The organism is Cohnella thailandensis (assembly GCF_014212135.1).
Classification (GTDB): Bacteria; Bacillota; Bacilli; order Paenibacillales; family Paenibacillaceae; genus Cohnella; species Cohnella thailandensis.
The window spans coordinates 230,687-346,029 of record NZ_JACJVQ010000008.1 but is presented as its reverse complement, the minus strand read 5'-3'; the positions used below and the strand labels follow the sequence as shown (position 1 = coordinate 346,029).

The 115,343-nt window shown below is 58.8% G+C and carries 101 protein-coding genes (2 of these 101 running past the window's edge); 74 read left to right on the top strand and 27 right to left on the bottom strand.

Annotation, left to right across the window (positions count from 1 at the left end):
• Positions 1–902: the 5' portion of a response regulator transcription factor gene (locus H7B67_RS12930; RefSeq protein WP_245363869.1), read on the bottom strand. It extends 637 nt beyond the left edge of the window; 902 of the gene's 1,539 nt are visible here — the first part of the coding sequence; its start codon is at positions 900–902; its stop codon lies beyond the left edge, outside the window.
• Positions 903–1,137: 235 nt separating this feature from the next.
• On the opposite strand from H7B67_RS12930, the gene H7B67_RS12925 reads away from it, so the two are divergent.
• From H7B67_RS12925 to H7B67_RS12905, 5 genes are all read left to right on the top strand, one after another.
• Positions 1,138–2,043 (top strand): ABC transporter permease, encoded by a 906-nt coding sequence (locus H7B67_RS12925; RefSeq protein ID WP_185120232.1) that lies wholly within the window; start codon positions 1,138–1,140, stop codon positions 2,041–2,043.
• Between the two features lie 9 nt (positions 2,044–2,052).
• Positions 2,053–2,937 carry a carbohydrate ABC transporter permease gene (locus H7B67_RS12920; protein WP_185120231.1) on the top strand — a complete coding sequence of 295 codons (885 nt, stop codon included), beginning with the start codon at positions 2,053–2,055 and terminating at the stop codon, positions 2,935–2,937.
• 59 nt (positions 2,938–2,996) lie between these two features.
• Entirely contained in the window at positions 2,997–4,562 is a 1,566-nt protein-coding gene (locus H7B67_RS12915; protein WP_185120230.1) for an extracellular solute-binding protein, read from the top strand.
• A gap of 15 nt (positions 4,563–4,577) precedes the next feature.
• Positions 4,578–5,681: an alpha/beta hydrolase family protein gene (locus H7B67_RS12910; RefSeq protein ID WP_185120229.1), complete on the top strand. Its 1,104-nt coding sequence runs from the start codon at positions 4,578–4,580 to the stop codon at positions 5,679–5,681.
• A 403-nt stretch (positions 5,682–6,084) separates the two neighbouring features.
• A complete protein-coding gene (locus H7B67_RS12905; RefSeq protein ID WP_185120228.1) occupies positions 6,085–7,050 on the top strand; it encodes a GNAT family N-acetyltransferase in 966 nt (321 codons plus the stop codon).
• A gap of 468 nt (positions 7,051–7,518) precedes the next feature.
• On the opposite strand, the gene H7B67_RS12900 is transcribed toward H7B67_RS12905, so the two are convergent.
• The gene (locus H7B67_RS12900; protein ID WP_185120227.1) at positions 7,519–9,447 is read right to left on the bottom strand and encodes a family 20 glycosylhydrolase; all 1,929 of its coding nucleotides are present in this window, start codon (positions 9,445–9,447) and stop codon (positions 7,519–7,521) included.
• A gap of 14 nt (positions 9,448–9,461) precedes the next feature.
• Positions 9,462–11,744: a helix-turn-helix domain-containing protein gene (locus H7B67_RS12895; RefSeq protein ID WP_185120226.1), complete on the bottom strand. Its 2,283-nt coding sequence runs from the start codon at positions 11,742–11,744 to the stop codon at positions 9,462–9,464.
• Between the two features lie 219 nt (positions 11,745–11,963).
• Between H7B67_RS12895 and H7B67_RS12890 the strand changes: the two genes are divergently transcribed.
• From H7B67_RS12890 to H7B67_RS31460, 7 genes are all read left to right on the top strand, one after another.
• Positions 11,964–12,968, top strand: a complete 1,005-nt coding sequence (locus H7B67_RS12890) for a Gfo/Idh/MocA family protein (RefSeq protein ID WP_185120225.1) — start codon at positions 11,964–11,966, stop codon at positions 12,966–12,968.
• Positions 12,955–13,896, top strand: a complete 942-nt coding sequence (locus H7B67_RS12885) for a Gfo/Idh/MocA family protein (protein WP_245363831.1) — start codon at positions 12,955–12,957, stop codon at positions 13,894–13,896. The genes H7B67_RS12890 and H7B67_RS12885 overlap by 14 nt, the downstream gene beginning before the upstream one ends.
• A gap of 171 nt (positions 13,897–14,067) precedes the next feature.
• Positions 14,068–14,973 carry an ABC transporter permease gene (locus tag H7B67_RS12880; RefSeq protein WP_185120224.1) on the top strand — a complete coding sequence of 302 codons (906 nt, stop codon included), beginning with the start codon at positions 14,068–14,070 and terminating at the stop codon, positions 14,971–14,973.
• A gap of 21 nt (positions 14,974–14,994) precedes the next feature.
• On the top strand, positions 14,995–15,861 hold the full coding sequence (locus H7B67_RS12875) for a carbohydrate ABC transporter permease (RefSeq protein WP_245363833.1): 867 nt from the start codon (positions 14,995–14,997) through the stop codon (positions 15,859–15,861).
• Positions 15,862–15,912: 51 nt separating this feature from the next.
• On the top strand, positions 15,913–17,490 hold the full coding sequence (locus tag H7B67_RS12870; RefSeq protein WP_185120223.1) for an extracellular solute-binding protein: 1,578 nt from the start codon (positions 15,913–15,915) through the stop codon (positions 17,488–17,490).
• A gap of 492 nt (positions 17,491–17,982) precedes the next feature.
• Positions 17,983–23,268, top strand: coding sequence for an S-layer homology domain-containing protein (locus H7B67_RS12865; RefSeq protein WP_185120222.1), 5,286 nt, complete (start codon positions 17,983–17,985; stop codon positions 23,266–23,268).
• Positions 23,269–23,485: 217 nt separating this feature from the next.
• Complete coding sequence (locus H7B67_RS31460; protein WP_425489433.1) at positions 23,486–24,031, top strand: YcxB family protein; 546 nt, start codon at positions 23,486–23,488, stop codon at positions 24,029–24,031.
• A gap of 88 nt (positions 24,032–24,119) precedes the next feature.
• Here H7B67_RS31460 and H7B67_RS12855 read toward each other — a convergent pair whose 3' ends face one another.
• Positions 24,120–25,367, bottom strand: coding sequence for a carbohydrate-binding protein (locus H7B67_RS12855; RefSeq protein ID WP_185120220.1), 1,248 nt, complete (start codon positions 25,365–25,367; stop codon positions 24,120–24,122).
• Between the two features lie 425 nt (positions 25,368–25,792).
• Between H7B67_RS12855 and H7B67_RS31105 the strand changes: the two genes are divergently transcribed.
• The 4 genes from H7B67_RS31105 to H7B67_RS12840 all read left to right on the top strand — a co-directional run bounded on the left by H7B67_RS31105 (position 25,793) and on the right by H7B67_RS12840 (position 28,564).
• Positions 25,793–25,927, top strand: a complete 135-nt coding sequence (locus H7B67_RS31105) for a hypothetical protein (protein WP_281067872.1) — start codon at positions 25,793–25,795, stop codon at positions 25,925–25,927.
• Positions 25,928–26,007: 80 nt separating this feature from the next.
• Positions 26,008–26,550: a PadR family transcriptional regulator gene (locus H7B67_RS12850; protein WP_185120219.1), complete on the top strand. Its 543-nt coding sequence runs from the start codon at positions 26,008–26,010 to the stop codon at positions 26,548–26,550.
• A gap of 285 nt (positions 26,551–26,835) precedes the next feature.
• The gene (locus H7B67_RS12845; RefSeq protein ID WP_185120218.1) at positions 26,836–27,657 is read left to right on the top strand and encodes a formate/nitrite transporter family protein; all 822 of its coding nucleotides are present in this window, start codon (positions 26,836–26,838) and stop codon (positions 27,655–27,657) included.
• Positions 27,650–28,564, top strand: coding sequence for an L-lactate dehydrogenase (locus H7B67_RS12840; RefSeq protein ID WP_185120217.1), 915 nt, complete (start codon positions 27,650–27,652; stop codon positions 28,562–28,564). The genes H7B67_RS12845 and H7B67_RS12840 overlap by 8 nt, the downstream gene beginning before the upstream one ends.
• Before the next feature lie 75 nt (positions 28,565–28,639).
• Here H7B67_RS12840 and H7B67_RS12835 read toward each other — a convergent pair whose 3' ends face one another.
• Positions 28,640–29,278 carry a nitroreductase family protein gene (locus H7B67_RS12835; protein ID WP_185120216.1) on the bottom strand — a complete coding sequence of 213 codons (639 nt, stop codon included), beginning with the start codon at positions 29,276–29,278 and terminating at the stop codon, positions 28,640–28,642.
• A gap of 115 nt (positions 29,279–29,393) precedes the next feature.
• Here H7B67_RS12835 and H7B67_RS12830 point away from each other — a divergent pair, with 115 nt between their 5' ends.
• Positions 29,394–29,753, top strand: coding sequence for a MerR family transcriptional regulator (locus tag H7B67_RS12830; RefSeq protein ID WP_185120215.1), 360 nt, complete (start codon positions 29,394–29,396; stop codon positions 29,751–29,753).
• Between the two features lie 405 nt (positions 29,754–30,158).
• Here the strand turns inward: H7B67_RS12830 and H7B67_RS12825 are convergent, their stop codons facing one another.
• A complete protein-coding gene (locus H7B67_RS12825) occupies positions 30,159–30,923 on the bottom strand; it encodes an SDR family NAD(P)-dependent oxidoreductase (protein ID WP_185120214.1) in 765 nt (254 codons plus the stop codon).
• Between the two features lie 164 nt (positions 30,924–31,087).
• Here H7B67_RS12825 and H7B67_RS12820 point away from each other — a divergent pair, with 164 nt between their 5' ends.
• A complete protein-coding gene (locus H7B67_RS12820) occupies positions 31,088–31,702 on the top strand; it encodes a TetR/AcrR family transcriptional regulator (protein ID WP_185120213.1) in 615 nt (204 codons plus the stop codon).
• A 21-nt stretch (positions 31,703–31,723) separates the two neighbouring features.
• Here the strand turns inward: H7B67_RS12820 and H7B67_RS12815 are convergent, their stop codons facing one another.
• From H7B67_RS12815 to H7B67_RS12805, 3 genes are all read right to left on the bottom strand, one after another.
• Entirely contained in the window at positions 31,724–32,791 is a 1,068-nt protein-coding gene (locus H7B67_RS12815; protein WP_185120212.1) for a YhgE/Pip domain-containing protein, read from the bottom strand.
• Positions 32,792–32,893: 102 nt separating this feature from the next.
• Positions 32,894–33,325, bottom strand: coding sequence for a MarR family winged helix-turn-helix transcriptional regulator (locus H7B67_RS12810; RefSeq protein ID WP_185120211.1), 432 nt, complete (start codon positions 33,323–33,325; stop codon positions 32,894–32,896).
• A 100-nt stretch (positions 33,326–33,425) separates the two neighbouring features.
• On the bottom strand, positions 33,426–34,079 hold the full coding sequence (locus tag H7B67_RS12805) for a TetR/AcrR family transcriptional regulator (RefSeq protein ID WP_185120210.1): 654 nt from the start codon (positions 34,077–34,079) through the stop codon (positions 33,426–33,428).
• Positions 34,080–34,317: 238 nt separating this feature from the next.
• Between H7B67_RS12805 and H7B67_RS12800 the strand changes: the two genes are divergently transcribed.
• The 13 genes from H7B67_RS12800 to H7B67_RS12740 all read left to right on the top strand — a co-directional run bounded on the left by H7B67_RS12800 (position 34,318) and on the right by H7B67_RS12740 (position 50,429).
• On the top strand, positions 34,318–35,955 hold the full coding sequence (locus H7B67_RS12800; RefSeq protein WP_185120209.1) for an FAD-dependent oxidoreductase: 1,638 nt from the start codon (positions 34,318–34,320) through the stop codon (positions 35,953–35,955).
• A 34-nt stretch (positions 35,956–35,989) separates the two neighbouring features.
• Complete coding sequence (locus H7B67_RS12795) at positions 35,990–36,445, top strand: SRPBCC family protein (RefSeq protein WP_185120208.1); 456 nt, start codon at positions 35,990–35,992, stop codon at positions 36,443–36,445.
• A 35-nt stretch (positions 36,446–36,480) separates the two neighbouring features.
• Positions 36,481–37,242, top strand: coding sequence for an SDR family NAD(P)-dependent oxidoreductase (locus tag H7B67_RS12790; protein ID WP_185120207.1), 762 nt, complete (start codon positions 36,481–36,483; stop codon positions 37,240–37,242).
• 901 nt (positions 37,243–38,143) lie between these two features.
• Entirely contained in the window at positions 38,144–39,496 is a 1,353-nt protein-coding gene (locus H7B67_RS12785) for an ABC transporter substrate-binding protein (RefSeq protein ID WP_185120206.1), read from the top strand.
• A 76-nt stretch (positions 39,497–39,572) separates the two neighbouring features.
• Positions 39,573–40,463, top strand: coding sequence for a carbohydrate ABC transporter permease (locus H7B67_RS12780; RefSeq protein WP_342592585.1), 891 nt, complete (start codon positions 39,573–39,575; stop codon positions 40,461–40,463).
• Positions 40,464–40,465: 2 nt separating this feature from the next.
• Entirely contained in the window at positions 40,466–41,305 is an 840-nt protein-coding gene (locus tag H7B67_RS12775; protein WP_185120205.1) for a carbohydrate ABC transporter permease, read from the top strand.
• A 45-nt stretch (positions 41,306–41,350) separates the two neighbouring features.
• Positions 41,351–43,114: a cache domain-containing sensor histidine kinase gene (locus tag H7B67_RS12770; RefSeq protein WP_185120204.1), complete on the top strand. Its 1,764-nt coding sequence runs from the start codon at positions 41,351–41,353 to the stop codon at positions 43,112–43,114.
• Complete coding sequence (locus H7B67_RS12765) at positions 43,089–44,714, top strand: response regulator transcription factor (protein WP_185120203.1); 1,626 nt, start codon at positions 43,089–43,091, stop codon at positions 44,712–44,714. The genes H7B67_RS12770 and H7B67_RS12765 overlap by 26 nt, the downstream gene beginning before the upstream one ends.
• Positions 44,715–44,741: 27 nt before the next feature.
• Positions 44,742–46,403 (top strand): MGH1-like glycoside hydrolase domain-containing protein, encoded by a 1,662-nt coding sequence (locus H7B67_RS12760; protein ID WP_185120202.1) that lies wholly within the window; start codon positions 44,742–44,744, stop codon positions 46,401–46,403.
• 12 nt (positions 46,404–46,415) lie between these two features.
• The gene (locus H7B67_RS12755; protein WP_185120201.1) at positions 46,416–47,297 is read left to right on the top strand and encodes a glycoside hydrolase family 43 protein; all 882 of its coding nucleotides are present in this window, start codon (positions 46,416–46,418) and stop codon (positions 47,295–47,297) included.
• A gap of 441 nt (positions 47,298–47,738) precedes the next feature.
• Positions 47,739–48,230, top strand: a complete 492-nt coding sequence (locus tag H7B67_RS12750) for a nuclear transport factor 2 family protein (protein ID WP_185120200.1) — start codon at positions 47,739–47,741, stop codon at positions 48,228–48,230.
• 69 nt (positions 48,231–48,299) lie between these two features.
• Entirely contained in the window at positions 48,300–48,884 is a 585-nt protein-coding gene (locus tag H7B67_RS12745) for a TetR/AcrR family transcriptional regulator (protein ID WP_185120199.1), read from the top strand.
• Between the two features lie 108 nt (positions 48,885–48,992).
• On the top strand, positions 48,993–50,429 hold the full coding sequence (locus H7B67_RS12740) for an MFS transporter (protein WP_185120198.1): 1,437 nt from the start codon (positions 48,993–48,995) through the stop codon (positions 50,427–50,429).
• A 59-nt stretch (positions 50,430–50,488) separates the two neighbouring features.
• Here H7B67_RS12740 and H7B67_RS12735 read toward each other — a convergent pair whose 3' ends face one another.
• Positions 50,489–51,799 carry a GHKL domain-containing protein gene (locus H7B67_RS12735; RefSeq protein ID WP_185120197.1) on the bottom strand — a complete coding sequence of 437 codons (1,311 nt, stop codon included), beginning with the start codon at positions 51,797–51,799 and terminating at the stop codon, positions 50,489–50,491.
• Between the two features lie 150 nt (positions 51,800–51,949).
• Here H7B67_RS12735 and H7B67_RS12730 point away from each other — a divergent pair, with 150 nt between their 5' ends.
• Both H7B67_RS12730 and H7B67_RS12725 read left to right on the top strand, forming a co-directional pair.
• Positions 51,950–53,140, top strand: coding sequence for a MalY/PatB family protein (locus H7B67_RS12730; RefSeq protein ID WP_185120196.1), 1,191 nt, complete (start codon positions 51,950–51,952; stop codon positions 53,138–53,140).
• 13 nt (positions 53,141–53,153) lie between these two features.
• The gene (locus H7B67_RS12725; RefSeq protein WP_185120195.1) at positions 53,154–53,504 is read left to right on the top strand and encodes a cupin domain-containing protein; all 351 of its coding nucleotides are present in this window, start codon (positions 53,154–53,156) and stop codon (positions 53,502–53,504) included.
• A 59-nt stretch (positions 53,505–53,563) separates the two neighbouring features.
• On the opposite strand, the gene H7B67_RS12720 is transcribed toward H7B67_RS12725, so the two are convergent.
• Entirely contained in the window at positions 53,564–54,325 is a 762-nt protein-coding gene (locus H7B67_RS12720; RefSeq protein ID WP_185120194.1) for a hypothetical protein, read from the bottom strand.
• A 26-nt stretch (positions 54,326–54,351) separates the two neighbouring features.
• Positions 54,352–55,719, bottom strand: coding sequence for a guanine deaminase (gene guaD, locus H7B67_RS12715; RefSeq protein WP_185120193.1), 1,368 nt, complete (start codon positions 55,717–55,719; stop codon positions 54,352–54,354).
• A gap of 141 nt (positions 55,720–55,860) precedes the next feature.
• On the opposite strand from guaD, the gene H7B67_RS12710 reads away from it, so the two are divergent.
• On the top strand, positions 55,861–56,883 hold the full coding sequence (locus H7B67_RS12710; protein ID WP_209649206.1) for a pectinesterase family protein: 1,023 nt from the start codon (positions 55,861–55,863) through the stop codon (positions 56,881–56,883).
• 17 nt (positions 56,884–56,900) lie between these two features.
• Complete coding sequence (locus H7B67_RS12705) at positions 56,901–57,458, top strand: GNAT family N-acetyltransferase (RefSeq protein ID WP_185120192.1); 558 nt, start codon at positions 56,901–56,903, stop codon at positions 57,456–57,458.
• 4 nt (positions 57,459–57,462) lie between these two features.
• Here the strand turns inward: H7B67_RS12705 and chrA are convergent, their stop codons facing one another.
• Positions 57,463–58,002, bottom strand: coding sequence for a chromate efflux transporter ChrA (gene chrA / locus H7B67_RS12700; protein ID WP_185120191.1), 540 nt, complete (start codon positions 58,000–58,002; stop codon positions 57,463–57,465).
• Positions 58,003–58,007: 5 nt separating this feature from the next.
• The gene (gene chrB / locus H7B67_RS12695; RefSeq protein ID WP_245363835.1) at positions 58,008–58,607 is read right to left on the bottom strand and encodes a chromate efflux transporter ChrB; all 600 of its coding nucleotides are present in this window, start codon (positions 58,605–58,607) and stop codon (positions 58,008–58,010) included.
• A 347-nt stretch (positions 58,608–58,954) separates the two neighbouring features.
• Between chrB and H7B67_RS12690 the strand changes: the two genes are divergently transcribed.
• From H7B67_RS12690 to H7B67_RS12680, 3 genes are read left to right on the top strand one after another with little or no spacing between them, the layout of a single operon-like run.
• Positions 58,955–59,683 (top strand): hypothetical protein, encoded by a 729-nt coding sequence (locus H7B67_RS12690; RefSeq protein WP_185120190.1) that lies wholly within the window; start codon positions 58,955–58,957, stop codon positions 59,681–59,683.
• Between the two features lie 13 nt (positions 59,684–59,696).
• Positions 59,697–61,382: a vWA domain-containing protein gene (locus H7B67_RS12685; protein WP_185120189.1), complete on the top strand. Its 1,686-nt coding sequence runs from the start codon at positions 59,697–59,699 to the stop codon at positions 61,380–61,382.
• Between the two features lie 32 nt (positions 61,383–61,414).
• Positions 61,415–62,554 (top strand): toxic anion resistance protein, encoded by a 1,140-nt coding sequence (locus tag H7B67_RS12680; RefSeq protein ID WP_185120188.1) that lies wholly within the window; start codon positions 61,415–61,417, stop codon positions 62,552–62,554.
• A 174-nt stretch (positions 62,555–62,728) separates the two neighbouring features.
• Here H7B67_RS12680 and H7B67_RS30655 read toward each other — a convergent pair whose 3' ends face one another.
• Entirely contained in the window at positions 62,729–64,018 is a 1,290-nt protein-coding gene (locus H7B67_RS30655; protein WP_221468753.1) for an alpha/beta fold hydrolase, read from the bottom strand.
• 20 nt (positions 64,019–64,038) lie between these two features.
• Positions 64,039–64,593 (bottom strand): PadR family transcriptional regulator, encoded by a 555-nt coding sequence (locus H7B67_RS12670; RefSeq protein ID WP_185120187.1) that lies wholly within the window; start codon positions 64,591–64,593, stop codon positions 64,039–64,041.
• Positions 64,594–64,760: 167 nt separating this feature from the next.
• Between H7B67_RS12670 and H7B67_RS12665 the strand changes: the two genes are divergently transcribed.
• Positions 64,761–65,594, top strand: a complete 834-nt coding sequence (locus H7B67_RS12665) for a sugar phosphate isomerase/epimerase family protein (RefSeq protein ID WP_185120186.1) — start codon at positions 64,761–64,763, stop codon at positions 65,592–65,594.
• A 46-nt stretch (positions 65,595–65,640) separates the two neighbouring features.
• Here H7B67_RS12665 and H7B67_RS12660 read toward each other — a convergent pair whose 3' ends face one another.
• Complete coding sequence (locus H7B67_RS12660; protein WP_185120185.1) at positions 65,641–66,663, bottom strand: zinc-binding alcohol dehydrogenase family protein; 1,023 nt, start codon at positions 66,661–66,663, stop codon at positions 65,641–65,643.
• A gap of 131 nt (positions 66,664–66,794) precedes the next feature.
• Between H7B67_RS12660 and H7B67_RS12655 the strand changes: the two genes are divergently transcribed.
• Positions 66,795–67,187, top strand: coding sequence for a winged helix-turn-helix transcriptional regulator (locus H7B67_RS12655; RefSeq protein WP_185120184.1), 393 nt, complete (start codon positions 66,795–66,797; stop codon positions 67,185–67,187).
• Positions 67,188–67,378: 191 nt separating this feature from the next.
• Here the strand turns inward: H7B67_RS12655 and H7B67_RS12650 are convergent, their stop codons facing one another.
• Both H7B67_RS12650 and H7B67_RS12645 read right to left on the bottom strand, forming a co-directional pair.
• A complete protein-coding gene (locus tag H7B67_RS12650) occupies positions 67,379–68,149 on the bottom strand; it encodes a response regulator transcription factor (protein ID WP_185120183.1) in 771 nt (256 codons plus the stop codon).
• 4 nt (positions 68,150–68,153) lie between these two features.
• Complete coding sequence (locus H7B67_RS12645) at positions 68,154–69,962, bottom strand: sensor histidine kinase (RefSeq protein WP_185120182.1); 1,809 nt, start codon at positions 69,960–69,962, stop codon at positions 68,154–68,156.
• Positions 69,963–70,151: 189 nt separating this feature from the next.
• Here H7B67_RS12645 and H7B67_RS12640 point away from each other — a divergent pair, with 189 nt between their 5' ends.
• From H7B67_RS12640 to H7B67_RS12565, 16 genes are all read left to right on the top strand, one after another.
• Positions 70,152–71,024 carry a carbohydrate ABC transporter permease gene (locus tag H7B67_RS12640; protein ID WP_185120181.1) on the top strand — a complete coding sequence of 291 codons (873 nt, stop codon included), beginning with the start codon at positions 70,152–70,154 and terminating at the stop codon, positions 71,022–71,024.
• Positions 71,021–71,842 carry a carbohydrate ABC transporter permease gene (locus H7B67_RS12635; RefSeq protein WP_245363837.1) on the top strand — a complete coding sequence of 274 codons (822 nt, stop codon included), beginning with the start codon at positions 71,021–71,023 and terminating at the stop codon, positions 71,840–71,842. The genes H7B67_RS12640 and H7B67_RS12635 overlap by 4 nt, the downstream gene beginning before the upstream one ends.
• 13 nt (positions 71,843–71,855) lie before the next feature.
• Positions 71,856–72,629, top strand: coding sequence for an SDR family NAD(P)-dependent oxidoreductase (locus H7B67_RS12630; RefSeq protein WP_185120180.1), 774 nt, complete (start codon positions 71,856–71,858; stop codon positions 72,627–72,629).
• Between the two features lie 31 nt (positions 72,630–72,660).
• Positions 72,661–73,557, top strand: a complete 897-nt coding sequence (locus H7B67_RS12625; protein ID WP_185120179.1) for a fumarylacetoacetate hydrolase family protein — start codon at positions 72,661–72,663, stop codon at positions 73,555–73,557.
• A gap of 145 nt (positions 73,558–73,702) precedes the next feature.
• Complete coding sequence (locus H7B67_RS12620) at positions 73,703–75,076, top strand: ABC transporter substrate-binding protein (RefSeq protein WP_185120178.1); 1,374 nt, start codon at positions 73,703–73,705, stop codon at positions 75,074–75,076.
• A gap of 199 nt (positions 75,077–75,275) precedes the next feature.
• Positions 75,276–75,611, top strand: coding sequence for an L-rhamnose mutarotase (locus H7B67_RS12615; RefSeq protein WP_185120177.1), 336 nt, complete (start codon positions 75,276–75,278; stop codon positions 75,609–75,611).
• Between the two features lie 133 nt (positions 75,612–75,744).
• Positions 75,745–76,518: an SDR family NAD(P)-dependent oxidoreductase gene (locus tag H7B67_RS12610; protein ID WP_185120176.1), complete on the top strand. Its 774-nt coding sequence runs from the start codon at positions 75,745–75,747 to the stop codon at positions 76,516–76,518.
• Between the two features lie 742 nt (positions 76,519–77,260).
• Positions 77,261–78,337, top strand: a complete 1,077-nt coding sequence (locus H7B67_RS12605) for an enolase C-terminal domain-like protein (RefSeq protein ID WP_185120175.1) — start codon at positions 77,261–77,263, stop codon at positions 78,335–78,337.
• 115 nt (positions 78,338–78,452) lie between these two features.
• Entirely contained in the window at positions 78,453–79,505 is a 1,053-nt protein-coding gene (locus H7B67_RS12600; RefSeq protein ID WP_185120174.1) for a zinc-dependent alcohol dehydrogenase, read from the top strand.
• Positions 79,502–80,371, top strand: coding sequence for an amidohydrolase family protein (locus H7B67_RS12595; protein ID WP_221468752.1), 870 nt, complete (start codon positions 79,502–79,504; stop codon positions 80,369–80,371). Before H7B67_RS12600 ends, H7B67_RS12595 begins: the two co-directional genes overlap by 4 nt.
• On the top strand, positions 80,364–81,500 hold the full coding sequence (locus H7B67_RS12590) for a fatty acid desaturase family protein (RefSeq protein ID WP_185120173.1): 1,137 nt from the start codon (positions 80,364–80,366) through the stop codon (positions 81,498–81,500). Before H7B67_RS12595 ends, H7B67_RS12590 begins: the two co-directional genes overlap by 8 nt.
• Before the next feature lie 27 nt (positions 81,501–81,527).
• Positions 81,528–81,845 carry a MocE family 2Fe-2S type ferredoxin gene (locus tag H7B67_RS12585; RefSeq protein WP_185120172.1) on the top strand — a complete coding sequence of 106 codons (318 nt, stop codon included), beginning with the start codon at positions 81,528–81,530 and terminating at the stop codon, positions 81,843–81,845.
• Positions 81,846–81,864: 19 nt separating this feature from the next.
• Positions 81,865–83,115, top strand: a complete 1,251-nt coding sequence (locus tag H7B67_RS12580; RefSeq protein WP_185120171.1) for an NAD(P)/FAD-dependent oxidoreductase — start codon at positions 81,865–81,867, stop codon at positions 83,113–83,115.
• Between the two features lie 21 nt (positions 83,116–83,136).
• On the top strand, positions 83,137–84,129 hold the full coding sequence (locus H7B67_RS12575) for an aldo/keto reductase (RefSeq protein WP_221468751.1): 993 nt from the start codon (positions 83,137–83,139) through the stop codon (positions 84,127–84,129).
• A complete protein-coding gene (locus H7B67_RS12570; protein WP_185120170.1) occupies positions 84,107–85,012 on the top strand; it encodes a creatininase family protein in 906 nt (301 codons plus the stop codon). Before H7B67_RS12575 ends, H7B67_RS12570 begins: the two co-directional genes overlap by 23 nt.
• Positions 85,009–85,989 (top strand): aldose 1-epimerase, encoded by a 981-nt coding sequence (locus H7B67_RS12565; protein WP_185120169.1) that lies wholly within the window; start codon positions 85,009–85,011, stop codon positions 85,987–85,989. The genes H7B67_RS12570 and H7B67_RS12565 overlap by 4 nt, the downstream gene beginning before the upstream one ends.
• A 15-nt stretch (positions 85,990–86,004) precedes the next feature.
• Here H7B67_RS12565 and gdhA read toward each other — a convergent pair whose 3' ends face one another.
• From gdhA to H7B67_RS12550, 3 genes are all read right to left on the bottom strand, one after another.
• Entirely contained in the window at positions 86,005–87,363 is a 1,359-nt protein-coding gene (gene gdhA, locus H7B67_RS12560; RefSeq protein WP_185120168.1) for an NADP-specific glutamate dehydrogenase, read from the bottom strand.
• A gap of 251 nt (positions 87,364–87,614) precedes the next feature.
• Complete coding sequence (locus tag H7B67_RS12555) at positions 87,615–88,598, bottom strand: diaminopimelate dehydrogenase (protein WP_185120167.1); 984 nt, start codon at positions 88,596–88,598, stop codon at positions 87,615–87,617.
• Positions 88,599–88,812: 214 nt separating this feature from the next.
• Entirely contained in the window at positions 88,813–90,180 is a 1,368-nt protein-coding gene (locus tag H7B67_RS12550; RefSeq protein ID WP_185120166.1) for an MATE family efflux transporter, read from the bottom strand.
• A gap of 298 nt (positions 90,181–90,478) precedes the next feature.
• On the opposite strand from H7B67_RS12550, the gene H7B67_RS12545 reads away from it, so the two are divergent.
• The 13 genes from H7B67_RS12545 to H7B67_RS12485 all read left to right on the top strand — a co-directional run bounded on the left by H7B67_RS12545 (position 90,479) and on the right by H7B67_RS12485 (position 105,998).
• On the top strand, positions 90,479–91,015 hold the full coding sequence (locus H7B67_RS12545; protein ID WP_185120165.1) for an NADPH-dependent FMN reductase: 537 nt from the start codon (positions 90,479–90,481) through the stop codon (positions 91,013–91,015).
• 348 nt (positions 91,016–91,363) lie between these two features.
• Entirely contained in the window at positions 91,364–93,844 is a 2,481-nt protein-coding gene (locus H7B67_RS12540) for an NEAT domain-containing protein (RefSeq protein ID WP_185120164.1), read from the top strand.
• Positions 93,841–94,770, top strand: coding sequence for an ABC transporter substrate-binding protein (locus tag H7B67_RS12535; RefSeq protein WP_185120163.1), 930 nt, complete (start codon positions 93,841–93,843; stop codon positions 94,768–94,770). The genes H7B67_RS12540 and H7B67_RS12535 overlap by 4 nt, the downstream gene beginning before the upstream one ends.
• On the top strand, positions 94,767–95,765 hold the full coding sequence (locus tag H7B67_RS12530) for a FecCD family ABC transporter permease (protein ID WP_185120162.1): 999 nt from the start codon (positions 94,767–94,769) through the stop codon (positions 95,763–95,765). Before H7B67_RS12535 ends, H7B67_RS12530 begins: the two co-directional genes overlap by 4 nt.
• Positions 95,765–96,889 carry a heme oxygenase gene (gene isdG / locus H7B67_RS31100; protein WP_185120161.1) on the top strand — a complete coding sequence of 375 codons (1,125 nt, stop codon included), beginning with the start codon at positions 95,765–95,767 and terminating at the stop codon, positions 96,887–96,889. Before H7B67_RS12530 ends, isdG begins: the two co-directional genes overlap by 1 nt.
• 151 nt (positions 96,890–97,040) lie before the next feature.
• Positions 97,041–98,087 carry an NEAT domain-containing protein gene (locus tag H7B67_RS12520; protein WP_245363839.1) on the top strand — a complete coding sequence of 349 codons (1,047 nt, stop codon included), beginning with the start codon at positions 97,041–97,043 and terminating at the stop codon, positions 98,085–98,087.
• 4 nt (positions 98,088–98,091) lie between these two features.
• Entirely contained in the window at positions 98,092–99,054 is a 963-nt protein-coding gene (isdE, locus tag H7B67_RS12515) for a heme ABC transporter substrate-binding protein IsdE (protein WP_342592586.1), read from the top strand.
• Positions 99,055–99,104: 50 nt separating this feature from the next.
• The gene (locus H7B67_RS12510; RefSeq protein WP_185120160.1) at positions 99,105–100,088 is read left to right on the top strand and encodes a FecCD family ABC transporter permease; all 984 of its coding nucleotides are present in this window, start codon (positions 99,105–99,107) and stop codon (positions 100,086–100,088) included.
• Positions 100,089–100,142: 54 nt separating this feature from the next.
• Positions 100,143–100,820, top strand: a complete 678-nt coding sequence (locus tag H7B67_RS12505) for a response regulator transcription factor (RefSeq protein WP_185120159.1) — start codon at positions 100,143–100,145, stop codon at positions 100,818–100,820.
• Complete coding sequence (locus tag H7B67_RS12500; protein ID WP_185120158.1) at positions 100,817–102,202, top strand: sensor histidine kinase; 1,386 nt, start codon at positions 100,817–100,819, stop codon at positions 102,200–102,202. The genes H7B67_RS12505 and H7B67_RS12500 overlap by 4 nt, the downstream gene beginning before the upstream one ends.
• Positions 102,203–102,495: 293 nt before the next feature.
• Complete coding sequence (locus H7B67_RS12495) at positions 102,496–102,939, top strand: acyl-CoA thioesterase (RefSeq protein ID WP_185120157.1); 444 nt, start codon at positions 102,496–102,498, stop codon at positions 102,937–102,939.
• A gap of 33 nt (positions 102,940–102,972) precedes the next feature.
• Positions 102,973–104,211 (top strand): beta-ketoacyl-ACP synthase II, encoded by a 1,239-nt coding sequence (gene fabF, locus H7B67_RS12490; RefSeq protein ID WP_185120156.1) that lies wholly within the window; start codon positions 102,973–102,975, stop codon positions 104,209–104,211.
• Positions 104,212–104,330: 119 nt separating this feature from the next.
• Positions 104,331–105,998 (top strand): class I adenylate-forming enzyme family protein, encoded by a 1,668-nt coding sequence (locus H7B67_RS12485; protein ID WP_245363841.1) that lies wholly within the window; start codon positions 104,331–104,333, stop codon positions 105,996–105,998.
• A gap of 114 nt (positions 105,999–106,112) precedes the next feature.
• Here H7B67_RS12485 and H7B67_RS12480 read toward each other — a convergent pair whose 3' ends face one another.
• From H7B67_RS12480 to H7B67_RS12470, 3 genes are all read right to left on the bottom strand, one after another.
• On the bottom strand, positions 106,113–106,640 hold the full coding sequence (locus tag H7B67_RS12480) for an SRPBCC family protein (protein ID WP_185120154.1): 528 nt from the start codon (positions 106,638–106,640) through the stop codon (positions 106,113–106,115).
• Positions 106,641–106,689: 49 nt separating this feature from the next.
• Positions 106,690–107,046 (bottom strand): ArsR/SmtB family transcription factor, encoded by a 357-nt coding sequence (locus tag H7B67_RS12475; RefSeq protein WP_185120153.1) that lies wholly within the window; start codon positions 107,044–107,046, stop codon positions 106,690–106,692.
• A 99-nt stretch (positions 107,047–107,145) separates the two neighbouring features.
• On the bottom strand, positions 107,146–107,658 hold the full coding sequence (locus tag H7B67_RS12470) for an SRPBCC family protein (protein WP_185120152.1): 513 nt from the start codon (positions 107,656–107,658) through the stop codon (positions 107,146–107,148).
• Positions 107,659–108,176: 518 nt separating this feature from the next.
• Here H7B67_RS12470 and H7B67_RS12465 point away from each other — a divergent pair.
• The 4 genes from H7B67_RS12465 to H7B67_RS12450 all read left to right on the top strand — a co-directional run bounded on the left by H7B67_RS12465 (position 108,177) and on the right by H7B67_RS12450 (position 113,672).
• The gene (locus H7B67_RS12465; protein ID WP_185120151.1) at positions 108,177–109,262 is read left to right on the top strand and encodes a substrate-binding domain-containing protein; all 1,086 of its coding nucleotides are present in this window, start codon (positions 108,177–108,179) and stop codon (positions 109,260–109,262) included.
• Positions 109,259–110,722 carry a sensor histidine kinase gene (locus H7B67_RS12460; RefSeq protein WP_185120150.1) on the top strand — a complete coding sequence of 488 codons (1,464 nt, stop codon included), beginning with the start codon at positions 109,259–109,261 and terminating at the stop codon, positions 110,720–110,722. The genes H7B67_RS12465 and H7B67_RS12460 overlap by 4 nt, the downstream gene beginning before the upstream one ends.
• Positions 110,697–112,025, top strand: a complete 1,329-nt coding sequence (locus H7B67_RS12455; protein ID WP_185120149.1) for a response regulator transcription factor — start codon at positions 110,697–110,699, stop codon at positions 112,023–112,025. Before H7B67_RS12460 ends, H7B67_RS12455 begins: the two co-directional genes overlap by 26 nt.
• Positions 112,026–112,244: 219 nt before the next feature.
• Entirely contained in the window at positions 112,245–113,672 is a 1,428-nt protein-coding gene (locus H7B67_RS12450) for a sugar porter family MFS transporter (RefSeq protein ID WP_185120148.1), read from the top strand.
• A 70-nt stretch (positions 113,673–113,742) separates the two neighbouring features.
• Here the strand turns inward: H7B67_RS12450 and H7B67_RS12445 are convergent, their stop codons facing one another.
• Positions 113,743–114,315: a superoxide dismutase family protein gene (locus tag H7B67_RS12445; protein WP_245363842.1), complete on the bottom strand. Its 573-nt coding sequence runs from the start codon at positions 114,313–114,315 to the stop codon at positions 113,743–113,745.
• 70 nt (positions 114,316–114,385) lie between these two features.
• Positions 114,386–114,763: a winged helix-turn-helix transcriptional regulator gene (locus tag H7B67_RS12440; RefSeq protein WP_185120147.1), complete on the bottom strand. Its 378-nt coding sequence runs from the start codon at positions 114,761–114,763 to the stop codon at positions 114,386–114,388.
• A gap of 143 nt (positions 114,764–114,906) precedes the next feature.
• Between H7B67_RS12440 and H7B67_RS12435 the strand changes: the two genes are divergently transcribed.
• Positions 114,907–115,343: the start of an MFS transporter gene (locus tag H7B67_RS12435; protein WP_185120146.1), read on the top strand. 742 nt of this gene lie beyond the right edge of the window; the window shows 437 of its 1,179 coding nt (coding positions 1–437); its start codon is at positions 114,907–114,909; the stop codon falls past the right edge of the window.

Genomic DNA, 115,343 nt, shown 5'->3' with positions numbered 1-115,343 from the left:
ATCGCGAAAGGAGCCGGAGGAGCTTCGTCCCCGAAGACGGCCCGGCCGCCGAAGCCGATTCGATACAGCCGATCCGCCGCCTGCATCGCTCCGCCGTGCGACCGGTACAGGTTCTCGGGCGATTCCTCGACTGAACCGGCAGCCAGGAACATTGCCGGCCGAGCGGCTTCCGAAGGGGCGTTCCAAGCCTCTAGCGCCGACTTCAGCACATTGGAAGCGGTTGCGGAATCGGGTATGGCCAGATGAATGACAGATTGATAGGGAGAGCGGGAAGCAAGAAGGGCGGGGAAGCCGGCTCCGAACAAGACGGACTCGAGCTCCCGCTCGAGAGCGGCATGGGAAAGCGTGGGAGAACCCTCGGCGGATCGGCCGTCCCAAGCGGCCGAGATCGTCAGGAAGCGGCCGCAGCGCAGCAAGTCCGGCGCACACTCTTCAAGCGCGGCGCGAAGGGGCGCGAAGTCCGAACACGGCTCGCATAGCCGGGCGGCGAGCTCCCGGCGCACCGCCTCGGTCTCCTTGCGGCGGCGCCGCTCCTCTTCCGCGCATGCAACTGCTGCCGAAGCGATCACGCGCTTCACCTCGTCCAGGTCGATCGGCTTCTCCACGTAATCGACGACGTTCAGCTTGATGGCCGACTTCAAATAATCGACCTCCGAGTAAGCGCTTAAAATTATGACCTTGCTTCTCGGCAGACAAGTTCTCAGTTCGCGGGCGAAAGACAGACCGTCCAAGCGAGGCATGCGGATGTCGGTCATCACGATGTCCGGTGACTGCCGCTTCGCAAGCTCCAGCGCGCGGATTCCGTCGTCCGCCTGCTCGACCTCCCCGATTCCGAGCTCCCGCCACGGAATATGGTTCACCAGCGTATGGCGCGTCGTGCGCTCGTCGTCCACGATCAGCATCTTCAGCACTCTTCTCTCCCCCTTATAACCTGTAGTATAACGCATCCGCGAAAGTTGGCAACGTCCGTCCGTTTCTTCCGGTCAAGTCTATAATTTTGTCTATCCGATTCGTATTTTCTCCCCCTATCTCGGAATTGTAAGCGTTTTATATAATAGGGGCAACCTAGGCCGAACCACCACATTCCCGTAAGCAAAGGATGATGCCAGACATGCGCGATAAGAGCGGAGGGAGCTCATGATCAAGGAGTTCCGCAAGCACAGAATGCTGTTCCTGATGATGGTTCCGTCCGTCGTTTACTTCTTCCTGCTCTGCTATTTGCCAATGGCGGGCACCGTGCTGGCGTTCAAAAGCTATCGCTTCGACAAAGGAATCTTCGGAAGTCCTTGGGCGGGACTCGACAACTTCGAGTTCTTCTTCCGCTCGGGCAAGGCGCTCCTGGTCACGTCGAATACGGTGCTGTACAACGCCGCGTTTATTGTCAGCGGGCTCGTTCTCCAGCTGGCCGTCGCGATCGTCATCGCGGAGATGGGGGGAAAGTTCGTAAGGAAAGCGGTGCAATCGACGCTGCTGTTCCCGTTCTTCCTCTCCTGGGTCGTCGTCGGCGCGATCGTCTACAACTTGTTCAACTACGACTACGGATACCTGAACGTGCTGCTGAAGGCGATGGGGCTGCCGCCCCAGGACTTCTATTCGTCTCCGGGCTGGTGGAAGTACATCCTCCTCTTCTTCAACAACTGGAAGTACGTCGGGTACAATTCGCTCGTCTACCTCGCGGCGATCATCGGCATCGACCGCAGCCTGTACGAAGCCGCCGCCATCGACGGGGCGAACGTGTTCCAGCGCATTCGCCGGATCACTCTTCCGCTGATCGTCCCGACGACCGTCATCATGGTGCTGCTCTCGGTCGGCAATATTTTCCGCGGCAACTTCGATCTGTTCTACCAGCTTGTCGGCACGAACGGCTTGCTGTACGACGCGACGGACGTCATCGACACCTTCGTCTTCCGTTCGCTGCTCGGCTCCCAGGACATCGGCATGTCGGCCGCCACCGGCTTGTACCAATCGGTCGTCTGCTTCGTCATCATCCTGGTCACGAACGCCGTCGTACGCAAGGTTCAGCCCGATTATTCGCTTTTCTAGGAGGCCCTTATGATATCCAACACCAAGGACCGACTGCTGCTTAACGCTCTCGGCTATACGTTCGTCGGCCTGTTGTGCGTCCTGTGCCTCGTTCCGCTGCTGCTGGTCGTCAGCGGTTCCCTCTCCTCGGAGGAGCAGCTCGTGAGGAACGGCTTTCGGCTTCTTCCGCAGAAGCTGAGTCTCGACGGCTATCGGATGGTCTTCAAGGCGCCGGGCGACATCCTGCGCGCTTTCGGCGTGTCCCTGCTGGTGCTCGTCGCCGGAACCTCTCTGGGCGCCTTCCTGACGGCGTTGACTTCGTACGTCATCAGCCGCAAGGACTTCAAGTACCGCAATTATTTCTCGTTCTACATCTACTTCACTTCCGTCTTCAGCGGGGGCCTGGTCCCTTGGTATCTGTTGATGGTCAACTATTATCATATGAAGGACAACGTGCTGGCGCTGATCGTGCCGCTTCTGATGAACGTGTTCTATATCCTCGTGATGAAAAGCTTCTTCGCGTCCATTCCGGAGGCCATTATCGAGTCCGGCAAAATCGACGGGGCGGGCGAGTTGCGGATCTTCCTGACGCTTATGCTGCCGATCGCCAAACCGGGGCTGGCGACGATCGCCTTGTTCATCGGACTTGGCTATTGGAACGATTGGTCGAACGCGATGCTGTTCATCCGCGATCCGAACCTCGTCCCTCTGCAATACTACTTGTACAATCTGATGAACAAGACGGAGATGCTGAACAACCTGGCGGGCAAAACCGGCATGCCGATTCCCGACATTCCCAAGGAGACGTTCAAGCTCGCGATGACCGTGATCGTCATCGCTCCCGTGTTCTTCGTCTATCCGTTCCTGCAACGTTTTATCGTCAGCGGGGTGACCGTCGGGTCCGTCAAAGGCTGATCGGCCTTGCATCCGCGGCTTTTTCCAATCATGCTCATATCATAAGGGAGGATCATCGAATGGCTGCCAAAAAAACAGGATTGACGCTGCTGCTGCTTGTTTGGCTTGCGGCTCTGCTCGCCGGGTGCGCCGGCTCCAAGGGCACCACCGAGGGGGAAGCGCCGCAGGCTGCTCCTACCGGGTCGAAGGCGGAAGCGGCCGCTTCGGGGGAGGCGGCGAAGCCGGATACGTCCAAGCCGGTAACGCTCAAAATGGTGCTGATCAGCGACGGGGCGCCGGACGCCAAGCTCGTGTATGACGAAATCAACAAGAAGCTCCAGCAGGACATCAACGCGACCGTCGACGTCGAATTCATTCCGTTCGCCGACTGGCAGAAGACCTATTCGCTTAAGTTCGCGGCGGGAGAGGACTTCGACCTGATCGTTACGGCGACATGGGGGCAATTCGCGGATTACGCGAGAAAGGGCGCCTTCATGGAGCTAACCCCGGAGATGATGAAGACGTATGCTCCTCTTACCTTGGAGAGCTCCGGGCAGGAGGTGCTGGATGCCGGAACGGTGGACGGCAAGCTGTACGCGCTGCCGATGAATTACAGAGAGATCTCCGTGTACGGCTATGTCGTCAGAGGCGACCTGATGGACAAATACGGCATCTCCTCGATAGACTCCCTCGACGACTTCGAAGGGTACCTGAAGGCCGTGTCCGAGAATGACAAGGATCTCGTCCCATGGGAAGCGACCTCCTACGACAACTGGATCATTCCGCACATGCAGCTTCAGGACCTGCGAGAACGCTACGAGATGGGCACGGTCGGCGTCAGCGTGGACCTCGCGACGAACCAGATCGTAGACGCGACGCAGTCCGACCCGGCCGCCCTCGAGCTGTATAAGAGAATGCAGAGCTGGAACCAGAAGGGCTACATCTCGAAGAACTCGCTCGTCAACAAGGTGTCGTCCAAGGACTCGTTCGTCAACGGCAAGAGCTCCGCTTTCCTGACGAACCTGCTGGATGCCAACGCGGCCTATCAGACGGTTAAGACCGCGCATCCGGAGTGGGATGTCCGCTTCTACCCGATTAACACGTCGAACAAGGTCGTCGCGAACTCGTACATGGCCAACGGCATGGCGATCAACGCGAAGTCGAAGAACGCGGAGCGCGCGCTCATGCTGCTCGACCTGTTCAAGAACGACGCTTGGTACAACCAGACGACGACGTACGGCATCCAGGGCAAGCATTGGGACGTCTCGGCGGACAACAAGCTGATCCTTCTCGCCGACAGCCCGAACTATCCGCCGGACGGCACGTGCCCGTGGGGCTGGCGCGACGAGCGCTACTACCTTACCTCGCAGGACGGCCTGCCGAACTTCGACGACGTGATGAAGTCGCAGCGCGACCGCGTGTATGGCACTCCGCTCAACGACTTCCAGCCGGACCTGGAGAAGATCAAGACGCAGCAGGCGGCGCTGTCGGATGTCGCCTCCCAATACCAGTCGCCGCTGACGCTAGGATTCGTCAAGGATGTCGACAAGGCGTACGAGGAGCTGCTCGTCAAGCGCAAGCAGGCGGGCTTCGATACGCTGCTCCAGGAGCTTCAGGCCCAGATCGACAAGTATGTCGCGGGTTAAGGAGCGGAGACGGAAATGTGGCATCCGGACGACTTCTTAGCCAGGTTATATGAGGAGACGAGAGAGAGAAGGGAACTGGAGGCGATGGGCGAGAGCGCGCAGGCGCGTCAGGCGCGGATAAGGCGGCGGCTGGCGGGGGCGCTCGCGCTCGACGCGGGAACGGGAACGGAGAGCGTTCCGTCCTTCGGTCCGTTCGTCGGCGCGCCGGCCGGATCTCTGGCCGATTCCCCGCCGCCTCCCATGAACCCGCGTCTTCTGGAGAGAACCGAATGCGCCGGCTACGTCCGGGAGCGGATCGAGCTAACGACGGCGGAAGGGTTGCGGATGCCGGTCTACGTGCTTGTCCCGACCGGTCGGACCGGCCCGCATCCGATCGCGATCGCCTGCCACGGGCACGGCTCCGGCAGCCGCGAAGCGATCGGTCTCGCGCCGGACGGCTCGGAGCTCGGCGAGAACGCGGGCCGGCACGGAAGGTTCGCGTCGGAGCTCGCGCTCCGCGGCTTCGCTGTCGCCGTGCCGGAGCTGCTCGGCTTCGGCGACCGCCGGCTCCTCGAGGACGCCGAAGCAGGTCCCGAGACGTACAGCTGCTATCGGCTCGCGGTCCATCTCCTGATGCACGGCCGGACGCTCGCCGGCGTGCGGATCGCCGAGACGCTGCGCGCCGTCGACTACATGGCCGCCAGGCCGGACTGCGACGCCGCCAGGATCGGCGCCATGGGTTACTCCGGCGGCGGACTGGTTGCCGGCTTCGCGGCTGCGCTCGACGGACGCATCGGCGCGACCGCGTTGTGCGGCTACGCGAACCTGTTCCGCGACAGCGTGCTGGCGTCGGCCCACTGCCTGGATAATTACGTCCCGGGCCTGCTGGAAGCGGGCGAACTGCCCGACCTGCTCGGCCTGATCGCGCCGAGGCCGCTGTTGCTCTCATCGGGAACAACAGATCCGCTGTTCCCGATCGAGTCGGTCCGCGCGGCTCATTCACGGCTTCGGGATCTGTATACGGAGGCGTTAGGCGGGATGGCGACGTTGCCGGAGCTGGAAGTCTTCGAAGGCGGACACGAGGTCAACGGGGCCCGGGCTTACGAATGGCTCCAAGCTTGGGCAGGCCTGAACGGGTAACCGGCACTCAAGCGGCAAAGAAGTCGCCCGCATGTCAGGTTATTTTGTCGAATTGACTGCGGCACGCTCGAAGCGGCATAAGGCGCGATGAGCAACCCGAGCGAGTCAGGCAGCACCGTACCCAACCGCAATCTCCCATCGCCCGATGGGGGATTTTCCTAGTTCGCGACCTTTTATACGCTGCGTCATTTTACCAATCAACGTGCCATAACGATGGAGTTATGTCTATTCTCCGCACATGTCCGCCAATCCGTTACTACTTTGCTCCCGTCAGCTAGGCATATATTAAGATTCGAAGTCTGACCTTATGATCGGATAAGGATCGTAAGATCGGCTTATTGGCTCCGCCCCCGACCTCCGGTAAGTTGGCTTTAGAGAAGAGAGGACAAGCAGGAGGAGCGACATGATCGACTACGAAACGTTATCGGATGACCACTTGAGAGAGATAGTAGCGCTATGGAACAAGGAGCTTGAAGCGTCGTTTCCGCTGCGATCGCGTCTGGCTCAGCAGAATATCGCGAAGGACGGACGGCTTCTGCGATCCGGCTGCTGGATTGCGCGAGACACGGGCAAAGGCGAAACGATCGGTTTCGTCATTGTCAAAAAAACGGCGGAAGACGACGAACGCTTCGGGCTCGGACGGGACATCGGGTGGATTCATGCCTTGCTGGTAAAGTCCGAATGGCGCGGGCGGGGCGTGGGGGGAGATTTGCTTCGCCGAGCGGAGGAGGCACTGGCCGCGGCGGGCGTTCGGCGAATCCAACTGGGCAACGACCTTCATCGCCGCTTGTTTCCCGGCATCCCTGACGAGCTCGCAGGAACGAAGGGATGGTTCGAGCGCCGCGGCTACCTCTACCGGGAGGACGCGTACGACATGATCAAGGCATACGCAGGCGGGGAACGGGTCGGGCTGCCCGATACGGGGGAGGCGATTGCAAGAATTGCGGCTCCGGGGGATCGCGAGGCGCTGACCGACTTCATGAGCCGTTGTTTCCCCGGTACGTGGGATCTGCAGCACCGGGATTATTGGGAACAGGGCGGCACCGGGCGGGAATACGTCGTGCTGGAGCGGGACGGCGCGATCGTCGGCTTCTGCCGGATTAACGACGCGAGTTCTCCTTTGCTTGCGCAGAACGTCTACTGGGCCCCGCTGTTCGACGAAGAACTGGGAGGCATCGGTCCGCTCGGCATCGACGAGGCGGAGCGCGGGCACCGCTACGGAATCTCCATCGTCCAAGCGGCGATCCACTTCCTTCGCGAACGCGGAGTCGGGCGGATCGTTATCGACACCACCCCTTTCGTCGACTTCTACGGGAAGCTGGGGTACGAGGTGTGGAAGAAGTATGCCAAGTACGAGAAGATGCTGTAAAGCCAACTTTAATGGCAACAGTTTGAGTGGCAAAGACCGCGAAACAATCATGTGTGGGCGAGATAGTCGAAAAAATCGACTAACGAAGTGCGAAGCCGGGCATGGACGGGCAAGATAGTCGAAAAAATCGACTAACGGAGCGCGAAGCCGGGTATGGACGGGCGAGATAGTCGAAAAAATCGACTAACGGAGCGCGAAGTCGGGCGTGGATGGGCGAGATAGTCGAAAAAATCGACTAACGGAGCGCGAAGCCGGGTATGGACGGGCGAGATAGTCGAAAAAATCGACTAACGGAGCGCGAAGCCGGGCGTGGACGGGCGAGATAGTCGAAAAAATCGACTAACGGAGCGCGAAGCCGGGCGTGGACGGGCGAGATAGTCGAAAAAATCGACTAACGGAGCGCGAAATAAACAATGAGCAGAGAACAAATCAAAGGCTGTCCCGGACCGGACAGCCTTTGATTTGCGACTAACCTTCGCTCAATCCAATCGTCCGGTACAAGTTCTCCTCCAGGTAGTCGTGGAGGTAGAACCGGGAAAGAACGTAATGCTCGGCCATGTCATCGGGCTGAAACGCCCTTAATGCTTCCGAGATTCGCTCCCGGGAGCGGCGAAGGCCCTCTCTCGTAATCCGATAGTTGTTCGAGAGAGACCGCCATTCCGGCTCGCTGTCCGGATAGAGCCGATGGCGATAGACGTATTTATGGATCGTCCGAGAACGGTCCGCCGCCTTCTCGAAGTCGATCAGCGCGGCGATCAGCCTCGCGGTATCGGCATTGCGCCGGACCGCCTCCAGAAGGATCGGCATGGACGAGTAGTAATCCTCGTCATCATGGTTCCCGAGCAGCGCCTGCGTCGTATCCGGGGAGATGCCATGGAAGACATGAAGGAACAGATCAATAAAGGGAATGGCCTTCGTCGGCCCGTTGCCGCACATTCCGCCAAGGTTCGCCCTGCCGCTGCTAGCCCCTTCGCCTTTCATCCCTTCTACTCCGCCCCGCCCCCCGCCCCAGCTCGCGTCCGCGAAGTAGGCCATCGTATACCACGTCGTTTCGAACACGCCGTACGGAACGCCGAGGCTGAAGACGGCCGTCCAGTTGGTGCCGGCGAGACCGGCCAGCCGCAGGTCGGCGGCGGCTTCCGTCCATTGATCGATGTTCGCCAAGCGCTCGCGGACGAGCGGATAGTTCTGGTCGTCCATCCGGTCGAAGCAGCGCACGGACGGAGCCCCCATCACCTCGATGCCGAGCTCCTGCAGCCGGGCGGCGAGAGGAGAGACGAGGCGCGCGATGTTCTTGCCGTTGTAATGCCAGATCATGACGGCGACGCGCGGGTCGAGCAGCGCGAGCTCCTCGTCCGAGCAATCGGCGAGAATATCCTGCCAGATGATCGGCCGCTTGCCCAACCCGCACGTGAATTCGACCAGACGGTTCACGAAGTCCAGAAAAGCCAGGTTCCGGGATCCGCCGAACTTCTCCCGGCAAACCGCGCACTCGCACAGGCTGTATACCTCGTCGCAGCCGAGGTGCAGATAACGCGAGCGCGGGTGCCGCGCCGCCATCTCCTCCAGCAGGCCCGTGACCAGAGCGAAAGCTTCCGGACGGCTGGGGCACAGCTCGCCGGTCGATTCCTTCGATTCGCGGAGATGCTTGTACTCCTCGCGACCGAGAATGTATTCGAGGTGGCCGAACGACTGTTGGAGCGGAATCACTTCCATGAAGCTGCGCTCCGCCGCCTCAAGCAGCCGTTCCAGCTCATCCTCGGTCAGCGCATGCCGAGGATGCCGGAAGGCGCGCTGCGGCTCCCGCTCGAACGGGAATTTGTCCTCGTATTCGATGAGCAGAGCGTTCGCCTTAAACGACGCCATCTTCTCCACATAGTCGATGAGCAGCTCCGGCTTCGAGAACGTCTGCCGAAGGTCGTAATTCATGCAGCGAAGCGGAACGTCCGGCCAATCCGCGAGGCTCGCGGCTTCCATCGAATCGCCGGAATCCAGCCCGTCAAGCAACTGCCGAAGCGTCTGCAGGCCGTAGAACAAGCCGGCCGCGTCGTTCGCGCGGATCCAGACGGATGTCCCCCGTGCCGTCAGGCAATACCCCTGAGCGGGGAGCGCGGGGGAGGAGAGCGGGCAGAAAGTAGGGAGGGAGGAGGAAGGGACCTCCGCCGCATCCGTTTCAGCCGTTCCGTCGCCCCATCGAATCGTGTAGCTCCAAGCGTCGGACGGGGCCTCCGTCCGAATCCGAAGCTCCCTTCCCGTAAACAACGCCTCTACCGCCGCCGTCAGGCGCGAATCCTGCCAGGCGGCGCCCGACAGCTTCACCTCGCACCCCCAATCCGGCGTAAAACGCTCCCCATCCAACCGAACATAGCTCTTCGCAAGAGGAATCGTCGATCTCATTTTCCCAAGCCTCCTCACTCTCTCCACTGGTTGTGCTGCCTGCGGTACTCGCTCGGCGTGATGCCCGCGTACCTCTTGAACACCCGATTAAACGACGCCACGGTGTAGTAGCCGACAAGAGAAGCGATCTCCTGGATCTTCAGGTCCGTCTCGCGGAGCATCTCCGTCGCCTTGTTCATCCGCACGGAGAAAATATAGTCGCTGAAGTTCGTCCCCGTCTTCTCCTTGTAATAGGTAGACAGATAAGGGCCGGTAATGCCGAGCTTGCCCGCGATGACGTCGAGCGACAGGTCCTCGCCGTAGTGCGCTTCCACGTACTCCATGACGAATTTCGTGATGATGTCGGTCTCGGACTTCTTCGCTTGAATGGCTGCCGCCGATCTCGCCAGGAACTTATGGAAGAACGCCTTGTACTGCTCCAGGGTGTGGCACGATTTCAACTGATCGTAAGGAGAGCCTCCGTCGGCTACGGAGCCTATGGAGACATTCTGGGCGTACATGATTTTGATCGTCCGGTTGACGACGTCGGCGGCGAAGTCCTGGAACTGGTAGGCGAGAGCCCCCGCCTTGTTCAACTGGTCGAGCAGCCGGTCGACGAGCGGGATCGTGATGTCGTCGCCGCCGGCTTGCAGGTTGGCCGTCAGCTCCTGCTCCTCCGAAGGGGAAGGGATCATGAGCGACGGCCGGGGAATCCATTCGCCGATCACCTGCACGTCCTCGCCGAGCCTGCGCTGCTTGATCAGGTCGAGCACGTTCTGGTACGTCTCCGCGAAGTCGGCCGAATGGTGGCGGACCGGGCTGATCGCTAGCGTGAAGTTGCAGTACGGGATATCCTTGCCCAGCATCCGCACGAGCTCGTCCAGATCGTCCTCCTGCCTATCCTCGTTCTCGTTCTTCACGAACAAAATAGACAGAATCTGATCCTTCTCCAGCTGGAAGGTGAACGAATTGTCGTACCGGCTGGAGAAGTGGGCATTAATGAGCTCCCTGTACATATTGAAGGCGCGCTGAGGGGCATTGGCGATCTCCTTGGCGAAGCGGTCCTTGAACTCGATCTGCGACAGGACCAGCCGATAGGGCCCGTTGTCATCGATCGAAGTCGCGAGGGTCCCCCCGTCTCCTTGGATTTTCTTGAGTCTCGTCATGTAAGCGAACTGCTGCAGCAGATTGTTCTTGGCGAGCAAATCCTGATGGTACTCCTGGTTGGAGCGGGAGAGGTGGCTTAACGTGCTCTGCAGCAGATTGAATTCCTTGATGCGGCTGCCTTCCCCGGCGGGAACCCCGACCGCGCTCCGCGACTGGACCGACCGGATTAAGTTCGCGAGCGGATTATGGAATCGCTTGGAGAACCAGTAGGAGACGATCAAGCCGAACAGGATCGACAGGGCGATCAGGGCTCCCATGGCGAGATTCAAGCGATGCAACTGCTCCGCGAGGCCTTTGTTCGACACCACCTCGAAGTAGGTGAAGCCGGTGTCCGCGCTCGTGCGGTAGAAGTAATATTGCTCGTCAGCCCGAACGTAGCCTTCTCCCGTAAGCCCCGCGATCTCGGGCGGAGGAGCCGTCCCGGCTGCCGAAGAGAAGAGGACCTGCCGCTGCGCGTTCACGATGAAGAAGCTGCTGTCGGGTTTGAACTGGTGAAAAGCCTCGAAAGCCCGGTTCGCGTTCAACAGGACGATAAAAGCAAACCGATGGTCGTACGCGTTCTTGACGAGAATGGGGATGAACGTCCCCAGCGCCTTCTGCTCGAACGGCGAGACGAAGCGGAACGGGCCCGCGGGGTACACCCGGAAGCTCTCCGAGCCGTCCATCTCCTTATTCCAGAAGTCGGCCGTGTAGCTCGGATGGTTATAGAACTTGGAGAACATCGTCTCCGCATTGCGGGTGCCGTCGCGTTCGATGACGAAGTCGTCGTCCTTGAAATAATAGATGATGTTATCCAGATAGAGCAGGGAGTTGTTTAGGTCGTGCTGCAAACCCTTTTGCACGTCGATGACCACGTCGTAGCGGCGCATCGGATCCCCGCGCTTCAGAATCTGCGTATTGTTATCGAACAGGTAGCCGAGCATGTAGCTGCGGATCAGCTTGATATGCTTCTCGTAGTTCGCCGCGGAAGCTTGGAGGTTCAGGCTGCTGTTCAGGATAATCTCCTTCTTAATGTTGTCTCTAAAGAATCCGTAGGCAATCGAATTAATGGACACAAGCAGCAAAATGACCGCAATAAAGCTGCCGAACAAGGTGTAGAAGAGAGACATCTGGTTTCGGGCCATGCCCCGGGCGCGTGCCGTCCATCTCATTCGAATGCTCCTTTCCCGTGCTAGTCATAGAAATGAGTATAGATCGATGTAAGCTTTTCTCTCAATACTCATCCCTTACGAAACTTGTTCATTTTAAAGATCGGCGCTTGAAAGCGCTGTTTTTTTAATTTTGGAGAAGAACCGTAAGATCCCCTGATAGTGCGAGGGAGCCCCGGCTTGCTATGCTAACCCCCGAAACCCAAGGGAGGCGGTAACCAGATGACTTATCGCGTGGCCATAATCGGAGCCGGCAACATCGCGGGCTCGCATCTTGAGGCGATGAGTTCGCTAGATTCGCTTGCTCCTTGCGCGATCGCGGACCTGAACAAGGATCGTTCGGACGCGTTGGCGAGTCGGTTCGGCTTGCGATCCTACTCCGACTATAAGGAGATGATCGCGAGCGAGAAGCCGGACATCGCGATCGTGACCTTGCCTCACTACTTGCACCTGGAAGCCTCGATGTTCGCTGCGGAACGGGGATGCCACATTCTGCTCGAGAAGCCGATGGCTCTGAACGTGAAGGAATGCGACGAGATCATCGCGGCGGTGCGGAGGAACAAGGTGACGATGATGGTCGGGCATACTCACCATTATACGGCGGAGAACCGGGAAGCCAAGGCTTGGATCGAGAGCGGCCGCCTCGGCCGGCTCCTTATGATGAACGATCGGCGCCACCTGAGGTACGACACGCCGGCGAGGCCCGATTGGTTCTTCGAGAAGGCGAAGGCCGGCGGCGGCATCCTGACGAACCTCGGCTCGCATACGATCGACAAGCTGCAATGGCTGTCGGACAGCCGTGTGGAGAAGGTCAAGGCAAGGATCGATTATTCGCAAAAGAGAGGGGACGTCGAAGGGGGAGGAAGCGCATTCCTGGACCTGTCTTCGGGCATACCGGCCACGATGTCCCAATCGGGGTACCCCGGAGCCGTCGTCGACGAGACGGAGCTGTTGTTCACGGGCGGCAGCATGCTGCTGAAGTCCGGCATCGGCCTCTGGGTCAGCGACGGCGGGGAGTATCGCGAGGTGCCGGTTCCCGAGCAAGCGCATCCGTTCGTGCTGCAATTCGAGGATCTGATCGGCGCGATCGAGCAGGGGCGGGAGCCGGAGAGCTCGATGGCGTATTCCCGCAGCGTCGTCGCGGCGGTGGAGAGCCTCTACCTCTCGAGCGAGCTCGGGACGGAAGTGAGCGTGGACCATGGAGGCGAAAGCGATGGGCGAGGATAAGCAGGCAACCGGAGGAGAGGCGTCGCGGCCATCCTCGCCGTTCTCCCCGCCGCTGCGCATCGGCATGATCGGCCTCGACAATTCGCGGGTCGTCCACTTCGCCCGGATGTTGAACGAGGAGAGCCATCCGCATCGGGTTCCGGGAGCCCGCTTGGTCGCCGCGTGGCCGGGGCATCCTTCGCCGGACTTTGCGATGAGCGCGAATCGGCTGGACGGTTACGTCCGAGAGCTCCGCGATCGCCATGGCGTCCCGATAGCGGACTCGATCGAAGAAGTCGCCGAGAGCTGCGATGCTTGGATGCTGGAGGCGGTAGACGGAAGAACGCGGCTGGAGCTGTTCGGGCGGATGGTTCCCTATGGCAAGCCGATCTTCGTCGACAAGCCGTTCGCCCTGAGCTCCGCGGACGCGGAGGAGATGAACCGGCTCGCGGCCGAGCGCGGGACTCCTTGGATGAGCTGCTCGGCCCTTCGTTACGCGGAGGCGTTAAGCGCGGCGCTGCAAGGGGAGGAGGCACCGCTGGGCGCGGATTTCTACGGTCCGATGCCGCTCGAGCCGACCCAGCCCGGCTGCTTCTGGTACGGAATCCATACGGCGGAGATGCTCTTCCGCGCGCTCGGCCCGGACTGCGTCGGCGTTCGGGCGTTCCGGACCCCGGAGCACGACGTCGCGGTCGGGATCTGGGCGGACGGGAGAATCGGCACGATCCGCGGCAGCCGGACGGGCAATGAGCAATTCGGCGGCGTCCTTCATGGGCGCGGAGGATCCCGGGCGTTCGAGGTCCGGGAGACGGACAAGCCGTTTCTGGCCGCCGCGCTCGAGGAAGCGGTCCGTTTCTTCTCCGGTGAGCAATCGCCTATCGATCCGAGAGAGACGCTGGCGATCGTCCGCTTCCTGGAGGCGGCCAATCGAAGTCTTCAAGAGGATTAGAGCATTCGGATAGGAAAAAAAGGTTAGCTTCTCCTTTGTTAAGATTGTTGACATCTCTTCGGACGGAACAAGAAAGGCGAGGATTCCGGATATCGCCTCATTGCCGGACCTCGCGTCGATTCCGTAAGCTTGGCAGCATAGACGCACCGCTTTTAGACTGGAGGATCACCCATGACGTTTTTCCGTTCAAGGCTGAACAGGAGCAAGTACCTGCTGTTGCTTTTTGCGCCGGCGCTGATCTATTACATCCTGTTCAAGTACGTGCCGATGTTCGGCATTCTGATCTCGTTCAAGGACTACAACCCGTTCAAGGGAGTGTGGCAGAGCGAATGGGCGGGCTTGAAGCACTATTCTCTTTTTTTCCATAGTCCGGACTTCCCCAAGCTGCTCAAGAACACGATTCTGCTCGGGCTGTACAAAGTCGTCTTCACCTTCCCGGCCCCGATCCTACTGGCGCTGCTGCTTAACGAGGTGAGAATCGGGCTGGTCAAAAGGCTGGTCCAATCGATCAGCTACCTGCCGCACTTCATCTCCAACGTCGTTGTCGTGAGCATGATGTTCCTGTTCCTGTCCCCGACCAGCGGCGTCGTGAACCAGCTCATCGAAGGGCTCGGCTACGACTCGATTAACTTCATGCAGAACGAGAACTACTTCCGCACCCTCTATATTCTCTCGGAGATCTGGCAGCACATCGGGTGGGAGACGATCATCTATCTTGCCGCTCTAAGCGCGATCGATCCGCAGCTGTACGAGGCCGCGAGAGTGGACGGGGCGAACCGCTGGCATCAAGTCCGGAACATCACCCTCCCGGGCATCGCGCCGGCCATCGTTATCCTGTTTATCCTTAACATCGGACACGTGCTCGACATCGGCTTCGAGAAGGTGCTGCTCATGCTGAATCCTTCCATTTACTCCACCGCGGACGTGCTCAGCACCTATGTCTACCGGACGGGCATTCAATCCATGAACTATAGCTACGGAACGGCGATCGACCTGTTCACGAGCGTCATCAACCTGCTCTTCATCCTCACGGCGAACTGGATCAGCCGCAGGAAGAGCGAGACCAGCCTGTGGTGAGGAAAGGAGAGGAAACGAGACTTGAAACCTAAATTCGGAGTGTTCGACATCGTTTTGTACGTTCTGCTATTCGGGATCGCGGCTTCCGCGCTGTATCCCTTCCTCTACATGATCGCGGTCTCGCTCAGCGGCACCGTTCCTGTCCTGAAGGGGGAAGTGTTCCTCTGGCCCAAGGATTTTAACCTCAATACCTATAAAGCCGTCTTCGAGAAGCCGGAGATCGGCCGGGCTTATCTGAACACGATTCTCTACACGGCTCTCGGCACGACGATCGCGCTGCTCATCACCGCCGCGGGGGCTTACGCGCTCTCCAAGCGGGACATGCTGTTCCGTCGCGGGTTCATGGTCATGGTCACGATCACGCTGTTCTTCAGCGGGGGCATGATCCCGACGTTCCTCGTCGTCCGAAGCTACCATCTGCTCGACACGATCTGGGCGATGGTGCTGCCCGGCGCGATCAGCACGTGGAACCTCATCGTCATGCGCACGTTCTTCTCCGGCATGCCGCAGGAAGTCGAGGAGTCCGGCAAAATCGACGGCTTGAACGACATCGGGATTTTCTTCCGGCTGGTGCTTCCGTTGTCGAAGGCGATTCTGGCTACTATCGGTCTTTTCTACGGAGTCGCCATCTGGAACAACTTCTTCTCCGCTTTGCTTTATCTGAGAGATGCCGACCTGTTCCCGCTGCAGGTCATCGTCCGCAACATGGTGCTTCAAGGCGCCGGCGGCGCCAACGGTGCGGCCAACGTGGGCGGCGACGCCATGATCGTCGACGAATCTCTCAAGTACGCCACCATTATCGTAACGACGGTTCCCATCCTATTGGTCTACCCGTTCCTCCAGAAGTATTTTGCCAAGGGGGCTCTTATCGGGTCGGTCAAAGGTTAATATACAAGCATGGGAAAATACGCAGAGGAAAAAAGAAAGCGAGGGGCAACAATGAGCAAGAAGACAGGCGTTGTGTTATCCGCGGTAATGGGCGTGAGCCTCGTGCTGGGCGCGTGCTCGAACAACAACAACGGGGGAGAGGCCTCCCCTTCGGCATCCGGCGCCGCTCCGAGCGCAAGCCAGGGTTCAAGCGCGCCGGCCGCGTCTCCGGAGCTGAAGGAGCAGACGTTCACGTTCCTGAACTACAGCAACCCGAGCTGGCCGTACGACGAGAATTGGAAGATTTACGACTTTATCAAGGAGAAAACCGGCGTCACCCTCGACGTCCAGCTGCCTGCGGGCAACCTGCTCGAGGATGCCCTGAGTTTGACGATCGCTTCCGGAGACATGCCGGACCTGATGTGGACGCAGTCGAAGGCGGTCGCCGACAAGTTCGGCCAGCAGGGCGCGCTCGTCAACATCCTCGACTACGTCGACAAGATGCCGAACTTCAAGGCGTGGATGGAGAAGTACCCGACGGAGACACAGAACGTTCTCTCCTCCGACGGCAAGATGTACGTGTTCCCGAACGAGGGTCTCGGAGAATCCAACCGCCGCACGTGGATGTATCGCGAAGACGTCTTCAAGAAGCTCGGGCTGTCCACGCCGAACACCTGGGATGAACTCTACGACACGTTGACAAAGCTCAAGGCCGAGTATCCGGACAGCTACCCCCTAACGTTCCGCAACGGGCTTCGCTACTTCTACGACTTCGGCGCGGGCTTCAACGTGCCTGCCCCGGTCGAGGCGACGAAGCCGAGCGTATACCTCGACAGCGCCTCCGGCGAATGGAAGTACGCCGCGGTTCAAGACGAATTCAAGACGATGCTTACTTATTTCAATAAGTTCTATAAAGACGGTCTCATTCCGAAAGACTTCCTCACGATCGACACGAAGATGTGGCAGGACATCGTCTCCACGGACCGCGCCTTCATCACGCTTGATTATATCGGACGGATCGACTTCTACAACTCCGCTCTTCGCAAAGACAATCCGGAGTTCACGATGGCCTTCATGGCTCCTCCGGCCGGATGGGCGGGCGGCCCGCAGAAGAACGCGTTCACCGCGACGATGGAGGAAGGCTTCATGATCTCCTCCAAGACCAAGAAGGTAGACGACATCGTGAAGTTCATCGACTTCTTCTACTCCGAAGAAGGACGCGATCTCGTCAGCTGGGGCAAGGAAGGCGATACGGCAAGCGGCAAGTCGTACCTCGAGAAGTACGCGGACATTACGGACCTGCGCAAGAAGACGGGCTTGTCCACGGACGGCACGTATACGTGGTACGACTTCGATACGCACATCTCCGTCTCCTCGCCGGAGCTGCAGGACGCCTACAAGCAAGCGCCGCAATACGATGGCGAGAAGCAAGCCAGCCTGGCGTTCACGCCGGAGGAGCAGCAGATCCTCAGCACGAAGGGCGATTCGCTGAACGGCCATCGCGACGAGAACTTCGCGAAGTTCATCATCGGCACCCGCAGCTTCGACGAGTGGGACAAGTTCGTGGAAGAGCAGAAGAAGCTCGGCTACGAGGAGATCCTCGGCATCTACAAGACGGCCGACGAGCGCGCTAAGGCCGCGGTGAAGTAAGACGACGTCAGCTGTTATAGAGAGTAGGTAGGCGTTTTGAAGCTGCCGGACTGTGCAGCGCGCGTAACCGAGCGAATGGCGGGAAAACCATTGTTCGGCGAGCGTTGGCCGGCTGAGGTGTGAGAGTAGCGGGTAAACCGCTATTCGGTGCGCACTGGCTGTTGCTTTGGCTCGTGGCTTTAAAAGTTAGCCTCCTGCTCGTGCGGTTGTCCTCCGTAACCCGAAAAATTCGGGTTACGGCAGGAAAACGCATGACTGGCGGGCCCGTAACCCGAATTTTTCGGGTTGTGGCGAGCTGGAAGGCTTGTAAGCCGACAAAGCCGTCTTACAGAACGGCCTTGCTTGGTAAGACCGCAAGCCCGCAAGCGAGCAAGCCGCAAAACCCAAGCCCCGTTGCCGCTTCAACGGGGCTTGTTTACTCCTGCTCAAAATTCAGGTGAGAGGATGATCTTCATGGCCTTACCGATTCAGAGAATAAGGAAGCCGATCAGTATGGGACTAGTCGCATTAATGCTGGTTTCAACGATAATAGGCGCGCTGCCGCCTCGCATCTTCGCAGCCGAGGCGGTTGACGCATCCGCTGAATCCACCAACTCCGCCGATGCCGCAACCCCCATCGTCGTTCCCTACTCGCAGCAGTTGAACGCGATGGACTCGGCGACCAACTCGACCGGCGACACGGTCAGCACGGCCGGAATCGCGCTGGTCGCCAACGCGGATCCGGCTTACATCAAGGAAGGCACGGGCTCGAAGAAGTGGATCCTGAACATCGTGCCCGATGCGACCAAGCCGACCGAGTATATCGACGGCGCGGCGCTTATCTATCCGAAGCTCGCTCCGAACGTCGACCTGAACGGCTATAGCACGCTGAAGTTCTGGGCGTACAACGCGAAGGCGCGGATGGGCGACCAGGCGGAGAAGCCGTTCCAGCTTCGCTTTTTCATGAAGGGGGACAGCCAGTATTACTATTACCGGATTCTCCTCGACTGGACGGGCTGGAAAGAGATCGAGGTGCCGTTGGCCGCGGTCAAGGCGCAGAAGAGCTCCGATTCGGTCAAGGCCTGGGGACCGCTGGATTACATCCGGTTCGACCAAGCCGGGGTATCGGGCACGACCCGGGATCTGGAGCTGAACATGTACCTCGACGACATCCGTCTGACGGGAGTGGGAGAGGTGTACCCGGCCGCGGCGGATAAACCGTCGGGCGAGTACGTCAACAAGGTGACGGTGACCCTCTCCAGCAGTACGACTCCATCCGTTCTATCTACCGTTTACTACAAGAGAGAGGGCATCGACAACAGCTTCCTCCCCTACACTGCCCCTATCACTCTCACAGAGGACACGACCCTCGTAACCAAAGCCTCGCTGAACGGAGTGGATAGCGCGGAGACGACTTACCGATATACGTTCGTTTATCGCGACTTCGTCGAGAACGTTGCGGCTGACCCGCCGGCCGGGCTGTATGCCGAACCAAAGACCGTCACGCTGAGCTCCGCAACGGAAGGAGCCGCGATCTTCTACAAAATCGAGGGAGTCGACTCGGACTACAAGCCTTACACGACTCCTCTCCTGATCGACAGCTCGCAGACGATTCTGACCAAGGCGGAACTGGAAGGCAAGGTGAGTGAGGAGGTTCGCCATGCCTACGAGATCGACCTGTCCAGCAGCTCGAGCGTGCCGATCAGCAACACGGAGACGTTCGGAGGCTGGTCGAATACGTCCCCAACCCCCGCGCCTGCCGTTCTGGGCAGCAAGTCCGGCCAGTGGCTGGATCCGACATCCCCGATCGACATCACGGACGTGACGGCCGCGCCGTGGAAGGAGAACGACCAGGTCGAGTTCTGGCTCTACTCCGATTCCATCTCCAACAAGAAGATTTACGTGATCATCAGCACCCCGGACGACAGCAATCCGGGCAACGAGTACTTCATGGCGTCTTTCTTCGTGGATTGGAAGGGGTGGAAAAAGGTGGAGCTTCCCTTTAACAAATTCCTCAACTCCAACGGAGGCGCTAACTTCGACAATATCAAGAAGGTGATCATCCATCCCCGCTGGTACGACTCCGACCCGGTGTCCAGCCCCGGCGACAAGCTTTATTTCGACGGGCTGGCCCTGACGAAGAACGCGATCGAGCCTTCGATCCGTCAAATCGACAAAAGCGCGCTGCCGGACAGCACCGTACACTACGCGTTCTCGCTGAAGAACATCGGAGGAGCGGCCACGGCTTACCAACTCAGCCTGAAGACTGAATTCGGAGCGAACTACGTCGCGACCTTCCAGACACAGACGGCCGAGATCGCTAATGGGGCGGAGACGGATGTCGATGTCGAGGTCCGCGTGCCGGCTTCCGCTCAAGCGGGGGATTCCGTCAAAGCCGTATTAAACGTACGCCCGCTTCAAGGCGGTAAGGAGACGACGATCGAAATGAACCTGAAGATAGGCCAGCCGAGGGAAGCGACCAAGCAGCATCCTTACGTAATGGCGTCCCAAGAGCAATTGACCGAAGCGAAGCGGAAAATCCAAACCTACGATTGGGCGCAAGATTACGTAGACGCGGTTACCCTCAAGGCGGACGAGTGGGTCGACAAGACGATGATCTATCCGTCCAAGCCGGGCGGAGAGAGCACGCTTTACGTCTGCGGGAACGTGCCGCTCACCTTTAACTACGACAAGCCTCACGAGCACTTATGTCCGACGGACGGGGAGTATCATACCGGCGACGACCTGGATGCCGCCTGGAGGTTCTATGCCCATACGGCGAACATCGAAGCGGCGCGCAATCTCGCCATCGTCTACGCGCTGACGGGAGAGGCGAAGTACGCGGCGAAGGCGAGGGAGATTCTCGTGAGCTACGCGGCTCTCTATCCGAGCTACCCGATGCAGCCGCTGAACGGCCGAATCTATTATCAGTCGCTGGACGAGGCCGTCCAGATCATTTCTCTGGCGCACGCGTACGACCTGATAGAGCCGAGCGGCCTGCTTAGCGCGGCAGAGAAGTACGACATCGAGATGAACCTGTTCGCTCCGTCGGCGAAGACGCTGCAAAGCTACGACACCGGCAAGTCGAACTGGCAGACGTGGCACAATGCGGCGATCGGGGCGATCGGGGCGCTTCTGGAAGACCCGTCGCTGATGGACTTCTCCGTGAACGGACGCAGCGGCTTCGACTTCCAGATGGAGAACAGCGTTCTGTCCGACGGCTTCTGGTACGAGGGAGCGATCGGCTATCATTTCTACGCGCAATCCGCGCTCTTCTACCATGCCCAAGCTCTGCAAGGCATGGGCTACGACCTGTTCGCCAATCCGAATTTCAAGAAAACGTACGACGTGACTCTTCAGTATGCTTTTCCCGACCTCGGCATCATCAACGGCAATGACTCCGGCAAATATCCGACCAGCCTGGCGGCTCCGGGACGAGTCGTTCCGATGGATTACGAGGCCGTATACGCGCATTATCTCGACCCGTCCTACGGCGCGCTTCTGCACAAGCTCTACGCGGACAACGGCCGGGCAAGAGGAGGCTTCGTCGTCCCGGGCAACTCCGGCTCCGGCATCGCCGGGGAGCAAGCGGTGTTCTACGGGGTCGACGAGATTCCGAGCAGCGGTTCTCTCCCATCGGAGAGCGTGAACTTCACGGGCATCGGGCACTCGGTTCTGAGAGCCGGAGAGGGAGACGACCAGCTGTACGCGCTCGTCGATTACGGCAAGCACGGCGGCTACCACGGCCATCCGGACAAGCTGCACCTGGAGATCTTCGGCAAGGGCGAGCGACTGGCTCCGGACCTCGGCATTCCGCCCTACAGCAACTCGATGTACGAGTCCTATTACAAAAAATCGTTCCCGCACAATACCGTCCTCGTCGACGGGGACACCCAGCAAGCTCAGATGGACGGCAATACGGAAATTTACGAGCCGACGAAGCTTTTCCTGCCGTCCGACACGATCGGCATCATGACCAACACGGCTGGCAAGGCGTATGCCGGACTGAACCGCTATGAGAGAACGGTCGCCGTCACGAAGGATTACCTGATCGACCTGTTCAGCGTCTCGTCCGACACGGAGCGCCAGTACGACTGGATCCTTCATGGCATGGGAAGCTTCGATACCGACTCGCAGATGGCGCCATACGAGGGGCCGCTGGGCACGAAGGATGCTTATTCCTTCTTCCGCAACGGCAGCGTCTCCGAAGCCTCCGGCCCGTGGGAAGGAGCTTGGACGACGGAAGCCGGCAACGGGCTGAAGCTGTTCGGCCTGACCGGCTCCGAAGCGGCCCCATCGCAGATGATCGTAGGCGAAGCGCCGGGACCGGGCAACGCGACGGACGTTTATACCAAGGTGCTGGTCAACCGGGTCCAAGCGAAGGATGCTCAGTTCGTTAGCGTGCTGGAGCCTTACCGCGGAGAGAGCGTCATCGAATCCGTGTACAAGACCGAAGCCGGACCGATCGAAGTGAAGCTCAAGGACGGTCGCGGGCAAGTGTTCTCCTATAACCCTAACGTCGAATCCATAGGCGCGCTGCAATATTCGTTCGCGGACGGCCAAGGGCTGACGGCGGACCAGGTGAAGCTGAAGACGACTTTTGAAAATGGCGCGCTGAACGTGGATACGCAAGGGTGGACGGGATACGAGAGCTTGACGGTCGTCGTGTATGCGCCGGGAGCAACATCGGTCAAATGGAACGGCGAGGAAGCGGATTACGCCGAGAATAACGGCTTTATTAGCGTAACCTCGATCATCGATAATCCGACAGAACCTACCGATCCAACCGATCCAACCGATCCGGTAACACCTCCGTCCGGCACGACGCCGCAAGCGGATCCGAACCGGACGGAACAGTCCGTCTCCCCCGAATCGTCGGCGGTGCTCACTCTCGGCCAGGAGCTGACGGTTACCGTGCCGGCGGGCGCGGTCGACCGGACCGTGCGGTACATCGCCCGGAAGCTGACCGATCCGGCCGTTCTCGCTCGGCTGTCGTCGGAAGGAGCGGACCTGATCAGCTCCGTCTTCGAGATTACAAAGAGCGTCCCCGGCACGTTCGCCAAGCCGATCGCGATTCGGCTGAAGTTCGATCCGGCTGAGCTGGCCGAAGGGCAGAAGCCGTCGGTTCATTACTACGACGAGGACAAGAAACAATGGATCGAGATGGGCGGGACGGTAGACGGAAGCTATGTGACCGCCTGGTCCGACCATCTGACCAAGTTCGCGGTGCTGGCGGTCGCAGACGAACAACCAATTGCCGGCTTTAAGGACGTTGCCGGGCACTGGGCCGAGAACGAGATCAAGGCCGCGGCGGAAGCGGGCATCGTCAAGGGCTTCGAGGACGGCACCTTTAAGCCGAACAAGAGCGTCACGCGCTCGGAATTCCTCGCGATGCTGGCGAGCGGGCTGAAGCTGTCCGGCGAAGAAGCGTCCTTGAGCGGCTTCTCCGACGCGGGAGAGGTCGGCGCCTGGGCGGCTCCGGCTCTCTCGCAAGTCGTTAAGGCCGGAATCCTTCACGGCTATTCGGATGGGACGCTTCGGCCGAACGAGGAGCTAAACCGGGCTCAGCTTGCCGCGTTGCTCTCGAACGCGCTTGGCCAAGCGGCGGAATCGAACGAGTCGGAGGCGGCCGGATTCGCCGACGCTTTCCGGATTCCCGCCTGGGCCGCCGATGCCGTCGCGAGAGTTCATGCGCAAGGACTCATGAAGGGAACGACGGGCAACCGCTTCGAGCCGGAAGGCATCGTGACCCGCGCCGAAGCCGCGGCTGTCGTCGTTCGACTGATTCAATCGTTCTAAACGACGCCTATCGGCGACAAGGCCGTCGGAATCCGAAGTTCGGAGCTCCGGCGGCTTTGTTCGATTTGGCAGCGGTGTAAAAACAGTCAAACCTATTGGAAAAAATATCAAATGATGGTATGTTGGAAAAGCGTGAATTTGAAATGAAATTAGGGTATGCGAGGGGAATTCGGTGGGAGAGCCAGAGAAAATCGAAATCGAGCTTACGAGTCGCGATATGGTTGATTTTAATTTCGCATACGCGAAGAGTAGCGGAAGTTTGCGAACCGTATCCTTACTTGGCATCGTTTTTCTCATCTACTTCATCGTCCAGTTGTCTCGAGGGCAACCGTTCGGGTCGTATGCATTTAGCCTGTTCTTCATCTTAATAAGCGTATTGCTTCCCATTATGCTCTATCGGGGAGCGGTCCAAAGCTCTCGGAACAAGTTCTATACGGAGAAGAAGATTTACGAGTTTACGCCCGAGGGATTTCGAATGGAATCCGAATCATCGAATGCAAAGGTACAATGGTCGGACGTGCAGAGAGTCATCATAAATAAGCATGGAATTTTCTTGATCATCTTTAGCAACGCCGGGCATCTGTTTCCGCAGCGGTTCTTGGAGGGCAAGGACGGTATCCGGAAGATGGTCTTGCAGTATACCTCGCCGCAAAGCCGCAAAAAGAGTAAATCGAAGTTCTTGTTAAAATTAGGATTATATCTGCTCATTTTCCTTGTAACGGTCGGTATCGTACAATTTTACATCTCTCGCAACTTAGGCTAGCAATTAACGAGAAAGAGAACAAAACAACGGCAGTCCAAGACGGAGTTAACCGTCCCGGGCTGCCGTTGTTTCTTGTTTCAAGCCGTTCTCAATAAAGCTGAGTGATCTTCCACCAGTTGATATCGAACCCTCCGGTGGCTGCGTATAGGCCGAACTGGTAAGTGCCGGCCGTTATCTGGACCGTATGGGAGACGGTCCGGTAGCTTGACCAGCTGCCGGTGTTCGGAATGTCGATCTGCCCGAGGACGGTGTCGCCTTCGTCGATGTCGAGCGACAGCTTGCCGCCCGCGTTGGGGGAGGCAACCCGATATTCGACGAGATAAGTGCCTGTCTTCGGAACCGATACGTTGCCGAAGGCGATCCAATCCTGGCTGTCGATGCCGCCGATGTTCAGCCCGCCGCCCGCATCCGGCGTCGGCTCCGTCATGACCCCGCTCATCGCCGTATAATTTTCCGCCTGGAACGTCCGAGTGAAGCATCCTCCGGCATTCAGCTCGCAAATGTCCGCCCGGTTCGTGGACGCTTTAAGGTCGTCGTACCAGACATAGGAGTCGTTGGCCGGAGCGAATTCCGAGGTGGCGCCCCCGAAGAAGGAGGAGAAGTAAGCCTTGTCTACCAGATCGGCATTACGGACAAAGCGCAAGCCCGTGATTAAAGCCGCCGACGTTCCGTTGTACCAGATCTGAATCTCTCCGTCCGGATTCGCTTCCCCGTTCGTGACCGTGTTGACCTTGAGACGTTGGACGATGTTGACCCAGGTTCCCTTCGGATAATAGATGTCCGTTCCGTTGCTGTTCTTAAGGACAGCGTAATCCCCGTATTGGCCGTTGTTGCCCATGTGATAATAGTAGATGGCGGCTTGCCCGCCGCTTCTCCAAATCATCCGCGAGCTGAATCCGTTATAGCCCGTGCACGTCTGTCCTCCGGAGCAAGCCGCGCCTCCGGCCAAGCCGAGCCCGAGCTTCCCTGCGAATTGCGTCGTTCCCCAGCTGAAGTCGCTGCTGAACCGGACCCAATAGGACAGGTAGTATTCCCGCCCCGGCGTCAGCGCGAAAGGGGCCTGTGCGCCGGAATTGGCCGGATCGATCTGCCCCGCCGGATAGAAAACGCGAAGCGATTGGCCGCCGGAATGGTTGAAGTTGTAGCCGTCGATCCAGGTGCGCGTGCTCATGCCCAAGTCCCAAGGCGCGTTCCAGCCGTCCGTCGCCCATTCGCTTAGCGTATAGGCGGAGCCTCGTGCCGGCCGCTCGAAGGTATTGATCTTGGGCGCGGCGAATGCGGCGGCCGAATTCGATAAGAGCAGAAGCAGCACGAGCAAACTCAAAGTCTTCTTCATTGACTTCCCTCCTCGTAATGAAGTGCGAGTTTAGTTCGCGGTCTATCCTTGGAGCCGTTCCTTTAAGAAGCCTTCCGCCACCCCCTTCGCGAGCCGAATCGGATTGCTGCGCTTCTAGCTGAAGGGGGCCTAGGGAGCGGCGCAGAACAAATTTATCACGGCCGGGGCAGCGGCAAAATCGTTATTTCTTCGGAACATTCGCAATCATTCGGGTCATCATCGATCGACGGGCTATCTCTTTTTTCGATTCTTGGCAGGTTTCGTGATCATCTCGCTTGACGCAATACGATATATCGTATTATAGTGAATGTACATCGTTAACGATATATCGTATTTAAAAAATAAGGAGTGATTAACCATGAGAATGCACCCAATGCACCCATACGGTCATGGGCCGTTTCATCGCGGCGGAGGACGATTCCTCGATGAAGAAGATCGCCGCCCAGAGCGGTTTTTCCGTCATCATGGGGGAGGAGAAGGACGGGGAGGTCGCGGCGAGGGACGCGGACACGGCGGACGCGGTCATCATGGCGGCCGAGGCTTCGAGCGGCCGGGCCTAGGCTTCGATGGACGCGGCCATGGAGGTCCCGGTTTTGACGGCCCCGGTTTCGACGGGCGCCGCGAAGGCAAACGCTTCTTCATGCGCGGCGAGTTCAAATTCGCCTTACTGGAGCTTCTGGGCTCCGGGCCGATGCACGGCTATCAGTTGATCAAGGCGATGGAAGAGAAGACGGGCGGCCTGTATACGCCGAGCGCCGGTTCGATCTACCCGAACCTGCAGCTGCTCGAAGAGATGGGGCTTGCCGGCTCCAGCGAAGTCGACGGCAAGAAGCTGTATCATATTACGGACGAGGGGCGCAGTCATCTTCGCGAACGCGCACAGAATGCGCCGGTCCGTCCCGAAGAGCGCTGGGAGCGGCGCGGCATGCACCGCTTTGGCGGGGAACTCGACAAGCGCGATATTCGCGGACTGGCGATGACATGGCCGGAAGCCGTCGGCCTGCTGGCACAAGCGGCAAGAGAAGCGCGGGAGAATCCGGATTCCGAGCAAGCCGCCCGGCTGCGCGGAATCGTATCGAAGCTGCAGGAGGAACTGAAGCAAGTTTTGGCATCCGACTCCGCCAGCGGAGAAGATTCCGCTCATGAAGGGGACTCCCGAACGGATTCCGAGCCGCTTGATTAACCACCCGTTCGACTAAAAATCAACCGTCACGATTCCTTGCGGACTCGGGCGGTTTTTTTGCTGATAGACAGATGTTCATTATATTCGGCGTACGAAGCGGCGAGGCAGGTCAAAAGACGTCCGTAACGAGAGTAATCATGGGGCGGGTTAGGGAGACGATCTCTCTGAACCGCCTTTTTGCGCGGCCGGCATGCCGAGTGTGATCTACCGCACAGATAATAAACCGGGCTTTCCTTATAGTGGAACCCAACCCATGCGAAACGGAATCGATGGAGGGGAGCGTTCATGGAAGTCGCCGCGCTGCAGAAAGTCGAACAGCTCGCTTTGAAGAAGCTTAAGGTGTTCAAGCAGAGCCGCCTGCGTTATATCGCGCGATCCGCGCTAGCCAGCATGTTCATCGGCTTCGGGGTCATCGTCGCCTTCAAGACGGGCAGCTTCTTCTACGGGGAGCATTCGCCGCTCGCCTACCCGATGGCGGCCCTTACGTTCGGGGCGGCGATCATCCTGATCTCTTACGGAGGAGGGGATCTGTTCACCGGCAACACCTTCTATTACACCTACACGGCGCTAAGGAAGAAGATGGAGTGGCGGACGGTCCTCAAGCTGTGGTTATACACGTACTTAGGCAATATCGTCGGAGCCGCGTTTTTCGCCTTCCTCATCTATACGACGGGGCTGTTCGCCGAATCGGCGGTGAACGGGTTTCTGCTCAGCGTGGTCGACAAGAAAATGAACCTTCCCGTCACGGAGCTGTTTTTCCGCGCGCTTCTCTGCAACTGGCTCGTCTGCCTGGCGTTCTTCATCCCCTTGTCGCTTAAGGGCGACGGCGCGAAGATGTTCGCGATGATCCTGTTCGTGTTCTGCTTCTTCATCTCCGGTTACGAGCATAGCATTGCCAATATGTGCACGTTCGCGATCGCGTTGGTGCTGCACCATCCCGGAACGATCTCTTGGGGAGGAGTGTTCCATAATCTTATCCCGGTTACCCTGGGCAACATTATCGGCGGCTCGGTGCTGATGGGCTTCATGTATCATTACGTAAATAAACCGTACCTGGACGAGCTGGATTCCAAACCAAACCCTATGGAGGTCGATTCGAATGAGTAAAACGAAGATCGTCATTATCGGCGTAGGAGCCGTCGGAGCCACGACCGCGTACACGCTTCTTCTGAGAGAGCGCGCGGATGAGCTGGTCTTGATCGATGCCAACGAAGGCAAGGCCCGGGGCGATGCGATCGACATGAACCACGGGCTTCCTTTTCTCGGGAGAACGAAGGTGTGGGCGGGGACTTACGAGGATTGCCGCGGAGCCAATCTGATCATCGTCACGGCGGGAGCCGCGCAGAAGCCGGGCGAGTCGCGAGTCGATCTTCTGAGGCGCAACGTCTCGATCTTCGAGAGCATCATGAACGAGGTGTTCAAGTACAACCAGGACGGAATCCTGCTGATCGCTTCCAATCCGGTAGACATCATGAGCTACTTCTCTTGGAAAAAATCGCAGTGGCCCGTTCACCGCATCATCGGCTCGGGAACGCTGCTGGACAGCGCGCGGTTCCGTTACTTGATCGGCGAGGAGCTCGGCATCGATTCGCGGAGCGTGCACGCCCACATTATCGGCGAGCACGGAGACTCCGAGCTGCCGGTATGGAGCCTCGCCAATGTTGCCGGAACCCGCATCGAGTTCGACGACGAGCAGAGGGATCGCATCTTCCGCAACACGAGAGATGCCGCTTATGAGATCATCGCGGCCAAGGGAGCGACCTACTATGCGATCGCCCTCGCGCTCGACCGGATCGTCACCGCGATCCTCCGCGACGAAGGCGCCGTGCTCAACGTATCGACGCTGCTTCAGGATTATCACGGCGTGTCGGACGTCTACCTGGGCGTTCCTTGCATCGTGGATCGGAACGGGGTTCGCGAGGTGCTGAAGCTGGAGCTCTCGGATTCGGAGAGGGAGCTGCTGCACAAGTCGGCCGAGAAGCTGAAGGGGCTTATTCGTTCGATCGAGGTTTAAGAGCAAACCGCCCCCTCTGTTGATCCGACAACAGAAGGGGCTTTGCTTTTGTCCCGTCGATTTAAGGATAAACGGTTACCGCCAAAAGGTAATCCTGTCAGAGCCTAATCGAACGGACTCATGCCCGTCTTCCTTGGCTTTTCCTATTGAGAGGATCATTACGGGAGCATAGCGTTCTTCATCAAGATCGAATGCTTTGGCTACCTGATCGACTTCAAAGCCCGCCATCGGATTCGTGTCGTACCCATGCGCACGGGCGACCAACATGAACTGCATGGCGAAAAGGCTGCTATCGATTTTGGCGACTTCGACTTTCAGTTCCTTCGGCAGAGTCGGATACATCGTTAGGATGGTTTCGAGCTGCCTATCGCGCACATCGGCTGGCATTTTGCCTTGCTCCACGGCCGCATTGTAAATTTCCTCCGCATTCAAATAGCTTTCGGTATCGCCGAAAATCAATAACATCGCCGATGAAGTATCGTTTTGCGCGGTATTGAAACGCACAAGAGGCCTTAGTTTCTCTTTTCCTTCCGGAGTATCGACCACCACAACGCGCCATGGCTGCATATTCGCGGAGGACGGAGCCAGGCTGGCTTCCGCGATCATCTCGCTCATTTCTTCTTTCGATATTTTAAAATTCTCGTCGTAATGGCGCACGGAACGCCGTCCTTTGACGATGCCGGCGAAATCGTTAGTTTGAATATGGGTAAACATGAAACCTCTCCTTTGGATAACGTTGATTTTTTGACATGGGGGATGTCTTTCGTTATCATGTTCGCATTATGAACTATAAACCTAGGTTTATAGCAATAACTAACAGAGGTCCAATATGAAAATAAACGAGGTTTCCAAAATAACGGGTTTGCCCATATCGACACTGAGATTTTATGAACGTAAAAACCTAATTCCGGACATGTTTGTTAGAAGAGATGAAAACAATTATCGGATTTACTCGGATGAGATCGTTGATTTTCTTGACGACGTAAAGTCGCTTTTATCCGTAGGTTTTTCTATTGAGGAGATAAGTTTGCTAGTCAATCAACAACTGGATTTATCTTACGAGGCAAAGAAGAAAATGGTCGAACGAAAAATCGAAGAAATGGATGAATTCCAGAAGCGTATCAGCAAATCGAAAAAATTCCTGCAAGCCGTCTTGGATGGAAAAGTGGATTTTCAAACGAAGTGTTAAGCTAATGTTCCTCGTTAGTTGAATAAAATCAGGGGGCTTCAGCAGGATTCCTGCGGCTCGAAGAAGTGAACTCACAGTCTGCTAGTAGATTTCAATGTCGCAACCCTCGGCGGCTAACGGACACAAGAGACGCTTAGAAGCGCAAAAAAGACATTTTCAAAATATAACGGACATTAGCGACGCTTAGAGTGTGTTTTCCTGCTTTAAACAGCCATTTTTGAGCTCTAAGGGTTTCTGGTGACCGTTAGAGTTTTCGAAGGTTGGTTTTAAGATTTTAAGCGTCGCTGGTGTCCGTTACCGTTAGCCGCCCCGGCCCCTCCGAAATTAGGTTTAACATAGCCATAAACAAAAGAAACAGGCGCATCCCGCACCTGTTTCTTCCGTAATCATGGGAATATTCGCTCCTTATCGAGCCGTCCAAGCGCCGTCGACCGTGACGACTTCGCCGTTGATGAACTTGGACTCGTCCGAAGCGAGGAACAGCGCGGTATTCGCGATGTCTTCCGCTTCGCCGCCGTTGAACGGGCCGAGGTCGCCGAACGTGACCGCGCCGAGCGGATCCAGCGTGCCCAGATTCGCCGTCATGCCGGTCGCGATGGAGCCCGGAGCGATGACGTTCGCGCGGATCTTGCCGTTCTCGCGGCCGTAGAAGGCGGCGATGTTCTTGGTGAGGCCGATGGCGGCATGCTTCGACATCGTGTAAGCCGCGCCGCCGCGAGCGCCGAGGTAGCCGGCGATGGAAGCGACGTTTACGATCGTGCCGCCCGTCGCTTGCTTGTTGAACACCTTGATCGCCGTGCGGCAAGCGAAGAATTGGCCGTTCAGGTTAACGCCCATGACGCGGTTGAACAGCTCGTTCGACGTGTTCTCGACGGAGGACATCGCGTCGAAGATGCCCGCGATGTTCGCCAGCACGTCCAGCTGGCCATACTCGTCGAGCGCCTTCTGGATCATGGCGTCGACGTCCGCTTCCTTGGATACGTCGGTCTTGATCGCGACGGCCGTGCCGCCCGCCGCCTTGATTTGTTCGAGCGTATCGTTCATCGAAGCTTCGTTGAATTCCGCGAGGACGACCTTGGCGCCTTCCTTCGCGAACAGGATCGCCGTCGCGCGCCCCATGCCGGAGCCCGCTCCCGTTACGACCGCTACTTTTCCCTGCAATCTAGCCATATGGGATCCCTGCTTTCTTCTAAGATGTCCTTGCCAAACGGTTTTATTATAGGCTCTTAGCGGAGAAACATTGAATATGCAATAATGATAGAACTGTACGATACCTTACAAAATCCCGAAAACTGTTCGATAAAAGTAACAAAGGCAATCGAAGGAGATCAGGCATGACGGTTCCCTATCCGGATCGGCGGGTCCGCAAAACCAAAGAAATTCTCAAGTCGTCCTTATTAACCCTGATGCAAGAGAAGAGCTTCCAACAGATCAGCATCACCGAGCTCGTTAGCCACGCGGATTGCACGAGAGGGACCTTCTATGCTCATTACGAGCAGAAGGAGGACTTGCTGGACGAGATGATCGAGGAGATGTTCGAGCGGATGACGGAGGCGTACCGGCGGCCTTACGCGGGAATGTCCATGGTCGATTTTAACGAGCTTCCGGGCTCGTCCATCGTTCTGTTCGATCATTTTACGGAAAATCGAACGTTCTACAAGGTGATGCTGGATCCCCGAACGAACTACAATTTTCGCGAGACGTTAACGAGGCGGATGGATCGGCTGTTCCGCAAGGATTTCGAGTTTATCGTGACGGAACGCGACGCGCACATCGACACCAAGCTGTTCGGCACGTATCGGATTCACGGAATCATCGGCCTTATCCTGGAGTGGATCGACAGCGATTTCGAGCTTCCTGCCTCCTATATGGGCGAGCAGCTCGTCGAGATTCTAAAGTTCAGTACTCCGCAAGTTTATGTAAAGCGCAACGGCGCGGCAAGGGAATAACCCCTGCCGCGCCGCGTTTCGTTAATGAGCGGCTCCCGCGCCTTGAGGCATACCGCCCGCAACGGCTTGCGGTTTCTTCTCGATAAACTGCTTCCCGAGCGTAATCCCCCAAGCGACTATGGCAATGAGGGCCAGATGGAGCGCTTCGGCCCCGGCCGATTGTCCCCCGTAGATCAGGTGCATGAACCCTTCGATTCCGTTCGAGGCCGGAAGGAAGCTGCCGATTTGGCGATAGAAGGGGGTCAGCATCTCGGAGGAGATAATGTTCCCCGCCGTCATCAGCTGGAACGGAACCAGCGCGACGTTAAACAGCGGTCCGACCGGGCCGAAGAGGGCGAAGGCCATCTGCGTCGTCGCGAGACAGGCAACGACAAGCATCAGCTGGAAGCCGAACATCGCGCCGAAGGAGCTCGCCGGGTCGACGAATAACCGGGTGACGGCGGTTAACAATACGGACAAAACGACAGCCACGACGACAAGCAGCGCCTGGCGGCTCCAGAACAAGGACCATTTAGGCATCGCGCGCTTGAGAATATTGGAGCTCAGGTTGAACTGGATATTGGCGGTCATCATCGCGATATAAGGAATGAAGCCGAGCAGCATCGGAAGGATCGACTCCGAGAAGTCTCCCGCCGCATAGGTGCGGACAAGATTCGCCTGCACGGCGTTCGTCTCCACGTTCGCCGACAAGCCGTCCGTCAGCTGCCGCGCCGCTCCTTCCAGCATCGATTTGACGACGTCGGAAGCATCTTCCGTAATCTCGAATACGATCTCCCCGCGTCCTTCGGAGAACGTATCGGGAATCCTAACGACCATATCCCATTCGCCGTCGCCCATGCGATTCCGGGCATCGTCCAAGCTCTCCGCCTCATGGGAATGGAAAGGCGCGGCACTCATCATTCGAGTCAAGGCGGCTTCTCCTTCGGCTCCGGCTTCGTTCACGAAAGCCGCGTGAATCCGGTCGATGCGGGTATCCGCACCGCGATAGCCCGTCATCCAAACGAGCGTAAACAGCATGGGGACAAGCAGCGCGAAGATGAGGCCGATTCTCGTAGGATGGCATTTCAGATACGTTTTAAAAGCAGACATGATTTCTCTTTAGGCTCCTTTAGATCTCTCTTATTTATAATTAAATGCATGTGCATCTATTTGGGCGGACAAAACGCCTGAGGCGTCTTGAAGGGGCATCATTCATTCGTGCACATTGCGGAAAATCGCGTTCATCGTATCCAGGAACCGTTCGACCTCGGAATCCGCCAAGCCCGCGACGGCTTGGCTCTCCGTCTCCTGCATGACGGCATTGAGCCGATGGATCAACTGCTTGCCCTCTTCGGTCAAGTAGAGGAGCACCGCCCGGCGGTCTCTCGGATCGGTGTTGCGGATGACGAGCTTCTTTCTCTCCAGCTTATCGATGATCTTGCCGACGGCGGTCTGGTCGCGGGCGTGCAGCTCGGCAAGCTCCTTCTGGGAGATCGCTTCCCGATAGCTGAGACGATGAAGGATCCCGTATTGCTCGGGCGTGATGTCGTAAGAGGCAACCGCCTTCGTGGCAGCCTTCTTATAGGCATAGTAGGTTCGCGACAATAGATAGCCGAGCGTGTCCGGGGGTATGCGATTCGTCATGACGATATGCTCCTTTTGCCGTCCGATTAGATGCATATGCAATAGTAGCATATGCATCTATTTTTGCGCAAGCTGGTAAAAAAAGAAGGGGCGAGCCCCTTCAAGCTTGATTCGGATTGCGAAGATAGGATAGGAAAATCTCCTTCAGAACGGTAAGCTGCCGCTCCGGGGGGAAGTCTTGGCGGGCGACGGGAATATGGCTCAGGAGGGTAAGCTTGCGGGCGAAGATTCCAAAGACGTTGATAATCGTCGTCAGGACATCCTGAGCGGAGACGTCGGGACGAATCGAACCGTCCTTGGCGCCTTGCTCCGCGATGGAAGCGAACACATGCGAGATCTCCTGATAAACGGAGTTATAGCTCTCGATATCCTCGAGCGGTTCCGTCAGATGGGCGACGTAGCTGTCGAAGTTCTCGAGAAGCTTGACCTGGGCATGCCTCTCCAAGAAAGAGAATTTATCGAACAAGAGCTCTATTTTTTTCAGGCAGGGGACGTTGAACTCGGCGATTTCGCGGAAGTCGCTCAGCACGTCCTCCATCTTCCGGGTGGCGACGGCGAGAATGAGCTTGTCCTTCTTCGGGAAAAACCGGAAAACGGTAGCGATGCCGACGTTCGCCTCGTTCGCGACGTCCTGCATGGTCGCTTTCTCGATGCCTTTGTTGGTGAACACTTGCTCGGCGGCTTCGAGAATCGCCCGCTCCCGGCTTTCCTTGCCGGCGAGACGCTCGTTCTCGTACCTCGTTTTGGGATCCATTCGACTAGCCTCTCATTCCGATGCGAGATCTCTTTTTTGTATTATAGCCTCTGATACGGAAGGCAACAACCGAATTGCCAAATCGAAAGTCGTCTGATATGATTTATATCACGGTGATAGTTAAACTATCATTTTGTTGTTGGACGTGGTGCTCTTCTTTTTTTGAACACTTAAGACAACGCTTACATGAGGGGTTTGACGACCGCCGATTTCTTATGCGGATTGGAGATGTTCGAACATGCCAGCCAAAAAGCCAGCTCAGTGGGATCGCGAAGTCGACGTGGTCGTTCTCGGAACCGGCGGCGCGGCGCTAGCGGCGGCCGTGACGGCCAGCGTTCAAGGCGCGGAAGTGCTCGTTCTGGAGAAAACCTCGCAAATCGGCGGGACGACGGCTTTCTCGGGCGGGATTCCGTGGATCGCGATGAACCGTTATATGAAGGAGGGCGGCATCGAGGATTCCCGGGAAGAAGCGCTCACGTACATCCGCCGTTTGACCGGGGGCAAGGAGCCGGATCCGGCGCTCGTGGAGGTATTCGTGGACCAGGGACACCGGATGATCGATTTCCTGCACGAGAATACGCCGCTTCGGTTCGCGCCTCCGCTCGGGTATCCCTCCTATTACGGCTATCTCGAAGGCGCGAAGAGCGGACGTTCGCTCGATCCGATTCCCTATAACTTGAACGAGCTCGGGGAGTGGGGCTTCAAGATTCGCCAGAACCCGATTTTCCCGCCGCTTACGCTCGAAGAAGGCGGCGCGGTCGGCGGTGTCGACTTCGCGAAGATCGCCGAGCGCATGGAGAACAACATCGTCACGATGGGACGCGCTCTGATCGCGCCAATGTTTAAGACTCTGCTTGATCGAGGGGTGGAGACTCTGCTGGAGACTCCGGGCAAGGAGCTTGTGCTTGACGAAGAGGGCTCCGTCATCGGCGTCGTCGCGAATCAAGGGGACAAGAAGCTCTGTATCGGGGCGAGAAAAGGCGTCATTCTGGCTTCCGGCGGCTTCGAGTGGAATCAGGAGCTCGTCAAGACGTTCCTGAAGGGGCAGATCACGCATCCGCTGTCTCCGGCCGGCAACGACGGAGACGGCCTGATCATGGCCATGGAGGCGGGGGCGGCACTAGGCAACATGAGCGAAGCCTGGTGGTACCCGACGATGCAGGATCCGACGTTCGAATACGAGGATCGCGTCATGAACCAGCTCGGCGGCGGGCGCATGGGCCCGAACAGCATCGTCGTCAACCGGTACGGCAAGCGGTTCGTCCATGAGGGCGCGACGTACAACGACATGCCGAAGGCGTTCTATCAATACGATCCCGTTGCCCTCGAATGGCCGAACGAGCCGCCGGTTTGGATGATTTTCGACCAGCAGCTCAAGGACAGCCAGATGATCATCACGATGATGCCGGGCGAGGAGACTCCGGATTGGGTCGACCGCGCGGAATCGATCCGCGAGCTGGCCGAGCGAATCGGCGTCGATCCGGACGGGCTGGAAGCGACCGTCAAGCGCTGGAACGAGAACGCGGCCAAGGGAATCGATCCGGACTTCCATCGCGGCACGACGTTCTTCGAGAACCTGCCGGGAGGCGGCGGGAACGCGGCGGCGAACATCGGCCCTATCGAGAAGGCTCCGTTCTACGCGCTGCCGATCTACTTCGGCGCGCTCGGCACGAACGGCGGACCGCGCATCAACGCGAACGGGCAAGTGATCAGCCTGCGCGGCAAGCCGATCGACGGGTTGTACGCGGCCGGCAACGCGGCGATGGGCATCCTGGGCCAAACCTACGTCAGCGCGGGCGGAACGATCGGTCCGGCGATGACGTTCGGGTACCTGGCGGGCCTCGCCGCAGCCAAGTCGGAAGCCAAGAGTATCTAATCGACATTTTAACTAGATAAGGAAGTGCGCACTCATGCCTAACGGTACTCATAGCGTGGAATTGCCCGTCCCGATCGGGCGCATCTGGCAGTTCGTCAGCGACATGGACAAGTGGGCTCCGCTTGTCCCGGGTTACATCGAGCATTCGATTCTTAACGACCGCCAATCCACCTGGTCGTTCAAGGGCGATCTCGGCTTCATGAAGAAGACGGTCAAGCTGAAGATCGACATCACGGACTGGATCGAGCCGACGAAGGTCACCTTCGACCTGACCGGCTTGTCCGACAACTTCGCGGGAGGCGGCTATTTCGAGGCGGAAGCTCTCGGCGAGGACCGCACCCGCATGACCGGCCATCTAGACATTACCGCCAAGGGAGCGATGGGCCCGATGGTCAATTCGATTCTGAAGTCGTTCGTTCCGAAGACGGCGACGGAGCTGACCGACGCCGTAGCGGGCAAGATCGCGGAGATCGAAGGGGTTAAAGCGTAAAGCTAATTAATTGCGCAGAAGGAGGCGTCTTATTCATGGGGAGACTTCAAGATAAAGCGGCCATCATTACGGGCAGCGGCTCCGGAATCGGCAAAGCGATCGCTCTCGCCTACGGCCGGGAAGGAGCGAAGATCGTCGTCGCGGACTTCGATAAGCATGGCATGGAACGGACGGTCGCCGAGCTGAAGGAGCTTGGCGTCGAAGCCATCGGCGTGCAAGTGAACGTGACGAAGGAAGAGGACATTGAAGCGATGTTCGATGAGGCGTTGAAGGCGTTCGGCACGGTCGACATTCTCGTCAACAACGCGGGAACGGCGGATCGCATGCAAGCGGCGGCGAACGTCGAGGACGAAGTATGGAACCGCGTCATGGACATCAACGTGACCAGCGTCATGCGCGGAATCCGCAAGGCTCTCCCGATTTTCCTCGAGAAGGGGCGCGGAACGATCGTCAACATGGCGTCCATCTCCGGCCTGACCGGAGGACGCGGCGGCTTGGCCTACACGGCCTCGAAGCATGCCGTCGTCGGGATGACGAAGAACGTCGCCTCGCAGTACGGACCGCAGAACATTCGCTGCAACGCGATCGGCCCGGCGTTCATTCCTACGCCGCTTACGCTGAACATGGCGAACGTGGACTCGTTCGGAATGGAAGCGGCGACCCGAGGCACCAGTCTGATGCCGAGACCGGGTACCCCGGAGGAGATCGCAAGCATCGCGCTGTTCCTGGCGTCCGACGAATCGTCGTACCTGAACGGCGTCACGATCGCGGCCGACTCCGGCTGGAGCGCTTACTAATATTGCGATTTGATCTCAGCCCGCCGATTATCGGCGGGTTGTTTTGTGTTCTCTCCCAACTCTAACGGAACTGACAGCCGTTATTTGCGGTTTAAGAAGCTCCTTTTATTTCTAACGGAAATAATAGTCCTTATTTTGGTCAAAACGCCTATTAATACCTTTGTTCCATCGAAATAACGTCGCTCAGTTCCGTTAGATTTTAAAAACGCAGTATTGGCGCGAAATAACGTCGCTCAGTTCCGTTACAGGCAGGTTAGTGCGGAGCTGTGGGGGGGAGGGGCGGTCAGTTAGCTAAGCCAGCTCGGCCATCGTGAAAGTGTGGTATCGGGTGCACCACATTGACGGAGTTGGCGGGCGGCGGGCAAAAGTAGGGTACCGGGTGCACCACATTGACGGAGTTGGCGGACGGCGGGCAAAAGTAGGGTACTGGGTGCACCACATCGGAAATGGCGGGCGGCGGGCGAAAGTAGGGTATCGGATGCACCACATTGACGTAAATGGCGGGCGGTGGGCGAAAGTAGGGTGCCGGGTGCACCACATTGACGTAAATGGCGGGCGGCGAGCGAAAGTGTAGTACCGGGTGCACCACATTGACGGAAATGGAGGACGGCGGGCGAAAGTAGGGTACCGGGTGCACCACATTGACGGAAATGGCGGGCGGCGGGCGAAAGTAGGGTACCGGGTGCACCACATTGACGGAGTTGGCGACGGCGAGCGAAAGTAGGGTACTGGGTGCACCACATTGACGGAGTTGGCGGACGGCGGACGGGTGCGCGGCAGTAGGCCGTATTCGCAATAACTGAGTTTTGTTATGATTTGCCTTACTTTTCTTTATGGAATGCGCTTACAAGCTCTCTTACAATAAAGAAGCATTGAAGATTCCGAGGAGGGGTTGCATCGCATGCTAAATAGAAAGTCCGTCTCGTTCCTGATGCTATCATCGATTCTAGCGCTGGCCGCCTGCGGCGGAAACGGCAATAACGGCAATCAAGGAAGTCCGTCCGCGCAGCCGTCCTCGAGCGCATCGTCCTCGCCTTCGGCCTCGCAGAAGCCGGCCAAGGACGTCGAGCTGCGGATGGCCTGGTGGGGCTCGGAGGAGCGCCACGAGAAGACGCTTAAAGCGATCGAATTGTTCGAGCAGCAAAACCCGGGCATCAAGATCACGGGAGAATACTCCGGCTTCGACGGCTACTTCGACAAGCTGAACACTCAGATCGCGGCCGGCAATGCGCCGGACCTGATCCAGATGGGAGGCAACATCAAGGAATACTCCGGCAAGAACTCGCTTCTCGACCTGACCCCGTACGTCGGCCAGGCGATCAAGCTGGACGATTTCACCCCGAGCTTGGTTCGCGAAGCTACGGATAACGAGAAGGTGTACGGAGTCACGCTCGGCGTCAGCTCGTCCGCGCTGCTCTACAACGCGAGCATGTTCAACAAGGCGGGCATCGCGATTCCGGCCGACGGCTGGACGTACGACGACTTCAAGACGGTGACCAAACAGATTTCCGACAAGCTGGGCAAAGGCTACTACGGCTCCTACGACCTGTCGAGCGATTCGGCGACTCTCGCTTCCTATCTCGGAAGCGTAGGCAAGGAGCTGTACCGCGACGGAGCGATTCACTTCGACAAGAAGGACATGGTCGACTGGTTCACGATGTGGGATGAGCTTCGCAAGAGCGGCGCCATCGTGCCGGCCGAGGTGCAGGTCGCGAACCCGCCGACCGCGGTCGACAAGTCGCTGCTCGTTCAAGGCAAGGTCGCCATCCAGAGCGGTTCGGCTTCCCAGATCTCCGGCTTCCAGGCGCTGACGCAGGACCAGCTCGGCCTCGTCACATACCCGAACGGACCGGCGGGCAGCGGCATGGTGCCGCCGATCTCCGGCCAGTTCATCACCGCTTACTCGGGAACGAAGCACCCGGACGAAGTCGCGAAGTTCATGGACTTCCTCGTGAACGATCCCGAAGCAGGCGCCATTCTCGGCAGCACGCGGGGCGTCCCGCCTTCGGCCAAGATCCGCGACGCGCTGTCCGCCGAGATCACTCCGGTCGACAAGGTGCTGTACGACTACATCTCGCTCGTGAGCGAAGTGGCTCCGGACGTGACGTACCAGCAGTTCCCGGTCGACAGCGAGTTCATCAAGCTGCTTCAGGTGACGAGCGAGAAAATCTCCTTCGGGGCCGCGTCCATCGATTCCGCCGTCGACGAGTTCATGAGCGAAGTGAACAAGCTGCTCGAGAAAGCCAAGCAATAACCCAGGCAGCGCGTCATCGGTCGTACGGGGAGCCCGGCAGCGGGCTCCCCATTCTTCAAAGATAGGAGAGAGCGGAGTGCAAAAATACAAAACCTACTTGGCGGGATACGCCTTCCTGCTTCCTTGGCTGATCGGATTCCTGGCGTTGACGCTCGGTCCTATAATCGCCTCGATGTATTTGTCCTTCACGCAATACGATCTTCTGACGGCCCCCAAGTGGGTCGGCCTCGACAACTACAAAACGATGTTTAACGACGATTTCCGCTTGGAGGACTCCGTCAAGGTGACCTTCAAGTACGTCCTGCTGTCCGTTCCTCTTAAGCTCGCGTTCGCTCTCCTGCTGGCGATCATGCTGAACCAGGGACTTCGAATGCTTCATTTTTACCGCACGATCTATTACATTCCTTCCTTGCTGGGGGGAAGCGTGGCGATCTCAGTCCTGTGGAAGCAAGTGTTCGACCAAGAAGGCATCTTCAACCGCATGCTGGCGATCTTCGGCATCGAAGGCCCGGCTTGGATCTCGAATCCGCATTATTCGATCTATTCGCTGATCGGTTTATCCATCTGGCAATTCGGCTCCGTCATGATCATTTTCCTGGCCGGCCTCAAGCAGATTCCCCAAGAGCTGTACGAAGCCGCGACCGTGGACGGGGCGGGCATCATGCGCAAGTTCGCGAGAATCACGATGCCGCTGCTGACGCCGGTTATCTTCTTCAATCTGACCATTACGTTGATCCAATCCTTCCAGACGTTCACCAAGGCATTCGTCATTAGCGGAGGCACGGGAGGCCCGATCAACTCGACGCTATTATACTCGCTATACTTGTATATGAAGGGCTTCACGTTCATGGAGATGGGCTACGCTTCGGCGATGGCTTGGCTTCTGCTGGCGATCATCGCGGCGTTCACCGGCGTTCTCTTCTTGACCTCCCGATTCTGGGTATTCTATTCGGACGGAGGGAAATGACGATGACTCTCATGAGGAAAATAAAACCCTACGCGCTGCACCTCATCATCATGGGAGTAGGCATTCTGATGCTGTACCCGGTACTGTGGATGATCAGCAGCTCCTTTAAGCCGACGAACCAGATTTTTACCCAGTCGGGCTTGTGGCCGTCTTCCTTCACCTTCGAGCATTATCATGACGGATGGTTCGGCCTGCGCAACGTAGAGTTCGGCCGGTTCTTCCTGAACTCGTTCCTCCTGTGCCTCGTAGCCGTGCTCGGAACGGTCGTCAGCTCTTCGATGGCGGCGTTCGCCTTCGCGAGAATCGAGTTCCCGCTGCGCAAGCTCTGGTTCGCGCTGATGCTCGGAACGTTCATGCTTCCCGGGCACGTGACGCTGATTCCGCAATATACGATTTTCCACGAGATCGGCTGGGTGGACACGTTCCTTCCGCTGACGGTGCCGAAGTTCTTCGCGGACGCGTTCTACGTGTTCTTGATGGTGCAGTTCATCCGCGGGATTCCGAAGGAGCTGGACGAGAGCGCGGCGATCGACGGCTGCGGCTGGTTCACGCTCTACTTCAAGATCATTCTGCCGCTCGCGACTCCCGCGCTCATGACGGCCGCGATCTTCACGTTCATGGCGACGTGGGACGATTTCTTCGGGCAACTGATCTATCTCAGCGATATCAAAAAATTCACCGTTCCGCTAGGCTTGCGGCTGTTCCTCGACTCGACGGGCAATTCCAACTGGGGAGCCGTGTTCGCGATGTCGGTGCTCTCCGTCGTCCCGAGCCTGATCGTCTACTTCATGGGGCAGAAATATTTCACCGAAGGAATCGCGACGACCGGTCTCAAGGGTTAAAATAGGCATACGAAACACGATAGCCTATGAAGAGGAATGGGCGCCATGCGCAGAATGTTCAAGGTTCCGACCAAGCTTGTCACGTTGATGGTCTTATGCTTTATCGGGTTTAACTCCCTATTCTTGCTGATCTCGGGAATCGTCTACTATAGCACGTATTCGGATATCGCCAACCAAGAGATTCGCACGGCCAAGAAGGAGCTGCTGGACGTCTCGTCCGAGAAGCTGTCCAGCTACGTATCGGGCATCCAGGACACGGCTCGCTTCATCGTGACGAACGCTCTCGTTCAGAACTATTTGTCCGACCCTCCCGAGAGCCGATTCGACTTCGTGACCAAGAGCCGAGACCTGTACGAGGAGTTTCTCAAGCTTGCCTCGGTCCGGACCGGCCTTCATTCCATCGAGCTGTATACCGACTGGATCGGCGCCAATAAGCCGTTCCAGGATCGGTTCCTGCATCCGCTCAAGGACGCGGAGGAGGAGGGCTGGCTCGCGCGGATGAATCGCTCCGACGGCTTCTGGCTCGCCGCCCATGCCGATCCGGCCCTTCCCGAAGGCGAGCGGATGGTCGGCTACGTCCAGAAGATCTACGGCAACCGCGGAACGAGCGTCGGGATGATCAAGATCAACATTCCGGAAGCCGACTTGTTGAAGCAACTGACCAAGGATGCCGCCAGCGACTCCTTCATCGTCAGGGATTCGGGAGGCAATTACGTCGCGTCGGTCCTTCCGGAGGGCTTGACCGCGGACCCGGCTTCGGGCGAATTCGAGAAATCGTTGTCGGGGACGAACTACAGCCTCATTCGGTCCGACTCGGGCACGGAATATTGGGAGGTCCAACAGCTGATCTCCAAGGACGTGTTCCAGAAGAACGGCAACCGGATCCAGAACATCATCATCGTTCTCCTGTCCGCTCTGATCGTGCTGTCGATCCCGCTTGCGCTATGGGTGTCGAAGAAGCTGACGTCGCCGATTCATAGGATCGTGGACGGAATGAAAACGGTGGAGAAAGGGGACTTCAACGTCCGCGTGGAAGCGGTCACCAGCACCCAGGAATATTTCTTCATGACCGCAAGCTTCAACCGAATGGTTCAGAGGCTAAAGGACCTGATCGGCAGGCTGAACGAGGAGCACCGCAACCGGAGGGAATCGGAGATTCAACTGCTTCAGTCGCACATCAAGCCGCATTTTCTGTACAATACGCTCGATTTGATCCACTGGAAGGCGCTCGATCACGGCGCGCAGGAGATCAGCCAGATGGTGCTGCAGCTGTCGAAGCTGTTCCGGCTGGGCCTTAGCAACGGCAACTGGTACGCGACGGTCCGGGACGAGCTGGCGCACGCTCGCTGCTACATGGCGATTCAGGGTTACCGCAACAAGTTCCCGATCGATTACGGGGAGGAGGTTCCGAGGGAGCTTCTGGATTGCCTCGTTCCCAAAATCATTCTGCAGCCGTTCTTGGAGAACGCGGTGATCCATGGGTTCCGTCAGAAAAAGGAGGATGCGGCGATCCGGGTATCGTTCGAGCTTCGGGAGAACGGCGCGGACCGTCAGATGGTCGTCGCGGTCGCCGATAACGGATGCGGCTTGCCGGAAGGCTTCGACAACAAGCAGAAGCGGGGGATCGGCATTCGCAATATCGAGGACCGGATCCAGCTTTACTGCGGCCCGCGTTACGGGGTGAAGGTGATGCCGGGCGAAGAAGGGGGGACGACGGTCGTCATGACCCTTCCGCTGATCCGGGACGAGGAGGAATTGGAGCAATTAAAGAGGGGGCTGTCGCATGAATACGATTCTCTTGGTGGATGATGACGACTACGTGTTGGACGGTCTGCTGAGACATATTCCGTGGCAGGACATCGGCGTCAGGATTATCGGCACGGCCGGGGACGGCGCGGAGGGCCTCCGCAAGTACCGCGAGCTGAAGCCGGACATCGTCATCACCGACATCTACATGCCGGAGATGGACGGGTTCCAGCTTACGGAAGCGATCCACGCCATCGACGAGTCCGTTCCGATCGTCATCTTAAGCGGCTACGACGATTTCGCGAACGCTCGGAAAGCGATGTCCTCGGGCATTCAGCATTTTCTGCTGAAGCCCCCGAGCCTCGCGGAGATCGAGTTCGTCGTCCGGGAGGTCGTGCAGCAGCTGAACGAATCGAGGGAGCGCGATACGCTTCTGTCGAGCTACTTCCGCCAGCAAGCGATCGTCCGTCGCACGATGCGGGAGGCTTTCGCGCGGGATCTGCTGACGACGCGGTATCGGCCGGAAGAGCTGCCCGGCCAGAGAATCGCCTTCATGGGGCTGCCCGATAACGCGGTCGTTCAAGCCCTCACGCTTAGCCTCGTTCGTTCGAACAGCTCGTCGGCCCGGGACGAGAGAGAGTGGCAGCTTCTCCGCTTCGGGACGGGGAACATCGTTCGCGAACTGCTGGAGACGCGGCTGGAATCGCAGCCGGGACTCTCGGCTCTAGCTCTGGAATATACGGATACGGACTTCGTAGTCGTGTTCCTCGGCGACATGGAAGAGTCGAGTTATCCGCTGCCGTTCCTGACGAAGCTCTCCGAGGAGCTCGTCGGCCATATTCTGCAATACATGAAGCTGTCGGTATTGGCCGGCTTGGGATTGGCCAAGAACGGCTATCATCGGCTCATCGATTCCTACCTCGAGAGCCTTCAGGCGGTCGAGAAGGCGGAGATGAACGAGTGGAACCGCGTCTATGCGTACAGCGAATCCGCGGTTCCGGAGCCGGAGCGGAACGTTCCGCTCGAAGCCGTTCGGAACCTGCACGACGCTATCTTCCAGAAGCGGTGGCAGCAGGTCGAAGGCCAGTGGAAGCGCCTTGCGGGCGATCTCGCTTGCGGCGGGTTTCCCCTTCCCGTGCTTACGGGAATATGCGCGGGAATCATGAGCGCGATGTGGACGGCTTCCTCCCTGGCGGACTCCTCCAAGCTCGGCTCGGAGGAGGAAGGGCTGGAGGCGCATCTTCTCCGCCTGAGCCGGTGCGGCTCCTCGTCCATGCTGTTGGAGCGGATGGACGACGCGATGTCGCGAATGCTGGAGCGGAGCCAGGAGGAGCTGCACGGCAAGAAGAGCCACGCTCTCGTGGACCGGGTCATTAGGGAATTCATCGAGAAGGGCTACGACCAGGAGATCACGCTGGAGCAGATCGCGGCCAGCCTGCACGTCAATCGCAATTACTTAAGCCAGCTGTTCAAGAAGGTGACGGGCGAGCCGTTCGTTACCTACTTCAACAAGTACCGGATACAGAAGGCGAAGGAGCTGATCCGCACCGGCAAGTACATGGTGTACGAGATCAGCGAGATGGTCGGGTTCCGCAATTCGACTTATTTCAGCCAGGTGTTCAAGTCGATCACGGGCTACAGCCCGTCCGAGTTCGAGAGGTAATGAGGGTTAGAGAAGAGGAGAGAGCCGATGGGAGAGTTGCTGAAGGAGCTTCGCGGAATGGCGTCGGATACCGCGCTTAAGGACAATAGACGGCTGGGAGCGAAGCTGAGGGAGGAGTTCGCCGGCTCGGGCGTTCGGTTCGCCGCAACGCCGAGCCGTCTCGCCGACGTGCACCGCGCGGCGGCCGAACGGCTCGCGGACTGCCTGGACGCGGACGGCCGGGGACGTCCCGTTCTTCAGGAGGGCGGCGTGTACAAGGGCTGCTGGCTGGAAAGCACGGGCACGATCAATGCCGAGCTGCTGTCGCGGTTCTGCCCGTCCGTCGCCGAAGCGACGTTCGAGCAGTTCGCCGACCTGCAGCGGGAGGACGGGCTGATCCCCTACAAGGTGACGTCCGCCGCGCCGGTATTTAAGCAGATTCAGCTGGTCACGCCGCCGGCTCGCAGCGTCTGGAACCATTATCGGCTGAACGGCGGTCCGGAAGGAGCGGGCCTCGAATGGCTTCGGAAGATGTACGAGTCGCTCTCCCGATACGACGATTGGCTGGCCGCGAACCGCGATACGCGGGGAACGGGGGCGGTCGAGGCGTTCTGCGCATTCGATACCGGACACGACCTGTCGCCCCGGTTCTGGCATGTTCCGGACGCGCCGTACAAGGGCGACCCGGCGCGATTCGATCCGAATTCGCCGGTGCTGCCGTTCGTGGCGCCCGATCTGACGGCGAGCGTCTACTGCGGGCGCTTGTATCTGGCCCGCATGGCCGAGGAATTAGGGGATAAGGATGCGGCCGAAAAGTGGAGCCTCAAGGCAGAGAAGTCGCTCCAAAGCCTGATCCGGAATTGCTTCGACGAGAAGGACGGCTTCTTCTACGACGCGGATGCCGGAGGCCGATTCGTCCGCATCCAGTCGGACGTGCTGCTGAGGGTGTTGGCCAGCGAAGTCGGAGACGGCGCGTTCTTCGTCTCCTCGCTATCGCGCTACTTGCTGAATACGCGCAAGTTCTTCGCCAAGTATCCGCTGACTTCGATCGCCATGGACGATCCGCGGTTCGATCCGTCCTCCTCATATAACTCGTGGGCGGGGCCGGTTAATTTCCTTAGCTTGATCCGGGCTCCCCACGCCTTCGAGAGGCACGGCCGGCACGTCGAGCTGACCTGGATCCTGCAGCCGATCCTGTCCGCGCTGTCGCGGATGGAGCGCTTCGGTCAGACGCTGAGCCCGTGGACCGGGGAAGAAGGCTATACGGAGGCGTACTCGCCGGCGATCCTGTGCGCGCTCGACTTCGTGGAGCGAATCTGCGGCATCCAGCCGACGCCGGAAGGGGAGCTGCGGTTCACGGGCTTGCTTCCTTCGGCGGTCGACCACGGCTCTCCGGTCGCGGAGGAGACGGCTTACTCCCGCACCGTCGACGGGGTGGTCTACGAGCTGTACAACACGGCGGAGGAATGCTATGTCTTCGCCGACGGGCAGCTCCGGTTCCGCTTCCCCGCGGGCGTTCGGCTCGTGACCGACCGGAACGGGAAGCTCCAGTCCGTCGTCGGCATGTCCGCTCGCAAGGTGGAGGGCGCTCTGCTGGCGGACGGCCGGGAGATCCCGCTAAGAGTGAAGGGCAATGAGGTTTGGCGAGCGGAGAACGGACGCTTGACGCTGGAGTCGGCGATCGGCGTCGTTCTGCCGACTTACGAATAGGGGGCAGCATCGATGCGATTGGATCAGATCCAAATGAGGGACCCCTTCGTTCTCAAGGAGCCGAGCGAGGGGCGTTATTATCTGTACGGCTCGACCGATCCGGATATTTGGCAGGCCAAGGGCATCGGCTTCGACGTCTACCGGAGCCGCGACCTGGAGGAATGGGAAGGGCCGTTCCCGGCGTTCCGTCCCGCGCCGGACTTCTGGGCGGACCGCAACTTCTGGGCTCCCGAGGTGCATGCCTATAAGGGGCGCTACTATATGTTCGCGACATTCAAGGCGGACGGCGTCCGCCGCGGAACGCAAATTCTGGCCGCGGACCATCCGCTCGGTCCGTTCCGGCCGCTCAGCGACGGCCCGGTGACGCCGTCCGACTGGGAGTGCCTGGACGGAACGCTTCACGTGGACGGCGACGGAACGCCGTGGATGATCTTCTGCCACGAATGGGTTCAGATCAAGAACGGCGCCGTCTGCGCGATCCGTCTCTCGCCGGAGCTCGACCGGGCGGTCTCCGAGCCCGTCACGCTGTTCTCGGCAAGCGACGCGGAGTGGGTCGAGCCGGTCTCTTCTCCCAAGAACGGCACCGGCTACGTCACGGACGGCCCGTACGCGTACCGCTGCACCAACGGAGAGCTGCTGCTGCTCTGGTCCAGCTTCAAGCAGGGGCGGTACGCTCAGGCGGTGGCCCGTTCGGCATCCGGAGGGGTTCTCGGGCCATGGACCCACGAGCCGACTCCATTATTCGAGAGCGACGGCGGCCACGGCATGATTTTCCGATCCTTCGACGGCAAGATCTTGCTCGCGCTGCACACGCCGAACCGGACGCCGGACGAGCGGCCGGTCTTCATCGAGCTGGCGGAAGAGGACGGCAGGCTGAGCGTATGCGACAGTTAGACGCTGTTCCCCGAATTCTAACGGACACAGGAAGCTCTTAAATAGCTTTGAATGCTCTATACGAATTTTAACGGACATGTAAGCCCCTTTAACGTTAAAAACCGCCTGCACAAGCGAGAAAAGTGGATTTAAGCGTCTCGAGTGTCCGTTAAAGTTCGATGATGCTCCATTTTTGCTTTTAAGCGTCGCGTACGTCCGTTACCCGGAAAGTCGTGCGGAAAATGAAGCTCGGCGATCCCTTTCGCGCGAATAAAAATATTCCTGAATTTATTATTGACCATTCAGTCCGAAAATGGTAAGATGAATCCATCAAGCGAAGGAGGCGAAGCAAGATGTGCAGGTAAGGGAGGAACGACGTCGGTAAGAACATTGGAAAATAGAGTTCGGCTTTTTTTTAACTCATTTCAGACTGAACAGTCAAATTAAATCGGAGGGATAACGATGTTGAATCAGGAGATCATTCGCACGGAAGAATCGCAAGGCAAGCAAGTCGCTCAAGATGAAACCATTCGCGCCAAGGCGCAAGAGACGTTCCGCAACCATCTGAAGCACCTGTCCGGAGGCGACATCGAAGCTTGGGTCGATCTGTGGCAGGAAGACGGCGTGCTGGAATTCCCTTACGGACCGGCCGGATTCCCGGACGCGAAGCAAGGGAAGGAGGAGCTTTACGAATACATGAAGAACTTCCCGAAGCACTTCGAGGTGGAGTTCGCGGACTTAATTTTCCATCCTGCTCAGGATCCGGAGCTGACGATCGCCGAGTTCAAGTCTTACGGCAAACACCGCGAGACCGGCAACCCGTACAATCAAACGTATATCAGCGTCGTTCGTACGAAGGACGGCCGCATCGCGAGCTATCGCGATTTCTGGAATCCGCTCGTCGCCATCGAATCGGTCGGCAGCGCGAACGACGCGGTACGCTTTTCCGAATAACCGGTTTGCGGCTTCTTGACTGAACGATCTGGTAAGGGTAGTATGGGGACGAGACTGGAGGGAATCCGAATGGCTAGAAGCAAGGAATTCGACACGAACCTGGTCCTGCACAAGGCGATGGAAGTGTTCGGACATTATGGGTACGAGGGGACGTCCCTTCCGATATTGCTCGAGGGATTGGGCATCGCCCGCCAGAGCTTATACGATACGTACGGCACGAAGAGAGACCTCTTCGTCAAGGCCGTCAAGCACTACGTGAACGAGAAGTCCTCGGCCGCCGTTGCTTACCTGGAACGGTCGGAGTCCGCGAAGCAGGCGATTCGGGATATTTTCCGGGAGATCGTATCCGTCTTGCAGGACGAGGACCGGAGGAAGGAATGCTTTATTCTCTATAGCGCCATCGATCAGGTGCCGCACGACCCGGAGATCGCGGAGTTGTTCGAGCAGGATCGGATTCGCTTGGAGCAAGCCTTTCATGGGGCGTTGGTCCGCGCCAAAGCCCGGCAGGAGCTGAGCACCGAACGGGACTTGCAGGCGATGGCCCGCTACCTGTACCATTCGCGCTACGCGCTGACTCAAGCGGCCAAGTTAACGAACGATCCCAAGGTGCTGGAAGAGATCGCGGAGGTTACTTTATCGACGCTGGATCTTTAAGGGCGAATCCGAACGAACGCCTTATCCTTTCGCTGCCCTTATTAGATCGTTCAGTCAAGAATTGCGATTATTTTGGATCGAATAGTCTAAATTAGGAGGATGTTCTTCATGAATAGTAACCGATTCAAGGGATTGGCGCTGCTGGTTCTTGCCGTCTCCCAGTTAATCATGGCTCTCGATTACACGATCATTTTCGTGGCGATGCCCTCGCTCGGCGAGGAGTTGGGCTTCTCCGCCAACCATCTTCAATGGGTCGTCAGCGCGTACTCGCTGGCTTTCGGGGGCTTCCTGCTGATCGGTGGAAGGCTCTCCGACATGATGGGAAGGCGCCGGATGTTCATGATCGCCATGGCGTTGTTCGGCCTAGGCTCGCTGCTGGGCGGGTTTGCCGAATCCCAGCTTATGCTGATCATCGCCAGAGGCGTGCAGGGTCTCGGGGGAGCGCTGCTCTCGCCGGCAACGCTGTCGCTGATCATGTCCAACTTCGAGGAAGGCTCCGAACGGAACCGGGCGATGGGCGTCTGGGCTTCGATGGGCGGGGTCGGCATGTCTCTCGGCCTGCTGCTCGGAGGCGTGTTGACCAGTTATATCGGTTGGGAGGCCACCTTCTTCGTGAACGTTCCGATCGCGGTCGCCACCGTGCTGCTCGCTCCGCTCGTCCTCAAGGAGAGCAAGGTCGCCGCAGGCCGCAGGCACTTCGACGTCGCGGGCACCGTCTCGGTTACCGCCGGCATGCTGCTCGTCGTCTACTATCTGATCCAGTCGCCCGTCTCGGGTTGGCTTACCGCAAGCACCTTGCCGTTCATCCTGACCGGAGCCGCGCTGCTGCTGGCGTTCGTCGCCATCGAGAAGCGCTCCAAGGGGCCGCTCATCCGGTTCCGAATGTTCCGCAATCGCAATCTGACCGGCGCCGCTCTTATCGCCTTTCTATTCTCCGCCTCGTTCGGCACGCTCTATTACTTCCTGACGCTGTACACCCAGAACGTTCTGCAATACTCGGCCATCCAGTCCGGCTTTACGTTCCTGCCGCTCACGCTTAGCGCCTTCCTGGGCGCAAGGCTCATCAACGTCGCGCTGGCGAAAGCGGGGGTCGCCGGAACGATCGCCGCGGGGATGGCGCTGGGTGGCATCGGCTTCCTTCTGCTGACCCAGTTGTCGGCAACGGGCAACGCTTGGGGAGTCATTCCCGGCACGATCATCATCGGACTCGGGCAAGCGCTCGTCTTCACGACGATGTTCATCGCCGGCAGCACCGGAGTCGATCCGAGCGAGCAGGGCGTCTCCTCCGCGGTCATCAATACGGGCCAGCAAATCGGAGGCGCGATCGGGCTCGCGGTCATCATGGCGATCCTCTCGGCAAGTCTTGGCTCCGACGCCACCCTCGAGACGATGAGCCCCTCCGAGCTAAACTCTTCGATCCATACGGCCTTTATCGTCACCGCAGTCGTTACGCTGATCGGAATAATAGTCTCGTTGGCGGTCCTTAAGCGGGGCAAGAAGGATGCAGCCCAAACGGCCGAGCAGAAAGTCATCGCCTCTCACTAATAGCTTCAGTCCGTACCGAAGCGCCGAAAGCCGCGGAATCGCCGCGGCTCTCGGTTTTTTTATATCGTAATTTGGATTTCGACCTTCTCCTCCTCGTAACGGAAACGGATCTCGCCCCGGTAGTTATCGACCGTGTTCCGAATGATCGTCATGCCGTGGCCTCTTGCCTCGTTCTCGTTGGGTTTGGTCGTATAGCCCTGTCGGAAGAGAAGCTTTTGCGCTTGGGGAGACAACGTTGCCGGGTTCTCTACGGTGAAGACGTATTTCGATCCGCCGTTTCGGCAGACGACCCGTATCCGCCGCGGATGTTCGCCTTCGTAGGATTCGACGGCTTCAATCGCGTTATCGAGGAGATTGGCGAACAGCTTAACCAAATCCATGGAGCTCACCCGGTCGAACTCGTCCGGATCCGTTTCGATCTGGAGCTCGATATTTTTGGCGTTGGCCAGCTCCCATTTGCTTTGAAGCAGCACCATCAGGACGGGATTCTTGACGCGCACGGACAAGTCCAAGGTTCGGGATTCGACGGACAGCTGGTTCAAATACTCGTTGGCCCGGTCATATTTTCTCATTCGCAACAGCCCGTTCAGAACCTGAAGATGATTCAACAGATCGTGCCGGCTCGTTTTGATGGAGCTCATGATCTTGCCCATCTCCGATATGTACGTCATTTCCGATTCGCGCAGGTCGAGCTTTAACCTCGTTCGGTACCATTTGCGCAGGACAAAGATCAAGGTTAGAAGCACAAGGACGAACAGGATATCGAGGGCGAAAATAATCCGGTTGCTATCGATGGCTTCCCGGCCGATCGATTCGATGTCGCTGGCGTCGATATCGATGCCGATGGCGCCCATGAGCTCCCCGGAGGAGTCGTAAAGAGGGACTCCGACGGAGAAATAAACGCCGTGGCTGGGGTCCCGGATGACATTCGTATAATAAACTTCCCCCCGCTTGGCTTGGTTTACTTGTTCGGGAGGGACCGTGCAGGGAACGAGCATGAAGGCGCCGTCGATCCCCGGAGGGGACGCGGCCACCATCGTTTTGGCGACGTCCGTCTCGTCCAACAGCAGCGTATAGACGTAAAGGGCGTCGATCCGCTTGCGGTATTCCTCAAGGTAACTCTTGATGCTGTCGCTGTTGCCGTCGTCCTTTTTCTCGGCCAAGACCTTCGCGTAGGTGTCTCTGTTCAGTCCTGCGGCAATATTCTCCGCAATGGCGATGTATTGCTTGGCGAGCGTAACCTGGGATACCTTGTCCGTGGAAAAGTAGGACAACAACACTTTAAAGAAGGTAAGCAGGCATACGGCAAGGATGGAAACCAGGATAAAAAACGCGATTTTTTTCTTATGGCGATCGCCTAATATTTTCATAAACGGAGTCCTCTTTGATGGGGATAGCGGGCCAAACCCCATTTTAACAAGGGAATGGAACGGAGGGAATAGCCGCGGCCTCTGTCCCTGACTTTCAATTGCTGTTATCCTAATAGTAAACCGACGAGACCGCTCGAGGGGGAATAGGACATGAAATACGATTTTGACGAGATCGTCAATAGAAGGGGAACCTACTCCGTCAAATGGGACGGAGGAGAATTTCTCAAGAAGCACGGCATGACGGAACGATACGACGAGGAGACGATTCCTCTGTTCACGGCGGACATGGACCTGCCGGTTCCGCAGCCCGTCGTCGATGCGCTGCACCGTACGGTCGACCACCGCATCTACGGCTATTCGGTCGTGCCGGACGAATACTATGAAGCGATCCAAGGCTGGTTCAAGCGCCGGCACGATTGGGATATTCGCAGGGAAGAAATCGTGTACTGTCCGGGAACGGTGCATGCGATCTTCGCGGCGGTGCGAACGTTCACGGAGCCCGGAGACGGCGTCATCATCCAACGGCCGGTGTATCCACCGTTCACGATGGCGATCGAGAAGAACGGAAGAACGGTCGTGAACAACGCTTTGAAGCAGGGCGAGGACGGCCGCTATGAGATCGACTTCGACGATTTCGAAGCGAAAGCCAAGGAACCGTCGACGACGATGTTCATCCTGTGCAACCCGCATAATCCGACGGGCCGAATCTTCCGTCCGGAGGAGCTGAAGCGGCTTGCGGACATCTGCCGCGCGAACGGCGTCCTGATCGTCGCGGACGAGATTCACGGCGATCTCATTCGCCGGAACGAGACGTTCGTTCCGATCGCGAAGGTCGCCGAGGCCGGAACGCCTATCGTCACTTGCACGGCGGTCAACAAGACGTTTAATCTCGCGGGGCTCCACTGCACGAACCTGGTCATTTCCGATCCGGAACTGCGCGAGAAGTTCACGCAAGCGCTCGGCCACGCGCCGGCGACTCCGTTCGCCTATTCGGCTCTGATCGCCGCCTATAATGAAGGGGAGGAGTGGCTCGATCAGCTTAAGGAATACCTGGACGGAACGTTCGAATTCGCTTTGGCATTCCTTCGAGAGCGGATGCCCAAGGTGAAGGCGGTCATGCCGGAAGGCACGTACGTGCTGTGGATGGATTTTAGCGGCTACGGCCTTTCCGCGGAGGAGGTTCGAGACCGGGTCTATCATCGCGCGAACGTTCTTCTGCAAGAAGGAAAACAGTTCGGCGAGGAAGGCGCGGGATTCTTGAGGATGTGCATTCCTTCTCCCCGCCCTCTTATTAAAGAGGCGCTGGAGCGGATCGCGAGAGAGTTCGAGGACATTCGGTGAGGGGATCGCAGCCATGAAAATCAGCAAAGCAACCGCCGAGCATTACAACTGGGGAGACCTCTGCGATGGTTGGCATCTCGTGAAAGGCGCGGATCTCAGCGTCATCCATGAGCGGATGCCTCCGCATACGTCCGAGGTCCGGCACTGCCACGGGAAATCGCGGCAGTTCTTCTTCGTCCTATCCGGCGCAGCCGTCATGGAGAGGGGTGGAGAAGAGATCGAGCTCGGCCCGCAGGAAGGGATCGAGATCGCCCCCGGCGTCCCGCACCGGATGTTCAACAAGTCGGACGGGGAGCTCGAGTTTCTCGTCATCTCCCAGCCGAACAGCCGCGGGGATCGGGTGGCCGCGGAGCATAAAGAATAAAGAAAATCCGGGTTTTCAGGAGACGGCTCCTGTCAGCCCGGATTTCTGTTTTCAACTCTCTACGGTTCTACCTGTTCCGTACTCTGCAGAACCATAACGCGCTTTGCCTCGTCATACCGGAAACGGTATTCGTTAACCGTATCGTCTCCGGCTCCCCAGCCTCCCCATACCGTCAGTTCATCTTCGTTAAATTCGGGCGGTCGGCCGGGCATTTGCGAGAGATTGGTTAGAACTCGGCTCTCTTCCATCTCGAAAGGCACGGGGAACGCTTCCCCCTTGCTGACGCCGAACAGGTACGTCTCCAGTCCGTGGCAATCGGTATATCTCGGAACGTACACGTAGAGGTCTGTCTCTCCAACAGATAGGCTCTTCATCGCAACGGGAGTCTCGTCCGGCTGAATGATAAAGAAATCGCTTGGAAAAGCCAAAACGGTACTCTTTACTCCGCTATCCGCCGGCTCCCATACCGCTTCGTAAGCTCCTTCCCAATCCAGATAGGTCTCAAGACCATAGCAGCTTGGCGCTCCGAGAGGGGCGACGGTTGCCGTCGTGACGGGCCGAACGAGCAATCGTCCGTCCGGATGCTCCCCGATGGCCCGGACCGAGTCGTCTTCTTCAGGAACTTGTGCCGCTTCTATTGTCTTAACGGAAGGCGAGGGATCAACATTCGCAGTCGACGAAGATTCCGGTCCGGAGCTTGCGGGAGTTTTATCGTCTCTCTGACCGCAGGCAGCAAGAAGCAAGCTGAAGATGAATAGAAGAAGCAGCCTGCCAACAAGTCTTAAGGGAACTCTTGCTTTGACCGCGATCCATGCATCCAAGACTCCCACTCCCAACGAATAATCTCTTAACCGCGCTTATGAACCAATTCCCCCTGAACCCACACTTCGCGGATATGCTCGGGCCGGACGAGGTACATGATCTTCTGGAAAATGTCCTCCAAAGGCTCGTTCGCGTCATATAGGGGAAGCCTGGCTGCTGCCAGAGAGGTGTCGATGATCTGCGCGTCCCAAGCGTAGCCTTCCGCGAGGCGGCCGATCGGCAGGCTCAAGCTCTCGCCCCCGCCGGCCGTCGCCAGGTAGAAGGCTTCGTTGATCGTCAGGCGCGAGTTCGGCACGCCGCGCTCCGCGGCGGGAAGCTCGCCGTTCACGCCGTCCTCCAGCATCCGCGAGGAGATGACGGCTTGCCTGGCGTTATCGTACAGGCTCGGCGAGAAGCCGCCGGAGATGTCGGAGCCGAGGCCGATCTCGACGCCCTTGTCCAGCCAGCGGGCGATCGGGATGACGCTGTTCGCGAAGTAGGCGTTCGAGATCGGGCAATGGCTCACGGCCGTCCCCGTCTTGGCGAAGAGAGAGGCGTCGTCCTCGTCGAGGAAGTTGCAGTGGGCCATGACGGACTTCTCGGTCAGGAGGCCGAAGTCGTTCAACGCGAACGCGTCGTGCTTGCCGAAGCGGTCCCGAACGTAGCCGTGCGCCCAATCGCTCTCGCTGCAGTGCGACTGGATATGCGTATCGTGCCTCGCGGCCAGCTCCCCGAGCCCCTTCAGCGCTTCGTCCGTGCAGCTCGGGATGAACCGCGGCGTAACGACCGGGTAAACCCCTTGCTTGGTCGATTCCGCCAGCTTTTTGACCCTTACAATGAACTCCTCCGTGTCCTTGAGCGCCGTATTCGTATCCGCATCGCGGTAATACTCGGGATTCTGCTCCGGATCGTCCATGACGACCTTGCCGACGAGCCCGCGCTGTCCCTTGGAAGCGCAAATCTCGGCGAGCAGGACGCTGGCTTCCTTGTGGACGGTCGCGAAGTACAGGGCCGTCGTCGTCCCGTTGGCCAGCAGCGTGTCCACGACGTCTTCGTATACGTTCCGGGCGAACGCAAGATCCGAGAACTTGGCCTCCAAAGGGAAGGTGTACGTATTCAGCCAATCGTAGAGAGGAATGTCCAGAGCGGTTCCGGATTGCGCCCATTGCGGAGCGTGAACGTGCAGATCGACGAACCCGGGCAGCAGGTATTGGCCTTCGTTCAGTCTCTTGAAGCGGGAGGTCTCGCGATGGGCATCCGCAACCGTTACATAATCGGATGCTTCCGGAGCGACGATTCTCTCGATGACGCCTTTCCCATTTATGCAGAACAGATGATCTTTAAGAACCTCGATTTCCTTCGGAGTCCGGCTCGTGAAGGCCGTCCCTTGAACCACTAGCGCATATTCTTTCATTCGTCTCGCCTCTAGCGTAAGATTTTCTGCCATATCGCTATTATAGCCCGTATTGCATTCGGTCGGAAGGCTTGTTAGACTGAGACACAATTGGAAGCGTGCTCATTTGGAATATCATCTAAGGGCAAGGGGAGAGAAAGCATGACCGGGGCCAAACGAATCGTCGTGGCGAAGGATGGAAGCGGGGACTTTGTAACGATACAGGAGGCTGTCGACTCGATTACGCAGGCAAGCGAGGAGCGCGTCGACATCGTCGTGAAGGAAGGCGAGTACCGCGAGAAGCTGGTCGTCGATCGGCCGAACGTCACTCTGACCGGGGCGGGAGCGGACAAGACGTTCATCCGCTGGGATGATCACGCGAGGAAAACGTTCCCGGACGGAGAACTCTATCATACGTTCAACTCCTATACGGCTCTAATCGGCGGAGACGGGGTTGCCTGCGAAGGGATTACCTTCGCGAACGACGCCGGGCCGGGAGAACGGGTCGGACAAGCGATCGCCGCTTACGTGGACGGCGACCGGGCGACGTTCCGGCGCTGCCGCTTCCTCGGCTGGCAGGACACGCTCTTCACGGGGCCGCTGCCTCCCAATCCGCTCGACCGGTCGACGTTCGGCGGACCGAGAGAGGGGAAGCCGCTTCGGCCTTCGAGGCAGTACTACGAGGATTGCTATATCGAAGGGGATGTCGATTTTATCTTCGGCTCGGCGACGGCCGTGTTTTATCGCTGCGAGATTCGCTCCAAGGGCGGGGAGAACCCTTCGAAGGAAGCGGGCGAGCGGACGTACGGATGGATAACGGCGGCTTCGACGCCTGCCGATTCGGCGTACGGGTACGTCTTCCTCGAGTGCCGGCTGACCGGAGAGACTCCTCCCGGCACGGTCTACCTTGGCAGGCCGTGGCGCGAGCGCGCGAGGATCGCGTTCATTCGCTGCGAGCTCGGCGAGCACATCCACCCGGCCGGGTGGGAGGACTGGAGCGGACGAGGGGAAGCGGGCGGCGTCGTTTTCTCGGAATATGCTAATAAAGGGCCAGGCGCCGCATCGGTGAACGGGCGCGTTAGCTGGAGCTCGGCGTTGACGAAGGAGTCGGCGGAGACTCTCTCTCCCTCCCTCGTACTGGCCGGCTCCGACGGATGGAACCCTTTATGGAATGTAGCCGATTAAGAGAGGAGAGATCGGACATGACTTTTGAGCTTAGAACGGCCCGATTGCGGCTGCGCACGCTGGACAAATCGCACGCGGAGCAGGTACGGGATTATTTTGCGCGGAACAGGGACTTCCTGGAACCCTGGGAGGCGCGAAGGAGCGAAGAGTATTACACGGTCAAAACGCACAAGAAGCTCCTCGCCGCCGACCGCGAGAGCGAGGAGCTTGGACAGATGTTCAAGGTTTGGATCTTCAAGTCTGAAGAGCCGCAGCGCGTGATCGGTTCGATCTCCCTAAGCAACATCGTGCGCGGAGCGTTCCTGTCCTGCCACCTCGGCTACCGGCTCGATCATGAAGAAGTCAACAAGGGTTACATGACGGAAGCGCTTCGGGAAGTGATCCGCTACGCGTTCGAGGGACTGAAGCTGCATCGGATCGAAGCGAACATCATGCCGCGCAACGCCGCCTCCCTGGCCGTCGTGGAGAAGCTGGGCTTTTACCAGGAAGGACTGGCGAGGAAGTACCTGTACATCAACGGAGCGTGGGAGGACCACATCCATATGGTTCTTCGAAACGAGGCGATGGAGGGATAAACGGCTAAACCACGTGTGACAAAACAAGCCCCCCATAGATGAACGCCGCGCACACGACAAAAGCCGGATGGATCTTCCTGCGCTCCATCGCCCAGTACGCGACGGCCGCGATGCCGATCGTGTGCCAGATCCCCGACGATCCGATCGAGGAATCGGCCATCTGCCAAGTGAGCAGCAGCATCATGACCGCGATGACCGGCTGGACGAGCAGCGACATCCCTTTTACGACGGGGGATTGCCGATGCTTGTGCAGCAGCTTGAGCAGAACGATCAGCGCGATCGCGGAAGGAACGATAGTCGCGGCGAGCGCGAGCAGCATGCCCGGCCAGCTCCACACGTCGAAGCCGACGAACGCCGCGATCTTGGTCGCGATCGGTCCGGGCAGCGAGTTGCCTAGCGCCAGAATGTTGGAGAAATCCTCATTGTTCAGCCATTTGTAATGGTTCACGATCTCGTTGTACATAAGCGGAATGGAGGCAGGGCCGCCGCCATAGCCGAGGACGTTCGCGATAAAAAAACCGACGATCAAGTTCCACCAATCCATCTCGTTCAGCCTCCGCTGGTTTCTTTAGGTTGTTTGCGTTCCCGCAGCTTGCGGACGATCTTGAAATGAAAGGCGCCGTAAGCCAGGAACAGGGCGATGACGATCGCGTCGTGAACGTCGAGCAGCTGCAGCAGCGCGAACGCCGCGACGAACAGGACGATGCCTAGCTTCGCGCCGAGCCCCTTGATCGCCTTCTCCCCGAACTCGTAAGCCATGACGCCGAGCATCACCGCGACGACCGGAATGACGCCCGCGATCATTCCTTGCACGATCTGCGAGCCGCTTAAATATTGCACGACCGACATGAGCGCGATCATCGCGAGAGCCGAAGGCAGAATGTGCGAGAGCACCGCCACCGTCGCGCCAAGCGTTCCCCTTTTGCGGTAACCGAGATAGGCGGCCATCTTCGTGGCGATCGGCCCGGGCAGGGCGTTCGCCAGCGCAAGAATCTCGCCGAATTCGTCGTTGTCGATCCAATTGTACGTTTTAACCGCCTCGTGACGGATCAGAGGAATAACCGACGGCCCGCCGCCGAAGCCCAGCACGCCCGTTTTGAACATGGCCCAGAACAACTGCCCGTAATCCCCGTATTTGCTGCTACCCATAGCCGACCTCATTCCTTTTCTGACACTATTCAACCCTTTATTTTATCAATAATAGCCTTGATCCCCTTCGATTTATAGTCCGTAACGGTTTTTTTGCTTGCGTGCCTCCGAGGACTCCCCCGACCTGTGCCCGATCACAAAACGCCGCGGCCAAGCCCGAAATTGCAACCCTCAATCTTCCTCCAACGTATCCATTCATAAGAATCCACCGTTATCCATTTTGTACATAAACACCCTAGCTAATCTATAAAATAATACATCAACAAATTAATGGAATTTTAATAGGATTATGGTGGAAAAAGTCGAATAAATACGAGAGGAAATCTTGCATTTGGAGGGGAGACGCCATGAAAATCATCAAGCTGGCCGGACTCGCGATCGGCGTGGCGGTGCTGAACGTCGTCATCTTCTCTCCCGGATTCGTGGGCTTGGAATTAGGCGGAAGCGCCCTCTCGGCGGCCGTCGGGGTCACTTTGCTGTTGGCGAGCGCATTGGTTCTCGTGACGGGAGGCTATGTCTGGCTGCTTAAGCCGCCTGCGGTCCTTCCTCCCAAGCAGCTCATCGATCCCGAGGATTACGAGGAGGCGCTGTCCCGTTATCGAAGGGTGAAGGTTCTGGAGGACGATATCCGTCTGGGCCAAGAGCAAATCGAACGGATGCAGAAGAAGACGGATACTTTGCGGAACGTGCTGGCGCAGAGGTTCGACCCGGGGGAGCTGAGCTTCAAGAAGTTCGCCTCCGTCGCGGGAGAGGTCGAGAAGGTGTTCTACCTGAACGTCCGGAGCATTCTGAACCGGCTCAGCGCGTTCGACGAATCGGAGCTTAAGAGAATTCAGAATCCGAAGCAGGCCCGTTTCTCGCCGGAGCTGCTGCAGGAGAAGACGAACGTGTACAACGACTATCTCGGCTTCGTTAAGAGCTCCTTGGATACGAACGAGGAGATTCTTCTGAAGCTCGATAAGCTGCTGCTGGAGATCTCCAGGCTGGACAGCTTCGAGGCGGGAGATATCGAGCAGATGGCCTGCATGCAGGAGATCGATACTCTCATCAAGCAGACTAAATTTTATAAGCAGTAAGGGGGCAGAGAGGTTGAACAAAGGCAAGCTAATCTTCTTATCCGTTATCTTATTGGTTGTCGTGTTCGGTCTTGTGTACGTAGGGGTGAACGTAACCTCCAACTGGGGGAAAAGCGAGAAGCAGGTCTCGGCGGAGGACGCGGGCAAGCGGTTAAGCCGGCTTTACTCGGAGCTCTCGGTGAAGACGGAAGCGCCGGTCAAGGGACAGATCGACCTGGATCCGGCGGATATCGGAGAGTCGCTCCCGGACATCTCCAAGTTCCCGATCACGGTGGAGAATACGACTCCGAATTACGTCGAGATTTTCTCCTCTACGGAGAAGGGCGGCTCCGGGGTCGACGGATGGCTGACAGAGGTCGCGGCCGAATTCAACAAGGAGCAGCCGGAGGTGAACGGCAGCAAGGTATCCGTGAAGCTGCGGAACATCGCTTCCGGCACGGCGGCGGACTATATCAAGTCCGGCAAGTACGTTCCCGACGCGTTCACTCCGTCCAACGAGCTGTGGGGACAGATGGTCGAGGCCGGCGGAGTCAAGACCGAGCTGGTCGCCAAGCGGCTGGCGGGCAACGTTCCCGGAATCGTCATCTCGAAGGCGAAGTACGACGCGATCATCGAGAAGTACGGGGCGGTGAACGTGAAGACGGTTACCGACGCGATCGCGAACAATGAGCTCGCCATGGGTTATACCGATCCGTTCGCCAGCTCCACGGGATTGAATTTTCTCGTAACGGCCTTGGATACGTTCGACAGCTCCGACATTCTGGGCGAGAAGGCGGTCCAAGGGTTCGAGAAGTTCCAGGCGAACGTGCCGTTCATCGCTTCGACGACGATTCAGATGCGCGATGCCGCCAAGTCCGGAAGCCTCGACGCCTTCGTGCTTGAATACCAGACGTTCGTCAACGCGGCGGACCTGAAGAACGGCTACGTGTTCACTCCGTTCGGGGTTCGTCATGACAGTCCGCTGTACGCTCTGGGCGAGCTGCCGCAAGAGAAGAAGGACATTATCAAGAAGTTCGCGGAATTCGTGGCGCAAGAGAAGTACCAGAAGCTCGCCAAGGAGAAAGGGTTCAACGAGCTGGAGGATTACCAATCGGAGCTGGCTCCCGTGGAAGGCGGCCTGATCGCTTCCGCCCAGCAGATCTGGAAGGAGAAAAAGAACGGCAACAAGTCCATCGCGGCGGTGTTCGTTACCGACGTGTCCGGCAGCATGGCGGGCGAGCCGCTTAACCGTCTTAAGGAATCGCTGATCAAGGGCCAGAAGTATCTCGGCAAGGATAACAGCATCGGCCTTGTCTCTTACTCGGACGACGTGGCCATCAACCTGCCGATCGCCAAGTACGACACGAACCAGCAGTCGATGTTCGTCGGAGCGGTGAACAGCCTGCAGGCGGGCGGAGGAACGGCAACCTTCGACGGCATCGTGGTCGCGCTCAAGATGCTTCAGGATGAGCTGGCCGTGCATCAGGACGTCAAGCCCATCATCTTCGTCCTGAGCGACGGCGAGACGAATCAGGGCTATTCGCTCGACGACATCAAGAGTCTCATCGAGACGTACAAGATTCCGATCTACACCATCGGCTACAACGCGAACATCAAAGCGCTGCAGAGCATCTCCAGCATCAACGAAGCGGCGAGCATCAACGCGGACACGGACGATGTCGTGTACAAGATAGGCAACCTGTTCAACGTTCAAGTATAGATGAGGCGAACCATTCGGAGGAGGAGATGCCCATGGCATTCACGATGGAAGTGTCAAGCCCGGAGGAGATTAAGGCGGTAATCGAGCAGGAGGTGAAGCCGGTTCCGGAGGAGGTTGCGAAGCTGAAGGAGACGGCGGACGCCAACGTCGCCGCCATCATGGCGATCGATCTGGATTCGTTGGAGACGAGGAAAGACATCCTACAGTCGATCGACTCGTTCGGCCTGAACACGATGAAGTCCTCTTCGAACAAGAACGCGCTGCTGCAAGTCACGGTCGGCAACCTGTCCAAGTCGGGGGACGAAGGCGGCCAGGTCGCGAAGGGGCTCGCGGAGCTGCACACGCAGCTGAAGGATCTGGATCCGAGCGCGATCGATTTCGCGAAGCGAGGTTTTCTCGGCAAGCTGTTCAATCCGCTGCGGGCCTACTTCCTCAAGTTCGAGAAAGCGGACTCGGTCATCGCCGACATCGTCGTCTCTCTCGACAAGGGGAAGACGACGCTGAAGAACGACAACACGACGCTCGAGCTGGAGCAGCAGGCGATTCGGGAGCTGACGAAGAAGCTGCAGAAGGAAATCCAGCTCGGCACGATGATGGACGAATCGATCGAGGCCCAGGTGGACGCCGCCCGTACGCGCGGGGAGGATCCGGAGAAGATTCGCTTCATTACCGAAGAGGTGCTGTTTCCGCTGCGCCAGAGGGTGATGGATCTGCAGCAGATGCTGGTGGTGAACCAACAGGGCATCATGGCGATCGAAGTCGTCATGCGCAACAACAAGGAGCTCATCCGCGGGGTGGATCGCGCCAAGACCGTCACCGTATCCGCGCTGAAGATCTCGGTTACGGTAGCGAGCGCGCTGTACAATCAGCGGATCGTGCTGAAGAAGATCGAGCTGCTCAATCAGACAACGAACGAGCTGATCGCCGGCACGTCGAGAATGCTGAAGGATCAAGGCGCGGCGATCCACAAGCAGGCTCTCGAGACGAGCATCTCGGTCGATACGCTGAAGCAGGCGTTCACCGACGTGCTCGACGCGCTGGAATCGATCAGCACCTACAAGCACGAAGCGCTGCCGAAGATGCGTGACACGATCAACCAATTCCGCGAGCTGGCCGATACCGGAGAAAAGCAGATCCAGCGGTTGGAGAAGGGGCATCAGTTGAGCTTGTAAAGGAAGTTGAAACAGGAGGCCTCGCGGCCTCCTGTTTGTATTCGGAGCAAGAGTTGCTCAGATGAGTCGTGGTGACTCAACTTCGTCTCTGTTCGGTGCATGGAGTTCTCCAGATGAGTCGTGGCTACTCAATTAGCTGCCAATCGAGCACAGTTCTTACGGTTACGTCGTGACTCAAGCTTCAAGCGAGAGCGCGTCCAGCCAAGGACGGAGGAGGGGGAGGACGTTCGCCGCCTGCATGGCCGAAGTATGGTCGAGTCCGTCCAGGACTCGTACGTCCCAACCGTGGGCTTTGAGCTCTTCGCGGTGCCGGACGAGCGGACCGACGATGTCCACGGTCACTTCCCCCCAGCCTGCGCCGTATTCAATTCGGTCGACGGAGCCGGTAAAACAAAGTCGAGGGCAGCGGATACGTTCTTGGACGGTCCGGTCGTCGAAGGCTTGAAGCTGCTCGTAGAGAGTGACGAATTGCTCCGTTTGTGCGGTATTCATTGGCAACTCCACGGTCGACCAATCGTAATCGTCCCAACTGAAGGCTTGCGGCTGCTCGGAGTCTGGCGTAGGGGAGACGTTAATGGTAGCATCCGGCTTTTGAGCGCTATCGCGCCTCTCCCACCCGCTCAGGTTTGCATCGCTATCGCGCTTCACCCCTTCGCTCAGGTACTTCGCATCGCTGTCGTACCTCTCCCACCCGCTCAGGTTTGCATCGCTATCGCGCTTCACCCCTTCGCTCAGGTACTTCGCATCGCTGTCGTACCTCTCCCACTCGCTCAGGTTTGCTGCGCTATCGCGCTTCTCCCCTTCGCTCAGGTTCGCGGGGGCAGGAGACGCCGGGCCGTTCCAGCCGGATTGGAGTTCATTGTCAGCAACCGCGCTGCTTGCCGACTCTTGGATTGTAGCCACGCTTTTGGCAAGACTGCTTGCCGTCGCTTGCCTTGTCGCCTCGCTTTTCGTCGCGTGACCGTTTGCCATATCGTCACTATCGGTTTTGCCGCCTGCCATCGATTTCGCCATCTCGTTCGCGGCCAAAGTCACGGCGAGCATCTCCTTGTACGGTCCCCCGATAGGAGGGTAGCCTCCCATGACGAGCGCCGAAAGGCGGTCGGTTCGGATGGCAAGCTGCAATCCGGACAGGGCAAGCCATGAATAGCCGTAATAGGCGAACCGTTCGGCTCCAGCGGCATCGGCGATGGCTAGAAAGTCGGCGGCGATATGGTCCGGCGTCAAGGTACCGGGCTTGGGATGCAGCTGAACGTGTCCTTCGTAATCGAAGGCGATGACGCGATAGCGGTCGCGAAGGCCGTCGATCAGATTCCGTCCCAGCGCGGGGTCGGCTCCCCAGCGGCGCATCTCTTCCGCTTGTTGGCCTTCGATCGGCGCAGGGTTGACCGGCAACAAAATAGCGGGGCCGTCCCCTTGGATCTCCAGGGCGATTAGACTTCCATCATGCAGAGCGACTTCCATTCGATACGATGCCTCCTTTTCTACTTCTCATCGATAAAAAGATAGCTGCCCGAACGAAGAGCCAGAAGCAAAGACTCCGTCGACGACACCGCATATTCGAAGTAGCCGACCCACAAGCCGACGAGCTCCGGGTGCTTGGAAGGATCGGCGGGGATGGGCTGCGTCGGCAACGTCCGAAGGAACGTCACGGTCGAATGCAGGGAATCGAGGCGTTCTTCCAGAAGCTCGATAACCCGGGCGCGGGGGAGCAGCTCCATGAAGGCGATTCCCGCGGCCACCATCTGAAAGTCGTTGTTCTTCAGCGCTGCTTCGAGCAAGCGGATGAATTCCTGCTTGCCTTCCCCGGTAATGGCGTATTCCGTACGGGCGGGTCCCAGCTTGGTCGAGTCACCCGAATCCGTCGGCTCGATCATTCCTTGGGCGGCCAGCTTCTCGAGCGCGTGATAGATCGAGCCCGGTTTCACGCTCGTCCACGTATCCGCTCTCCACGAGGTCAAATCTTGATGGACGCCATAGCCGTGGGTAATGCCCCGACGAGCGATCGAGCCTAAGACAAGCAGTCGAACAGCCGACATGAGGAAAAACTCCTTTGCGAAAGTCGTTTTCGGAATCTAAGTGGAATCTCAGTATACGCTAGGAAAATCATCTAGTCAAATTTGAATAGATGGGCGATGACTAAAGTTGATCCGTCCTGTGTTCCCTTGTACACTAAACGGAGAAGGATAAGGGAGGAGCGCGCAAGATGAGACTGGGAACCTCGCTTTTTCGAAGCTATGACGATCCGGCAAGCTGGGCAAGCGATATGAAGCGTCTGGGATTCCGGGCGTCCGTCTGTCCGATCGGCAAGGACGCGGACGATGCCTTGATCGAGGCTTATCGCCGGGAATCCGAACGTCACGATGTGCTAATCGGCGAAGTAGGGGCTTGGAGCAATCCGATCAGCCCGGACGACGCCGTTCGCAAGGCAGCGTTGGAGCACTGCAAGGAGCGGCTCGCGTTAGCGGAACGGGTCGGAGCGAGATGCTGCGTCAACATCGCCGGATCGAGGGGCGAGCAGTGGGACGGGCCGCATCCGGACAATTTCTCGGATGATACGTTCGCGCTCGTCGTGGACACCGTCAGGGAGATCATCGATGCCGTAAAGCCGCGGCAAACCTTCTATACGCTGGAGACGATGCCGTGGGTGTTCCCCGATTCGGCGGACTGCTATATGAAGCTGATTCGGGCGATCGACCGCAGCGCCTTTGCCGTGCATCTCGATCCCGTGAACATGATCAGCAGCCCGCGGGTTTTCTACCGCAACGGGGATATGATTCGCGACTTTTTTTCCAAGCTCGGGCCCTATATCAAGAATTGCCATGCAAAGGACATCAAGCTCGCCGGACGGCTGACCGTCCACCTTGACGAAGCGATCCCGGGGCAAGGAGCGTTGGATTATCGGACTTTCCTGACGGAGCTACATAAGCTTGATCCCGACACTCCGCTCATTATCGAGCATCTTACGAAAGAAGAGGAGTACATGCAGGGCGCAAGCTTCATTCGCCGGACGGCGGAGAGCTTAACTATTCCGTTATAAGCAAATGACACCCCGGATCCGATTTGTCGGAGGCCGGGGTGTTCTTTTAGTTGGAGATAACGATTTTGCCGATCGTGCGTCCCGTTTCGATAAGGGCGTGGGCTTCCTTCAGCGTGGCTGCGTTGATCGGGGAGAGGCGCTTCGTTACCGTCGTGCGCAGCCCGCCTGCGTCGACGAGATTCGCGACCTCGTTCAGCAGACGATGCTGCTCGATCATGTCCGGCGTGCCGAACCGGGAGCGGGTGAACATGAACTCCCAAGAGAAAGTGGCGCTTTTGTCCTTGAGGAGAGTCAGGTTGAGCGGTTCGGGCGTCTCCACGATCGAGCAGATTCGACCTTGAGGAGCGATCGCCTCGGCCATCTGGGCCCAATGCAGCTCCGTGCTGTTCAGGCACAGGATGTAGTCGACGAATTCCAGCCCGAGCTGCTGTAACTGAGGAACGAGCGGCTCGTAATGGTTGATCGCATGGTCCGCGCCGAAATCTTTAACCCATTGCGCGGATTCCGGCCGGGAGGCGGTTCCGATGACCGTCAAGCCCGCCGCGGCGGCGAGCTGCGTCGCTATGGAGCCAACCCCTCCGGCGGCTCCGATGATCAAGAGGGAGCGGCCTTCATTGTCCGATGGATTGCGCGATATGCCCAAACGGTCGAACAGGCCCTCCCAAGCGGTGATCGAGGTAAGAGGCAGCGCGGCCGCTTCGGCGAAGTCCAGCGTGCTTGGCTTGCGGCCGACGATCCGTTCGTCCACCAGGTGGAACTCGCTGTTGCCGCCCGGACGGACGATGCTGCCCGCATAGTAGACTTCATCGCCGGGCTTGAACAAAGTAACCTCTTCGCCGACTTCTTCGACGATCCCCGCGACATCCCACCCGAGAACCCGGGGAGACTCTTCGGTTCGCGCCTTGGGAGAACGAATCTTCACGTCTACGGGATTGACGGAGATCGCTTGGACGCGAACGAGAAGGTCGCGGCCCCGGGCGGAAGGCTTCTCCAACTCGACGTCCATAAGGGCATCGGAATGGTCGATCGGCAAGTAACGCGTCAGTCCTACGGCTTTCATCATCGTCATGGGGAATCTCTCCTTAGGATTGGTTTCTCTTTCCTTGAGGCGATTATATGTGATAACATGAGGATACGTAAGTACGTACAATTAAGTGGTATACTATCAATTTATATAGTATGGAGAAGGAGGGGCTGTCGATGACCGAGGAGCGCAAGAGCAAATACAGCGGCTGCGAGAACGAGGCCGAAGGCTGTCCGGTGGAGTATACTCTCGAGATTATCGGGGGCAAATGGAAGGGTGTGCTGCTCTATCATTTGTTCGAGGGGACGAAGCGTTTCGGGGAATTGACCCGCCTCTGCTCGGGCATTACGCAACGGATGCTGACGCTGCAGCTGCGGGAGCTGGAGCAGGACGGGCTCGTTCACCGGGAGGTGTACCAGCAGGTACCGCCTAAGGTGGAGTATTCGCTTACGGAGTACGGAAGGACGCTGGAGCCGATCATCATGTCCATGAAAGTATGGGGAGAGCGCCACAAGCGCAAAAACCCGGACATGTACGCCGGCGAGAAGAGAAGCATGGAGACAGTCTAGGGTATCGATAAACAGGGATCGGGAAAAAGAGCAGGATACCCAGTGCACCACATCGGCGGAAAAGCGCGTGAGCGAGCGAAAGAGGTGCACCAGGTGCACTACATCGGCGGGAATGCGCGGGTGTGAGCGAAAGTGGTGCACCCCGTGCACCACATCATAAACGAAAAGAATGAGGGAGGCGGCCGCCTCCCTCATTCTTTGTTCCGGTATTCCCGGGGTGTCGCGCCCGTCACTTGCTTGAACAGGCGGCTGAAGTAGTACGGGTCCGGGTAGCCGACAAGCTCGCCGACGTCCTTGATCGAGACGTCCTTCTCGGTCTCGAGCAGGCGCTTCGCCTCGCGGATGCGCAGCGTGATCAGGTACTTGGAGGGCGGCTCGCCCGCGTGCTTGATGAAGATCTTCGTCAGGTAGGAGGGGTTGAAGTTGAACTGCCGGGAGATGTCCTCCAGGTTCAGCTCGCGCGCGAAGTTGTTCTGCAGGAACAGCTGAACCGACTCGACGATCTCGGCCGGCGTGTAATCGTGATTGTCCAGCTTCGCGGCCTTCTCCGGCTTGCGCTGCTCCCGGACCTGCCCCGCGCGGATCTTGATCCGCCCGAGCATAAGCTCCAGATCCTTGCTCTTGACCGGCTTCAGCAGGTAATCGACGACCCCGTGCTGCAGCGCCTGGCGAGCATATTCGAATTCGTTGTAACCGCTTACGATAACTTTGTGAATGTTGGGGTACTTCATATGAGCGTGCCGGATGACCTCGAGCCCATCCATCGCGGGCATGTGGATGTCGGTGATCAGAAGGTCGACGGTATGGTCCTCGAGAGCCCGAATCGCGCTTTTGCCGTCCGTGGCGGTGCCAACTACTTGAAACACGGGGTCTGCCGCTTGGATTTTCTTCACGAGATTGTTGAGAATCAGCTCTTCATCCTCGACGACGACCGTTCGAATGATCATGTCTTGCTGGGTCATTGGATTATCCTCCCGATCCCGATGGATAGGTTCCGCCAATCGTAACGATAGCGCCTCCGTCCGGAGCGTCCTCCATTCGGAAAGTCATGCGATTGCCGTACAGAAGCTTTAAGCGAATGTAGACGTTCAGCAGGCCCATGCCGCCGACCTGGAGGCTGGGCGTCTCCCCGGAGCGATCGATCTTCTCCGTCTGCTCGCGAAACCTCGCCAGATTCTCCCTGTCGAAGCCCGGACCGTTGTCCCGCACCTCCACGAACCAGAGCGTTCCTTCGCTATACGCGCGAACCGAGATCGACCAAGGCGGCTCCTCCTTCGTGCCGTACTTGGCGGCGTTCTCGACGAGCGGCTGGACGATCAGCTTCGGCACCTCCACCTTGCGGGCGGCCTCCTCGATCTCGAAGCCGAAGCTAAGCTTAGTCCCGTAACGGAAGCCGAAGCAGCTGAGGAAGTTCCGCGTCTGGTCCAGCTCCGTTCCCAGCTCCACGAGAGAGGTGTCGTCCGACGAGACGTACCGCATCAGATCGGACAGGCTCTCGATCATCTCGACGATCTCCCCGTTCATGCCTTCCTCCGCCATGACGCCGATCGTGGCGAGCGTGTTGTACAGGAAGTGCGGATTGATCTGCGATTGAAGCGCGACGAGCTTCGCCTGAAGTTCTTGACGTTGTGCGAGCATCAATTGTTCCATCGAATAATGCAATCGTTCCCCCATCTTGCCGAACGCGATCTGAAGCCGGTCGAGCTCGTTGATCCCGCTAGTTCTCGCAAGGGGCGCCGGCGCCGCCAGATTGTCCAGATCCGTCGACTTGATGGAACGGTGAAGCCTGGCGATCGGCTCGGTGATTTTCTTGGCCGCGAGGAACGTCAACAGGACGGCAAGCAGCAAAATGCCGACGCACAGAATGCTGAACATCTTGGTGAACGTACGAAGCGGCTCGAACAGCTCCTGCTCCGAACGGATTACCGCCGAGTTCCAGCCCGTGATGCTCGAATGCGCGACCTCGAACAGCTCCTGAGCCCCCGTGTCCGGATTCTCCATTCTCCCCCCACCGGAATGGGCGAGAAACTGCCGAACGTAAGCTTGATCCGACTCGGTAGCAGGTCCCGGAGGATAGATCAGATTCCCGTTGTCGTCGTACACGATCACCCGATCCTTCAGCGAGGAAGAGACCGATTTGAACAGGTTGGTGACCGACTGCTTGACCTCGACGATTCCTTCGGGCGAGTTGTAGCGATCCCGGAACAGCCGCAGCAAGGATACGGAGTACACATCCTCCCGCGTGGGAAGCACGTGGCGCAGCTGCTCGTCGACCTCGGGCTCCGTGATGATTTTGCCGATATCCGTGTCGAGAACCGCGGGGTACCAGCTCTTGTCCTCGAGATCGATCTTCATCCGCCGATTGTCGAAGCCCGACCCGAACCGATTGCCCTGAAAATCGTAAAGGTTGATCTGCTGGACCGGCAGGGCCGGACCGTTCATCGCGACCAGGATCTCGGCGAGGTCCTTGGCGGCCTGAAGGACGACCTGAGCTTCCTCGTTGGTCGCCGCCTCGCGTCCCGAGAAGTCGAGGAAACGCTCCTTCACCAGATTCGAGTAGAGAATCGTTTGTGAAACCGCATCCATTTTCTGATATTCCAAATCAAGCTTTTCCTTGACGGCGGTGGACGAAGCGGATATCGAGTCGGCCGCCTGCTTGCGCAGCGTGTCCGACGACCACCAGTAGAACAGCAGCAGCGAGATGGCGAGAATGAGCGCGATGATGCCGGAGAAAGTGACGAACAGTACGGAACGAATGGAATTCAGTCGAAACAAGGCTCGCCTCCGCCTCCTTTGCTCCCTATTTTGGCCGCGAGGGCCGCGCTTGTAAAGAGCCTAGGTAAAATAAATGCAAGTAGCAAGTCGGTTTTGTGCATGGAGGGCAGGGGGGCGCCAACTCTATAATGAAAGCGCAATCAATAAAAAGCAAGCGCATTCCGGAATCGGTTAGGAGTGAAAAAAATCATGCGAGCCAACAAGATCTATCCCTTCTACTTCTCGCTTGGAGCCATGCTGCTGTACGTCGTGCTGATGGTCATTCCCGGGGTGGCCGGCATCCTTTACTCCTTCACGGACTGGAACAGCTACAGCTCGGCGGTCCATTGGATCGGGGCGGACAACTTCAAGGAGATTTTCTCCGGCGACAACATGTACCTCGGCTTTATTAAGAATACGCTGATCTTCACGGTCGCGACGATCGTGCTGAAGACGGCGATCGGGTTTTTCCTGGCGCTGCTGCTTAACCGAGGATTGGCGCTCAAGAACGTGCACCGCGCTATTCTGTTCCTTCCGGCGGTCGTTCCGATGCTGATCGTCGGCTTGATATTCAAATCGGTGCTTCATCCGGACACGGGGCTGCTTAACGAGTTCCTCCGGACGATCGGCCTGGAGTCGCTGACGCGCCACTGGCTGACGGATCTGGATTGGGCGTTCAAGTCGATCATCGGGGTGGACGTGTGGAAAGGCGCGGGCTACATCATGGTCATCCTGCTCGCGGGCCTGCAGACGATTCCGAAGGATTACGACGAAGCCGCCGAGATCGACGGAGCCGGCTACTGGAGCCGCATCTGGCACATTACCGTTCCGCTGCTCGTTCCCGCCCTGATGATTACGGTCATTTTGAACCTGCTGTACGGCCTGAAGGTGTTCGACGCGGTCTACGTGTTGACCAACGGCGGGCCCGGCTACGCGACCGAGGTCATGTTCACCGGCGTGTTCAAGGAATTCTCGATGGGACGCTACGGAGTCGGTACGGCGCTGTCCACCACGCTGTTCCTGTTCATGACGATCGTCGGCTACTTCGTCGTCCGCTGGATGGGGAAGGAGGAGAACCATTGAGCAGAAAAAGCGCTTGGGCCGTCGTCAAAAACGCGTTCGTGTGGTGCATCAGCCTGGTGGTCGTGGCGCCTCTCGTTCTCATCGTCATCAATTCGCTGAAGGATGCCTCGCAGGCGAGCTCGATGGGAATGGACCTGCCGAAGGCTTTGCACTTCGATAACTTCTCCACCGTCATCGAGAAGGGCAAGCTGTACAATTCGCTCTGGAACAGCGTGCTGTATGCCGGAGCCTCTACGATTCTGTGCGTTGTCCTGGCGGCGATGGCCGCTTATGTCTACAGCCGCCGGCGCAGCAAGTGGAACAAGTTCAGCTACATGTTCATCCTGCTCGGCCTGGCGATGCCGCTGAACTACTTCACCCTGATGAAAACGATGCAGATGCTGCATCTCGTTAACAGCCAGCTCGGCATCATCATTCTCTACGCGGCCGTGCAAATTCCGTTCAGCGTCTTTATTCTCTACGGCTTCGTCGGCGGGGTGCCCAAGGAGCTGGACGAGGCGGGAACCATCGACGGCTGCGGTCCGAATCGGCTCTTTTTCAGCATTATTTTCCCGCTGCTTAAGCCTTCGATCGTCACCGTCTTCATCCTGGCCTTCCTCAATTCCTGGAACGAGTTCACGATGCCGCTCTACTTTCTGAACTCCGCTAGCCAATGGCCGATGACGCTGTCGGTGTACAACTTCTTCGGGCAATTCCAGATGAGCTGGAACCTCGTCAGCGCGGACATCGTCCTGACGAGCCTGCCGGTCGTCGTGCTGTATCTGATCGGCCAGCGTTTCATTATCGACGGCATGACCGCCGGATCCGTGAAAGGATAAGGAGGAACGACACATGAGACTATCGGGCAAAATCGCGTTCATATCGGGAGCCGGCTCCGGCATCGGGAGAGCGTCCGCGCTGCTATTCGCTCAAGAGGGAGCGACGGTCGTCATCGGCGATCGCAACGTCGAGGCCGGCGAGGCGGTCGCGGAGGAGATCCGGCAAGCGGGCGGCGAAGCGTTCTTCGTCGAGCTGGACGTCGGCGAGGAAAAGTCGGTCAAGGCCGCGGTCGGGACGGTGCTGGAGAGGTTCGGACGGATCGACGTGCTGTTCAACAACGCGGGCATCAGCGGCGTCGGGGCGATCCACGAGACCGAGCCGGACGAGTGGGACAAGGTCGTGCGCGTTAACCTGAGAGGTGTATACTTGCTGAATAGGTACGCGATCCCGTCCATGATGGAGCGGCGAAGCGGATCGATCATCAATATGTCCTCGTGCGCGGCGGAGATGGGCTTGTCCCGGAGGGCGGTCTATTCCGCGACGAAGGGAGCCGTCCTGGCGCTGACGAAGGCGATGCAGGTCGATTACGCCTCGTACGGGATTCGAGTGAATGCTTTGCTGCCGGGGACGATCCTGACCCCGTTCGTCGAGGGGTACCTGAAGAGCTCGTACAGCGATCCGGAGGAGGCGTTCGGCTCGATTAAGAAGCGGCAGCTGAGCGAGGAGCTCGGCCGTCCCGAGGACGTGGCGAAGGCCGCCTTGTTCCTGGCGTCGGACGAATCGAGCTTCGTGATGGGTTCCCCTCTGTATGTGGATGGCGGCGTTGTTTTCGGCAAGAATGCGTAACGGAGATTAGGCGGACAAGGAGAGATAGGAAATGAAACTATTGCAATATAAGCACGGGGAAGAGGTACGGCTAGCGGTTCGGACGGCAAAAGGAATCGCGAGCGTAGAGGCGATGTCGGAAGTGGCGGGTTTGGAGGCGGGCTCGGTCCCGACGACGATGCGCGAGGCGCTGGATGGCGGAGCGGCAGCGCTGGCGGCGTTGCGGAAGCTGGTTGGAGAGACGGAAGGGCGCGCGGAGACGCTTGACGAAGCTTCGCTCGTTTATGCGCCGTGCGTCTCAGACCCGCAGAAGATCATCTGCGTCGGCCTGAACTACCGCAAGCACGCGGAGGAGACGAACGCCCCGATTCCGGAGTATCCGATCCTGTTCAACAAGTTCGCGAACGCTTTGGCGGCCGAAGGGGAGGACGTTCCTCTTCCGGTTGCCGTGACGGATAAGGTGGATTACGAGGCCGAGCTCGCGATCGTCATCGGCAAGAGAGCGAAGAACGTCTCCCGCGAGGAGGCGCTCGATTACGTGTTCGGCTACTGCAACGCGAACGACCTGTCCGCGCGCGACCTGCAAATGCGCACCGCGCAGTGGATGCTGGGGAAGACGTGCGACGGCTTCGCGCCGATCGGCCCGTTCGTGGCGACGGCGGACGAGATCCCGAACCCGAACGCGCTGGCGATCTCCTGCACGGTGAACGGGGAAGTTCGCCAGAGCTCCTCGACGTCCGATATGATTTTCCCCTGCGACGAAGTGATCAGCTACATCTCCCGCCACATGACGCTGGAGCCGGGAGACTTGATTCTGACGGGAACGCCGGAGGGAGTCGTGCTCGGGTATCCGCCGGAGAAGCAGGTTTACCTGAAGGACGGGGACACGGTGACGATCGAGATCGAAGGGCTCGGCAAGCTGACGAACGTGATGCGGGCGGATGGGTAGGGCAATCTCTAAGGAGGGGGGGCACGGCTCCCCTCTCAAGAGTAAAGAAAGTGCAAAAAGGAAGCCGGATATATGCATTTTTACTTAAATATCTTTATTTTACAATGTAAGCGTATTAACAATGACCAAAAGGGGATTGCATCCGATGAAAAAAACGCTTGGCACTTTGGCAGTAATCGGAATGACAACGGGACTTCTTGCGGCTTGCGGAGGCAATAACGACAACGGCGGCAACGCGTCTCCGGCATCGCCCTCGGCTAGCGGCGGCGCTTCGGCCTCGTCCTCGGCTCCGGCCTCGGAGAAGCCGAAGGAGAAGGTAACGCTGACCTATATGGCCAGCCAGGATTGGATCAAGGAGTCCGAGATGCAGCTCGCCAAGAAGTTCGAGGAGCAGACGGGCATCCACATCGACTACCAGATCGTGCCGGCCGACCAGTACCAGAACCTGCTCAAGGTGAAGCTGAACACGAAGGAAGCCCCCGACATCTTCGGCGGCCAAGACGGCAAGTTCGACCTGGGTCCGCTGTACGACGTCGAGAAGAACGCCGTGGACCTGACGAACGAAGAGTGGGTGAAGCGGGAGAACAAGCTTTTCCTCGAGCAGGCCACCTGGAACGACAAAGTGTATGCGCTTACGATCTGGGATCCGACTTATGACTATTACGTCGTTTATAACAAGGATATTTTCAGCAAGTTGAACCTGCAGGTGCCGAAGACGTATGCCGAATTCCTGGCCGTCTGCGAAGCGATCAAGAACGCCGGCATCACGCCGATCTACGAGCCGGTCTCGGACGGCTGGCACCACGTGCTCTGGTTCCCGGAGATCGGGCCTAAGTTCGAGGAAGCGAATCCGGGTCTCGTCGACAAGCTGAACAACAACGAGATCAAGCTGGCGGACGTTCCGATCATGGAACAGGCGCTGACCCAATTCGGCGAGCTCGTGAAGAAGGGCTTCATGGGCGACAGCTACTTCTCCAACACGTTCGCGGACACGGAGAAGAACATGGCGAGCGGCAAGTTCGCGATGACGCTGCACAACCTGGGCCTTCCGGCGACGATCGAAGCGGCGTTCCCGGAGACGAAGGCGACCTCCTTCGGCTACTTCCCGATCCCGCTCGCGGACAACCAGATCATGAACATCGCCCCGGCGGCGCCGAGCAAGTTCATCTACTCCGGCTCGAGCCATATCGAAGAAGCGAAGCAGTATTTCGCGTTCCTGACGCAGCAGGAGAACCTGCAATACTTCCTGGATAACGAGCCCCGCTTCCTGGCCCTGAACTTCGAGGGCATCGAAGGCCGCTTCACCGAGGAGCAGCAGAAGTTCTTCGATACGTACGGAGCGAAGCAAGGCTCCGGCCTGCAGATGACCGCCAAGTACGTGAACCCGCAATGGATGGACATCGGCAAGGACATGAGCGCGATGATCAGCGGCGGCATGGACGCGAAGAAGGTGCTCGAGAGCGCGGATAAGCGCAGGGCGGACCAAGCTCAAGCGGCGAAGGATCCGGCTTGGCCGTGAGAGGAGCGGGGCATGGACGCGAAGAAGGTGCTCGAGAGCGCGGCAAGACAGCCGACTTCCCCAATCTTAGCCAACCGAGCACCCGCGTGAGCAAACAGCAGACCGGCAGAGTCCCATAGCCTTCATCAGGGCTCTGCCGGTTTTTCTATTCTCAAAAATCGGGTTGAAGGAGCGTTAGATGAGGAGAAGATCGCTTTGGATGGCGGCTTTGAAGCCCGATCGGGCGGAGGAATACGAACGCCTGCATGCGGAGCAGCCGGCGGAGATCGCGGCGCAGCTTCGGGACAAAGGCTTCGTTCACTTGGACATCTACCGTTCGGGCCTGACGTTGATTATGGCGTGGGACGTCGATCCCGATCGGGAGATCGAGGGGCGGATCGTTCGCGAGGAAGCAGAGCGGGAGTGGGAGCTTCGCACCGGCGATTGTTTCGCGGAGAGTTGGAAGGAGATTCCGCTGATCTATAAGCTGGATGACCATATCCATAAGGCGGCGGAGCTGGAGGTAGAGGAATGGGGAGGAGTAAGGGAGGACTGAGCTTGGGAGTGAAATCCCAGGATTTTCTCCAGGGCTAACTCTAGGGGGCAATTCCTCATTAGACTTCTCCCTTCGGCTCCCCTCCGATGGGCAACACGGAAGCAAGGTTAGTTGAAGAAGGAGAGGACACAGCATGAGTACGGATTGGCAGGACAAAGTGGCGATCGTGACGGGCTCCACGAGCGGGATCGGCAAGGCGGTGGCGGAGAAGTTCTCGGCGCTCGGCGTGCGGACGGTCATCCACGGCCGGAACCGGGAAGCGGGCGAGCAGACCGTGGAGGAGATTCGCGCGGCCGGCGGCGAAGCGCTGTTCGTGCAAGCGGACCTGCTGGACACGGGCGCTCCGCTTAGGCTGGTCGGCGAGACGATCGGGGTTTTCGGGCGAATCGACTATATCGTGAACAACGCCGCGCTCGTCTGCAACAAGCCGATCGAGGAGATCGAGCAGGACGACTGGAACCGCTTGTTTCAAGTGAACCTGAAGACTCCTTTCTTCTTGGTGCAGACGGCGCTGCCATGGCTGACGGAGAACAAAGGAGCCGTCGTCAACGTCGGCTCGATCAACGGCACGCTCAACAAGCCGGGCAACGTGGTTTACGACTCGATCAAAGCGAGCCTGAACCACATGACGCGCGGCCTGGCGCTGGACCTTCGGGAGAAGGGCATCCGCGTGAATACGCTCATGCCTGGCGGCGTCGCCACTCCGCTCATCGATGCATGGTTCCATCAGATGTATGAGGACCCGGCGGAAGCCCAGCGGCTGGCCGACGCGGAGAAGGCGAAGCCGTTCATGGGCTTGCCGGAGCAGATCGCCGACGCCGTGCTCTACCTGTGCGGCTCGGGCGCATCCTGGATCAACGGCGCCGTCATCCCGATCGACGGCGGGTACAACATCGGGGTTAGCTAGGCGGAGCGCGGGGGAGATGTGGCGAGAATCGCCATAACGGCGGGCTTCAAGAGCATTCGGGAGCGCCGAAGGGCCGCCGATAGTCGAAAAAATCGACTAACGAACCGCCCGGGAGCGCCGAAGGGCCGCCGATAGTCGAAAAAATCGACTAACGAACCGCCCGGGAGCGCCGAAGGGCCGCCGATAGTCGAAAAAATCGACTAACGCACCGCCCAAGAGCGCCGGAGCGCCGCCGATAGTCGAAAAAATCGACTAACGCACCGCACGGGAGCGCCGAGGGGCCGCCGATAGTCGAAAAAATCGACTAACACGCCGCCAAGGAGCGCAGAAAGGCCGCCGATAGTCGGAAAAATCGACTAACGGACCGCCCAGGAGCGCCGAAGGGCCGCCGATAGTCGAAAAAATCGACTAACGGACTTCCGAGGAGCGCCGGGGGGGCTGCCGATAGTCGAAAAATTCGACTAACGCACCGCCCGGGAGCGCCGGAGGGCCACCGATAGTCGAAAAAATCGACTAACGGACCGCCCGGGAGCGCCGGAGGACCGCCGATAGTCGAAAAAATCGACTAACGCACCGCACGGGAGCGCCTAGGGGCCGCCGATAGTCGAAAAAATCGACTAACGACTCCTTCACACTCCAACCTCCACGCAGCCGCTCCCCCCATCCAAACCCAAGTTACTCGGGCACCATGCCGCGCTTCGAATCGACGAACCAGCTAACCCGAACTTAGGAGGACAACGAGATGAAGATCGTAGACGTCAAAGCGTACGCCGTCAAGCAGCCGCCCGGCACGCCGTTCAAGTGGCGGAAGGGGCTGCCGGCGGGGTCCCACCTGAACGAGATGGGCATTCTCCGGATCATCACCGACGAAGGCATCGAGGGCGTCGCCGTCGCGCAGCGCGGGCTGATGACCGTCGACTATACGCAGCGCAGGCTGAAGGAGCTGCTGATCGGGCGCGATCCGCTGCTGAAGGAGCAGCTTTGGCACGAGATGTGGGAGCTCGACCGGGCGGAGGAGTTCCAGATCTATTACATGGGCTTGCCGGACGTGGCGCTGTGGGACATCACCGCCAAGAAGGCCGGCATGCCGCTTTATCAATTGCTCGGCGGATCGCGGGACCGCGTGCAGGCGTACGCTTCCACCGTGACGTATGACACGACGGAGGAATACTTGCGCGTCGCCGACTATTGCCTGGAGCAGGGCTACAAGGCGATCAAGCTGCACGCTTGGGGCGACGCCCGGGAGGACGCGAAGCTGTGCCACGCGCTGCGCAAGCACGTCGGCGACGACATCGTCCTAATGTACGATGGCTCCGCCGGCTTCGACCTTGCCGATTCGATCTATCTCGGCAAGTCGCTTGAGCAGGCGGGCTACCACTGGTACGAGGAGCCGATGAGAGAATTCAGCATCTGGAATTACAAGAAGCTGTGCGACGAGCTGACGATCCCGGTGCTCGCGGCCGAGACGTCGGACGGCTGCCACTACAACGCGGCCGACTTCATCGTGCACGGGGCGTGCGACCGCATCCGCACCGGAACGGTGCTGAAGGGCGGCATCACCGGCTCGCTGCGGATCGCGCACATGGCCGACAGCTTCGGCATGAAGGCGGAGATTCACGGCGGCGATCAGGCGAACGTGCAGCTCGCCTGCGGCATCAACAACAATTCGTTCTTTGAGGTGCTCGTCTGGGGAACGGATAACGTCGGCTTCGGCTACCCGGTCGAGAAGGACGGCTACATCACCGCGCCGCAAGGGCCGGGGATCGGCTATTCGTTCGACTGGGAAGAGATCGAGAAGCGGGCATACGCGAAGGTTTAGAAGACCTAGAAGGCCTAGAAGAACTTGAAGGCATAGAAGATTCAGAAGGATAGAAGCTTGTATAGCTCTGGAAGATTTATATAGAAGCAACGAAGAGAAAGGAGCTGTCTTCCCCATGCAAGCCGTTTATTACGAAGGCAACAAGACGATGACCGCAGGCGCGGCGCAAGAAGTGAAGCCCGGGCCGGGAGAGGTCCGCATCCGGGTCGCTTTCGCAGGGATCTGCGGCACGGATCTTCATATTTACTTGGGGCACATGGACCAGCGAGTCAAGCTGCCGCAGATCATGGGCCACGAGATGTCGGGCATCGTCGAGAACGTCGGCGAGGGCGTGGAAAATGTGAAGCCGGGCGATAGAGTAACCGTCATGCCGCTGCACCCGTGCGGGGAATGCCCCGCCTGCGGAGCGGGCCACGGGCACATCTGCCACAAGCTGAAGTTCCTCGGCATCGAGACGCCGGGAGCGTTCCAGACGTTCTGGACCGTGCCGGCCTTCACGGTGCTGAAGCTTCCGGGCCAGCTCCCGCTGGATCTGGCCGCCATGATCGAGCCGCTCGCCGTCGCCTGCCACGACGTGCGCATGGGCGAGGTCGCGCCGGGCGAGTATGCCGTCGTCATCGGCGGAGGCCCGATCGGCGCCCTCATCGCTCTCGTCGCGAGAGCGAGAGGAGCCCGCGTGCTCGTCTCCGAGATCAACCCGCACCGCCTGGAGCTGCTCGAGAAACTCGGCTTCGAGACGGTGACCCCGCTCGAGACGGACGTCGCGCAGCTCGTGAACGAGCGAACGGGCAATGCCGGAGCGGACGTCGTCTTCGAGGTTACCTCCTCGCAATCGGGCGCCGAGCTCATGACGAAGCTTCCGAGAACGCGCGGCCGGATCGTCGTCGTCGGCATTTTCGGCAAGCCGCCCGCCGTCGACCTGCACCGCTTCTTCTGGCGCGAGCTGCGCCTGCTCGGTGCGCGCGTTTATGAGCGCGAGGACTTCTCCCGCGCGATCGAGCTCGCCGCCGAAGGAACGCTTCCGCTCCAGGCGCTCATCACGGACGTGCTTCCGCTCGACCGAGTGGAGGAAGGCTTCCGGCTTATGACCGGCGGAGGCAACGCCATGAAAATCCTGCTCCGCTGCGACCCCCAAGCCGAAGCAGAGCAGCCGAACCTGCAGCCATGATCCGCATCGATTCGCACGTCCACATCTGGAACGTCGGCGAAGTCCGATACGAGTGGCCGACCCCGTCCGACGGCGACCTGTACCGAACTATCGAGCCGCCGGAGCTAAAGCCGCTTCTGGACCAGGCGCGCATCGACCAAGCCATCCTCGTCCAAGCGGCCGATCACGAGCAAGAAACGGAGTACCTGCTCCGCCAAGCCGAAGAGCACGACTGGATCGCCGGCGTCGTCGGCTGGGTGCCGCTGGAGCGGCCGATCGATGCCGCCAAGCAGCTCGAGCGCCTGACCCGCTGCCCGAAGTTCAAAGGGGTGCGGCACCTCATTCACGGCGAGGAGGATCCCGACTGGCTCGTCCGAGCGAACGTGATCGACGGCCTTAAGCTGCTCTCTCAGCACAATGTCCCTTTTGACGTCGTGGCCGTTTTTCCCAACCATCTGAAGCATGTTCCGACGGTAGCCGAGCGCGTTCCGGAGCTGAAGCTCGTTCTCGACCATCTGGCTAAGCCTCCGATTCGAGACGGTATCCTGAGCGAATGGGAGAGGCAGCTAAAGCAAGCGGCCGCCTATCCGAACGTGTACGCGAAGCTGTCCGGGCTGAACACGGCATGCGACTGGAACGACTGGAGCGCGGACGATTGGAAGCCGAGCCTCGAGGCCGCCCTAGAAGCGTTCACCCCAAACAGGCTGATGTTCGGAAGCGATTGGCCGGTAGCGAATCTGGCAGGCAGTTACGCGAGAGTCGCGGAGGCAACCGAGCAAGCCACAGCTATGCTGAGCGGGCAAGAGCAGCAGGCGATCTGGGGCGGCACAGCGGCGCGATTTTACGGAATCGATTCTATTAGCAAGGAGGAAGGAAGAGATGGCTGAGCAACAAGCCCATCAAGCCAATCAAGCCAATCAAGCCCATCAAGCTCAACGCGCCAAGCGAAACTACAGCATCATCGGCCCCGAGAGCAAGAGAGCGCAGGAGCGAGGCCTGGCGTCGGCGGAATGGTACACGTCCCCGATCCCCAGGGCCAAAATGAAGGAGCTCATGAAGAGACGGAACGGACCGGCCATCCGCGACACGATCATCTGGTTCGGCGGCCTCGTCATCCTGGGCTATCTCGCTTACCTGAGCTGGGGCACGTGGTGGGCGATCCCGGCTTTCCTGGCGTATGGCGTCCTGTACGCGACTCCCGGCGACTCGCGCTGGCACGAGTGCGGACACGGCACGGCCTTTAAGACGCCCTGGATGAACGAGGTCATGTACCAGATCGCTTCGTTCATGGTGCTCCGTTCCGCGACGCCGTGGAGGTGGAGCCATGCCCGGCATCATACCGATACGATCATCGTCGGACGCGACCCCGAGATCATCACGGAGCGGCCCCCGATCTGGAAAATCCTCCTGCTCGAAATTTTCCACCTGTACGGAGGACCGAACGAGATTCGCCGCTTCTTCCTGCACACCGTGGGCCGCATGGGCGAGGAAGAGAAGGAGTATATTCCCGAGTCTCAGTTCCGGAAGGTTTACTGGGAGGCTCGCGTTTACCTGCTGATTATTCTGGCGATCGCCGGGGCTTGCGTCTACGCAGGCAGCATCCTGCCCGCGATGTTCGTGTTCCTGCCTTCCTTCTATGGTGCGGCGGTCGTCATCACCTTCGGGGTGACGCAGCATCTCGGCCTGTACGAGGACGTGCTGGACCACCGGCTGAACTCCCGCACGATCTACATGAATCCGGTGCTCCGCTTCCTCTACTGGAATATGAACTACCACGTCGAGCACCACATGTTCCCGATGGTTCCGTACCACGCGCTTCCGAAGCTGCACGAGGAGATGAAGCCGGACTGCCCGGCGGCCCGGCCGAGCCTGTGGGCTGCGCTTAAGGAAGTCGTTTCGGCGCTGATCAAGCAGAAGAAGGACCCCGCCTACGTGGTCGTCAAGCCGCTTCCGCCGACGGCGCGCCCGTACATGTACGGCATCGAGCACAACCTGGACATCAAGGTTCAAGCCTAATTCGCACTTAGTAAAGGAGAGAGCAGCATGAGCGATTTGCAATGGGTGGCCGCGTGCGGCGTTGACGACATCGAGGAAGAGGACGTGATTCGATTCGACCACGGGGACCGCACCTTCGCGATTTACCGGACGGATAAGGGAGACTGGCACGCCTCGGACGGCTATTGCACGCATGAGAGGTTCCATCTGTCGAACGGTCTCGTCATGGGCAGCGTCATCGAATGCCCGAAGCACAACGGCCGGTTCGATATCGTCACCGGGGCGGCCAAGCGGGCTCCCGTCTGCGTCGACCTGAAGAAGTATCCCGTCAAGATCGAGGGCGATACGGTTTACATCCGGATCTGACCGGGAAGGAGCGAAGCGCATGTTGGAAAAAAAGATCGTCATCGTAGGAGCGGGAGAGGCGGGGACGAGAGCGGCTATCGAGCTAAGGGAGCAGGGTTGGGAGGGCGAGCTGACGCTCGTCGGCGACGAGCCGCTTCATCCTTATGAGCGGCCGCCCTTATCCAAGCAGCAGCTGAGCGAGGAGGAGCTTCCGCTTCCCGCGACCATTCTGAACGCCGAGCGGATGAAGGAGCTCGCGATCGACTTCGCCGCGGGAGACGCCGCGGTGCGGATCAACCGCGAGCATAAGCGCGTCGTCCTCGCCAGCGGCAAAGAGCTCGCCTATGGCAAGCTGCTTCTCGCGACCGGCTCGAACCCTCGCATGCTCGCCGTTCCCGGCGATGCGTCGGGCGAGATGCTCTACCTGCGCAAGCATGCCGACGCGATCGCCATCCGCGACTGCCTGCGGCCGGGCAGCCGCCTCGCCGTCATCGGAGGCGGCTTCATCGGCCTCGAGGTCGCGGCCGGCGCCATTCGGCGAGGCTGCGAGGCGACGCTGATCGAGGTCGGCCCGCGCATCCTGATGCGCGGCGTGCCCGAGCCGATCGCCGCCGCCGTAGAGGCTCGCCACCGCGAAGCCGGCGTCCGCTTCCATGTCGGTGTCGGCATCGCGAGCGCGAACCGAGCGGACGGCGGCTATGCCATCGAGCTGGCCGACGGTACGACGGTGCGCGCAGACGTTATCGTCGCCGGCATCGGAGCGATCCCCGAGACGGCGCTGGCCGAAGCGAGCGGGCTTGCGATCGAGAACGGCATCCGGGTGAACGAGCGGCTGCAGACGTCCGATCCGGATATCTACGCGATCGGCGATTGCTGCTCGTTTCCGCATCCGCTGTTCGGCGGCCGCCGCATTCGTTTGGAATCGTGGCGCAACGCTCAGGATCAGGGGACGCACGTCGCGACGGGCCTGCTGGGCGCATCCGAGCCGTATCGGTCCCTGCCGTGGTTCTGGTCCGATCAATACGAGCTGACGCTTCAGGTCGCGGGCCTGTCGGACCCGTCGGATCGGATCGTGCTGCGAGACTTGGGCGAGACGGGCCGAATCTACTTCCACCTCGCCGGCGATGGCCGTCTTGTCTGCGCGAGCGGCATCGGCCCTTCGGACGGCGCGATCGCGAGGGAGATGAAGCTCGCCGAACGGCTGACGGAGCGGCAGCCCGTCATTCCGGCCGAAGAGCTCGCGGATCCGTCGCGCAAGCTCAAGGATCTTCTGCGAGCTCAGCCCGTCTAAGAGAGGAGAGATAACAAGCAAATGAGCATACCGACAAATCCGTTCGGCAAGCTGAACACCCCGGTATCCCGGCTCGGCTTCGGCGCGATGGGACTGGGAGGCTCCTTCGGGGAGCACGACGAGAGAGCGCTCGTCGATTCCGTCCTCCACAGCCTGGAGAAGGGGATCACCTTCATCGACACGGCCCGCAACTATGGCGAGTCCGAGAGAATCGTCGGGCTCGCGCTGAAGGAATGGAAGGGCGAGCGGCCGTTCATCGCCTCCAAAATCCAATCGAAAGGCCCCGGCAACCTCGGCTGGGGGCAGCCGATCCCGGTGGAGACAGCCTTCCCGCGAGGATGGCTTCGGGAGAGCACGGAGCTGTCGCTCCGCCAGCTCGGCGTCGAGACGATCGACCTGATGCAGCTTCATCAGTATTGGCCCCAGTGGGATCGCGTCGATTACTGGATGGAGGAGCTGCTGAGGCTCAAGGATGAGGGCAAAATCCGCGGAATCGGCGTGTCCGTCCCGGATCAGCGCCACGACATCGTGCTGCCCCTCGTGCAGAGCGGTCGCATCGATTCCGTTCAGACGGTGTTCCATATTTTCGACCCGTTGGCGCTCGATTGTCTTATCCCGATCTGTCAGGAAAACAACGTGGCGGTCATCGCCCGCTGCATCCTGGACGAAGGCGGCCTGACCGGCTTCCTGCAGGAGGATACCGTCTTCGGGCCGGACGATTTCCGCAAGTCCTACTTCGATTACCTGCCGCGTTCGATCTACATCGAACGGGTGAACCGGCTGCGCGAAGCGTTCGTGCCGAAGTACGCATCCACCTTGGCGGAGCTGGCGATCAAGTTCGTGCTCCATCATCCGGGCGTTACGGCGGCGATCAGCTCGATGCACGTTCCGAAGTACGCGGACGAGAACATCGCGGCGGCGAGCGGCGAGCCTCTGCCGGACGACGTGTTCGAAGAGATCCGCCGCCATTACCGGTGGGTGAGGAACTTCTATGAGACCAAGTACTGGGTTTAAGACGAGGTGGGCGGAGCTGCTCCCCCATGAATTCAAGAGACGATTGGCCGACTGCCCAATCGTCTTCTTGCCGCTGGGCATCTGCGAGCCGCACGGGCAGGTGAGCGCGCTGGGCCTCGACACGTTCAAGGCGGAATGGCTGTGCGAGCAGGCGGCCCTTACGGTCGGCGGCATCGTCGCGCCTTCGATGGGCTATCACATTCACGAGACAGGCTATCACGCGAGATGGCTGGAAGATGAGGTCGGCGAGGAAAATCCGCATATGACGGGCATTCCTCCTACGGCGATGCTCTATCTGTTTCTCTATCAGCTGCGAGCGTTCGCGAACGCGGGCTTCCGGGGAATCGTCGTCGTCTCCGGTCATAGCGGAGGCAATCAAGTCGACCTGCGGACGGCGGCGGAGCTGTTTATAAGGGAGGTGCGCGACGTCCAAGTGTGGGTACGGAGCGACCCGGAGCTGGTCGAGGGCTTGTACGAAGGCGACCACGCGGGCAAGTACGAAATCTCTCAACTGATGTACTTGCGCCCGGATCTGATCGACATGAGCGCTAAGGCGCTGGAGAAGGAGCCGAATGCGGGAGGCAGGCTCGCCCTTGGAGCGGACGCCGAAGAAGCCTCGCCCGAGCTGGGCAAGGCGATCATGGAGGCGTGCATGGAATCGGTCTGCAAGCAAGCTTGGGCTATGAAGGAAGAGTTCGAGGCGACCGTCGTAACGCCGCCGCGCATCGGCTACGATACGATCGAGCGAATCTGGGCGGAGCTCCTCCGCAGCTCTCGCCATTGGACGACCGCGAACCCTTGGCCGAGCCAAGCGCCGGTGTCCGATCGTTCTCAATGGAAGCCGTATGAACATTACCGAGTAAAGGAGGCTGAACCCGAATGAGCCAACGCTATCGAATCGAACGAAGGGCGGAGGACGGAATCGACGTTCTCGCGCTGAGCGACGCCGGGACCGATTCCATCGTCGAGCTCGTACCCGCCGTCGGGAACAACGTCATCCGGTTCCGAAGCGGCGGCCGAGAGGCGCTGTCGCCACCGAGCCGGATCGGCGCGCTCCAACAAGAAAAAGACGCCCCATTCCGTTACGGGACGCCGATTCTTTCTCCCCCTAACCGGGTGAAGAAAGGAATATTTCATTATAAGGGCCGAACCTATCATCTGCCGCTGAACGAGCCGCCCGATCACCATCTGCACGGGGAGCTTTGCTCCCGGGAGTGGGAGGCGATCGCAACAGGCGCATCCGACGAAGAAGGAGTATTCGTCACCAGCCGTTTCCGGTATGCCGATCACCCGGATATTTTGTCTTATTTTCCGCATCCGTTAAGCTTTGAGATTACCTGCAGGCTGAAGGAGGGCCGAATGGAGCTGAGCGGCACGATCCTCAATGAAGGCGAGGACGCCGCTCCGTTCGCTTTCGGCTTGCATCCTTACTTCTCCATCCCCTTCGGGCAAGATGAGGAGGTCACCTTGCAAGTCCCCGCCGCCGCCGAATGGCCGGTGTCGAATCTGGCGCTCGTCCAAGGAAGGCCGGAGCCGACCGAGCTTAGCCGCAGCCTGAACGAAGGAATCTCGATCTTGAATTATCCCGTCTTAGGCTGCTCGTTGCTGTCGCTCGGCGGAGGAACCTCGGACTGCCGAATCCAGCTTGGCGACTATTCGATCCGCTACCGTCTGGGGCCGGAGCTCCCGTTCCTGGTGCTTTTCCGGCCGGACTGGTCCGACTCCTTCTCTCTGGAGCCTTACACCTGCGCGACCGACGCCTTCAACCTGCCTTACGAGCCGGAGCTCACGGGAGCGAAGGGGATCGCGCCCGGCGAGGCCCTATCGTTCTCCACCTTAACGTGGGTAGAGGAACAATAACCGCCGAACGGAACGTTACACGACGCCGTGAGCCATCATGATCTTCGCGACCTTCAGGAAGCCCGCGATGTTGGAGCCCGCGACCAGGTTGCCCGGCAAGCCGTAGGCGTCGGCCGCGTCGGCGCTGTTCTTGTGGATCGCCTTCATGATGCCCTTCAGCTTCTCGTCGACCTCCTCGAAGGTCCAGGAGTAGCGCATGCTGTTCTGCGACATCTCGAGCGCGGAGACGGCTACGCCGCCTGCGTTGGCCGCTTTGGCCGGCCCGAACAGAACGCCGCCCTGCAGGAAGACGTCGATCGCTTCCAGCGTGGAAGGCATGTTCGCGCCCTCGCCGACGGCAATGACGCCGTTGCGGACGAGCGTCTTCGCGGATTCCTCGTCGATCTCGTTCTGCGTGGCGCAAGGAAGGGCGATGTCGCACGGAATCGTCCAGATGTCCGTGCAATTGGCATGGTACTCCGCTTCGGGATGGACGCGAACGTATTCTTCGATCCGCTTGCGTTCGACTTCCTTGAGCTGCTTGACGGTATCGAGCTTAATGCCGTTCGGATCGTACACATAGCCGCCGGAATCGCTGCACGCCACGACTTTCGCGCCGAGCTGGGTCGCTTTCTCGATCGCGTAGATCGAGACGTTGCCGGAGCCGGAGACGACGACCGTCTTGCCCTCGAAGCTCTTGCCTACCGTCTTCAGCATCTCGTCCACGAAGTATACGCAGCCGTATCCCGTCGCTTCCTTACGCACCAGGCTTCCGCCGTACTCCAGTCCTTTGCCCGTCAGAACCCCGGCTTCGTTCATTCCGCGTATCCGCTTGTATTGACCGTACATGTAGCCGATTTCTCTCGCTCCGACGCCGATATCCCCGGCAGGAACGTCCGTGTCTTGGCCGAGATAGCGGTACAGCTCCGTCATGAAGCTCTGACAGAAGCGCATGATCTCCAGGTCCGACTTGCCCTTCGGGTCGAAGTCCGAGCCGCCCTTGCCTCCGCCGATAGGCAAGCCGGTCAGCGAGTTCTTGAAGATCTGTTCGAAGCCGAGGAACTTGATGATGCTCGCGTTTACGGAAGGATGGAAGCGAAGGCCGCCCTTGTAAGGCCCGATCGCGCTGTTGAACTGCACCCGGAAGCCGCGGTTCACTTGCACGCGTCCTTGGTCGTCCACCCAAGGCACCCGGAAGGTCACGAGGCGCTCCGGCTCGACGATCGTCTCGACGATGCCGCGCTCGATGAATTCGGGATGCTGCTCGAGAACGGGCTTCAGGGAGATCAGGATTTCGTAGACGGCTTGGTGAAATTCGCTCTCGTTCGGGTTTTTTTGTTGAACCTTACTAAAGAGCTGTTCGATATAGAGATCGGCGGAAACTTGCGTCGTCATGGGCTTTAATCTCCTTCTATGGCTATGGATTTGCACTGATTCACCTTTTATTTGCACATTCTAACAGCATAATGGCTTCGCGTGAATCCAAATGCCTATAGAAATATTTTTTCGACCGTTAATAAAACTTTTATATAATATTCACAAAAGCGGCCGTGCCTGAATAAATATACTGTGAAAACTCGCTAAAACGATAAAAAAGCCAAGCCTTATGTGCATAAGGCTTGACTTTTTTTTGCAGGCGATAGGGCTTACAGAAGCTCCTTGCGAAGCTGCTCCGGCGACTTCGGCGACAGGTAGCCCGGCGCGATGTCGAACACGGTCTTCGCTCCCTTGACTCCTTCGTTAGAGAGACGGTAGGCCGCGCGAGCATAAGCGGTCAGAACGCTGGCGGTGAATTCCGGATTGCTCTCGAGCTTCAGGGAGTACTCGATGATCTGGCGGGTATTCTTGCCCGTCACGCCGCTGCGGATCACGAATCCGCCGTGCGGCATCTCGGAGTGGTCCCGGCGCAGCTCATCTTCGCTGATGAAGTTCACGGTCGTGTCGTAGTCGGAGAAGTAGTTCGGCATGGAGACGATCTCCTGGCGGATCTTCTCTTGGTCGGCGCCCTCTTCGGCGACCACGAAGCACTCGCGGATATGCTTGTCCCGCGTGGTCAGGTCCGGAGTCTCGCCGCCGCGGATGCGGTTGATGACTTCTTCGGAAGGAACGGTATATTGAACGCCGTTCTTGACGCCCGCAACGCGGCGGATCGCGTCGGAGTGGCCTTGGCTGACGCCCTTGCCCCAGAACGTGTAGTCCGTGCCTTCGCTGAGGATCGATTCCGCCATCAGGCGGTTGATCGAGAAGAGGCCCGGATCCCAGCCGGTGGAGATGACGGCGACTTTGCCCGCGGTGACGGCGGAGTCGTTCACGTGATTGAAGTATTCCGGAATCTTGGCGTGCGTATCGAAGCTGTCGACGGTATTGAACAGCTTGGCGAATTCCGGCCCTTGCTCCGGTAGGTCGGTCGCCGATCCGCCGCAAAGGATCATGACGTCGATCTTGTCCCGGAAGCTCTCCGCGTCGGAAATTTTATAGAAGCTAAGGCCGTTCTCGGACGAGAACGCCGAAGGATCGCGGCGCGTGAAGATGCCGACCAGCTCCATATCCGGATTCTGTTTAATGGCGGATACGACGCCTTTGCCTAGGTTGCCGTAACCGACGATGCCTACCTGAATCTTGGTGCTCATAGGTATCCTCCCAATGCATTGTGAATTCTCACTATTATAACGTGCCGTGTAAGGTTTAACAATTGTGAAATATGCACAATAACATCCATAGGGCCGCGCCGCAAAACAAGAAGGGCCGATCTCGCAGGAACCATTCCCGCGAAATCGGCCCTCCGACCGAAACAGGCCAGCGCCTTCCCGGTGACCCGTTCTTTTTCCGCAAACCAAACCGATCTTAAGCTTCCAACGCGGCTTTCGCGGGGGAGTCGACCGTCACGAGAGCCTTGTTCCTCCACTTGTTGCTGCGCCAACGGATCGCCATGATGATGCCCCGCGCCCATTCGTCCGCCCCGATCGCCAGCCATACGCCGGCCAGGCCCATGTCCAGGGTGAACGTCAGGAAGTAGCCGAGGGGCAAGCTCATGAACACCATCGAGACGATGCCCCAATAAACCGTGTACTTCGCATCTCCCGCGGCCCGGAGAACGGGGACGAACAGAAGGTTAAGGGAGCGTCCGGTCTCCAGCACGATGCTCAGCAGGATCATCTGGGTCGCCAGCTTGACGATCTCGGCGTTATCCGTGAACAGCTCGATGAGCGGATACCTCAGCGATATGATGACAAGGTCGATGGCGACGGTGATCGCGAAGATCCAACGGGCGCTGGTCCAGACCCGCTTGTATGCGTCATCCGGCCGGGAGCCCCCGACGAATCGCCCGACGATGATCGCGGTGGCCGTTCCGCATGCCGTGCTGAACAGGAAGACGTACGTCGAGATGTTCATCGCGTATTGGCGGGAAGCGAGAGCCGCTTCTCCCAGCATCGTGACATAGTAGAGGAAGACGGACTGGCACGCGTGGTAAAGCACGGACTCCAGCGCGGTCGGGACGCCGATCCTCAGGATTTTGCCCAGGAATTCCTTGCTGAACGTCAGATAGTCTTTCCATCTAATTTTGTAATCCAGGATCCGATACGCCATCCAGAAGAAGACGACGACCGCGGCCCCGCGGCTGATGACCGTCGACCAAGCGGCGCCTTCGGCCCCGAGAGCGGGCAGGCCGCCGGGTCCGAAGATGAGCACGTAGTTCAGCGCGATGTGCAGAACGTTCATGCCCATGGAGACGTACATCGCTTCCTTAGGATACCCGTACGTTCGGATGATCCCGGACAAGGCGTTAATGACCGCTTGGAAAAAAATCCAGCCCCCGACGATATGAAGATAGGTCGTCGCCATCTCGAGCGTCTCGGCTTCCAGATTCATCATCCGCATGAGCGGCTCCGTAAGCAGCAGGAAAATCAAGCTCATGAACAAACCCGTCAGCAGGTTCATCGTGATCGTCAGCGCGGAGATTTTGGAAGCTTCGAACCGTTTGCCGGAGCCGAGGTACTGGGAGATAACGACGTCGGCCCCGTTATTGATGACCCCTATGATGAGGATTGCGATAAAAATAAACTGGGTAGCTACCCCGACGGCCGAGACGGCCTCGTCGGAGACGCCGCTGAGCATCAAAGTGTCGGCCGTGCTCATTAGGAAAAACAATAAGTTCTCTAGCAGGATAGGCCATGTCAGGCCCACCACGCGAAGCTCGCGTTCGTTGTTCATCGTTCCACCCTCTGCTCTCCCGAGCGATATGTCTTTTGTCTGTTTGCGAAGCTTGTTTGGAGGCGAAAGGAAGACCTCGTTGAAAGACCAGCCTATGTTATCATAAACACGCGTTTACGACAACGGGATTTTGCGATATCCCGAAACTTAATACGCCGTTAACATTACTGTTTTAACTTTAAGTAAGTACCTTGACATTATTAATTAATTTATCTATGATTAATCCGACAACAAGAATGGCAAATCGATTTGAGGAACAACTTACTTTAATGGAAAACGAATCAAGGGAGGAATACCAATGTCCAAATTGAACATCGGGATTATTCTGGGAAGCACGCGCGACGGACGCGTCAGCCCGCAAGTAGGTGAATGGGTTAAGCGCATTGCGGACGCTCGCGGAGACGCTAACTATGAGATCGTCGATATCAAGGATTACAAGCTTCCGTTTCTGGGCGAGGAAGACGCTACGGAGCAAGCGACGGCTTGGAACACGAAGCTCGCCAGCTTGGACGGATTCGTCTTTATCGTGCAAGAATACAACCACAGCATCACCGGCGCTCTGAAGAACGCGCTCGACTTCGCGCGCGAAGCTTGGAACAACAAAGCGGCCGGCATCGTCAGCTACGGATCCGTCGGCGGCGCTCGCGCGGCCGAGCATCTGCGCGGCATCCTGGGCGAGCTGTCCGTCGCGGACGTTCGCGTTCATCCGGCGCTCTCGCTGTTCACGGACTTCGAGAACGGCACGTTTAAGCCGGCCGATCTGCACCTGACCAACCTGAACGGCATGCTGGACCAAGTTCTCGCTTGGAGCGGCGCTCTGAAGACTCTTCGTTAATAGTGGCATGTAGGAAGGCGGCGCAGGGGGGATCCCCGGCGCCGTCTTTTCGCCGTCGGGGCCGCTTCCGATCCGGAACGCCAGGACGTCGTTCTTTTCTGCCGTCAAAAACGTAATTTAAAATTCATACTCCGTTCACAATCGCTGAGTAAGCTATCGCTGAATATAGTCGCCCGCCGGGTGGTTCATGCGTTAGCTTCTTTTTTTTGCCCTTCAAATGATAATGATTATCATTTTTGCATTAGGGACGTCCGTTGAGAGAGGGGGATTACGGCTCCGTTAGAGTAACAAGGCTAAGGATTCGGGCTATTAGGACTACCTTATTTTATCCAGAGGAGCGTGCGGTTTTTGAACAGACGGTTTAAGAAATCGATTGCGTTTTTCGTTACGCTAGGGCTTTTATTCTCTCTATTGCAAGTCGGTCATGCGGGTGTCGCCTCCGCGGCAACGGAACTGACGAACGACAATATTCCGGTCGGGGAGTACGAGGTCGATTTTACTTTCTTAAAGGACGGCACCCAGGAGGAGTCCATCGCTGCCACGTACATGAAGATCGATGGTTCCAAAGGCAAGCTTATCGTGGAGGAGGACCGCAGCATCTGGTTCGAGCACGAGATTTCGGCATCGAACTACGGCTGGTTCGAGTATCTGGGCTATCGTCCGGACGGCGTCGAGAAAGCCGATCCGGGAGTATCGATGGACGGATACGAGGAAGCTGCCGAGCTGCCGGGATCGGACAGCTCGAAGGTGGCCGTGCGCTACGCGATTAACGATATCAAGGTCGATCAAGACCTTCTGACTCACATCCGTATCCCGGATATCGGTTACGACCATTGGTACAACATTCAATTATCCATCAGCACAAGCGGAATCGAGCCTGAGGCTCCGGGCGGCGGGGTAGACAAAACCGCGCTGACGGATACGATCGCCGGCGCGAACGCGCTGCTCGGCTCCGTGCAAGCGGGAACCGAAGCCGGCCAATACCCTCAGGCGGCGAAGGATGCGCTTGCGATCGCGATCGCGGCCGCTCAGACTCTGTCCGGGGAGGAGACCGGCACGCAGCAAAAGGTAGACGATGCCGTAACCGCGCTCAAAGGCGCGATGGAGACGCTGAAGTTTGCCGTGATTCCGGGAGAGTCCGCGAGCGAGCTTTATTATTCGATGCTCCATGCGACCAAAGCCGAATTTTCCGGCGCGGACGGCTATCTGAAGAAGCCGGCGTCCGCGGTCGACATCGGCGGCGGACAACATTCGGTTACTCTGACGGTCTACCAAAGCTCGCTCATTCCGGATTTTAAGGTGGAGTACGACAGCGTGCTCGGGAGCGTGTACAACGTAAGCGAGGACAAGGAAGGGGATACCCGCACGGTCCGGTTCCTCGTTAAGGATCCGGCGCAACCGGTGAACGCGAAGCTGAAGGTGTCCGTGCCGACCGGGAACGGGGCATACCAATCCGAGTACGACATCCGCCTTAATTTTAACGGAGTGGACAATGTGGCTCTGTCCGGGCTGGTAAGCAGCGCGACGAGCCTGAATCGCGGCGCACAAGCCGGAACGGCAGCCGGTCAGTATCCGCAAGCGGCTAAGGATACGTTCGCCGCGGCGATCGCGGCCGCCAGCGCCGTTGCCGCGAACGGAGCGGGTACGCAAGCGCGGACGGACGCGGCCTTGACCGCGCTTCAAGCGGCGGTCGAAGCCTTCAAGGCGGCCGTTAACAAGGGCAGCACGGGAGGCGGCTCCGGTACGATGGACGGTTACTACTTCATCGACTATACGATTCTGGCGAACGGCAAGAACGAAGCCTCCATCGCCGACGGTTACGTGGTGAAGCCGGCCTTGCTGCGGATTCAAGGCTCCAGCAAGACGGTCTCCTTCACCGTGCTGCGAAGCAAAGAAGTGAATACCATCACCATCAACGGCAGCTCCGGCAGCGTGGTCAGCCAGAATACGGCCAAGAACACGAGAGTCGTCTCCTATCCGGTCTCCGATCTGTCCGGCAAGCTTAACGCGACCGTCCGAATCGATTGGGATGCCGTCGATTACCACCACACGTACCCGATTCAATTCTCGTTCGACGAGAGCACGATGACTCCGGCCGGCGATAATCCAGCCGTTCCGGGCTCCGACAACGACGGCAACGTCGGCGCTCCTAACCTTCCGAATCCGAGCGGCGGAGATAAGGAAGAGGGCGAAGAAGCCGAAGAAGGAGGCGCGAGCGGCAACGGCTCCGGATCCGGATCGATAGGCAGCGGCTCCGGCTCCGGTTCCGGCAACGTCGGGTTCAGCGACACGAAGAACCATTGGGCCGCGAATCAAATCAGCCGTGCCGTTGAGTTGGGCATCGTCAAGGGATTTGACGACGGCAGCTTCCGTCCTAACGCGGTCGTCAGCCGCGGCGAATTCATCGCGATGATCAGCCGGGCGCTGAAGCTGACGAACACCGGCGCGGCGACGGGCTTCACGGATGCCGGCCAAATCCCGGCTTGGGCCAAGGAGCATGCTCTGCTGGCCGAGCAAGCGGGACTGATCGGCGGCTTCGCTGACGGCTCCTTCCGTTCCGGAGCCGAGATCTCGAGAGCGCAGCTCGCCGTGATCGTGACTCGCGCCGCCAAGCTTGCGCTTAGCGACGGCGCGCGGCTGACGTTCTCCGATGCCGGCAAGATCCCGGCCTGGGCAGGCCAAGAAATCGCGGCGGCGGTAGAAGCCGGCTTGATCACGGGCAAGGACAACAACAAGTTCGATCCGGAAGCCCCGGCGACGAGAGCGGAAGCGCTGACGATGATCATCCGTCTGCTCGACTACCTCGCTAAGCAGGAGCCGAAGTCTTGAGACGTCTGGCGACGCTAACGCTCGCGGTCGCGCTGTCCGTTCTGGCAGCCGGCTGCGGCGCGGCGGCGACGGGAGGAAGCGCGGGGGAAGGCAAGCTTGTCATCGTGGATTCCGCGGAACGCAAGGTCGCGCTGGAAGGACCTCCGGAGCGGATCGTCGCCTTGGGCAACGGAGAGGTCGACATCGTTTATGCGCTCGGAGGCGAAGTGGTCGGAAGGCCGGAGGATAACGACGGCCTTCTCGATTCCGAGGAGGTGCGCGAGGTGCCGGTCGTCGGGTCGGTCCATACGGTCGACCTGGAGAAAATCGCGGTTCTTCGCCCGGACGTCGTGCTAGGCAATTATCCGATCAACGTGAACGACGAGGCGCCGCTGTCGACGATCGGAGCGAAGCTCGTCTTGACGCAAGCCAACTCGATCGACGATATCAAGAGCCAGATTCGGCTGTTCGGCAAGCTTCTCGGCAAGGAAGACAAAGCCGCCGAGCTTGTCTCGGGTATCGATCGGGAGCTGTCCGCGTTCCAGGCCCGCACGAGCGAAAAGCGGGTGCTGATCGTATATGGAGCGCCCGGAACGTATCTGGCCGCGCTGCCGAATTCGTTGGCGGGCAACCTTCTGGAGACGGCGGGAGGGCACAACGTCGCTTCGGAATTCCCCAGGCTGCAGAACTACCCGCAGTACGCGCAATTGAACACGGAGCGGGTCGTGGAGACGAATCCCGACCTCATCCTGATTATGACGCATGCCAATGCGGAGGAAGTCGAGAAGGGCTTCATCCGCGAGATGGAGAGCAATCCGGCTTGGAACACGATCTCGGCGGTCAAGGAGGGGAGGATTCGCGTTCTTCCGTCCGAATTGTTCGGCACGAACCCGGGCACCCGGGTGATGGAGGCCGTGAACCTGCTTGGGGGGCTTCTGGATTCATGAACGTGCAAGCAAGAAACGACAGAAGGCGCTGGATCGGGATCGCGCTCGCGCCGATCCTGATCGCCTCGGTGCTCTACGGAATCGGAAGCGGCTCGGTGTCCATCTCCGTGCCGGAAATATGGCGCATCGTCTTTAACGAAGGCGACCCGGCGCACGAAGCGATCCTATGGAATTTGCGCCTTCCGCGCGTGCTGGTCGGCCTGCTCGTCGGGGCGTGCCTGGCCGCGTCGGGAGCCTTGCTTCAAGGCGTCATGCGCAATCCGCTCGCCGATCCCGGAATCATCGGGGTGTCGGCGGGCGGCGGCCTCGCCGCCGTCGTCGCGCTGGTGCTGTTCCCGCAGTTCGGCTATCTTCTTCCCGGTTTTGCGTTCGGGGGCGCCTTGCTGTCCGCCATGATGATCTATTTGCTGGCATGGGACGGCGGAAGCTCCCCGACCAAAATCGTGCTCGCCGGAATCGCGGTCAACGCTCTTCTCGGCGGAGTCATGAACGGGATCATGGTGCTCAACAGCGACCGGATTCAGAGCGTAATCCCTTGGCTGGCGGGCGGGCTTGCCGGCAGAAGCTGGCCCCATCTGCAATTCCTGCTCCCCTATGCCGTTATCGGACTGTCGCTCGTTCCGTTCGCGGCCAAGGCGTCCAATCTGCTGACGCTGGGAGACCAGTCGGCTCAGTCGCTCGGCCAGCACGTGGAGCGCCAACGCTTCCTGATCGTCGCGCTGGCGTCGCTGCTGGCGGGAGCGGCCGTCAGCGTCGCGGGTCTCGTCGGCTTCGTCGGCTTGATCGTGCCGCATGCCATAAGGCTTCTGATCGGCGACGATTACCGCTATCTTCTCCCGTACTCCATTGCGGGAGGGGCGGCTTTGATGGTGGCGGCGGATACGGCCGCGAGGAGCTGGTTCGATCCGATCGAACTGCCGGCCGGGGTACTGCTGGCTTGCATCGGCGCCCCGTTTTTCCTAGTGCTGCTGAAGAGAAGGAGGCTGGTTCGATAATGGCGGAGATAAGGATAGAAGATCTTGGGAGCCGGTTCGAGCACTTCGAGCTCCGGGAGATCAGCGAAACGATTCCGAGGGGACGAATAACCGCCATCGTCGGACGCAACGGCTCGGGCAAGTCGACCTTGCTCCGCGTGTTGGCCAGATTAACCAAGCCGGACAAAGGACAGATCCGTTACGACGACGTTCCGATCGGCGCTTATTCCCGGAAGGAATTCGCTCAGCTCGTCTCCTTGCTCAGCCAGGAGAAAGGCCATGTCCCCGACGTAACGGTTCGGGAACTGGTCGCCTACGGCCGGGCGCCCCGGCAATCGATGTTCCGCTACCGGCCGACGCCGGAAGACGAGAAGGCGATCGATTGGGCCTTATCGACGACGGGCATCCGGCATAACGAGTACCGTTTGTTCCATACGATGTCCGGCGGCGAGCAGCAGAAGGCCCGAATCGCGATGGCATTGGCCCAGGAATCGAGCGTCCTGCTTCTCGACGAGCCGACGACCTATCTGGATCTGTCCCATCAGCTCGAGATCATGGAGATGCTGAAGAGCCTGAATCGGAAGCTGAACCTGACGATCGTGATGGTGCTGCACGATCTGCAGCAGGCGGCGGCCTATTGCGACCACTTGATCGCGATGGAGAACGGCCGCGTCGCCGTCAGCGGTCCGCCGAGGGCGGTCATTAACCGCCGATTTATGTTGAATGTATTCGGCGTGGTCGCCAAGGTGGATCTGCGGGGCGACTACCCGATCATTATTCCTATCCCACAACCCGTTAAGGAGGAATCGTCCATGGTTATCGTGACGAACGTATCCCAGATCACCAAAGGCAGCGGAATGCTGCTCATCGAACGCTTCAACAAAGCAGGCAAGGTAGAAGGAATGAAAGGCTTCCTCGGCCTCGAGGTCATGCTGACGGAGAACACGAAGGAATACGACGAAGTGACGGTCAGCACGAGATGGGAGACCAAGGAGGACTTTCAAGCTTGGACGAAGAGCGAAGCGTTCCGGGAGTCTCATGCGCACCGCCAAACGCCGGAATATATCCTCTCGAACAAGATCGTCTTCTATGACGTGAAGGTCGTGCGCCAGCCGCTTGAGCAAGTAGAGAGCCCAAGCGCGTAACGAGAACTCCGAGGGCTTTCGAGAGACCGGTACGGCGGCTCTTGAGAGCCCTGTTTGCGAAAAAGCGTTGACAATAAAGCCCAATGATTGGTAGCATAAATGATAATAATTATCATTATCACTGAGATTGTGTGAAAGGCAGGGTAATCTTTTGAAAAATAGAGCGGTTTTTGGCGTCGCTGCGGCTGCGTTATGGATATGCATGATGATGTGGCCGAACGCGGCCAAGGTCGGGGCGGCGGTCGATAACGGCACTTACACAGCCGATTATCTGGTGCTCAAAGCCGAAGACGATTCCGTCTCCATGGCTAACGACTATTGGGAGAAACCGGCGACGGTTGTCATAGATGGCGGCAAGGCTACGGTACGGCTGTCGGTCAACCACAGCGCATGGGTAACTCAATTCAAAGTGCCGGGCAGCGGAGACGGTTATGTCGATACCAAAGTCATCGAGGAGAAGGACGATGTCCGGCTTGTCGAGTTCGCGGCGGACGTGACGAAGCCGATCGTGTCCAAGATCCACGTAACCGTTCCGGACATCGATTACGATCATGACTACACGATCCGGCTCGTGTTCGATATGAACAGCTTCAAGCCGGTGAAGGCGGCAGAAGCAGCGCCGTCCCCATCGCCATCCCCGAGCCCATCGTCCTCCCCGAGTCCGTCGCCGTCGGCGCAGCCATCCCCGTCGCCGGCTCCTGCGGCAACGGCGAAGCCTGCGGAATCGTCGGCTGTTCCTTCGGCGAAGCCGACCGAGCCTGCAAAGCCTGCCGAGACGATTAAACCTGCGGCGGCCGGCGAAACGCCGAAGCAAGCCGATTCCGCCGCGCAGCCGTCGGCTGCCGCTAGCGCGTCGGCTTCGGCGGAAGCAACGCCGGCACCGGAATCGCCACCCGCATCCCCAAGCGGCGCGGCTTCCTCGGAGGACGCGCCGGAAGCGACCGAAGCCGCGAACGCCGAGACGCCGGAAGAGAGCGACGGCGAAGCGTCGGCGAGCGAGACGGCAGGCGAACTGGCCGCAGGCGCAGCCGTCGAAGAAGCTTCGGCGTCCGCGGTCGCGGAAGAAGACGGCGGGGGATCGAACGCCGCCCTTATCTGGACCGTATCGATCGTCGGGTTGATCGTGCTCGCTGGCGCAGCCTGGTATCTCTGGAGAAGAAAGATCAGGCAGAACCCATCCGGCGGCATAGGAGGTTAATGCGGTGTTCTTATCGAGACTCAAGCTGCCCGTCATTGTCCTGGCGCTCCTTCTTGCTCTGACGGGCTGCGGCAACAACCAGCCGGAGGGGCAGGGAAGCGCCGCCGCCAAGCCGACGCCGTCTGCCTCGGCGGCGGGATCAGCTTCGGCCGAGGCGACCGCATCCCCGGAGGCTTCCCCGGCTTCCGCCGCCGAGGAGCATCGGATCGTCTCCACGACGGTGGCGATCACGCAAATTCTGGATAAGCTCGAGGTGGATCTGGTCGGAATCCCGACGAGCGCCAAGACGCTGCCGGAACGATACGAAGGCGTCACGAGGGTAGGCAACCCGATGAGCCCGGACCTGGAGCTCGTCAAATCGCTGAAGCCGACGGACGTGCTGTCGGTTACCACTCTCCAATACGAGCTCGAGCCGGTCTTCGAGGCGGCCAAGATCGACGCGACGTTCCTGGACCTGACGAGTCTGGCGCAGATGCAGGAAGAGATTACGAAGCTGGGCGAGAAATTCGGCAAGCAAGAGCAAGCCGCCGAGCTCGTCGGCGGCTACGACGCGAAGCTGAGCGAGATTCAAGCCGCCGTAGCCGGCAAGAAGACGCCGACGGTGCTTATCCTGCTTGGCGTTCCGGGGAGCTACCTGGTCGCGACGGAGCATTCCTACATCGGGGACCTGGTTCGTCTGCTTGGGGGCGTGAATATCGTCCAGGGCGAGAAGGTCGAGTTCCTGGCTTCGAACACGGAATATCTCCAGAAGTCGAACCCCGACGTTATCCTGCGCGCCGCCCACGGCATGCCGGAAGAGGTCGTGAAGATGTTCGACGAGGAATTTAAGAAGAACGATATCTGGAAGCACTTCGGCGCCGTTCAGAATGGGCGTGTCTACGACTTGGAGGAAGCCTTGTTCGGGACGACGGCGAACATCGCGGCGGACGAAGCGATGGAAGCTCTGCTTCCGATGCTGTACCCGTGATGCCGAACCCCGGCGAACGACTCATCGAATGGCGCAAAGGAAGATCTCTCATGGTTAGACGATTTAGCGTATTTCTCGTCATTTCGGCCCTATTGGTCTTTACCGCCGTGTTCTCCATGATGACCGGCAGCATTAAAGTCGGCTTCAACGAATTAATCCGGGGGCTTCTCTTCGGAGGAAGCGAGCAGGTCGAGATCATCCGCGATCTGCGCTTCCCCCGCATCGTCGTGTCGATGCTGACCGGAGCTTCGCTGGCCGTCTCCGGCGTGCTGTTGCAGGCCGTCATGAGAAACCCTCTGGCGGAGCCGGGCATCATCGGCATCTCTTCGGGAGCGGGGTTGGTGTCGCTGACGGTCGTAACGATTTTCCCGATGCTGTATTTCTGGTCGCCGCTGTTCTCCGTACTTGGAGGAGCGCTCGCCTGCTTCCTCGTCTATTCGTTGTCCTGGCGCTCGCAATTGAATCCGCTCCGGCTGATCCTGGTCGGCATCGCCATCAACGCGACCTTCACGGGATTGGGCCAGTCGTTCAATTATCGGGGAAGCTACGCGGTGACGACGGTGAACCAGGCGGTCTCGTCCATCTTCACGATGAAAATCTGGGAGGACGTCCATATCCTGGGCTTATTCGGAGGAATCGGGCTGCTGCTCTCTTTTCCCCTCGGGAGATGGTGCAACATGCTCGCTTTCCAGGACGAAACGGCCCGCAACCTCGGCCTAGGCATCGAGAGGGTCCGGCTAGCGATCTCCGCGGTGGCGGTGCTTCTGGCGTCCGTCGCTACGGCGATCGGGGGGCTTATCCTGTTCGTCGGACTGCTTGTCCCGCATATCGGAAGAACTCTGATCGGCTCCAACTACAAGCTGCTCATCCCGTTCTCGGCGGTCGGCGGGGCGCTTCTCGTGCTGGCGGCGGATACGATCGGGCGAACGGCGCTCGCGCCGGCGGAGATTCCCGCCTCGATCATCATGGCGGTCATCGGCGGCCCCTTCCTTATTATTATGTTGAAAAGAAGCGACAAGCTGGGCAACAAATAGACCCGCTCGTAAGGAGCTCGACACCCTGCGGCAAAGGAGGAACCTTAGTCAGCCATGAAGCAGCTGCTCGTAACGGATGACGATGCGAATAATCGGATGTTGATCAGCCATTTTCTCGCCCGGGAGGGGTTTCGCTCGTTCGAAGCCTCCAACGGCCTAGAGGCGATCGGCATCCTGAAGAAGCAATCCATCGACCTGGCCATTCTCGACGTCATGATGCCGGAGATGGACGGGCTGGAGCTGTGCGAATATATCCGCGAGAATTATGACATCCCGATCATTCTGCTGACGGCTCGCGATCAGATCGGCGACAAGGAGCAAGGATACCTGCGCGGAACCGACGATTACCTGACGAAGCCGTTCGAGCTGCCGGAGCTGCTGTTCCGGCTGAAGGCGCTGTTCCGGCGATATTCGCTGGCTTCGAGCGACAAGATCCGGCTTAACGAGCTCGTGATCGATCGGAAAAACTACGAGGTCGTCAATGGAGACGACGTGTTCTTCCCTCCGCTGAAGGAGTTCGAGCTTCTCGCCCAGCTGGCGGAATACCCCGGCAGGGTGTTCTCCCGCGACGAACTGATTCGATTGATATGGGGACCCGACTACAATGGAGACGAACGCACGGTAGACGTCCATATCAAGCGGCTTCGCAAAAGATTCCCCGAGGACAAGCAAGGCTTCGCCATTCAAACCATTCGAGGCATCGGGTATAAGCTTGAGGTATTCGTTTCATGAGATCGCTTTACTTCCGGGTCCTGCTCGTTACGATTTATGCCATCGCGATCAGCAGCTTCCTCGGCTTTTACTGCGCCAACCTGTTCTACGACTGGGAGCTGAAGAAGCATTACGACGCCAAGCTGTTCCGGATCGCCGAGGAGATTCGCGCTTATGTCCAGCAGTATCCCGAGACTCTGAACGATTATCTGGACAACGCCGCGACGATGGGATACCAAATTTACTTGTTGGGCGCCCGGGGCCGGGAATTTTTCCATGGGGGGAATTTCGAGGAGCTTGATCTTCCCCCCTCAGTGAAGGCAAGCGTGCTGGACGGAAGCGATTATCACGGCATTGCCGAATCTCCGAACCGTTTTTTTACCATCGGCTATTTCGACAATCGGTTAAGCAATACCGTCGGACTTCCCGTGATGGCCGGCACCGAGAAGTATGCGATGTTCCTGCGGGGCAATACCCGGGTGCAGTTCCAAGAGCTCGAAATCTTCTTTACGCTGATGTTCGTACTTACGGTGCTGTTCAGCATTCCTTATTTTCTGCTGAGCACGAGGTATTTGGTCCAGCCCATCGCCCGGCTGACCGAGGCGACCAAGCGGATCGCCCAAGGGAACTTCACCTTCAGCCTTCCGACCAAGAGGAGAGACGAGATCGGCCAGCTCGCCTCGCACTACGAGAAAATGGCGCGCAAGCTGGAGAGCTCCGACAAGGCGAAGAAGGAATTCGTGGCCAACGTGTCCCACGAGATCCAATCCCCGCTCGCGTCCATCCAGGGTTTTGCCGACTCTCTGCTTAACGAGGAGCTGACGGAGAACGAAATCCGCCGCTACGCCTCGATCATCGGACAGGAGACGCGGCAGCTGGCCGCCCTCAGCAGGCAGCTGCTGCTGTTGTCCTCCTTGGAGAACGAGGCCGAAATCGTGAATAAGCGGACCTTCGCGCTTCAGCCGCAGCTGCGGCGAGCGCTGCAGCTCCAGGAATGGCAGCTCCGCGAGAAAGAGATTGCGGTCCGCATGCGCGTGCCGAATTCCGTGCTCATCACCGGCGACGAGGTTCTGCTGATGCAGGTATGGACGAATCTGCTCTCCAATGCCGTGAAGCACGTTCCGGGCGGGAGATCCATCGAGATTCTTGCGTCCAAGGAACAGGGCTTCTGCGCGGTCACGATCGCCGATACGGGGGACGGCATCGACGAGATGAGCCTGCCCTACATCTTCGACCGTTTCTACCGGGGGGACCAGGCGCGGAAGCGGGGAGAAGGAAGCACCGGGCTCGGCTTGTCCATCGTGCAGAGGATCGTTCGCCTGCACGGAGGGACGATCGAAGTCGAAAGCCGCGCGGGGGAAGGGACCGCGTTCCATGTCCGCATACCGAACGAAAGAGGCTGACCCGGCGTCTAGCAAGGGGAAGAGCCTCTTTTTCCTGTCTAAGGATATTGATAAATAACCGGGAATTGGGTATTCTGATCCTTGAGTTGTGTCCATTGTGTGAACGACGACGATTCGGCGGACAACCTGGAGAACCGGAAGCGCGGCCGAAGAAGCCTTTTGTTCAATCCGAGCGAAGGTTATTTCTCATTCCCGTTTATTTTTTTCAAGATTACTTTTCATTGGATTCTTACTTTATCTTAGTAGTAAGAGTATACTTGATAAGATAATAGACATCGAAAGGAGGGGCCGATATGGCGGATACGTATCCCCTTTTCGACCTAGAGATGATGGTGACTTGGGGGGATTGCGATGCCGCGGGGATCTCTTACTACGCGAAGAGCTTCGATTGGTTCACGAATGCCCGAATGGGTCTTCTTGCGCATTATGGCTTCCCTTATATGCCGGAGTGGCATCATCAAGGAATCTCTCTTGTATGCCTGCACGCGGATTGCCAATATCGCAAGATGCTTCGTCCGGAGGAACGAATCGTCGTTCGAACCGAGCTTGCGGAGCTGACGCGGTCCCGGATGACCTTCGCCTACCGAATTCTTAAAGAAGGCGGAGCGCTGGCGGCGGAAGGACAGACTAAGCACGCTTACGTCGATAACGCGGGAGCGCCTTTTAACCTCGAGAGAAGGCACCCCGAATTGTGGGCGCGGTTGGCGGAGGCGGGCTTGATTTCGGAAAAACGCTAGTAGCTTAGAGGCATACGGGAGTGGATACGGCTTATGTTCAAAGAACGCATTGTCATTACCGGCATGGGAGCGGTCACGCCGATCGGAATCGGCGTCCCCGACTATTGGCGGAATTTGCTGTCGGGCAAGCCCGGCATCGGGCCGATCACCCGGTTCGATGCGGAAGGGCTTCCCGTTCGCATTGCCGGGGAGGTGAAGGACTTCGACCCGGCTCTTTACCTTCCGAAGAAGCTGATCGCGCAGACGGATATCTTCATGCAGTTCGCGTTCGCGGCGGCCGGAGAAGCGATTCAATCGGGCGGAATTGCCGGCATGCCGCCATCCAGGGTAGGGATCGTGCTCGGTACCGCGCTCGGAGGAATTTCGACGGCGGCGGGCACGCAGGAGCAGATCACGAGGAGCGGCAGTTATCGGGTGACGCCCCATCTCGTTCCCAAATTTCTGTCGAATATCGCCGCGGCCCATATCGCGATCGCGAACGGCTTCAAGGGACCGAGCTATACGGTGAGCACCGCTTGCTCCTCCGGAGCGGACGCGATCGGAATGGCCGCGATGCTGCTTCGGGCCGGACAAGCCGACGCCATCGTGGCGGCAGGCGCCGAGTCGATCCTGTGCGCGCTGATGGATGCCGGCTTATCGGCGGCCAGGGCGATGTCCGCGCGCAATGAGGAGCCCGAACGGGCGAGCCGCCCGTTCGACCGCGGCCGCGACGGCTTCGTCATGGGCGAAGGCGCCGGCGCGCTTATCGTGGAGACGTTGTCTTCGGCGCGAGCGCGCGGAGCTGAGATCTTGGCGGAGCTCCTGGGCTACGCGAACTGCACCGACGCCTATCACGTGACGTCTCCCGATCCCGACGGCAGCGGGGAGATCCGGTGCATGCGCCAAGCGCTTGCCGAAGCGGGACTCGCACCGGAAGACATCGGCTACGTCAACGCGCACGGCACCTCGACTCCCCTCGGGGACAAGGTAGAGAGCCAGGCGCTGCGCGAGGTGTTCGGGGAAGCGGCCGCGCGTATCCCGGTCAGCTCCACCAAGGGAGCGACGGGGCATCTGATGGGAGCCGGAGGCGTGACGGAGCTGATCGCCTGCATTCAGGCGATCCGGGAAGGAGTCGTTCCTCCGACCTTGAATTACGAGGAACCCGATCCGGAATGCGATTTGGATTACGTTCCTAACGAGTCCAGGGAAGCGAAGGTGGATGCCGCGATGTCCAACTCCTTCGGCTTCGGCGGGCAGAACACTTCGATTATCGTAGGTCGCTATCGGGAATAGCGCGGAAACTATTAGGATATGCCGTAGGAACGAGACCGTTTACAGAATGCACATTCGTCATCTCAGCGATCCCGGTTCCAGACATATCGTTCACTTAGTTCTTGGAAGGGATGATATCTTTGGAAAACAACAACTATACTTACGACGTTCGGATGTTCAAGGACACGTTCGAATACGAGTTTACTTACCTGAGCGGGTTCATGCGCAACGTGCATCGGTTCGCCCATCGCACGGCGGTTAGCGATCCGCTTCGCGAGCGGAGCTGGACCTATGCCGAATTGAACCGCGAGGCGAACCGGTTGGCCAACGCAATGGCGGCGGACGGAATCGGCAAGAACGAGCTGGTCGTTTATCAACTGCCGAATTCGCCGGAATTCATCTTCAGCTATCTTGCCCCGCAGAAGATCGGCGCGATCAACTGCCCGATCAACTTCCGCCTGTCTTCGGGCGAGACGGCCTTCATTCTCGACGACAGCCGTCCTTCCGTCTATATCTACGACGCGGAATTCCGGCAGACGGCGCTGGAGGCTCTGGAACTGGCCAAGCACAAGCCTCAGCGGATCGTTATGGTCGACGGGTCGGGAGCGGCCGAGCTTCCGGCAGGGCATGTGACTTATGCGGATTATACGGGCGGCAGGTCCGAGGACAATCCGGCGATCGAACGGCCGATGCACATTTACGACGAGAACACGCGTCTGTATACTTCCGGCACGACGGGCAGGCCCAAAGGGGTTCCGCTCAACAACATCAACGACGTTCTGTCCGCGCACGACGTCGCCATGCATTTTCCGCTGAACCCGATGGACAAGACGATGAACATGAGCCCCTGGTTCCACCGCGGAGGCATTCATTCGGGCGGCCCCGGACCTACTCTGTACGTAGGCGGGGAAGTCGTCGTCCTCCGTTCCTTCCATCCGAAGACTTGCCTGGAGCTGGCCGAGAAGGTCGGGGTCACGTTCCTCATCGGCGCTCCGCCTATGCTGAAGATGCTGCACGACCAGCAGTTGAAGAACCCCGTAGACCTGTCCAAGCTCAAAGGAATCGTGACGATGGGGGCTCCGCTGGAGAGGGAAGCCTGCATCAAGTTCCAGAAGGTGCTTACTCCGAATATTTTCAATGGCTACGGCACGACGGAAGCGTTCTGGAATACGTTCCTCCGGCCATACGATCTTCCCGATATGGCGGGCTCGGCCGGCCGCTCCTGCACGGATGACGACGTCGCCGTCGTCAAGGTGTTCCCGGACCGCCGCGCGGAGCCTCACGAGCTGGTCGCTCGCGACGGCACCGAGGTGGGCGAGGTCATCGTCAGAGCCCCCGGCAAAACGACCTATACCTACGTCAACAACGAGAAAGAAGCCGAGAAGGTGTTCTACAAGGGCTGGATCTACATCGGCGACATGGGCGTGTGGGACGAGAACGAATTCGTGACCATCGTCGGACGCAAGAACGACATGATCGTCTCCTCCGGCGAGAACATTCATCCCGTGCAGGTCGAGGAGATCCTGAACCAGCACCCCAAGGTTCAGCAATCCGTCGTCGTCGGGGTGCCGGACGAGCTGCGGGGCGAGTCGGTCGTCGCCTACATCATAAGGGAAGATGAGTCGCTGACGGCGAAGGAACTGAACAAGTACTGCAGCGAGCACAACATGCTGGCGACGTACAAGAAGCCGAGATTTTACCGGTTTATCGACGAGCTTCCTTACACGGCAACCGGCAAGAAGCGCCACTTCATCGTTCGGGCCATGGCGCTCGAGGATCAGAAGAACGGACTTTTCGAACGGCATTAATTCTTATATATGGGAAAAAGGAAAACCCGCAGGGCGGCCGTTTCGGCGGCTTCTGCGGGTTTCTTCGGGTTTCTGCGGGTTTCTTTGGGTTTCTTGCGTACTCTTGCGCTCGAATTACTTCTTAGCGAGCTTGGAGAGGTACTCTTCCAGTTGGCCGAGCGTTCCCGCGAAGCCGCCTTTGACCATCTCGATCGCGGCTTCGAACGTCTTGCGCTCCTTCTTGGTCGGGTCGATCGGAACGCCTCTCAGCGTCATGAACGTCTTGCCGTCCTTCGCCTCGAACGTGTAAACGTTCCGAATCTCGAGCGGCCAGTTCACGTTGAACGGAGCTCGAATCGCATGGCCTTCCGCGTCGGAAAAGGAATTCCGGTAGACAAGCCTATCGGGCTTCGCGATCTCCTCGTAAACGAACTTGCCCCACATGAGCTGCCCCTCCGGCGACTTTTGGCTGTAAAGGAAGACGCCTTCCGGCTGCGGTTCGAAGCGGGCAACGTCCATTTCATAGCCTTGCGGCCCCCACCACTGAAGAAGATGCTCCGATTGGGTGAACACTTCGAAGACAAGCTCGCGGGGAGCGTCCAGCGTTCGGGTGACGATGAGCTCGGCATCGGATTTTTGAGGTCTTAGCGGTTTAAGTTTCATCCTGTCCTCCTGGGCATGCAACGCGGTTTGCGGATTGCGGGCGTACTCGTTATGGCGTTCTGTCGGCGTCGCCCTTGGGAGGCTCTTGGGCCGAAAGACCCTGAAGCTCGCTTAAGTAATCGTCCAGACGATCGAACCGTTCCTCCCAAAGCCGGCGGAAGGCGCCCAGCCATTCGTCCATCTCGGCAAGCGGTCTCGGCCTCAGCTTATAGATGCGTCGGTTCGCCACTTTATGCACTTCCACGAGTCCGGCATCGCTCAGCACCTTCAGGTGCTTGGAGGTCTGCGGCTGATTGAGATGCAGTCTATCGGCAATCTCGTTGACGGACATGGGTCCCTTGAGCAGGAGCTCGACCATATCCAGACGGTTCGTCTCGGCTAACGCGCCGAAAACGCTAATGTTCATGGCTAATCACTCCAACGTCATGCTGCTAATTGGATTATAACTTATCGTACGCTTGACGCGTCAAGCGAATGCTCCCGATTAGCGTCGCAACCACCGGAATCAGGCGATCTCTCCTTTGACGAACAGCTCGTCAAGATGGTTAAAGATCATCGTCATTCCTTCGACCATTCCCATCTTGAGGGTAGCCTGAAGGTCGGCTTGGGTGTCGAACTGAACCCGGATCGTCAGCTTCGTTCGGCCTTCGAACGGCTCGAACGTTACTTTATTGAGCTGCTCCGGAATGTCGTCGGTCGCGTTCCCGTGCTCGTCGGCGAAGGTGCTCGTGTATTCTAGACGCTCCGGCCGGACGATCTCGCGGTAGACGCTTCGGGCCCAATGCACTTCTCCTTCGGGCGAGCACATGCTGTAATGCCACACGCCTCCCGGGCGCAGGTCGACGTTGCAGGTGGGGATCGTGTAAGGAAGCGGCGCCCACCAGCGCTTCAGATGCTCCGGCTGGGTGTACGCGTCGAACACCAGCTCGGGCGGGGCGTTGAAAATCCGTTCCGTGATAAATTCCTTCTCCTCGATGCGGGTCGTGACGGCGTTGTTCGCGGATTGGTTTGTCGTCATTGTTTATTATCCTCCATTCAATTAAGGGTAAGGCTTCTTGATTAAAATATACACGATAGGGAATATTCCTGTAAAGGAATATTTATTTCTAGTTTGGGGAAGCGGGCGAGATGTGCGGGAAAACAGTGCAACGGCGGGAGGGAGGAGGGTGAAGCGTGCGAGATGAGTAGAATTACCGTGTAACGGAGAGCAGAAGGAGGGGGAAGCGGGCGAGATGTGCGGGAAATCCGTGCAACGGCGGGCAGAAGGAGGGAGAAGCGGGCGAGATGTGCGGGAAATCCGTGCAACGGCGGGCAGAAAGAGGGGGAAGCGGGCGAGATGTGCGGAAAAACCGTGTAACAAGGGCAAGGCGAGGGAGAACCAGACTGTTGAGTAACCATTACTCAACTGGATGCGGTCATGCGGCGATGGAGATGAAGTTGAGTAACTCTTTCTCTCCGATTGAAGGTATAATTTGCTTTTGTAAGCTTGTGGCATAATGAATGAAGATCATGGATCGTACAACGAAGGAGCAAGGAATGTCTAACCGTATTTGGAATGTATGCCTTATCCTGCTGGGCTGCGCGTTTCTGGTCCTGCTCGCGGATTTTGCGATTTCCGCGGGCCGGACCCGCGAGCTTGCTTTGAAGCTTCAACCGCAGAACGCCGCGGAACCTGCGCCATTGCGTGTTGCGCTGATCTCGCAGGAGCTGAACAATCCGTTCTGGCGTTCGATCGAAGAAGGCGCCCGCGACTCGGCGCGGAAGTACGGAATGGAGATCGAGTATGCCGGCCCGCTGCGGATCGACGCCGCCGAGCAGGTCCGTCTGCTCGAGAAAGCGGTCGCTTCGGGGGTCGACGCGCTGCTGCTGCAGGGACTTGGGGATCCGGCTTACGCGAAGCTGATCGACGATGCGTCGGAGCGGGGAATTCCGGTCGTCGCCGTGGATGCGGACGAGCCGGAGAGCCGGAGAATCGCCTATGTCGGAACGGACAATCGGGCGGCCGGAGAGACGATGGGAAAGCTGGTGACCGAGGCAATCGGCGGATCGGGACGAATCGGCGTGCTGCTCGGAAGCGAAGCGACCAATCAGCAGCTTCGGTTGGACGGCTTCCGCGCCGTCATCAGCCGATATCCCTCCATGTCCGTCGCCGACATAAGAATCTCCCATATATCCCGTCTGCAGGCGGCGAAGCAGGCTCAAGAGATGCTTCAGAAATATCCGGATTTGAAGGCGATCGTCGGGTTCAGCGCGCTGGACGGCTTGGGGATCGCGGAGGCAACGGCGCTGGCAGGCGCTTCGAACGTGCGGGTCTTCGCGTTCGACGATCTGGAGAATACGAGGCAGGCGATCCGGAACGGCCGGATCGTAGCGACGATCGTTCAGAATCCTTACCGCATAGGGGAGGAAGCGATCGGCGTTTTGCATGATTATCTCGCTGGCGGGACAGGAACCGAGCTGCACTATTCGGACGCGACTGTTCTGGATCGCCGCGCTCTTCTTGCCGAAGAGGACGAGGAGGACGAGGAGGGCGGAGAGGGCACGGAAAGCACGGACGGCAGGGATGGCAAGGAAGAAGTGAATGGCAAGGAAGACGCGAATGGCAAGGAGGAGCTCCAATGACGATCCGCTCCAAGCTGCTCATCGTTATCCCTCTTCTCATTCTTCTTGCAAACGGAGTTTATTTCTTCTTGTTCCGTAGCGCCGCGGTCGTCCAGTCCAGCTATGACCGGATGATGGACCGGGTGCTCGGCTATCGGCAATCCGTCCAGAGCGCCGAGCTGTCGCTGGAGGCTCTATACGGCTATCTGCTGAACCCGGATTCCGCAACGAAAGCGGAGTTCGCTTCCGCCAGGTCGGAGCTGGAGAAGGGGCGAGAGGCTCTGGAGCGAGGTGAGCGACCGGCCGTGGTCGCTTCTTCCGCGGTCGGGTTTATTCAATTGCTGCGGACGCTGGCCGTACAAGAGGACGAAGCTCTCTCCGCGGCGGAGTCCCCGTCGGACGCGCTTATGCGGTACGAGTCGGCGGAGAAGACCGTCGGCTTCGTTCGCGAAGCCGGGGAGGCGCTCGTCGAGCTCGAGTTGAGCGTGGACAAGCCGATTTTCCGCAGCATTCAGGAGGAGAACGCGAGGATGAACCGGTTGGGCATCGCCATTCTCGCGGTTCAGACTTTGCTCGGCGTCGCGCTGGCTTATTGGATCTCCCGAGGCGTAACGGTTCCCGTCGAGCGGCTCGTTAAGGCGGCGAAGCACGTATCCGAAGGCAAACCCCAAGAAGCGCTTCCCGCCCTCCCGTCGTCCGACTCCAAGGACGAGCTGGGGGTGCTGACGGGCGCATTCCTGCAGATGCTGGACGATCTGAAGGCTTCCGCGGAACGCGACCGGGAACGGCTGGAGCAGGACCGTTTGGTCAAGGAGCTCGAGCTGCGGGCGCTGCAGAGCCAGATTCATCCGCACTTTCTGTTCAACTCGCTGAACGTGCTGTCCAAGCTCGCTCTGATCGAAGGGGCGGAGCAGACGAGCGACCTTATCGTGTCCATGTCGAAGATGATCCGTTACGTCCTACGCAACCCGGACGAACCGGTGACTCTCCGCGAGGAGCTTGGGCACGTGGCCGATTATGTCGCCATCCAGCAGGCCCGCTTCCGAAGCCGAGTCCGGTTCGTGACCGAAGCGGACGAAGCCGCTCTATCCGCGCGAATTCCGTCGCTCACGATTCAGCCGCTCGTGGAGAACGCGTTCGTTCACGGAATCGAACGGCTCGAGGGGGGCGGGGAGATTCGCCTGACCGTAGAGACGGACGGATCGGACGCGATCGTCTCGGTATCGGACAACGGCGTCGGCATGGACGAGGCGACGATCCGGTCGCTGCTGCGAATGGAATACGAGGAAAATGCCGCGCCGGATCGAATGTCCGCGGGACTCGGCACCCGCAACGTGTTTCGCAGGCTGCAGCTGTTCGGCGGACGGGACGATGCGGTGAGAATTAGCAGCAGGCCCGGAGCCGGCACGACGGTAACGGTGCGCATTCCCATGAATAAGGAGGTTGAGAAGAGAGATGTACCGTCTATTGATCGCGGATGACGAGGCGCTGGAGAGAGAAGGCTTGGAGCTGATCGTTCGCCGCCAGCTCCCGGATACGTTCGAGATTCTTCATGCCGAGAACGGTAGGCAGGCAATCGAGCTCGCCGAGGAACGCCGCCCGCATATCGTCTTCATGGACGTGCAGATGCCGGGGATTCAAGGGATCGATGCTCTGAAAGAGATCCGGAAGACTCTCCCCGAAGCCAAGTTCGTGCTGGTGACGGCGTACGACTCGTTCGCCTATGCCCGGGAAGCGATGCCGCTCGGCGTGCGGGAATATATCGTGAAGCCGGCCGGCCGGGAGCAGATCGCGGCGCTCCTATCCAAATTAGTCGATGAGCTGGAACGGGAGAAAGGCCTTCGCGCGGAGCAGCTGGAGCTGAAAAACCGGGTATCCACGCTGCAACCGATCGTCGAGAACGAGCTTGCTCTAACGCTGATGGTCGATCAAGTGCTGGACGCCGACATCGGCCAACTCTCCGAGTGGCTGGATTTTCCTCTGGAAGATTGCCGTTGCATCGTAACGGCTTTTCCCGGCTCCCCGGATTCGGCTTCGGCCGCCGATCGCCGCTCGCTCTTCGAAACGATCCGCCGATTCGCGAAGTCGCATGGTCCCTGCATCGTCAGTTCGATTCTGGAGCACCATCTGGCGATCTTCCTCCGCAGGCCGGCCTCGAACGCGGGCGAGTGGAAGGAGGAAGCCGTCCGCTTCGCCGAACGTCTTCGCGAAACCGTACGCGCCCAGACCGGACGGGAGCCTTCCGTCGGCATCGGCAGTCTTCGCAGCGGCGCGGAAGGGCTGCGCAACTCGTATTTCGAGGCGGTATTCGCCTCGACCTTCTCTTCGAGAGACGGAGAGGTGTGCCTCTTCGACGACTTGAAGCAAGGCAAAACCGAAGGCCTGCCGATCGGGAGCAGCGCGGAAGAGCGAGGTTACGTCCTCTCCGCGCTTATCCGGATTCGCGAGCTGCGAGAGGAGCAGACCTCATCGGTTATCGATCGCTCCAAAGCCTACATCCGGCAGCGCTTCGCCGAGGAATTGTCGCTGGAGGACGTCGCGAATCACGTTCATCTGAATCCGTTCTACTTCAGCAAGGTTTTCAAACAGCACGTCGGCGAGACGTTTATCGACTATTTGACGGGCGTTCGAATCGACAAGGCCAAGCAGCTGATCGAGGAGGATCGGCTGAGTCTTAAGGAAGTATGTTACGAGGTCGGCTACAAGGACCCGAATTATTTCAGCCGGGTGTTCAAGAAGGTGACCGGCGTCGCCCCTTCGGAATACCGAACCCGAAATATTTGAAATCCGAAGCTCCGTGCCCGTCGTCGGGCATGGACTTTTTTGTTATCGACCCTCAAGAAAGTGAAGACGGACCGACCTCGACGGCGGCCGAAGGAGCTGCTGCAAGATTAGTGCGGGTATGGAGCAAAATAATGCTGAACCTCGGCTCCGACGTCGCCCGGAACGAGTGCTATACTGAAGCTCGCTTCGACAGAAAGCTTACGGAAGGGAGACTTCTTTATGACAACTCATGCCAAAGGAAGCGGGCAAACCGGCAAGCCGAACATGCGGTACGTCACCCTCGTGTCGATCGCCGCGGCGCTCGGCGGCCTGTTGTTCGGCTTCGATACGGCGGTCGTATCCGGAGCCATCGGCTTCTTGGAAAATAAATTTCAATTAAACGACGTTCAAGTCGGCTGGGCGGTGTCCAGCCTGATCATCGGTTGCATCGTGGGAGCCGCGGCTTCGGGCTGGCTCAGCGACGGGCTCGGGCGGAAAAAGGTGCTGATCGGGGCGGCTCTGCTCTTCGTCATCGGTTCCATCGGATCCGCGCTGCCGGAGACGTTCACCGGGTATATCGTCGCCCGCATGATCGGCGGCTTGGGCATCGGCGTTATCTCGACGCTCAGCCCGCTATACAACGCGGAAATCGCGCCCGCCCGGTACCGCGGGCGTTTGGTGGCTCTTAATCAGTTCGCGGTCGTCACCGGTATCTTCCTGACTTATTTCGTCAATTCCGGGTTAGCCGGGTATGGAGACGACGCTTGGGACGTCTCGACGGCATGGAGATGGATGTTCGGCGTCGGCGCGATCCCGGGCTTGATCTACATGATCCTGCTGCTCGTCGTGCCGGAAAGCCCTCGCTGGCTGATCAAGCAAGGCCGCGCGGAACAGGCTCTGCCGATTCTCATCCGCATTCACGGAGAAGAAGCCGCCAAGCGGGAAGTGCTCGAGATCAAGGAATCGTTTAAGGAGAAGAAGACTCCGCTTCGCGAGCTGTTTAAGCCCGGCTTGCGCTTCGCGCTCTTCGTCGGCGTCGTGATCGCCGTGCTGCAGCAGGTAACGGGCATCAACGCGATTCTCTATTACGCTCCGGAGATCCTGAAGGAAACGGGCGCGGGAACGAACGCGGCCCTCATCCAGACGATCCTGGTCGGCTTCATCAACTTCGCGTTCACGATTCTGTCCATATGGCTGATCGACAAGGTCGGACGCAAGGCGCTGCTGCTTGTCGGTTCGGCCGTCATGGCCGCAAGCCTGATTCTCATCGGCTTCGTCTTCCAGACCGGGAACAGCTCGGGCTACCTGGTTCTGGGGCTGATCCTCGTCTACGTCGCGGCATTCGCGATCTCCCTCGGACCGGTTGTCTGGGTTCTCCTGTCCGAAATCTTCCCGAGCCGCGTGCGGGGAAGGGCGACGGCGATCGCCTCGATGGCGCTCTGGGCGGCGGACTATGCCGTCTCCCAATCGTTCCCGCCGCTTCTTAACGCGGCAGGACCTGCCGGAACGTATTGGATATTCGGCGCCTTGTCCCTGCTTACGGTTCTATTCACCTGGAAGTTCGTGCCCGAGACGAAGGGCAAGTCGCTGGAAGAGATGGAAGCGATGTGGGCGAACCGGGAAACCGACGGCGAGTCGGTAAGGTTAAACGAAGCAAGAAACCATTAAATGATTGCAAAAAAGACGCTGTCCACAGGCCGTAACCGGCCAAGCGGACAACGTCTTTTTGCATTTTGCTTTACTTCGCGATAACCCCGCAGGCGATCCTGGCACCGGAATTGCCGGCCGGATCGGTTACGTAATCGTCCGCCTTCTCGTGGATGACGAGCGCGGTGCCGCCTTCCTTCAGAAGAGAGTTCGGCTCTCCCGGCTTCAGCGTCACGTTGCGGCTGTTGATGACGACGTGAACGTTCCCGCTCTGATCGACGGAGATATTCGGCAGATCTCCCGCATGGAACCCCTTCGGATTGTGAAAGCCGTGTTCCTTGGTGGCAGGGTTGAAGTGCGCCTGCGCGCTCTCGAAGCTCGGAGGATCGCACTTGCCCGTCTCATGGAAGTGGATGCCGTGAGTTCCCGCCGGAAGTCCTTGGGCTTGCAATTCGATCCGGACGGTATCCGCCATCTGCGTAAGGACGGCCGTCCCGACCTGTGCGCCTTGGCCGTTGATGATCTTGGCCGTGACGGAAAGCGTGTCCGGCGACGGTTCGGGAGCCGGCTTCGCTTTGGGCTTCGCCTCGGCGTTCGGGGCGATGAGAATGGCGGCCAACGCGAAGATCGCCATGGCTCTGGCCGCCTGGGAAGTAAACTTCATCTCTGGATGTCCTCCTGAAGGAAATGGTGTTTGCCTTGCTAGTATTTCCTTATTGCGGAGGGACATACGGTTAAGATTTCCACTTGGCCGCCCAACGATCCATTTCTTCGAGCACGCCGTGAAAGTCCATGCCTTTCTCGGTGAGGGAGTATTCGACGGTAACGGGGACGGTCGGGAACACTTCCCGGCGAACGACCCCGGTCTTCTCCAGATGGCGAAGCGTATCCGTGAGCGATTGGGTACGGACGATGGCCAGATTGCGAAGCAGCTGCTTGAAGCGCTGCGGGCCCTTGTAGAGCTGCGCGATGACGATGAAGGACCACTTGGCGCCGATAATTTGCAGCACCTCGCAGATGTTCGGCTGAAGATCCTCTTCCTCTGTCTCCTCCTTGGTCGCTTGTACCGCAAACAGATGGTCCAGTTTCTCGTTCGAAGCGGAAGCGGTCATCTTTTTTATCCTCCATTCACTTACAATAAGTTAGTTGGTCCGAATAACTGGATAATGTCAAACGAAATTGCCTTCTTACATTTTGATAGTGAGCTAATTATAATGGCAATCAAATCCAACTTGCAACCGAAAGGATGATTGTCATGACTCGAAGAAATTTAATTTATGTTTATTTGTTGGCTTTGGGGGCTTTCTTCACGGCGACCTCCGAGCTGGTGGTCGGCGGCCTCTTGAATATCATAGCGGAGGACATGGAGGTCTCCGTCTCCCTGGCGGGACAGCTGGTCACGGCTTATTCTCTCGCCTTCGCGATCGGAACGCCGGTCGTCGTCGCGCTGACCTCGCGAATGAAACGCAAATCGGTCCTATCCGGCTCGCTTCTGGTATTCCTGCTCGGCAGCATCGTCGCTCTGTTCAGCGGTTCCTTCGGGATGCTTATGGTATCCCGGATCGTGCTGGGGCTAAGCTCCGGCGTGTACGCCGTCGTCGCCATCGGCTCGGTCGCGAAGCTGGTGCCGCCGGAACGGACGGGACGCGCGGTCGGCATGATCGCCTTGGCCTTCAGCCTGTCGATGGTACT

Coding starts and splice junctions, on each gene's coding strand:
- H7B67_RS12925 (WP_185120232.1), top strand. CDS start 1,138: ATGATCAAGGAGTTCCGCAAGCACAGAATGCTGTTCCTGATGATGGTT.
- H7B67_RS12920 (WP_185120231.1), top strand. CDS start 2,053: ATGATATCCAACACCAAGGACCGACTGCTGCTTAACGCTCTCGGCTAT.
- H7B67_RS12915 (WP_185120230.1), top strand. CDS start 2,997: ATGGCTGCCAAAAAAACAGGATTGACGCTGCTGCTGCTTGTTTGGCTT.
- H7B67_RS12910 (WP_185120229.1), top strand. CDS start 4,578: ATGTGGCATCCGGACGACTTCTTAGCCAGGTTATATGAGGAGACGAGA.
- H7B67_RS12905 (WP_185120228.1), top strand. CDS start 6,085: ATGATCGACTACGAAACGTTATCGGATGACCACTTGAGAGAGATAGTA.
- H7B67_RS12900 (WP_185120227.1), bottom strand. CDS start 9,447: ATGAGATCGACGATTCCTCTTGCGAAGAGCTATGTTCGGTTGGATGGG.
- H7B67_RS12895 (WP_185120226.1), bottom strand. CDS start 11,744: ATGAGATGGACGGCACGCGCCCGGGGCATGGCCCGAAACCAGATGTCT.
- H7B67_RS12890 (WP_185120225.1), top strand. CDS start 11,964: ATGACTTATCGCGTGGCCATAATCGGAGCCGGCAACATCGCGGGCTCG.
- H7B67_RS12885 (WP_245363831.1), top strand. CDS start 12,955: ATGGGCGAGGATAAGCAGGCAACCGGAGGAGAGGCGTCGCGGCCATCC.
- H7B67_RS12880 (WP_185120224.1), top strand. CDS start 14,068: ATGACGTTTTTCCGTTCAAGGCTGAACAGGAGCAAGTACCTGCTGTTG.
- H7B67_RS12870 (WP_185120223.1), top strand. CDS start 15,913: ATGAGCAAGAAGACAGGCGTTGTGTTATCCGCGGTAATGGGCGTGAGC.
- H7B67_RS12865 (WP_185120222.1), top strand. CDS start 17,983: ATGGGACTAGTCGCATTAATGCTGGTTTCAACGATAATAGGCGCGCTG.
- H7B67_RS31460 (WP_425489433.1), top strand. CDS start 23,486: ATGGTTGATTTTAATTTCGCATACGCGAAGAGTAGCGGAAGTTTGCGA.
- H7B67_RS12855 (WP_185120220.1), bottom strand. CDS start 25,367: ATGAAGAAGACTTTGAGTTTGCTCGTGCTGCTTCTGCTCTTATCGAAT.
- H7B67_RS31105 (WP_281067872.1), top strand. CDS start 25,793: ATGAAGAAGATCGCCGCCCAGAGCGGTTTTTCCGTCATCATGGGGGAG.
- H7B67_RS12850 (WP_185120219.1), top strand. CDS start 26,008: ATGCGCGGCGAGTTCAAATTCGCCTTACTGGAGCTTCTGGGCTCCGGG.
- H7B67_RS12845 (WP_185120218.1), top strand. CDS start 26,836: ATGGAAGTCGCCGCGCTGCAGAAAGTCGAACAGCTCGCTTTGAAGAAG.
- H7B67_RS12840 (WP_185120217.1), top strand. CDS start 27,650: ATGAGTAAAACGAAGATCGTCATTATCGGCGTAGGAGCCGTCGGAGCC.
- H7B67_RS12835 (WP_185120216.1), bottom strand. CDS start 29,278: ATGTTTACCCATATTCAAACTAACGATTTCGCCGGCATCGTCAAAGGA.
- H7B67_RS12830 (WP_185120215.1), top strand. CDS start 29,394: ATGAAAATAAACGAGGTTTCCAAAATAACGGGTTTGCCCATATCGACA.
- H7B67_RS12825 (WP_185120214.1), bottom strand. CDS start 30,923: ATGGCTAGATTGCAGGGAAAAGTAGCGGTCGTAACGGGAGCGGGCTCC.
- H7B67_RS12820 (WP_185120213.1), top strand. CDS start 31,088: ATGACGGTTCCCTATCCGGATCGGCGGGTCCGCAAAACCAAAGAAATT.
- H7B67_RS12815 (WP_185120212.1), bottom strand. CDS start 32,791: ATGTCTGCTTTTAAAACGTATCTGAAATGCCATCCTACGAGAATCGGC.
- H7B67_RS12810 (WP_185120211.1), bottom strand. CDS start 33,325: ATGACGAATCGCATACCCCCGGACACGCTCGGCTATCTATTGTCGCGA.
- H7B67_RS12805 (WP_185120210.1), bottom strand. CDS start 34,079: ATGGATCCCAAAACGAGGTACGAGAACGAGCGTCTCGCCGGCAAGGAA.
- H7B67_RS12800 (WP_185120209.1), top strand. CDS start 34,318: ATGCCAGCCAAAAAGCCAGCTCAGTGGGATCGCGAAGTCGACGTGGTC.
- H7B67_RS12795 (WP_185120208.1), top strand. CDS start 35,990: ATGCCTAACGGTACTCATAGCGTGGAATTGCCCGTCCCGATCGGGCGC.
- H7B67_RS12790 (WP_185120207.1), top strand. CDS start 36,481: ATGGGGAGACTTCAAGATAAAGCGGCCATCATTACGGGCAGCGGCTCC.
- H7B67_RS12785 (WP_185120206.1), top strand. CDS start 38,144: ATGCTAAATAGAAAGTCCGTCTCGTTCCTGATGCTATCATCGATTCTA.
- H7B67_RS12775 (WP_185120205.1), top strand. CDS start 40,466: ATGACTCTCATGAGGAAAATAAAACCCTACGCGCTGCACCTCATCATC.
- H7B67_RS12770 (WP_185120204.1), top strand. CDS start 41,351: ATGCGCAGAATGTTCAAGGTTCCGACCAAGCTTGTCACGTTGATGGTC.
- H7B67_RS12765 (WP_185120203.1), top strand. CDS start 43,089: ATGAATACGATTCTCTTGGTGGATGATGACGACTACGTGTTGGACGGT.
- H7B67_RS12760 (WP_185120202.1), top strand. CDS start 44,742: ATGGGAGAGTTGCTGAAGGAGCTTCGCGGAATGGCGTCGGATACCGCG.
- H7B67_RS12755 (WP_185120201.1), top strand. CDS start 46,416: ATGCGATTGGATCAGATCCAAATGAGGGACCCCTTCGTTCTCAAGGAG.
- H7B67_RS12750 (WP_185120200.1), top strand. CDS start 47,739: ATGTTGAATCAGGAGATCATTCGCACGGAAGAATCGCAAGGCAAGCAA.
- H7B67_RS12745 (WP_185120199.1), top strand. CDS start 48,300: ATGGCTAGAAGCAAGGAATTCGACACGAACCTGGTCCTGCACAAGGCG.
- H7B67_RS12740 (WP_185120198.1), top strand. CDS start 48,993: ATGAATAGTAACCGATTCAAGGGATTGGCGCTGCTGGTTCTTGCCGTC.
- H7B67_RS12735 (WP_185120197.1), bottom strand. CDS start 51,799: ATGAAAATATTAGGCGATCGCCATAAGAAAAAAATCGCGTTTTTTATC.
- H7B67_RS12730 (WP_185120196.1), top strand. CDS start 51,950: ATGAAATACGATTTTGACGAGATCGTCAATAGAAGGGGAACCTACTCC.
- H7B67_RS12725 (WP_185120195.1), top strand. CDS start 53,154: ATGAAAATCAGCAAAGCAACCGCCGAGCATTACAACTGGGGAGACCTC.
- guaD (WP_185120193.1), bottom strand. CDS start 55,719: ATGAAAGAATATGCGCTAGTGGTTCAAGGGACGGCCTTCACGAGCCGG.
- H7B67_RS12710 (WP_209649206.1), top strand. CDS start 55,861: ATGACCGGGGCCAAACGAATCGTCGTGGCGAAGGATGGAAGCGGGGAC.
- H7B67_RS12705 (WP_185120192.1), top strand. CDS start 56,901: ATGACTTTTGAGCTTAGAACGGCCCGATTGCGGCTGCGCACGCTGGAC.
- chrA (WP_185120191.1), bottom strand. CDS start 58,002: ATGGATTGGTGGAACTTGATCGTCGGTTTTTTTATCGCGAACGTCCTC.
- chrB (WP_245363835.1), bottom strand. CDS start 58,607: ATGGGTAGCAGCAAATACGGGGATTACGGGCAGTTGTTCTGGGCCATG.
- H7B67_RS12690 (WP_185120190.1), top strand. CDS start 58,955: ATGAAAATCATCAAGCTGGCCGGACTCGCGATCGGCGTGGCGGTGCTG.
- H7B67_RS12680 (WP_185120188.1), top strand. CDS start 61,415: ATGGCATTCACGATGGAAGTGTCAAGCCCGGAGGAGATTAAGGCGGTA.
- H7B67_RS30655 (WP_221468753.1), bottom strand. CDS start 64,018: ATGGAAGTCGCTCTGCATGATGGAAGTCTAATCGCCCTGGAGATCCAA.
- H7B67_RS12670 (WP_185120187.1), bottom strand. CDS start 64,593: ATGTCGGCTGTTCGACTGCTTGTCTTAGGCTCGATCGCTCGTCGGGGC.
- H7B67_RS12665 (WP_185120186.1), top strand. CDS start 64,761: ATGAGACTGGGAACCTCGCTTTTTCGAAGCTATGACGATCCGGCAAGC.
- H7B67_RS12660 (WP_185120185.1), bottom strand. CDS start 66,663: ATGACGATGATGAAAGCCGTAGGACTGACGCGTTACTTGCCGATCGAC.
- H7B67_RS12655 (WP_185120184.1), top strand. CDS start 66,795: ATGACCGAGGAGCGCAAGAGCAAATACAGCGGCTGCGAGAACGAGGCC.
- H7B67_RS12650 (WP_185120183.1), bottom strand. CDS start 68,149: ATGACCCAGCAAGACATGATCATTCGAACGGTCGTCGTCGAGGATGAA.
- H7B67_RS12640 (WP_185120181.1), top strand. CDS start 70,152: ATGCGAGCCAACAAGATCTATCCCTTCTACTTCTCGCTTGGAGCCATG.
- H7B67_RS12630 (WP_185120180.1), top strand. CDS start 71,856: ATGAGACTATCGGGCAAAATCGCGTTCATATCGGGAGCCGGCTCCGGC.
- H7B67_RS12625 (WP_185120179.1), top strand. CDS start 72,661: ATGAAACTATTGCAATATAAGCACGGGGAAGAGGTACGGCTAGCGGTT.
- H7B67_RS12620 (WP_185120178.1), top strand. CDS start 73,703: ATGAAAAAAACGCTTGGCACTTTGGCAGTAATCGGAATGACAACGGGA.
- H7B67_RS12615 (WP_185120177.1), top strand. CDS start 75,276: ATGGCGGCTTTGAAGCCCGATCGGGCGGAGGAATACGAACGCCTGCAT.
- H7B67_RS12610 (WP_185120176.1), top strand. CDS start 75,745: ATGAGTACGGATTGGCAGGACAAAGTGGCGATCGTGACGGGCTCCACG.
- H7B67_RS12605 (WP_185120175.1), top strand. CDS start 77,261: ATGAAGATCGTAGACGTCAAAGCGTACGCCGTCAAGCAGCCGCCCGGC.
- H7B67_RS12600 (WP_185120174.1), top strand. CDS start 78,453: ATGCAAGCCGTTTATTACGAAGGCAACAAGACGATGACCGCAGGCGCG.
- H7B67_RS12595 (WP_221468752.1), top strand. CDS start 79,502: ATGATCCGCATCGATTCGCACGTCCACATCTGGAACGTCGGCGAAGTC.
- H7B67_RS12590 (WP_185120173.1), top strand. CDS start 80,364: ATGGCTGAGCAACAAGCCCATCAAGCCAATCAAGCCAATCAAGCCCAT.
- H7B67_RS12585 (WP_185120172.1), top strand. CDS start 81,528: ATGAGCGATTTGCAATGGGTGGCCGCGTGCGGCGTTGACGACATCGAG.
- H7B67_RS12580 (WP_185120171.1), top strand. CDS start 81,865: ATGTTGGAAAAAAAGATCGTCATCGTAGGAGCGGGAGAGGCGGGGACG.
- H7B67_RS12575 (WP_221468751.1), top strand. CDS start 83,137: ATGAGCATACCGACAAATCCGTTCGGCAAGCTGAACACCCCGGTATCC.
- H7B67_RS12570 (WP_185120170.1), top strand. CDS start 84,107: ATGAGACCAAGTACTGGGTTTAAGACGAGGTGGGCGGAGCTGCTCCCC.
- H7B67_RS12565 (WP_185120169.1), top strand. CDS start 85,009: ATGAGCCAACGCTATCGAATCGAACGAAGGGCGGAGGACGGAATCGAC.
- gdhA (WP_185120168.1), bottom strand. CDS start 87,363: ATGACGACGCAAGTTTCCGCCGATCTCTATATCGAACAGCTCTTTAGT.
- H7B67_RS12555 (WP_185120167.1), bottom strand. CDS start 88,598: ATGAGCACCAAGATTCAGGTAGGCATCGTCGGTTACGGCAACCTAGGC.
- H7B67_RS12550 (WP_185120166.1), bottom strand. CDS start 90,180: ATGAACAACGAACGCGAGCTTCGCGTGGTGGGCCTGACATGGCCTATC.
- H7B67_RS12545 (WP_185120165.1), top strand. CDS start 90,479: ATGTCCAAATTGAACATCGGGATTATTCTGGGAAGCACGCGCGACGGA.
- H7B67_RS12530 (WP_185120162.1), top strand. CDS start 94,767: ATGAACGTGCAAGCAAGAAACGACAGAAGGCGCTGGATCGGGATCGCG.
- isdG (WP_185120161.1), top strand. CDS start 95,765: ATGGCGGAGATAAGGATAGAAGATCTTGGGAGCCGGTTCGAGCACTTC.
- H7B67_RS12510 (WP_185120160.1), top strand. CDS start 99,105: ATGGTTAGACGATTTAGCGTATTTCTCGTCATTTCGGCCCTATTGGTC.
- H7B67_RS12505 (WP_185120159.1), top strand. CDS start 100,143: ATGAAGCAGCTGCTCGTAACGGATGACGATGCGAATAATCGGATGTTG.
- H7B67_RS12500 (WP_185120158.1), top strand. CDS start 100,817: ATGAGATCGCTTTACTTCCGGGTCCTGCTCGTTACGATTTATGCCATC.
- H7B67_RS12495 (WP_185120157.1), top strand. CDS start 102,496: ATGGCGGATACGTATCCCCTTTTCGACCTAGAGATGATGGTGACTTGG.
- fabF (WP_185120156.1), top strand. CDS start 102,973: ATGTTCAAAGAACGCATTGTCATTACCGGCATGGGAGCGGTCACGCCG.
- H7B67_RS12480 (WP_185120154.1), bottom strand. CDS start 106,640: ATGAAACTTAAACCGCTAAGACCTCAAAAATCCGATGCCGAGCTCATC.
- H7B67_RS12475 (WP_185120153.1), bottom strand. CDS start 107,046: ATGAACATTAGCGTTTTCGGCGCGTTAGCCGAGACGAACCGTCTGGAT.
- H7B67_RS12470 (WP_185120152.1), bottom strand. CDS start 107,658: ATGACGACAAACCAATCCGCGAACAACGCCGTCACGACCCGCATCGAG.
- H7B67_RS12465 (WP_185120151.1), top strand. CDS start 108,177: ATGTCTAACCGTATTTGGAATGTATGCCTTATCCTGCTGGGCTGCGCG.
- H7B67_RS12460 (WP_185120150.1), top strand. CDS start 109,259: ATGACGATCCGCTCCAAGCTGCTCATCGTTATCCCTCTTCTCATTCTT.
- H7B67_RS12455 (WP_185120149.1), top strand. CDS start 110,697: ATGTACCGTCTATTGATCGCGGATGACGAGGCGCTGGAGAGAGAAGGC.
- H7B67_RS12450 (WP_185120148.1), top strand. CDS start 112,245: ATGACAACTCATGCCAAAGGAAGCGGGCAAACCGGCAAGCCGAACATG.
- H7B67_RS12445 (WP_245363842.1), bottom strand. CDS start 114,315: ATGAAGTTTACTTCCCAGGCGGCCAGAGCCATGGCGATCTTCGCGTTG.
- H7B67_RS12440 (WP_185120147.1), bottom strand. CDS start 114,763: ATGACCGCTTCCGCTTCGAACGAGAAACTGGACCATCTGTTTGCGGTA.